Consider the following 111989-nt stretch of genomic DNA (forward strand, 5'->3'; position numbering starts at 1 on the left):
GATCTGGATCATCCGCCGCCAGTCCGCATTGGACTGCTCCAGGAACCCGCCACCGATGAGGATGCCGGCGTTGTTGACGACGACATCGGGCACGCCGTGTTCGGCGCACACCCGGTCGGTGAACTCCTCCCAGTCGGTGAGGTCGGCGACGTCGAGCCGCCGGAACACCGCGCGGCCGCCCGCATCCTGGATGAGGTCGACCGTTTCCTTGCCGGTCTGCTCGTTGATGTCGGCCACCACGACCTCGGAGCCGTTGCGGGCGAACCGCAAGGCCGTCGCACGTCCGATGCCGCTGCCGGCGCCCGTCACGACTGTCACCGCCATGGTCGACATCCTTCGGCGGTGCTGGTCGTGCGGTGTGTACCGGTCATTTCGGCTCCTTGGGTTGATCGCAATGAAAAGAATTGAGCAGCAATGAATTTCGCTGGGCGGGACGCGTCACCGGGCCTGCGTCGTGCTCATCGCGGGCATGGGCATGGCGCCGCCGTCGGGCTGTCCGCCGTGGAGCCGATGTCACATTTCGGATAGTAGCCCTATTCGGATATGGGGGCAATATCAAATTTCCGGCGGGCTGACGCGGTAGTCTGGCCTCTCGTCGGCGACCGGTTGGCGGACCTGCGGAGGACACTGTGGCGGCTCGGAAAGTGTTGACACGCGCGGAGAGTCAGGCACAAACGCGCCAGGATGTGCTCGATTCGGCGGCGCGGCTGTTCTATGCGAACGGGTATCACGGCACCTCCATCGCAGCCATCGCGGCCGACGCCGGCCGCACCATCGGTGCCGTCTACGGCAATTTCGCGGGCAAAGAGGCACTCTGCCTCGAAGTCCTCCGCACGAGGTACCTCGCGGAAACCACCAAGCTGCTGGAAATGCTTGTCGGCGAGTCGGATTCGGTGGACGACAGGTTCGGGGTGCTGGCGATCTGGTGGTCGCGGTTGTCGTCGGACATCCCGCTCACGGTGCTCGGCTCGGAGTACCTGTTGAGCACTTTGGGGGACCCCGAGCAGACTGCCGGGACCATGGAAACCATCAATCGGTTCCGGGAGTCGGTCCGGGTGATGATCGAGGACCTGATACCAGAGGGCGTCGACCCCGCCGACCCGCGGTTGGACGAGGCGATCGACGCCATCGTGGCGACCGGAAGCGGATTGGCGATATCGCAGGCCATCGGGATGGCCGACGCCGACCAGAGTGCGGCGCTTTTGGTGACCACGCTGCGGATGTGGATGGACCGGTTGGCGATACCGCAGGCGGCAGATGATCGGCCCGACAAGCCCGCGCCGACGAAGAATCGGCGGGCCGGTGCCAAGAACACCAGAAAGCCGGTGTCGCCCGCGCGCTGAGCCCGCCGACCGCCTTGGCGCGCCGCGACTTCCGGTGATCCCGTGGTTGTCCGGTGCCGGGATCTGGCAACCTCGACACATGTTCGTGCGAACACTCGTCGCCTTGGGCGCACTGTTGTCGGTCGGGAATTTCGGGCCGGACCTCGGCGCGGCCTCGGCAGCACCACAGCCCGCCCCGCCGCCGGTGTCACCGCAGGCCGCCGCGGCCGGACTGATCGACGTCCGGACCGTCGTCCCCGACGCGGTGATCGACCTGCGCTACGCCACCCCGAACAACTTCGTCGGCGTCGCGCTGTATCCGGCCGATGCCCGGTGCCTGATCCACGAGTCCATGGCGCCGGGGCTGGCCACCGCCGCCCGGATTCTGCGCGCGCACGGCGAGGTACTGACGTTCTGGGACTGCTACCGCCCGCATGACGTGCAGGTGCGGATGTTCCAGGCGGTGCCGGACCCGAACTGGGTCGCCAAACCCAGCCAGTTCGCGCGCAGCCACGAGTCCGGCCTGTCGGTGGACGTGACGATCACCGGCGTCGACATGGGTACCGATTTCGACGATTTCACGCCGCGCGCGACGGCCTACGCGACCGCGGGAGTCACCCCCGCGCAGCAGGCCAACCGCGCGCGGCTGCGCGACGCCATGGTCGCGGGCGGGCTGACCGTCTACCCGGGGGAGTGGTGGCACTTCAACGGGCCGGGCGCATCGGAGCCGCGCCCGATCCTCGACGTGCCGGTGAACTGAGTCAGCCGGCGACCAACTGCGCCAGTAGGGCCCGGTGGTCGGAACCGGGCACCTGCAGCGTCCGCAGCGACGTGGCCACGTAGCCCCGCGTCAGGATGTGGTCGACGGCGAAAACCGGTGGCGCGACGATGTCGGACGGATGCGTGCGCACCACGCCGGCGCCGGCCTGCGCGCCGGCGTCCCGATAGCCCTGCCGCAGCAGCCGGCGGAACTCGCGCATGTCCGGAGTCGCATTCAGGTCGCCGGCCAGCAGCACCGGGCCGGTGCTTGCCCGGGCCGCCGTCAGCAACGTGCCGGCCAGTCGCGCGAGGTCGTCGCGCCAGCCCTGTAGCGGATCGGGCCATGGCGCGGACAGGTGGACGGTCAGCACCCGCGTGGGGGCCGGCGCCTCGGGCAGATGGACATCGGCGGCGAGCATTCCCAGCCAGAAGCCGTCGTCGATGCGGACGTCACTGATCGGGTGGCGGCTCCACAGGCCGACGCCACCGGGCTCGTCCATCTCGCGCAGCGCCCGGTGCGGGAACAGCCGGTCCATCCCGGCGGCCTCCAGCCGGGCCAACGCGGCGGGTGTGAGTTCTTGCAGCGCAACGACATCCGCGCCCTCCTCGGCGTACCGGACGACGGCTTCGGCATCGGCCCGTCCGTAGCGCAGATTGGCCGACAGGAACCGCAGCGCCGTCCCCGACGGCGCCTGCGCGCGCCGGAACAGGGGCAGTTGTACGACGACCGCGGCGACGGTGGTCGCAACCGCGGCCGCTGTCAGCGGCCAGTTTCCCGCGACACCGAACAGGACGGCGGCAACCGGGGCGCCGACGAGCGCATAGGGGGCGCCGGCGGCCAGCGCCAACAACGTCCGGTTGACGATCGGAATCCACCGCACCGCGAGTCCGGCCACGGCTGCGCACAGCGTGATGGCGCCGGCGTACGTCAGAACTGAATGCCACGTAGCGATGATCTGTCTCCGCTCTTCTCGTATCGGCCGCGCCGGCTCGCGTCGAGCTGTTCCGAAAAATGTACCGGACGTATGTTCTGCTTCGTATCGGTGACTTTGGCAACGGTAATTCGTATTTGCTGTGACATATAATTACGTGTGCCATACAAGGCGTCATTGTCGATTTATTGGAAATTTCTGTCAGGAGTCTATCAGCGGGCTGTGAATGGAGAATAGCTTTCCACCTGGTTATTGACCATAGGTATGTTTATGTCTCTGACGGTTCTGCAGATTTGTTGCCGCCAATGGCGGTAATGTCTCCGCCATTCATCGACGGCCTAGCAACAATTCGCTGGCCTGTCGTTCGGGGTGAGGAGGCTGGCATGTATTGGTCGCTGCGCGGATTGGTCCGTGTCTGTGCGCTTCGCGGCATTATCGCGATAATCCCGATCGCGCTGATCTGCGCGTACGCGCCGCCGTCGAGCGGGCCGTCGAATCTGACCGCCCAGATCGAGAACACCGCGGAAATCGTGTCGTCGCCGTCGACCATCGGGATCGCGGACTCAGGGTTGTACGGGCAGACCCAGGCGCAGATCGACCAGACACTCGACACCCTGCAGTCCATCGGGGTTCAGGACATTCGGGTGTTCGTGCCGTGGATTTTCGTCGAACCTGCGCAGGGCACCTACAACTGGTCCTACATGGACATGGTCATGCAGGCCGCGGCGGACCGGAACATGGGCGTCATGGTGGAGATCGCCAGCACGCCGACATGGGCGGGATCCTCGACGTCCATCACGGGTGCCGGCACACCGGACCCCGCCACGTACGCGTCATTCGCGACCGAGGTGGCCAAGCGGTACGGCTCGATCATCTCGGCATACGAGATCTGGAACGAGCCGAACTACGTGCTGTCCTCGGACCCCATCGACGCAACCGCCTATGCGGCGCTGCTCAAGGCGGCCTACCCGGCGATCAAGGCGGTCGACCCGACCGCCACCGTGGTCGCCGGTGCGCTCGGCAGCGTCATCAGCTTCGGCAGCATCACGCTGGATCCGGTGACGTTCGTCAAGGAGATGCTGGCTGCCGGCGCCTCCGGCTACTTCGACGCGTTGTCGTTCCATCCGTATCAGGAGTCGCTGCCCTTCTCGTCGGGCTCCGGCGTCGCGAATTCCCCACTGACACAACTGAATGCGATCTATCAGCTCCTGCAGCAGTACGGCGACGGCAACCTCAAGATCTGGATCAGCGAGTTCGGCGCATCGACCAACGACGTCAGCGAGCAGACCCAGGCCGACCTGATCAAGAATCTGCTCGACACTTGGCAGACCCTCGCCTATGCCGGGCCGGTGTTCATCTACACGGCGCAGGACGGCGTCGCCGGTGCCGATGGGTTCGGCATCTACAACGCCGACTGGACGCCGAAGCTGGCCGTCGCCGTCATCGAAGCGGCGATCAAGGAGTACGCCAGCAGTGCGGCCGGCGGTGTCGGCTCGACGGTCGGTGGCATCGTCTCCGGGGTCACGGCGATCGCCCAGTCACTGGCGAGCCTGCTGAATTCGATCAGTCTGGCGATCCAGGGCGAGTTCCAGCAGTTGGGCAAGGCCATCAACGCCTGGGTCACGGCGGTCAGCTCGCACCTCAGCGGAGTCTTGCCGACCGCCACGCCGTTGGCTGCGAAGGCATCCGCCACTGCAACCGCTGCCACGGCGTCCGTTGCGACGACGGCCGCGGCCGCGGAATCCGGGACGACCGAATCCACGGAAACCGCATCGACGGCAACCAAGGTGAAGAAGCGCGCCAAGGGGACCGGCGCGGACGCCGCGTCGACGGCGTCCGACAGCACGGCGGCGTCGGATGCCGCGGCGGGCAAGACGTCGGATACCAAGGCGGAGGGCAAGGCCTCGGATACCGACGCGGACGGCAAGACGTCGGACACCACTGCGGCGGCGGACTCGTCCGGCAAGACGTCGGGCAAGCCGCGCAAGGATGACGGATCGACCTCGCACCCGAAGGGCACGGGCGGCAAGACCGCCAAGTCGGACCCGGCCGCCAAGTCGGACAAGCCGGACAAGTCAGGTACCGCGGCGTCCGACGCGACCCCGCCCGTCGTCGAGAAGCGCTCGCACCGTCACAGTGACGCAAGTGCGAAGTCGTCGTCCGACAACTGATCCCGAAACGAGTAGCGCCCCCGACCTCGGGTCGGGGGCGCTACTTGTCGAAGATGCCTACGCGGCTTCCTCGTCCTTGGTGTAGGTGACGAGGCTGACGTCGAGGCACTCGTCGAGGAAGTAGTACTGGCAACCGGTCAGATACTTCATGTAGCGGTCGTAGTTCACCTGGCCGGAGATCGCGATCGCCTCGTCCTTATGGTGCTCGAGGTTGGCCGCCCAGACCCCGAGCGTCTTGATGTAGTGGTTACGCAGCGACAGCGGCTCCGGAACGTTGAAGCCGGCTTTTTCGCCGTGATCGATCATCATTTGCGTGGTGGGCAGGCGACCGCCCGGGAAAATGTCTGTGGCCATGAACTTGATGAACCGCGCCATCTCGAACGACACCTTCTTGCCGCGGGCGGACATGTCGAACGGGTGGTAGCTCACACTGCTCTGGATGGTCATGCGGCCGTCGGCGGGCATGATCTCGTAGCAGTTCTTGAAGAAGTCGTCATAGCGCTCGAAGCCGAAGTGCTCGAATGCCTCGATCGACACGATGCGGTCCACCGGCTCGTGGAACTCTTCCCAGCCCTGCAGCAGCACCCGGTGCGAACGGTCCGACTTGGTGTTGCTCAGCAGTTCCGTGCAGAACGCCTGCTGGTTCTTGCTCAGCGTCAGGCCGATGACGTTGACGTCGTACTTCTCCATGGCGCGCTGCATCGTCAGGCCCCAGCCGCAGCCGATCTCCAGCAGCGTCATGCCGGGCTTGAGGTCCAGCCGTTCGAGATGCTGGTCGACGTTGGCGAGCTGCGCCTGTTCCATCGTGACCGTAGGTCCGGTGAAGTAGGCGCAGCTGTACTTGCGGGAGTTGTCCTGGAACAGCCCGAAGAAATCGTCAGACAGGTCGTAGTGGGCCTGGATGTCCTCGAAATGCGGCCGCATGTCCTTGGCCCCAGTCGAATCCTGAATCATCTTTAACACCTAACTTGACCTTCCTCACTCACTGGTGATGACGGTCACTAAATCACAATCGTGACCGCACAATACCTGGCCCCCAACCAATTCCTTGACGTTGGTGTAACGCGCCGTCACGGTCAGTCGAGACAGCAAACGTAACCGCCTCCAGGCCGGAAGCCGCGTTCATTCCCCCAGCGTGGCGGCGGCTGTGACCGGACTGATACGTCTATTGGATTTCGGCAAATGTGGTTGCCAGTTCACCGGCGATGTCGTCCCAGAGCGGCTCGGGCAGGTCGTGACCCATGCCGTCGAACAACACCAACCGAGCGCGCCGGATCGCTTTGGCCACTGCTCGACCACCGCTCGGTCGCATCAGTTTATCGGCCCGACCATGGATGACGACTGTCGGGACGGTGATCATCTCGTCGTAGTGCCGCAGGCTGCCGCTGCCCAGGATGGCCCCGAAGTGCCGTGCGACGCCGACGGGGTAGTAGGAGCGGTCGTAGCTTTCGGCGGCGTCGGCCTCGGCCTGGTCGAGCGGCGTCGGGTAGCCGGGGCTGCCGATGATGCGGCCGACGTTGACGGCGTTCGCGATGACGCCGGCGCGCGACGTGTCTTGCGGCCGCGTCGTGATGGCCTTGAGTTGCTTCGGGCCGGGCGGCGGCAGCAGCGGCTGGTTGTTACTGGAGAAGATGACGCCGAGCGTCTTGGTCCGGTGCTGGTAGCGGGCCGCGAAGACCTGCGCGATCATGCCGCCCATCGACCCGCCGACGATGTGTGCCTGCTCGATCTCCAGGTGATCCAGCAGCGCAGCGGCATCGTCGGCCATGTCCTCCAGCGTGTAGACCGCGTCGCTGCGCAGGCCGGCGTACGACCGCAGCATCCGGGGCAGCAACGCGGAACCGGAGCGCCTGCCCTCGATCTTGGTCGACAGGCCCACGTCGCGGTTGTCGAACCGGATGACGCGGTAACCCTTCTCGACGAGCTTGTCGCAGAACCCTTTTCGCCACAACAGCAGCTGCGCCCCGAGGCCCATGATGAGCAGCACCGCCGGATGGTCCGGATTGCCCATGTCCTCGTAGGCGATCTCCAGGTCGCCCGAGCGGGCGAATCCGGTGCGGACCTCGATGTCGGTGTCTCGTTCGGGCTGCATGTCTACTCGTATCTCAGCTGGCGCTGTTCGATGGTCGGATTCGGGCTCGGCTTCCGGTCTACTCCGCGGATTGCCCGTCGGCGTTCTTGTGGTCGCGGCTGATGTCCACCATGAAGTTGGCGAAGTAGCCCTTCAGCTGCGGGTCGCTCATCATCTGCCACCGCGGCGCCAGCAGCTTCATGTACCGCTCGACGTAGAGGAACTGCTTGCCGATCAGGACCAGCTCGCGCGGCAGCTTGACGTCGTACGCGTCGGCGAGGGCCGACAGCTGCTTGCCGATCTCGGCGTACGACAGGTCGCCCAGCGACTTCATGGTCAGCGGCGTGGTGAAGGCCTCCAGGTCCTTGGCCGCCTGGCCTTCCGGCTTGACCGTGCCGACGGCGCCCATCATGACGACGATCCGGCCGGCCGCGGCGTGGTCCTTCGAGACCAGCAGGGCGTACACGAGTTCGCGCAGCAGCCACCGGGTCCGCGGGTCGATGCGGCCCATGATGCCGAAGTCGAAGAAGACGATCTTGCCGTCCTTGTCGACGTGCAGGTTGCCGGCGTGCAGGTCGCCGTGGAACAGGCCGTGTTTGAGACCGCCTTCGAACACGCTGAACACCAGGGCCTTGACCAGCTCCTCGCCGTCGAACCCGGCCTTGCGGATGGCGGCGGCGTCGTCGATGCGGATGCCCTCGACGCGTTCCATGGTCAGTACGCGCTCGCTGGTCAGGTCCCAGTAGACCTGCGCCACCCGGATGTTCTGGCCCAGCGGGGAGGCGTGCATGTGCGCCACCCAGGCGTCCATGGACTGCGCCTCGAGCCGGAAGTCGAGTTCCTCGGCGAGGTTGTCGGCGAAGTCGGCGACGACGTCCTGCGCCGACAGCCGCTGGCCCAGCTTGGCCAGTTCGGCGATCTGCGCGCCGCGCTTGAGAATCTGCAGATCGGCGGCCACGCGGCGGCGGATGCCCGGGCGCTGGATCTTGACGACGACCTCTTCGCCGGAGTGCAGCGTCGCGTAGTGCACCTGGGCGATGGACGCGGAGGCGAAGGGTTCGTCGTCGAAGGTGGCGAAGAGGTCGGCCGGGTCACCGCCGAGTTCTTCGCGCAGCAGCTTGTGCACCTCGTTCTTGTCGGCGGGCGGCACCCGGTCGAGCAGACTGCGGAACTCGCGGCTCAGCGGCTCACCGAAGGCGCCGGGGCTGGACGCGATGATCTGGCCGAGCTTGACGTACGTCGGCCCCAGATCGGAGAACGTCTTCGGGACCTGCTGGATCACCTTCTGCTGCAGGCTGCCCTTGGAAAAGGCGCTGCCGACGACGCGTACGCCGGTCCGGGCGAGCTGCCAGCCGGTGGCCCCGATGCGGGCGGCTTCGACGGGCAGCGGCACCCGGTCCAGCCTGGCACCTTCACGGTGCGGTGTCTTCCGCGGAGAACTCATTGGTGAAGTGTCTCAAAACCCCGGGTACCGCCAAAAAGGTGTGTCACGCGTCACGCCGTTTTGCCGGCGCGGATCAGACGAAGACGCTCTCGATGTCGGCGCGGCTGCGCACCGGGTCGCTGCCGGGCACGTACGCCGGGACGGTATGCGGCGCCAGCTCCGGGTCGACGCCGCCTTTGACGCGGGCCTTGGCCTGACGGAATTCCGGGAACGGTCCGGCGGCGGTGTGCAGGCCGTTGATGATCGACCACACGACGGCGCGGCGGGCGGCACGCTCGACCGGGTTGGGATCGGTGTGCCCGAGCAGCTGCTTGGCCCACTTCGGCATGGTGTCCCGCACGGCCCAGTCGACGGCGCTCTGCGGCATCGGCAGGTTCGGGCCGGTGGCCATGGCAGCGCCGTGCGTGAGTGCCAGCTTGGGCAGATAGGACTTCAGGCAGTCCAGGGTCTCGGCCTTGGTGGTGGGCAGGTCGGTGCCGCCGAGGGCGTGCCCGACGCGGATGAACTCGCCGTAGTAGCGGTCGAGTTTCTTGCCGCGCAACGGATTCGGGTGGTACAGCTCGTGCGCGGTGGCCAGGCCCCACGCGACCGTCGCGTAGTTCCAGCGCAGCCAGTCCGGGTCGTCGGCGTCGTAGGCCGCGCCGTCCGGGCGGACGCCCTTGATGGTGTGGTGCATGGCGCGCACGGTCCGGGCCAGGTTCTCGGCGGTCTCGGTGCTGCCGTACGCGGTGCCGATGAAGAACGCGATGGAGTGGCCCAGCCGGACGGCCGCGCCCTTGGGGTCGATCACCGGAATGGCCTCGCCGTTCTCGTCGCGCTGGACCAGGCGCGAGTGGTGCATGCCCATCCAGTAGATGGACGGGTCGAGGCGCTCGATGAACGCGGCGCACTGCAGGCCGAACACCAGGGCCTCGGTGTGCGAGTGCACATGCCAGACGGCGCTGCCGGGGCCGAACCAGCCCGGGTCTCCCGCGGGACCCGCGAACTCCATGCCACGGAAATAGTTCCGCCGGATGGTCTGGTCGAACCGGTGCTGAAGCTGGTGCTCGATGAACTGGTGCGGCAGGTACACGTCAACCCCTTCTGGTCACGGTCGTAACCAGAATAGTATTTGGTGACGGGTGTGACCAGACCTAGGCTGTAGGAATGTCGACACCGACCAGATGGGCGGGGATTCCGCTCGACGACCGCCGCGCCGAGCGGCGCGGTCTGCTGGTCGACGCGGCGTTCGAGTTGTTCGGCTCCGGCGGCGAGACGGCGCTGTCGGTCCGTTCGGTGTGCCGCGAGTGCGGGCTCAACACCCGGTACTTCTACGAGAGCTTCGACGGCATCGACGATCTGCTGGGTGCCGTCTACGACAAGGTCAGTGTCGAACTGGCCACCGTGGTCGACGCCGCTATCACCATCGCGGGCGACTCGGTGCGGGAACGGACCCGCGCGGGCATCGCCGCGGTACTGGGCTTCGGTTCCGCCGATCCGCGGCGCGGCCGGGTGCTGTTCACCGAGGCCCGCGCCAATCCCGTGCTGGCCGCGCGCCGCGCCGTCACACAGGACCTGCTGCTCGACGCCGTCCTCGCCGAGGGCGGCCGGTTGCACCCCGGTTCGGATCCCGTCGCCGCGCGCGTCGGGGCGGCCATGTACACCGGGGCAATGGCCGAGCTGGCTCAGCAGTGGCTGTCCGGTTCACTGGGTTCGGATCTGGACGCGGTGGTCGACGCGGCGCTGGCACTGGTGCTGCGCCGAGAGTGACGAAATGGCTGCCCGGGGTGTCCGCGAGCAGCCATTCCGCCGGTCTCGAGAGCGCTACTTGGCGGCCGGCCGCCACCGCTTGATGAACTCCGTCTCCGGCCATTCCTCCTCGGCGGCCAGCAGCTCGTACATGGTCGCGCGGTCGATGGACTCGCGGATGATGTCGGCGTGGCCGGCATGCCGGGCCAGTTCCTCGATGATGTGCATCCCGACCCAGCGCACCGTCCAGTGGTCGATGTCGGCCGGGAACCACGGCACCTCGTGCGGGATCGGCACCAGGGTGTCCAGGTCGAGCTCGGCGAAGGCCTGCAGCGTCTTGGCGTTCTGCGCGCGCAGGGCGTCCAACAGGTCGCCGAGCTTCTCGTCGTCGCGCATGGTGAGCTGGTCCTCATGCTCGGCCATCTGCTCGGCCATCGGTCGCGTGTCGCGCGGCGGGAAGTCGGGTGCGGCTTCTGCGCGCTTCACCCAGCCCTCCTGAACGGCGGTGACGTGTTTGATGAGGCCGCCGACCGACAGCGCACTGACCGATGGGGTGGAGCGGGCCTGCTCGTCGGTGAGGCCGTGGGCGACGGCCGCGAACGCGTCCTGCTGGCAGGCCAGGAAATTGATCAGGGTCTGACGCTCGTCACCGGCGGGGGCGGGCATTCCGGGCATGCTCAGTTCTCCTTCTGGGTGTGGGTGTAAAGGTCACGGATGCAGGCGATTTCCGCTCCGTGATGAATGACTTCGCGATTGATGTGCAGCACGAGGGTGGCCATTGAGAAGTCAGCGTAGGGGCCTTCGGCCGGTCCGCACGGCCGGGCCAGGGCGGCGGCGTCGAGCCCGCGGACTCCGGTGATCCAGTTCGCGTAGGCGGCGTCGAGCTGCTCCAGTGCGGTGCGTGCGTCGCGGGCGTACGGCCACGACTGGTAGTCGGCCGGTGGTCCGCCGAAATGGGAGTGGTTCCGCATCGCCAGGACGCCGACGATGACGTGCGCCAGCCGCCAGGCGATGGTCGTGAACGGCTCGGGTTGCGGTGGCGGATAACTGAAGTCGATGGATCCGTCGGGGTGCAGGGTCCAGCAGCCGGGCACCGGCTCCCAGAAGTATTCGTCGTCGGTCAGTCCCTCGAGCCGGGGGCGCAGCTGGTGTTGCCAGTGCCAGTCGAGTTGGTCGGCCAGTTCTTCGGTCCGTTCTTCGGTCACATGAAGAGCCTGACATCTAATTAGGACTGTTTCTGTCCTATGAATGCGGCAGAGTGTTGTCATGTCCGAAACGACGAGCCGCGTGCTGCAACTGCTGGGCCTGCTGCAGGCGCGCCGGGTGTGGACGGGGCAGGAGCTGGCCGACCGGCTCGGCGTCACCGGGCGCAGCGTGCGCCGCGACATCGAGCGGCTGCGCGACCTCGGCTATCCGGTGCACGCCAGCAAGGGCCGCGACGGCGGCTATCAATTGGGTGCGGGTGCCGCGCTGCCGCCGCTGCTGCTCGATCCCGAGGAGGCCGTCGCGATGGCGGTGTGTCTGCGGCTGGCGGCCGGCGGCAGCGTCGCGGGCGTCGGGGAGTCGGCGCTGCGGGCCCTGTCCAAACTCGACCAGGTGATGCCGGCGCGGCTTCGGTCGCAGGTGTCCGCCGTGCACGACGCGACGGTGACGTTGACCGGCGGCGGCTCGGTCGAAGCGGTATCGCCCGACGACCTGATGGCGCTGGCCCGCGCCTGCCGCGACCACGAACACGTCCGGCTCGGCTACACCGACATCCGCGGCAACAGCACCGAGCGGCGGCTGGAGCCCTACCAACTCGTCACCACCGGGCGCCGCTGGTACCTGCTGGCGTACGACCGCGACAAGCAGGACTGGCGGACGCTGCGGCTGGACCGGATGGTCGACGTCAAGGCCGCGGGGACGACGTTCGCGCCGCGCCCGGCGCCCGACCCGGCGGAGTTCGTGCGCCAGGCCATCACGGCGTCGCCGTACCGCTACGTCGCGCGGGTCCGGTATGAGGCATCCGAAAGCCAACTGGCGCAGATGTTTTCCGCGTCGTCGGCGCAGATCGAGGCGGACGGTCCGGACCGCTGCATCGTGACCGCCGGCGGCGACGATCCCGAGCGCATCGTGTTGCATCTGGCGATGCCGGGGTACCGGTTCGAGGTCCTCGAACCGCCGGAGGTGATCGCCGCGGCCGCGGTGGTCGCCGACCGGTTGCGTGCCGCAATGCCTCCCGAGTAGCGGCGCTGCGCCGTATGGTGCAGGGGTGTCGACGGGACGACTCCTGCAGGTGACGGCGGTAGTTTCCACCGAGTTGTTCGTCGGGCCGGCCGATGAACCGCTGCAGATCGTGCGGCTGGACTACACGGACTGCGCGGACGCCGCCGAGGTCCGGGTCGCCGGCGACGGGATCAGCGGCCAGGCGGTGGCGCAGCCCGGCGCCGGCACCGTGGAGATTCCGGTGGCGGTGCGTGGCGGCCGACCGGGCCAGGTCCGGGCCGCGCATCTCGAGATCGGCGGCGAGCAGACGCGGTTCGAGTTCGTCGTCGCCGAGCCCGGCTGGACCATGCACATGATCAGCCACTTCCACTACGACCCGGTGTGGTGGAACACCCAGGCCGCCTACACCAGCGTCTGGACCGAGGACCCACCTGGCCGGTGCCGGCAGACCAACGGCTTCGAGCTGGTCACGGCGCACCTCGAAATGGCAAGGCGGGAACCCGAATACAAGTTCGTGCTGGCCGAGGTCGACTATCTCAAGCCCTACTGGGACACCCATCCCGAGCAGCGCGCCCAGCTGCGGGCGCTGCTCGCCGAGGGCCGGGTCGAGATCATGGGCGGCACCTACAACGAGCCGAACACCAACCTGACCAGTCCCGAGACGGCGATCCGGAACTTCGTGCACGGCATCGGTTTTCAGCGCGACGTGATGGGCGCCGCCCCGGCGACGGCCTGGCAGCTGGACGTGTTCGGCCACGACCCGCAGTTCCCGGGCATGGCCGCCGACGCCGGTCTGACCTCGAGCTCGTGGGCCCGCGGTCCACACCACCAGTGGGGCCCGATGCACCGCGACGGCGACCCCGAGCGCATGCAGTTCGCGAGTGAATTCGACTGGATCGCACCCTCGGGCCGCGGGCTGCTGACCCACTACATGCCCGCGCATTACGCGGCCGGCTGGTGGATGGACTCGTCGGCGTCGTTGCAGGAGGCCGAGGACGCCACCTACGCCACGTTCGCCAAGCTGAAAAAGGTTGCGCTGACCCGCAATGTGCTCCTGCCGGTCGGTACCGACTACACCCCGCCGAACAAGTGGGTCACCGAGATTCACCGTGACTGGGCGGCCCGTTACACCTGGCCCCGCTTCGTGTGTGCGCTGCCGCGGGAGTTCTTCGCCGCGGTGCGGGCGGAGCTCGAGGCCGGTGGCACCCAGCCGTCGCCGCAGACGCGGGACATGAACCCGATCTACACCGGCAAGGACGTGTCGTACATCGACACCAAGCAGGCCAACCGGGCCGCCGAGAACGTCGTGCTTGAAGCCGAGCGGTTCGCGGTGTTCGCCGGACTGCTGACCGGCGCCACGTATCCGCAAGCGGCGCTGGCCAAGGCCTGGGTGCAACTGGCCTACGGCGCGCACCACGACGCCATCACCGGATCGGAATCCGACCAGGTATACCTGGACCTGCTCACCGGCTGGCGCGACGCCTGGGAACTCGGCCGCACCGCCCGCGACAACGCGTTGGCGCTGCTGTCGCGGGCCGTCGACGGTGACATCGTGGTGTGGAACCCGTTGGCGCACAGCCGAACCGACATCGTCACCGTCCACCTCGACGAACCGCTGGACGGGCCGGTGCTCGACGCGGACGGCACGCCGGTCCCGGTCCTGATCGAAGACGACGGCCACACCGTCACCTGGCGGGCCCACGACGTGCCCTCGCTCGGGTGGCGGGGATACACGCTCGGCGACGTCGCGGCGCAGTCCGAGTCCACCTCCTGGGAACCCCTGCCCGGCACCACCATCGGCAACGATCGGTACGGCTGCACCGTCGACCCCGACCGTGGCGGCGCGGTCTCGTCGCTGGTGCGCGAAGGCGTCGAGCTGATCGGTGCCGGCCGGGTCGGCAACGAGATCGCCGTCTACGACGAACATTCCGCGCATCCGACCGAACACGAAGGGCCTTGGCACCTGCTGCCCAAGGGGCCGGTGGTGGGCTCCGCCGAACGCGCCGCCGAGTCGGTGCAGGCCTACCGCAGCGCGCTGGGGGAGCGGCTGGTGGTCACCGGGCGCATCGGCGACGTGCTGCGGTACACCCAGACCATCACGCTGTGGCACGGCGTGGACCGCGTGGACTGCCGCACCGTGATCGACGAGTTCACCGGCGCCGACAAGCTGTTGCGCCTGCGCTGGCCCTGCTCGGTGCCGGGCGCGATGCCGGTCAGCGAGGTCGGCGACGCGGTGATCGGCCGGGGTTTCGGCTTACTGCACCAACGGGATTCGCACCATGCGGTCGACACCGCGGAGCACCCCTACACCTTGGACAACCCCGCCTACGGGTGGTTCGGGCTGTCCTCGGCGGTGCGGGTCCGGGTCCGCGACGCGCACGGTGAGAGCGTGCGGGCGGTGTCGGTCGCCGAGGTGGTGGCGCCGAACGCGGCAGATCCGGACGCACCGACCCGCGACCTGATGGTCGCGCTGGTGCGGTCGGGGGTGACGGCCACCTGCAGCAGCGCCGACAAGCCGCGCTACGGCGACCTCGCCGTCGACTCCAACCTGCCCGACGCCCGCATCGCGCTCGGCGGGCCCGACGAGAATGCTTTCACCGCAGCGGTATTGGCGGCCGCCGAGCCCCGCTACGGCGCCGAACTGCAGCGGCGCCTGACGGCCGGGAGCGCCCGGCTCTGGGTGCCCGCCGATGCCGACCTGGTGCAGCACTGGATACCCGGTGCGGACCTGACCGGGGTGCGGGCGCTACCGGTGTTGATCGTCGCCGGCCCCGGCGCCGTCGATGAGCTGATCGCCGCCCTCGCCACCACCGAGATCGCCGTCGAGCAGGAAGCCGCGGCCGGCATCGGGCCCTTCGAGGCCCGCAGTGTGGCCGTGCTGAACCGCGGCGTACCGGGTTTCGCCGTCGAACCGGACGGCGTCCTGCACACCTCATTGATGCGGTCGTGCACCGGCTGGCCGTCGGGCACCTGGATCGACCCGCCGCGCCGCACCGCACCCGACGGCTCGAACTTCCAGCTCCAGCATTGGACCCACACCTTCGACTACGCCATCGCGGCCGGCGACGGTGACTGGCGCGCCGCGGGCATCCCGGGCCGCAGTGCCGAATACTCCCAGCCACTGCTCGCGGTGCACACCGACCATCCCGCGGTGGCCGGCGGATTGCCATGCACCGGTTCGCTGTTGGGCGTCGAACCCGCGTCCGAGGTGACGCTGGCCGCGCTGAAGGCCACCGGCAACCCGATCGCCGCGGGCCGCAGCGCGCCCGTCGACCCGAGCTCGGGCATCACCCTGCGCCTGGTCCAGACATCGGGACGGCCGACCGAGGTCAACGTCACTTCGGGCCTGCGGCACCTCGAGGACGTCGAACGGCTGGATCTCCTCGAACAACCGATTGCCGGCAGAAAAGACCTGCGGCTGCACGGTTTCGAGATCGCCACCGTGCGGGCCCGGCTCGACCTGCCGCATGTGCTCAACGGCGACCACGCCACCCTGGCGCCGGATGCCGAAGTCGCGCAACCGGTTTACGCCCGGTACTGGCTGCACAACCGCGGCCCGGCACCGCTGGGCGGACTGCCCGCGGTGGCTCATGTGCACCCCACCGAAATGGCCGGCACACCCGGTGCGCCCGTGCAGGTGCGCGTCACCGCCGCCAGCGACTGCACCGATGCCACGCTCCACGGCCGGGTCCGCGTGCTGTGTCCCGACGGCTGGTCGGCCACCCCGGACGAGCTGCCCTTCGTGTTGCCGCCGGGCGGCTACCTGGAAACCGAAGTGCAGCTGGAACTTCCGGCCGACGTCCCCGCCGGCCGGTATCCGGTGCGGGTCGAGCTGGCGGTCACCGGCGGCGACAAGCACCACCAGATTCCCGCCGCCTGGCGGCAGATGGTCGAGGACGTCTGCGTCGTCACCGTCGGCGAACCCGGCGACGCCCCGCTGCTGCGGCTGGTCGAGGAGCCGCAACCGGTCGACGTCGTCGCCGGTGCCCACGCCGACCTGAGCGTCGTCGTCGGCTCTGCCGCGGGGGCGCCCTTGAGTCTGGAGGCGCACCTGATCAGCCCGTGGGGGACCTGGGAATGGCTGGGTCCGGCCGTGCTCGGTGCCGACGTCCCCGCCGGCGGCACCGTCGCGTTCGACTTCGACGTCGCGCCACCGTCGTGGGTCGAGCCCGGGCAGTGGTGGGCGCTGATCCGGATCGCTGCGGCGGGCCGCGTGCTCTACACGCCGGCGGTATCGGTGCGCGTCCGATGAACTGCGTCGCCACCGTCGCCGGGCGCGAGATTCCCGTCACCGCCCTCGATGAGCGCGAATCACGTTTGCGGGCAGGCACATTGGCGCCGTCGCTTCCGGCGCCCGGGACCAGCGAAGGACGGCAGCTGCGGCGCTGGCTGGCCCAGTTGCTCGTCACCGACGAGGTGGTGCGCGTGGCGGCCGGCGAACTCGGGGTCACCGACAGCGAGGCACCCACCGAAACCGACCTGCTGCCCGACGCCGCCGCCCGCATGGAGCTCGGCAGTATCGCCGCGGCCGCGCTCGAACAGCCGCTGGCGCGGGCGCTGTTCGTCCGGGTGACCGCCGAGGTGCGGATCCCCGACGCGGACGTCGAGAGCTACCACGCCCGCAACCCGCTGCGGTTCGCGCCGCCCGTGCCCGGACCCGACGGCTGGTCCACCGCGCCGACCGTCGTCCCCGCGCTGGATGAGGTGCGGCCGCAGGTCACCGCACACCTGCTGGGTTCGGCGCGCCGGCGGGTCTTCCGGCACTGGCTCGACGCCCGCCGCGCCGAGTCGGTGCACCTGGCGCCCGGCTACGAACATCCCGGCGACCCGCGTCAGCCCGACCACGTCCACCGGCACTGAAAGCGCATGATGTCCGACCTGATCCTCGCCCTCGACATCGGCGGCACCAAGATCGCCGCGGCCCTCGTCGACGCCGACGGTGTGCTCGTGCACCGTGAGCAGCTCCCCACCCCGCACGCGCACAGCGAGCAGGTGTGGGCGACGGTCGACGTGTTGCTCGGGAAAGCACTCGCCGCCGCGGGCGGGCGGCCGGTGCGCGGCGTGGGCGTCGGCTGCGCCGGTCCCATCGATGTGGTGGCGGGTACGGTCAGTCCGCTCAATGTCGTTGTCTGGCGCGAGTTTCCGTTGGTCCGGCGGCTCGCCGAGCGCACCGGACTACCGGTTCGGCTGGCCGGCGACGTCGTGTGCCTGGCCATGGGCGAGCACTGGCGCGGGGCCGGTCAGGAGGCGCAATTCCTGCTCGGCATGGTGGTGTCGACCGGTATCGGCGGCGGCCTGGTGCAGGGCGGTGCGCCGTACCTCGGCCGCACCGGCAATGCCGGACACATCGGCCACGTCGTCGTAGAACCCGACGGTCCGCGGTGCGCGTGCGGCGGGCAGGGCTGCGTGGAGGCGGTGGCCTCGGGTCCACACCTGGTGCGGTGGGCGCACGAGCATGGCTGGGACGCCCCGCCCGACGCCGACGCGAAGGCTCTGGCCGAGGCCGCTCGCTGCGGGAATCCGGTTGCGGTGCAGGCATTCTCGCGTGGCGCTGAAGCGATCGCCGTCGCCATCGTCTCGGCCGCGGCCGTCTGCGATCTCGACCTGGTGGTGATCGGCGGCGGCGTGGCGAACGCGGGGGAGGTGTTGTTCGGGCCGCTGCGGGCGGCGCTGCCGCGCTACGCGGGGCTCAGCTTCCTGCGCGGCCTGCGCGTGGTGCCCGCCGAACTCGGCGGCGACGCCGGACTCGTCGGCGCGGCTGCGCTCTTCCGTCCCTGAGAAGCGGCCCGTTCCATGTGCTTTCGGCCCCAGTCGCACAGCGCCCACAACACCGGGCCCAGTGTCTTGCCGTACTCCGAGATCGAATAGTGCACGCAGGGCGGCACCGTGCCGGCGTCGTGGCGGTCGATGATGCCGTCGGCCACGAGCTCGTGCAGGTGCCGGATGAGCATGCGCTCGGTGATCTCGGGAATGCTGCGCCGGAGCTCGGCGGTGCGCATCGGTCCGTCCGTGAGCCGCCACAGAATGGTGCCTTTCCAGCGCCCGTCGACCACCGACAGGGCGGCGTCGATCGGGCACTCACCGATTTCCTTCTTCGACACCGCCATGATGCTCCCGTCACTCCTGTACTGACTAATTTGTCAGTACCTTGTTATTTGTCAGTGTAGTGACCAGGCTCGATGTCATGGAGCACATCGCGCAGGTTCTCACCGTGATCGTCGTCGGCACGCTCGTCGGCGTGGAGTTCGGCGTCGCGGCGTTCACCAATCCGATCTTCGAACGTCTGCCCGACGACGCCTACCGCCAGGCGCGCGCGACCGGCAGCCGGATCCTCGGGACGGTGATGCCGTTCTGGTACGCCGCCGCGGCCGCGCTGCTGGTGGGGAATGCGGTGTTCGACCCGACGCCGCTGCCCATCGCCGCGGTGGTGCTGATGGCGGTGGTGATGGTCCTGACGCTGACCGCCCTGGTTCCGATCAACAACCGCGTCGCGGCGTGGGCGGGTGCCGGCCCGGACGAGGCGCCGACCAGCCGGGAACTGGCACACCGCTGGGACCGGCTGCACTGGGTGCGGGTGGCGCTCCTGCTCGTGGCGTTTGTCCTGGTAGTGCTCGCCGGGACGACGAAGCTGTGAACCGCCTGGGAGGGTAGCTCACATACTTAGGCAAGACTTAGCTAAGTTGATCTTGATGAACGGTCGGCGAACACCGTGCCGATCGACAGCGGAATCAGACTTAGTGAGGTATTGGCATGCGCGTCGTCTTCTTCGGTTATCAGACGTGGGGGGTCAAGACGCTGCAGGCGCTGATCGATCTGGGACACGACGTGCCGATGGTCGTCACGCACCCGACCAGCACGGAGTCGTACAAGGCGATCTTCTCGGACTCGGTCGAGGAACTGGCCCAGGCGCACGACATCCCGGTCCACCTGACCATGCGTGCCGACCACGAGACCATCGACCTGGTCAAGCGCTCCGAACCCGACGTCATCGTCGTCAACAGCTGGTACACGCGGATGACGGACGAGCTCTACGACCTGCCGCCGCACGGCACCCTGAACCTGCACGACTCCCTGCTGCCGAAGGGCACCGGCTTCTCGCCGGTCATCTGGTCGCTGATCAGCGGCCAATCGCACATCGGCCTGACCATCCACCGCATGAACGCCGAGCTCGACGCCGGCGACATCCTGGTCCAGCGCTCGCTGTCCATCGGGCCCGACGACACCGGCACCGAACTGGTGATGCGCGGCATCGACCTGATCCCCGGCGCGCTCGACGAGGCGCTGACCGCGCTGGAAGCGGGCATCGCACAGTGGCGGCCGCAGGACAAGGCCGAGCGGACCTACTTCCACAAGCGCTCCGAACGCGACAGTCTCATCGACTGGAGCTGGCCGGCCGAGGATCTCGAGCGTCTCGTCCGCGCGCTGTCGGACCCCTACCCGCGCGCGTTCACCTTCTACCGCGGTGAGCGCATCGAGGTGCTCGAGTCCAAGGTGTCCGACATCCGCTACGGCGGCACCCCCGGCCGGGTGATCGTGCAGGAGGGCGGCGGCGCGGTGGTGTGCGGCGCGCATGCCCACCGCGGCGGGAACCTCGGCCTGGTCATCACCCGACTCCGCACGGCCGACGGGGTGGAGCACGGGGGAGCGGAGTTCTTCCGTCGCGGTGGTTACCTCACCAGCGAGGCCTGAACCCGTGCCGCTGCTGACATACATCGCGACACCGTCGTGGCTCATGTCCGTCCGGCGCCGGCTGCTCGCGCTGATTCCGATCCGGTTCCTGCGGCATGTCCTCTATCTCTTGATGATCCGCAAGCGGGGCAACTTCGATGAGCCGACGACCTTCAACGAGAAGGTCAACTGGCGCATCTTCCACGATCGGCGGGACCGGATCGTCAAGGCCTGCGACAAGATGTGGATGAAGGAGATGGCCCGCGCGGCGTACCCCGGCGCCGATCTCCGGATTCCCGCCACGTACTGGTCCGGCACCGACCTGCGCGACGCGCCGGACCTGGCGGCGCTCCCGTCCTGGGTGCTCAAACCCAATGCCAGCAGCGGCCAGGCGCTGTTCGGTCCTGATCCGCACACCGATCTGGACCGCCTGCGGGACCAGACCAGAAGCTGGTTCCAGGAGACGCCGCTCGAGCTCGGCGAGTGGGGTTACAGCGAAGCGCGGCCGTTGTTGCTGCTCGAGGAGCGCATCCCGACCCCGGACGGCGAAGCGCCCGTCGACTACAAGTTCTTCGTCTTCGACGGCCGCGTCGAGCTGATCCAGGTGAACCGCGGCCGGTTCGGAAACAAGCAGACCACCACCTTTCTGGACGCCGACTGGCGTCAGCTGCCGGTGCGCTGGCGCATTCACGCGGTCGCCCCCGAGGAGCGGCCGGTCGAGCTGGACAAGATGCTGGAGATCGCGAGGGTCCTGGGCGCCGACTGGGATTTCATCCGCGTCGACCTCTATGCCGTCGACGGCGACGTGTGGTTCGGCGAGTACACCCCGTACCCGGGCACCGGCATGCTGCGCTACGAGCCCATGAGCTTCGACCTCGAGCAGGGCCGGCAGTGGCGGCTGCCGACACCGGATGCGGTGCGCCGCGGGCAGCCGTAGCCCGCGGCACCGCCGTTTTGGCTGATCGGCAGGCGATCGGCTACTCTTGTCCAGTTCCACCGAAGACCGTCGGTCACCGAGTAATCGGTTGAAGGTCCAGGCAACGCCTGGCGGCCCACGCAGGAGGACGAGGTTTTCAGAGTTTTGATTCTGCGCGCCCCGACCTTTCTGTGTCGGGGCGCTTTGCATTTTCCGGACCGAATCCCCGGCAGTCTCCAGTGGGCCGATGAATACACCACAAGGAGGCATGTATGGCCACGGCTGAAAAAGCCACTGCGGTCGCTGACATCGCCGAACAGTTCAAGGCCTCGACGGCCACTGTCGTGACCGAGTACCGCGGTCTGACGGTTGCCAATCTCGCCGAGCTGCGTCGTTCCCTTGGTGCTTCCGCGACCTACACCGTCGCCAAGAACACCCTGGTCAAGCGCGCCGCCTCGGAGGCCGGGATCGAAGGCCTCGACGACCTGTTCGCAGGTCCGACCGCCATCGCGTTCATCACCGGCGAGCCGGTCGATGCCGCGAAGACACTCAAGAAGTTCGCGAAGGATCACAAGCAGCTCGTCATCAAGGGCGGCTACATGGACGGCGCTGCGCTGTCCGTGGCCCAGGTCGAGAAGATCGCCGACCTCGAGTCGCGCGAAGTGCTGCTGTCCAAGCTGGCCGGCGCCATGAAGGCAAAGCAGTCTCAGACCGCCGCGCTGTTCGCTGCGCCCGCGTCTCAGATCGCCCGCCTGGCGGCCGCTCTGCAGGACAAGAAGGCCGCCGAAGACTCGGCTGCCTGAGCTACCCCACAACCACAAAAGAAGTAATAAGGAAGGACCATTCACATGGCCAAGCTGTCCACCGAAGAACTGCTCGACGCGTTCAAGGAAATGACCCTGCTGGAGCTCTCGGAGTTCGTGAAGCAGTTCGAGGAGACCTTCGACGTCACCGCCGCCGCTCCGGTCGCCGTTGCCGCCGCTGGTGCCGCTCCCGCCGCCGCTGAGGCCGGCGAAGAGCAGTCCGAGTTCGACGTCATCCTCGAGGGTGCCGGCGACAAGAAGATCGGCGTCATCAAGGTCGTCCGCGAGATCGTTTCGGGCCTGGGCCTGAAGGAAGCCAAGGACCTGGTCGACGGCGCCCCCAAGCCGCTGCTGGAGAAGGTCTCGAAGGAGGCCGCCGAGGACGCCAAGGCCAAGCTCGAGGCCGCCGGCGCTTCGGTGTCCGTCAAGTAAGTTCGCCAGAACTGACGTTTTCCCCCGGAGTCCCTTGTGGACTCCGGGGGATTTCGCTTTTCAGAGGATATAAATCGGGGCATTTCGGACCATCCGGGTGACGATGGGGTAGTTGGCTCCGCATCCATCGGAGTGACTTTGTGGCAGGCCGTCCGATAGTTGGAACAAGGTGCAACAGGCCGCGATCGATGCGCTACAGTGACTCAAGCCACAGGCAGGGCAGCAAATGGCGCGCGAGCGCTGGCGGAAGGGATCTCATATGGGCGTCCAAATCGACGTAACGGGACTGAGCAAGTCCTTTGGCTCGTCGAAGATTTGGGAAGACGTCACTTTGACCATTCCCGCCGGTGAGGTCAGCGTCATGCTGGGTCCGTCCGGTACCGGTAAGTCCGTGTTCCTGAAGTCCCTGATCGGCCTGCTGCGCCCCGAGCGCGGCTCGATCGTCATCGACGGCACCAACATCATCGAGTGCTCGGCCAAGGAGTTGTACGAGATCCGCACCCTGTTCGGTGTGCTGTTCCAGGACGGCGCGCTGTTCGGCTCGATGAACATCTACGACAACACGGCCTTCCCGCTGCGTGAGCACACCAAGAAGTCCGAGTCCGAGATCCGCAAGATCGTCATGGAGAAGCTGGACGTCGTGGGTATGCCCAACGACGGTCACAAGTTCCCGGGCGAAATCTCCGGTGGTATGCGCAAGCGTGCCGGCCTGGCCCGCGCCCTCGTGCTGGACCCCAAGATCATCCTGGTCGACGAGCCGGACTCCGGTCTGGACCCGGTCCGTACCGCCTACCTGTCGCAGCTGCTGATCGACATCAACGCCCAGATCGACGCGACGGTGCTGATCGTTACCCACAACATCAACATCGTGCGTACGGTGCCGGACAACATCGGCATGCTCTACCGCAAGCACCTGGTCATGTTCGGTCCCCGCGAGGTGCTGCTGACCAGTGAGGAGCCCGCGGTCAAGCAGTTCCTCAACGGTCGTCGTATCGGCCCGATCGGTATGTCCGAGGAGAAGGACGCCGCGACCGCTGCCGCCGAGCAGGCCGCGATCGACGCCGGTCACTCCGACGGTGGTGTCGAGGAGATCGAGGGTGTGCCGCCGCAGATCGAGGTCACCCCGGGCATGCCCGTCCGGCAGGCCGTCGCCCGCCGTCAGGCGCGCGTGCGTTCGATCCTGCACACCCTGCCGCCCGCCGCGCAGGCCGCCATCCTCGAAGACCTCAACAAGAACGGCCGCGGTGCTGACGACCCGGTGACCGCCCAGATTCCGCGGGCCTGATCCGCAGAACGTCGAAAATCGCGCCCGGGCTGGAATCCAGCCCGGGCGCGATTTTGTCTCGGTGAGGGTGCACTCAGACGGCGAAACTCCGCTCGGCGGGCGCTGCGGGCACGCTCGAGGCGTTGCGGAGGGGTGGACGGACCGTGATCTTGGTCACGCCTGATCTGCCGGCCGTGCCCTGTGAGTGGCGCCGGCGGACCTGCTGCGTCACGATGAAAGCGCCCCGGTTCGCCATTTGCCGGCAAAACTCCACACCAAACACCGTGGCAAGTCTTGACTGATGCCCGCAAACGGGCCAATCTGTTGGGCAGCATGTATTCGAGAGTTGTGTTGATGGGTTCAGACGCCAGCCAGCGTTATCCGTTGAAACTCTCCCCAAACATGCCGTGGTTGAGGAATGCGCCGTCCTACGCTAATGTTGGACGTTGCGCTGGCTGCATCCTGCCCACCTCACCCGCACCTGACACCTTCTAGCCTGAGCGTTGCTCAGTGATCTAGACGCGTGCCCTGTGTCCTGTAAGGCCCGGACTGTGAGAACGCCAGCCGGACCGACGCAGATAGAGCGGCAATTCGGACCGGTTTCGACCGGCACCGGAATGGTCGCATCAGGTGCTGGAAGGACGCATCTTGGCAGTCTCTCGCGAGAGCAAGTCAGTAGATTCCAACAACTCCGTCCCAGGAGCGCCGAACCGAGTCTCGTTCGCCAAGCTGCGCGAACCACTTGAGGTTCCGGGCCTGCTCGACGTACAGACGGATTCCTTCGAGTGGCTGATCGGCTCGGACCGCTGGCGCTCGAAGGCAGTCGACCGCGGCGACATCAACCCGGTTGGCGGCCTCGAAGAGGTCCTCGCCGAGCTGTCGCCGATCGAGGACTTCGCCGGCACCCTGTCGCTGAGCTTCTCCGACCCGCGCTTCGACGAGGTCAAGGCCCCGGTCGACGAGTGCAAGGAAAAGGACCAGACGTACGCGGCCCCGCTGTTCGTCACGGCTGAGTTCATCAACAACACCACCGGCGAGATCAAGAGCCAGACGGTCTTCATGGGTGACTTCCCGATGATGACCGAAAAGGGCACCTTCATCATCAACGGCACCGAGCGCGTCGTCGTGTCGCAGCTCGTCCGTTCGCCCGGTGTGTACTTCGACGAGTCCATCGACAAGGCCACCGAGAAGACCCTGCACAGCGTCAAGGTCATCCCGGGCCGTGGCGCCTGGCTGGAGTTCGACGTCGACAAGCGCGACACCGTCGGTGTCCGCATCGACCGCAAGCGCCGCCAGCCCGTCACCGTGCTGCTGAAGGCCCTCGGCTGGACCAACGAGCAGATCCGCGAGCGCTTCGGCTTCTCCGAGATCATGATGGGCACCCTCGAGAAGGACCCGACCGCCGGTCCCGACGAGGCCCTGCTGGACATCTACCGGAAGCTGCGCCCGGGCGAGCCGCCGACCAAGGAGTCGGCGCAGACCCTGCTGGAGAACCTGTTCTTCAAGGAGAAGCGCTACGACCTGGCTCGCGTCGGCCGGTACAAGGTCAACAAGAAGCTGGGCCTGCACGATGGCAACCCGGCCCAGGTGACCGCGACGACGCTGACCGAAGAGGACATCGTCGCCACCATCGAGTACCTGGTGCGCCTGCACGACGGTGACAAGACCATGACCGCCCCCGGCGGCGTGGAGGTCCCCGTCGAGGTCGACGACATCGACCACTTCGGCAACCGTCGTCTGCGCACCGTGGGCGAGCTGATCCAGAACCAGATCCGGGTCGGCCTGTCGCGTATGGAGCGTGTCGTCCGCGAGCGCATGACCACGCAGGACGTCGAGGCGATCACCCCGCAGACCCTGATCAACATCCGTCCCGTCGTGGCGGCGATCAAGGAGTTCTTCGGTACGTCGCAGCTGTCGCAGTTCATGGACCAGAACAACCCGCTGTCGGGTCTGACCCACAAGCGTCGTCTGTCGGCGCTGGGCCCTGGTGGTCTGTCCCGTGAGCGCGCCGGCCTCGAGGTCCGCGACGTCCACTCGTCGCACTACGGCCGCATGTGCCCGATCGAGACCCCTGAAGGCCCGAACATCGGTCTGATCGGCTCGCTGTCGGTGTACGCGCGGGTGAACCCGTTCGGCTTCATCGAGACGCCGTACCGCAAGGTCGTCGACGGCATCGTCACCGATCAGATCGACTACCTGACCGCCGACGAGGAGGACCGCCACGTCGTGGCGCAGGCCAACTCGCCGCTGGACGCGAACGGCCACTTCACCGAGGAGAAGATCCTCGTCCGTCGTAAGGGCGGCGAGGTCGAGTTCGTCTCGGCGAACGACGTCGACTACATGGACGTCTCGCCGCGCCAGATGGTGTCGGTCGCGACCGCGATGATCCCGTTCCTGGAGCACGACGACGCCAACCGCGCCCTGATGGGTGCGAACATGCAGCGTCAGGCGGTTCCGCTGGTGCGCAGCGAGGCCCCGCTGGTCGGTACCGGCATGGAGCTGCGTGCCGCCATCGACGCCGGTGACGTCGTCGTCGCCGACAAGTCGGGTGTCATCGAAGAGGTCTCCGCCGACTACGTCACCGTCATGGCTGACGACGGCTCGCGGCACACCTACCGGATGCGCAAGTTCAACCGCTCGAACCACGGCACGTGCGCCAACCAGCGCCCGATCGTGGACTCGGGTCAGCGTGTCGAGGCCGGCCAGGTCATCGCCGACGGCCCCTGCACCGAGAACGGTGAAATGGCCCTCGGTAAGAACCTGCTCGTGGCAGTCATGCCGTGGGAAGGCCACAACTACGAGGACGCCATCATCCTGAGCCAGCGGCTCGTGGAGCAGGACGTGCTCACCTCGATCCACATCGAGGAGCACGAGATCGATGCCCGCGACACCAAGCTGGGCGCCGAGGAGATCACCCGGGACATCCCGAACGTCTCCGACGAGGTGCTGGCTGACCTCGACGAGCGCGGCATCGTCCGCATCGGCGCCGAGGTCCGCGACGGCGACATCCTGGTCGGCAAGGTCACCCCGAAGGGTGAGACCGAGCTGACCCCGGAAGAGCGCCTGCTGCGTGCCATCTTCGGTGAGAAGGCCCGTGAGGTCCGCGACACCTCGCTGAAGGTGCCGCACGGTGAGTCCGGCAAGGTCATCGGCGTCCGCGTGTTCTCGCGCGAGGACGACGACGATCTGCCCGCCGGTGTCAACGAGCTGGTCCGCGTCTACGTGGCCCAGAAGCGCAAGATCTCCGACGGTGACAAGCTCGCCGGCCGCCACGGCAACAAGGGCGTCATCGGCAAGATCCTCCCGCAGGAGGACATGCCGTTCATGCCTGATGGCACCCCGGTGGACATCATCCTGAACACCCACGGTGTGCCGCGTCGTATGAACATCGGCCAGATCCTGGAAACCCACCTCGGGTGGGTCGCCAAGGCCGGCTGGAACATCGAGGGCGAGCCGGAGTGGGCAGCGAACCTGCCCGAGGGCATGCGCAGCGCCCCGCGCGACAGCATCGTCGCCACCCCGGTGTTCGACGGTGCCCGCGAGAACGAGCTGCAGGGCCTGCTGGGCGCGACGCTGCCGAACCGCGACGGTGAGGTCATGGTCGACGCCGACGGCAAGTCGCAGCTGTTCGACGGTCGTTCGGGTGAGCCGTTCCCGTACCCGGTCACGGTCGGCTACATGTACATCCTGAAGCTGCACCACCTGGTGGACGACAAGATTCACGCGCGTTCGACCGGTCCGTACTCGATGATCACCCAGCAGCCGCTCGGTGGTAAGGCGCAGTTCGGTGGCCAGCGGTTCGGTGAGATGGAGTGCTGGGCCATGCAGGCCTACGGCGCGGCGTACACGCTGCAGGAGCTGCTGACCATCAAGTCCGACGACACCGTCGGTCGCGTGAAGGTCTACGAGGCGATCGTCAAGGGCGAGAACATCCCCGAGCCGGGCATCCCGGAGTCGTTCAAGGTTCTGCTCAAGGAACTCCAGTCGCTGTGCCTCAACGTCGAGGTGCTGTCTTCGGACGGCGCTGCGATCGAGATGCGCGACAGCGACGACGAGGACCTGGAGCGCACCGCCGCGAACCTCGGTATCAACCTGTCGCGGAACGAGTCCGCGTCTGTTGAAGACCTCGCCTAAACCGTCCGCCCGTAGTCAGCTTTTTCTGATTCATACACCCGCAAGGGGAAAGGGAGTTACGTGCTAGACGTCAACTTCTTCGATGAACTCCGCATCGGCCTGGCCACCGCGGAAGACATCCGTAATTGGTCGTACGGCGAGGTCAAGAAGCCGGAGACCATCAACTACCGCACGCTCAAGCCCGAAAAGGACGGCCTGTTCTGCGAGAAGATCTTCGGACCGACTCGCGACTGGGAGTGCTACTGCGGTAAGTACAAGCGCGTCCGCTTCAAGGGCATCGTCTGCGAGCGCTGTGGCGTCGAGGTGACTCGCGCCAAGGTGCGTCGTGAGCGCATGGGCCACATCGAGCTGGCCGCGCCGGTCACCCACATCTGGTACTTCAAGGGCGTTCCGTCGCGCTTGGGCTACCTGCTGGACCTGGCCCCGAAAGATCTGGAAAAGATCATCTACTTCGCGGCCTACGTCATCACCTCGGTCGACACCGAGATGCGGCACAACGAGCTGTCGACGCTCGAGGCCGAGATGGTCGTCGAGAAGAAGGCCGTTGAAGATCAACGGGACCTCGATCTCGCCGAGCGCGCGCAGAAGCTCGAGCAGGACCTGGCCGAGCTGGAGAAGGAAGGCGCCAAGTCCGACGTCCGCCGCAAGGTGCGCGACGGTGGCGAGCGCGAGATGCGTCAGCTCCGCGACCGGGCCCAGCGTGAGCTGGACCGGCTCGACGAGATCTGGACCACCTTCACCAAGCTGGCCCCGAAGCAGCTCATCGTCGATGAGGTGCTGTACCGCGAGCTGCAGGACCGCTACGGCGAGTACTTCACCGGTGCCATGGGTGCCGAGTCGATCAAGAAGCTCATCGAGACCTTCGACATCGACGCCGAGGCCGAGTCGCTGCGCGACACCATCAAGAACGGCAAGGGCCAGAAGAAGCTGCGCGCCCTCAAGCGTCTGAAGGTCGTCGCCGCGTTCCAGCAGTCCGGCAACTCGCCCATGGGCATGGTGCTCGACGCCGTTCCGGTGATCCCGCCGGAGCTGCGCCCGATGGTTCAGCTGGACGGTGGCCGCTTCGCGACCTCCGACCTGAACGACCTGTACCGCCGCGTCATCAACCGCAACAACCGGTTGAAGCGACTGATCGACCTCGGTGCGCCCGAGATCATCGTCAACAACGAGAAGCGCATGCTGCAGGAGTCTGTGGACGCGCTGTTCGACAACGGCCGTCGTGGCCGGCCGGTCACCGGTCCGGGCAACCGTCCGCTCAAGTCGCTGTCCGACCTGCTCAAGGGCAAGCAGGGTCGCTTCCGTCAGAACCTGCTGGGTAAGCGCGTCGACTACTCGGGCCGTTCGGTCATCGTCGTCGGCCCGCAGCTCAAGCTGCACCAGTGTGGTCTGCCGAAGCTGATGGCCCTCGAGCTGTTCAAGCCGTTCGTGATGAAGCGTCTGGTCGACCTGAACCACGCGCAGAACATCAAGAGCGCCAAGCGCATGGTCGAGCGTCAGCGTCCCCAGGTGTGGGATGTCCTCGAAGAGGTCATCGCCGAGCACCCGGTGCTGCTGAACCGTGCACCTACGCTGCACCGCCTGGGTATCCAGGCCTTCGAGCCGCAGCTGGTGGAAGGCAAGGCCATCCAGCTGCACCCGCTGGTGTGTGAGGCGTTCAACGCCGACTTCGACGGTGACCAGATGGCCGTGCACCTCCCGCTGTCGGCGGAGGCGCAGGCCGAGGCGCGCATTCTGATGCTGTCGTCGAACAACATCCTGTCGCCGGCGTCGGGCCGCCCGCTCGCCATGCCGCGTCTGGACATGGTGACCGGTCTGTTCTTCCTGACCACGCAGATCGACGGTGACCTCGGCGAGTTCACGCCGGCCACCAAGGATCAGCCGGAGACCGGCGTCTACAGCAGCCCGGCCGAGGCCATCATGGCCATGGACCGTGGTGCGCTGTCGGTGCGCGCGAAGATCAAGGTCCGCCTGACGCACCTGCGTCCGCCGGCCGAGATCGAGCAGCAGCTGTTCGAGAACGGCTGGAAGCCGGGCGACGCGTGGACCGCGGAGACCACCCTGGGGCGCGTGCTCTTCAACGAGCTGCTGCCGAAGGGCTACCCGTTCGTCGACAAGCAGATGCACAAGAAGGTCCAGGCGGCGATCATCAACGATCTCGCCGAGCGCTACCCGATGATCGTCGTGGCGCAGACCGTCGACAAGCTGAAGGATGCCGGTTTCCACTGGGCGACCCGCTCGGGCGTGACGGTCTCGATGGCCGACGTTCTGGTGCCGCCGCAGAAGCAGGAAATCCTGGAGCGCTACGAGGGCCAGGCCGACGCGATCGAGAAGAAGTACCAGCGCGGTGGTCTGAACCATGAGGAGCGCAACGAGTCGCTGGTCAAGATCTGGCAGCAGGCCACCGAAGAGGTCGGTAAGGCTCTGGAGGACTACTACCCGGCGGACAACCCGATCATCACGATCGTGAAGTCGGGCGCCACGGGTAACCTCACCCAGACCCGCACCCTGGCCGGCATGAAGGGTCTGGTGACGAACCCGAAGGGTGAGTTCATCCCGCGGCCCATCAAGTCGTCCTTCCGCGAGGGCCTGACGGTGTTGGAGTACTTCATCAACACCCACGGTGCTCGTAAGGGTCTGGCCGATACCGCTCTGCGTACCGCCGACTCGGGCTACCTGACCCGTCGTCTGGTCGACGTGTCGCAGGACGTCATCGTCCGCGAGACCGACTGTGAGACCGAGCGCGGCGTCATCGTCACGCTGGCCGAGGTCCAGGCCGACGGTTCGCTGGTGCGCGATGCGCACGTCGAGACGTCCGCCTACGCGCGGACCCTGGCCACCGATGCGGTCGACGCGAACGGCAACGTCGTCGTCGAGCGTGGCCACGATCTCGGTGACCCCGCGATCGAGGCCCTTCTGGCTGCGGGTATCTCGACGGTCAAGGTGCGTTCGGTGCTGACCTGTGCCACTGGCACAGGCGTGTGTGCCAAGTGCTACGGCCGCTCGATGGCCACCGGCAAGCTGGTCGACATCGGCGAGGCCGTCGGTATCGTCGCCGCCCAGTCCATCGGTGAGCCCGGTACCCAGCTGACGATGCGTACCTTCCACCAGGGTGGTGTTACCGGTGGCGCCGACATCGTCGGTGGTCTGCCGCGCGTCCAGGAGCTGTTCGAGGCCCGCGTGCCCCGCAACGTCGCTCCGATCGCCGATGTGGCCGGCCGGGTGCAGCTGGAAGAGGACGACAAGTTCTACAAGATCACCATCGTTCCCGACGATGGTGGCGAGGAAGTCGTCTACGACAAGCTGCCGCGTCGTAACCGTCGCCTGCGCGTCTTCAAGCACGACGACGGCACCGAGCGCCTGCTGGCCGATGGTGACCACGTCGAGGTCGGCCAGCAGCTCATGGAGGGTTCGGCGAACCCCCACGAGGTGCTCCGCGTCCAGGGCCCCCGCGAGGTGCAGATTCACCTCGTCAAGGAGGTCCAGGAGGTCTACCGCGCACAGGGTGTGTCGATCCACGACAAGCACATCGAGGTCATCGTTCGCCAGATGCTGCGTCGCGTGACGATCATCGACTCGGGCTCGACGGAGTTCCTGCCCGGTTCGCTGACCGAGCGCAGCGAGTTCGAGACCGAGAACCGTCGCGTCGTGGCCGAGGGTGGCGAGCCCGCGGCCGGACGTCCGGTGCTGATGGGTATCACGAAGGCATCGCTGGCCACGGACTCGTGGCTGTCGGCGGCGTCGTTCCAGGAGACCACTCGCGTGCTGACCGATGCGGCGATCAACTGCCGTAGCGACAAGCTGCAGGGCCTGAAGGAGAACGTGATCATCGGTAAGTTGATCCCGGCCGGTACGGGCATCAACCGGTACCGCAACATCCAGGTCCAGCCGACCGAGGAAGCCCGCGCTGCGGCGTACACGATCCCGTCCTACGAGGATCAGTACTACAGCCCGGACTTCGGTCAGGCCACTGGTGCTGCCGTGCCGCTGGACGACTACGGCTACAGCGACTACCGCTAGTCAGTCAAGGAGAAGGCCCCCGCGCTCTGCGCGGGGGCCTTTTTCATTTTCGTGTGTCCTGGCCTCCGAACGACGTGTCAGGATCGTTCCGGGGGAGGATCACATGCGAACACGCACCATCACGGCGGTCAGTGCTGCTGTCTTCATCGTCGCGACCAGCGCGGGCTGTCAATCCGGCGACGCCGGTAGCCCGGCAACAACGTCGACCACAACGTCAACCTCGACGCCGACCGCGCCGCCACCGCCACCACCACCGCCGGCCGGGCCCCTAGTGCAGATACCGCAGCTCAAGGGGCTGATGCCGGACCCCGGCCAGGTGAGCGCGGCCGTCAACGTCCCGAACCTCGGGATCAGCGAGAGCCATGACTCGCTTGACCTGCTGCCCGACGACTACGCCTCGGACATGACCTGCGTGAGTGCGCTCTCCGATGCCGCGATCCAGCCGTACTCGGAGACGCCCGTCGTGCTGGTCCGAACCCAGGACTACGCGCCGGCCGACGGTTCGGGAACCTTCCTGGCCACCGTCTCGGCCGTCCTCTATGAGACGGCGCAGGACGCGCAGGACCTGGTGACGTCGACGGTCAACGCGTGGCATGGCTGCGCCGGCAAGCAAATTCAGGTCAAGATGGCCACACCCGCGACGTTCACCGTCGGTACGGCGTCGGTCACCGGCGCCGTCAACACCGTCGTCAACAACCGCACCGCACCGCCGGCACCCGGCTGGGCCTGCGGGCGGGGCATCACGGCCCGGAACAACGTCGTGATCGATCTGACGGTGTGCGGCAGTGATCCCGCCGCCGTCGGTGCCGGGGCCACGGCACTGGTCAACCAGATCGTCGCGAAGGTGCCGGCATGACGAATTCTCTGCGCCAGAAGCTTTGGCCAGCAACGATTTTCGCTGCGGCCGCACTACTGTCGTCGTGCACCTCTGCTGTCGACGGCAGTCCCACTGCCGCGCCGCAGACCGTCACATCGTCGGCGCCGAGTCCGACGGCAGCGCCACCGCCCGGGGCCGATCTGCAGCCCCTGGTCCTGCCGACCGACGAACTACGCCGGATCATGAACGACCCGACGATGGTCAAGATCTCCACCTGGCGCCGCGGCAGCGACGGCCTCAGCGTCGTTTTCACGCCCCCGCAGTGCAGCGTCGTCGCGACGCCGGGTATGCGGGCGGCCCTCGATGCCAGCGGCAACACCGGGGTCTACTACGTGACCTACACCAGCACCGCGTCGGTGATGGTGCAGGTGACCCAGGGTGTCGTCGGTTTCGCCGACCCGGCCGCCGCGCGTGCCATGATCGCGGCGCAGCAGCCGGTCTGGCAGCAGTGCGCCAACATCGACGTCGGGATAACGATCGGTGACCAGAGCGGTACCCAACACGACAATGCGCTGCAGGCGAGCGGAGATTCGTTGTCGTTGTCGTACGCGTTCGGGCCCATGCAGTGCATGCGCACGCTGGCTGCCAAGAACGCGGTCGTCGTCGACAACGTGGTGTGTTCGCCGGATCCGGCAGGTCCGGCGACCGCCATCTTGACCGGCATCCTGGACAAGGTGCACTGAGGCTGCTCAGCGGGCGAGTTGGTTCACCGCGCCCGCGAACACCCAGGGCAGGGCGGCAGCGGCCGGGACGATGCGGGACCGGACCACCGGCACCGAGCCGGCCCGCACCAGCGCCTCGGTCAGCAGCCGGTAGCGCCGGGTCAGGTTGCGCCAGCGGCGGTCGTACTCGTCGACCCGGTCGCGGACGACGCAGTCGACCAGTGCCTCGGCCGCGCTGAACGCCAACCCGAGGCCTTCGCCGGTCAACGCGTCGACGTAGCCCGCGGCGTCGCCGACCAGCAGCACCCGGCCGGCGACGCGCGCCCGTACCTGCTGCCGCAACGGCCCGGCCGCCAGGTCGGGACCGAACTCGTGTCCCTCGACCCGTTGACGCAGCTCGTCGAACACCGCGAACTTCGAATCGAAGCCGCCGCGGCCGGCGGACAGGATCGCGATGCCGACGCAGTCGTCGGCCACCGGCGTCACGTACGCCTCGGCCTCACGGCTCCAATGCACTTCGACGTTGTCGGTCCACGGCGTCATCTGGATGTGCCGCCGGATACCCCAGCGGCGCGGGCCGTCAGCCGGTCGCGCCAGCCCGAGGTCGCGGCGGATCGCCGAGTGCAGGCCGTCCGCCGCCGCCAGATAGCGGGCACGCATCCCCGCCGCCCGCACGCCGTCCGCGTCCTGCGTGATCTCGGCGGCCGCCGCCTGCACGACCTTGACCCCGGCGGCCCGGGCGGCGTCGGACATCGCCGCGTGCAGCGTCGTGCGGCGCACCCCGCGGCCGACACCGTCACGGAACGGAGCCTCGACCCTTGTCGCGCCCGCGTGATAGCTGATGCCGCGCAGCGTCCGGCCCGGTGCCGTCACGCCCAGCCGGTCCAGCTGGGCGAGCGAGTGCGGCATCAGGCCTTCGCCGCAGGCCTTGTCCAGCGTGCCCGGCCGCCGCTCGACGACGACCGCCTCCAGACCCGCGCGGGCCGCGCACAGCGACGTCGCCAACCCTGCCGGACCACCGCCGATCACGAGGAGGTCGATCACGACAGGCTCGCCAGCGCGGTGTTCTCGACGCGCAGCCGGATGCGCAGTAGCACTGCGTTGAGCACTGTGAACACCGCGGCCGTCAGCCACGCGGTGTGCACCAGCGGCAGCGCGAATCCCTCGACCACCACGGCCACGTAGTTGGGATGCGACAGCCACCGGTACGGACCGCTGACGACCCGCGACGCGCCCGGTACGACGACGACGCGGGTGTTCCACTGCGTGCCGAGCGTGGCGATGCACCACCACCGCAGGGCCTGCGAGGCCAGCACCGCGGCGAGCATCGGCCAGCCGAGTGCGGGGAGGAACGGCCGGTCGAGCAGCACGGGTTCGAGTACGCACCCCGCGAGCAACCCGATGTGCAACACCACCATGACCGGGTAGTGGCCGAAGCCGTACTCGGTGCCGCCATGTGCCAGTGACCACGCCAGGTTGCGCTTGGAGACGACGAGCTCGACGAGCCGCTCGGCAGCGACGGCCGCGATCAGCGCCAGGTACCAGGCCACCGGATCAGCGCCACCGCAGCAGGACCAGTTCGGAGCAGAACCCCGGTCCCATCGCCATCATCAGGCCGAGGCTGCCCGGGGGCGGACGCTTGGCGATGGTGTCGTGCAGCACGTGCAACACCGACGCCGACGACAGGTTGCCGACCTCGGCGAGCGATCGCCACGTCAGTTCGAGGGCGTCGTCGGGCAGGCCCAGTGTCGCGGTGATCGCCTCGATCACCTTGGGCCCGCCGGGGTGGCTGACCCAGGTGCTGATATCGGCGGTCTCGAGGCCATGCGCGGCAAGGAAATTCGTGACGTCGTCGCCGAGGTACGTCTCGACGACCTTCGGCACATCGGGTGACAGGACGAGGCGGAAGCCACTCGAATCGATGTCCCAGCCCATCGTCCGTTCCGAGTCGGGATAGAGGTGGCTACGGGAATCGAGCACCTCGGGTCCTGCCGTGTCGACGGTCTCGGCGCGCCGGTCTCCGACCATGACGACGGCGCCCGCACCGTCACCGAACAGGCTGGAACCGACGACGGTCGCCATCGACGGTTCGGTCTTCGGCATCAGGGAGCACAGCTCGACCGCCAGCAGCACCGCGACGCCGTCGGGTGCGCCGCGCAGGTAGTCGTCGACCCGCGCGACGCCGGCGGCACCGGCGACGCACCCCAGCCCGAACAACGGCACCCGCCGCACGTCGGGCCGCAGCCCGATGCGGCCCGCGATCCGGGCATCCAGCGTCGGCACCGCCACCCCGGTGACGGTGGTGGTGTAGATGACGTCGACGTCGGCGGGCTCCAGCCCGGCATCGTCGAGCGCCCCGCGGATCGCGGCGCAGCCGAGGGCCACGGCGTGTTCGATGAAGACGTCGTTGGCGCGGCCGAAGTCCGTCAGATCCGGATAGTCCGCCAGCGGCAGCACCATGTGGCGGGTCTCGACCCGCGCGCTGCGGTGCAGTTTGCGGATGGCGTCCTCGTGCTCGGCGTAACCGGGGAGCTCCAGCAGCGCATCGGTGATTTGTTCCTGGGTATAGCGGTGGGGCGGCAGTTCGCTACGGACACTTGCGATTACGCTCATCATCCCTCCTCTACCCAGACCACGAGATCCAGGTCGGATCGGTTCACATGCACCACGCAACTAGGCTGGGCCACATGCTGATTGGTTCGCACGTCGACAACACCGATCCTCTGGCCGCGGCCGCCGCCGACGGTGCCGATGTGGTGCAGTTCTTCCTCGGCAACCCGCAGAGCTGGAAGAAACCCGCGCCGCGCGAGGACGCCGAGATCCTGCGCGCCGCGACGGTGCCGCTGTACGTCCACGCGCCGTACCTGATCAACGTCGCATCGGCCAACAACAAGGTGCGCATCCCGTCGCGCAAGATCCTCCAGGACACGTGCGATGCCGCGTCCGAGATCGGCGCGACGGCCGTGATCGTGCACGGCGGACACGCCGACGACAACGACATGGACGCCGGCTTCGAGCGGTGGGTGAAGGCGCTCGACGCCCTCAAGACCGACGTGCCCGTGTACCTCGAGAACACCGCCGGCGGCGATCACGCCATGGCGCGGCACTTCGACACCATCGCGCGGCTGTGGGACCGCATCGGCGACAAGGGCATCGGTTTCTGCCTGGACACCTGCCATGCGTGGGCGGCGGGGGAGGCGCTGGTCGACGCGGTGGAGCGCATCAAGTCGATCACCGGGCGCATCGATCTGGTGCACTGCAACGACTCCCGTGACGCCGCCGGTTCCGGGGCCGACCGGCACGCGAACTTCGGTTCGGGCCAGATCGACCCGCAGTTGCTGGCAGCGGTGGTCCGCGCTGCGGACGCTCCCGTCATCTGCGAGACGTCCGAGGACGGCCGCAAGGACGACATCGCGTTCCTCCGCGAGAACGTTTAGTCAGCACCGACAATTGTGATAAACCCGTCGGGTGCAAGACGCCAACACTGAGGTAACAGAGACACCCGACGCCGGTTACGAGCGTGGCCTGTCCGCCAGAACCGTGCAGATGATCGCGATCGGCGGGGCCATCGGTACCGGCCTGTTCTACGGCGCCGGCGGGGCCATCGAGAAGGCCGGTCCGGCGCTGATCCTGGCGTACCTCACGGCGGGCCTGGCCGTGTTCGTCATCATGCGCGCGCTCGGTGAGCTGCTGGTCTACCGCCCGGTGTCGGGCAGCATCTCGGAATACGCCGAGGAGTTCATGGGCCGGTTCGCCGGGTTCGCGAACGGCTGGACGTACTGGGCGGTGTGGGCCACGACGTGCATGGCCGAGATCACGGTCGCCGGCAAGTACGTGCAGTACTGGCCGTGGGGGCACGACATCCCGCAGTGGGTGACGGCGCTGGTCGTGCTGCTGGTGTTGTTCGTGGCGAACCTGATCTCGGTGAAGATCTTCGGTGAGGCCGAGTTCTGGTTCTCGATGATCAAGGTGACCGCGATCATCGGCATGATCATCATCGGTATCGGTGTGCTGCTGCCGATCGCCGGCTTCGGCCCGGCCACCGGCCCGAGCCTGAACAACCTGTGGAACGACGGCGGCTTCTTCCCGACGGGCTTCAGCTCGGCGTTGCTGAGCCTGCAGATCGTGGTGTTCGCCTACGTCGGCGTCGAGCTCGTCGGTGTCACCGCGGGCGAGGCCGAGAACCCGAAGGTGACGCTGCGCAAGGCGATCAACACGTTGCCCTTCCGCATCGGCCTGTTCTACGTGGGCGCCCTGATCGTCATCCTGTCGATCCAGGGCTGGCGGCACTACCACGCCGGCCAGAGCCCGTTCGTCGCGGTGTTCCAGTACCTGAACATCCCCGCCGCCGCGGGCATCGTGAACTTCATCCTGCTGACGGCGGCGCTGTCGTCGTGCAACTCGGGCATCTATTCGACGGGCCGCATGGTGCGCAGTCTCGCCCAGCGTGGCGACGCGCCCGCCGGTCTGCAGTCGCTGAGCAGCCGGCACGTACCGATGCTCGCCATCTGCTTCTCGGCCCTCACCATGGGCGTCGGCGTCCTGGTGAACTACCTGTCGCCGGACAAGGCGTTCGCCTACATCACCTCGGTGTCGACCATCGGCATCATCTTCGTGTGGGGCTCGATCCTGGTGTCGCACTTCATCTATCGCCAGCGGGTGGCCGCCGGCGTGCTGCCGGCGTCGGACTACCGCCTGCCGGGCGCGCCCTACACGACGTTCCTGGCGCTCGGGTTCCTGGCGCTCGTCGTCGTGCTGCTGTTCTTCACCGACGACGGACGGACCGCGATCCTCGTGGGTGCCATCTGGTTCGTCATCGTGACGCTGGGTTACTTCGTGCACCGCGGCGACCGTGCCACCGAGGTCGTGACGCGGCACTAGCGAATCGCAGCCCCGACGCGGCACCGCCTACGGCTGCAACGACAGCCAGGTGCCGTGGTCGGCGATGCGCAGGGCGGCGGTGATACCGGCGTCGTCGAAGGCGCGTGCGATGTCGTCGCGGCCTTCGGTGAAGTGTGCCCAACCGTCGTAGTGAACAGGGATGTTGACCGGGGCGCCCAGAACCGCGGCGGCGGCCGCGGTTCGGATGCTGTCGAGACTGACCGGTCGATGCCGGAACTTTCCGGGCACGCGGGCGGCGCCGGCGTGCAGGATGGCTGCGTCGATGGTGCCGACGCGACGGGCGATCTCGGCGACAGTGCGAAGGGAGGCGTTGTCGCCGCTGATGTAGACGGTGGGCACCGTGCTGCCGGAAAGCACGAACCCGATGACTTCGCAGTTGACGTACCCGTCGGGGTCCCGGTCACCGTCTTCGGGCCCGTGGACGGCAGGGACGGCGGTGACGTTGAACTCGCCGGTGTCGGGCCGGGTGAGGGTGTAGGTGCTCCACGGTCGCAATCCGACGGCTGGGCTGCCGAGGCGTCTGGCTGCGCCCATTGTGGTGAGCAGCAACGGCGCGTTCTTGGCGAAGGTGCGGCCGCGCTCATCGAAGTTGTCAGCGTGGTTGTCGTGGCTGACGAGGACGACGTCGACGGCGCCGATTTGTTCCTCGGTGACGGCCGGGCCTTGGGTTTTCGTCAAGTACCCCTGTGGCCCGGGGGCGTCGAAGGTCGGGTCGCTGACGATGCGTAGTCCGCCGAGATCGAGCACGGTGGTCGGGCCGCCGACAACCAATGCAGCACAACCTTGTTGGGCCAGAGGCATGGTGGGGCTCCTGGGAGTTGCGTGTCTGCTGACCGCCGGCACTCATCGGTCAGCTTCGTCGCGAGTGTAATGAGATTTTTTCACTTGATGGCCCGACCGCGTTCGGCCATTCATATATACAGTTCTTGTGCGACTGTCGTAAAAGTGTAATAGTGGGGATATGGCTGATACGCACGTCGTCACCAATCAGGTTCCGCCCCTGGAGAACTACAACCCCGCCACCTTCCCGGCACTCGCCGAGGCCCTGATCCGCGAGGGCGGGGAGTGGGGCGTCGACGAGGTGCACGCCGTCGGCGAACTCGGCGGCAGCCGCAAAGCGCAGCGCTGGGGTGAACTCGCGGACCGCAACGTCCCGATCCTGCACACGCACGACCGCTACGGGCACCGCGTCGACGAGGTCGAATACGACCCCGCCTACCACCAGCTGATGAACGCCGCGGTGACGCACGGCCTGCACGGCGCCCCGTGGGCCGACGACCGTCCCGGTGCGCACGTCGTCCGCGCGGCGAAGATGTCGGCCTGGACCCCGGAGCCGGGCCACGTCTGCCCGATCTCGATGACCTACGCCGTCGTCCCGGCGCTGCGGTTCAACCCCGAGCTGTCCAAGGTCTACGAACCGCTGCTGACCAGCCGGGTCTACGACCCCGAGCTGAAAGTGCCTGCCACCAAAGCCGGTATCACCGCCGGCATGTCGATGACCGAGAAGCAGGGCGGCTCCGACGTCCGCGCCGGCACCACGCAGGCCACCCCCAACGGCGACGGCAGCTACTCGCTGCGCGGCCACAAATGGTTCACCTCGGCGCCGATGGGCGACATGTTTCTCGTCCTCGCGCAGGCACCGGGCGGACTGTCGTGCTTCTTCCTGCCCCGCGTGCTGCCCGACGGCACCCGCAACCGCATGTTCATCCAGCGGCTCAAGGACAAGCTCGGCAACCACGCCAACGCCTCCAGCGAGATCGAGTACGACGGCGCCACCGTCTGGCTGGTCGGCGAAGAGGGCCGCGGCGTGCCGACCATCATCGAGATGGTCAACCTGACCCGCCTGGACTGCACGCTCGGCAGCGCCACCAGCATGCGCACCGGCCTGACGCAGGCCGTGCACCACGCCCAGCACCGCAAGGCCTTCGGTGCCTACCTGATCGACCAGCCGCTCATGCGCAACGTGCTGGCCGACATGGCCGTCGAGGCCGAGGCCGCCACCATGCTGGCGATGCGCATGGCCGGCGCCACCGACCGCGCCGTCCGCGGCGACGAACGCGAATCCCTGTTCCGCCGAATCGGGCTGGCCGCGGCCAAGTACTGGGTGTGCAAGCGCGCGACGCCGCACGCGGCAGAGGCCATGGAGTGCTTCGGCGGCAACGGCTACGCCGAGGAATCCGGCATGCCGCGGCTGTACCGCGAAGCCCCGCTGATGGGCATCTGGGAAGGTTCGGGCAATGTCAGCGCGCTCGACACGCTGCGGGCCATGGCGACAAAGCCCGAGTGCATCGAGGTGCTGTTCGACGAGTTGGCGCAGGCACAGGACCCCCGTCTGGACGCCCACGTCAACGCGCTCAAGGCACAGCTCACCGATCCGGCGACCCTTGAATACCGCGGACGCAAGGTGGCCGAGGACATTTCGCTGGCCCTGCAGGGCGCGCTGCTGGTGCGCCACGGTCACCCCGCGGTGGCCGAGGCATTCCTCGTCAGCCGCCTCGACCGCCAGTGGGGCGGCGCGTTCGGCACGCTGCCGACCGGCCTCGACGTCGCGCCCATCATCGAACGCGCCCTCGTCAAGGGCTGATTTCAACTGCCGAGCAGACGTAAAACTGTCCCAATATCCCCGTTTGGGACAGTTTGACGCCTGCTCGCGGGAAGGCTGAGCTGGTGGATTTCGACAACCTGAAGACCATGACCTACGAGGTCGCCGATCGCGTCGCCCGGATCACGTTCAACCGGCCGGAGAAGGGCAACTCGATCGTCGCGGACACCCCGCTGGAGCTGGCCGCGTGCGTCGAACGGGCCGACCTCGATCCGAACGTGCACGTGATCCTGGTGTCCGGCCGGGGTGAAGGCTTCTGTGCCGGTTTCGATTTGAGCGCGTACGCCGACGGCACGGGAGCCGCCGGCGGCGCCGAGCACCAGGGCACGGTGCTCGACGGCAAGACGCAGGCCGTCAACCACCTGCCGAACCAGCCCTGGGACCCGATGATCGACTACCAGATGATGAGCCGGTTCGTCCGTGGCTTCTCCAGCCTGATGCACTGCGACAAACCGACCGTGGTGAAGATTCACGGCTACTGCGTGGCCGGCGGCACGGACATCGCGCTGCACGCCGACCAGGTGATCGCGGCGTCCGACGCCAAGATCGGCTACCCGCCCATGCGCGTCTGGGGTGTGCCGGCGGCCGGGTTGTGGGCGCATCGCCTGGGTGACCAGCGCGCGAAACGCCTGCTGTTCACGGGGGATTGCATCACCGGCGCGCAGGCGGCCGAATGGGGTTTGGCGGTCGAGGCCCCCGAGCCCGAGGACCTGGATGAACGCACCGAGCGGCTCGTCGCCCGGATCGCGGCGATGCCCGTCAACCAGCTGATCATGGCGAAGCTGGCGTGCAACACGTCGCTGCTGCAGCAGGGGATCGCGACCAGCCGCATGGTCAGCACGGTGTTCGACGGCATCGCCCGCCACACGCCCGAGGGGCACGCGTTCGTCGCCGACGCCGTCGAGCACGGGTTCCGGCAGGCGGTGCGGCACCGCGATGATCCGTTCGGTGACGCGGGCCGGGTTGCCTCCGGGGTCTGACGGCCATGGCTGATCTGAAGCGGATGACCGCCCGGTCGGTGGTGCTCAGCGTGCTGCTGGGTGCCCACCCGGCGTGGGCGTCCGCGGCCGAGTTGGTCCGGCTCACTTCGGATTTCGACATCAAGGAGCAGACGCTGCGGGTGGCGCTGACGCGGATGGTCAGCGCCGGCGACCTGGTGCGCTCGGCCGACGGCTACCGGCTCGCCGACCGCCTGCTGGCCCGGCAACGCCGGCAGGATGCCGCCATCGACCCGAAAACCAAGCCCTGGCGAGGTGACTGGACGACGGTCGTCATCACCACCATCGGGGCCGATGCCCGGACCCGGGCGGACCTGCGAAACGACCTGCTGCAGAACAGGTTCGGAGAGCTCCGCGAGGGCCTGTGGCTGCGGCCGGCCAATCTGGCCGGTGAGTTGCCGGAGGAGATCACGGCGAACGCCCGGGTCCTGATCAGCCGGGACGGCGACCCCGCCGGCCTGGCCGCCGTCCTGTGGGACCTGCCCGCCTGGGCCGCGACCGCCCGCCGACTGCTCGACGAGATCGCCTCGGCTGCCGACGTTCCCGGCCGGTTCGTGGCGGCGGCCGCCATCGTCCGGCACCTGTTGGCCGACCCCGTGCTACCTGCCGAACTGCTCCCGGGCGACTGGCCCGGCGAGCAACTACGGCAGGCCTATGCAGACTTCGCCGCCGAACTGGTGGCGCGGCGCGACGAACCGATGGAGGCATGATGACCGAACCCGTGCGTGTCGAGAAGAACGGACCGGTGACGACGGTCATCATCGACCGGCCCCAGGCCCGCAACGCCGTCAACGGACCGACGGCAGCAGCGCTGTACCAGGCGTTCGACGAGTTCGACCGCGACGACTCCGCCGCCGTGGCCGTGTTGTGGGGCGACCACGGAACCTTCTGTGCCGGAGCGGATCTCAAGGCGTTCGGCACCCCGGAGATGAATCAGACGCACCGCACGGGGCCGGGGCCGATGGGCCCGAGCCGGATGATGCTGTCCAAACCGGTGATCGCCGCGGTCAGCGGCTACGCCGTCGCCGGCGGGCTCGAGCTCGCGGTGTGGTGCGACCTGCGGGTCGTCGAGGAGGGCGCGACGTTCGGCGTCTTCTGCCGGCGCTGGGGTGTCCCGCTCATCGACGGTGGCACGGTCCGGTTGCCGCGGCTGATCGGGCACAGTCGCGCCATGGACCTGATCCTCACCGGCCGGTCCGTCGATGCTGCCGAGGCGCTGCAGATCGGCCTGGCCAACCGCGTCGTGCCGCACGGGCAGGCCCGCGCGAGGGCCGAAGAACTGGCGCACCAGCTGGCGGCGCTGCCGCAGTTGTGTCTGCGCGCCGACCGGATGTCCGCGCTGCGGCAGTGGGGCGAATCCGAGGAATCCGCAATGGAATTCGAGTTCGCCAGCCTGGCGCAGGTGGCCGAGGAGTCGCTCGCGGGCGCGCAGCGGTTCGCCGGGGGAGCGGGCCGGCACGGCGCTCAGGCGTGAGCGCTAACCCTTGGTGACGGTGTTGCCGGTGCCGGTGTTGGAAACCTTCGGCGAGCCGTCCTTGTAGGTGACGGTGGCGTGCATGCCGACGACGTCGAGCTCCTGGTCGACCTTGTCGAACGTCACCTTGTTGTCGGTGCCGCCGATGTTCGCCTTCGCGCAGGTGCCCTTGACTGTCAGCGTGTTGTTGGCGCCGCCCACGGTCAGCGATTTGCCGGTGCCGCAATCGATTTCCCGGGTGGTGCCGACGGCGCTGTAGTTGATGGTGTTGCCCACCTCGACCTGCGCCGTCGTCGGCGCAGCCGAGGTGCCTGCCGCAGACGAACTGCTGCCCCCGGTCTTGTTGTCCTGCGATCCGCAGCCGGTCAGCAGTAGAGCGGCCGCGGCGGCGACGCCCGCCGCCATCGCGATTCGGTTGGGGTTCATACGGTGTCCCTCCCTGTCGGCGTTGTCGGCACCTGGTGCGGGCCTGGTCAGGGAATCTTGGCGAGTCGATTACCCAAACCGAGTTGGCGCCCGACGTCGATGAGTGCCGGATCCCCATTGTGGAATATGACCGTCTGATTGAAGCCGTAGGCGGTGACGTCGTTGACGATCGTGTCGGCGATGACGGTGTTCGACGAGCCCTGCACGGTGACGGCCCAGCAGGTGCCGAACGCGGTGATGGTGTTGCCGCTGCCGTTGACGAGCAGGGTGCCGTTGTGGCAGTCGAGGGTCTGGGTGATGCCCGTGCCGACGATGTGGGTGTCATCGTTGATCGCGGCGGCGTTCGGTGCACCGACCGTGAACGGGACCGTCAGCAGCCCGGCAAGCAATGCGGTTCCCCATGCTTTGCGACTCACGATGGTTCCCTTCGTTCTGGTCCGCGATGATGTGCACCGGGGTGCGGTATCTGGGAGCCTACGTTGCGAGGCACGTGCTGCGGAGTGGGTTCGTCCGTTCTGTGGGACTCGCCATGAGACGCGGTTACAAGATTCGCCCAAATGGCGACGTATCTGCAGCGTCCAGAGGTTAGAGTCATTAGTTAACCGACCGCGCCGCGGTCCGTGGAATCACGATAGAACACCGGAGGAACGGGCAGATGGCACCTCGGCCAGAGTCGCAAGCGGTTGGGGATGCCCGACCGGCTGCGCCGGCGCGGTCGCGGGCGACGGCGCGTGCCACCAAGCTCAGCCGGGACTCGATCGTCAGCGCCGCGCTGACCTTCCTCGACCGCGAGGGCTGGGACGCGCTGACCATCAATGCGCTGGCCAATCAGCTCGGCACCAAGGGCCCGTCGCTGTACAACCACGTGCAGAGCCTCGATGACCTGCGCCGCACCGTCCGGATGCGCGTCATCGACGACATCATCGGCATGCTCAACACGGTCGGCGAGGGCCGCAGCCGCGACGACGCGGTCATGGCCATGGCCAGTGCCTATCGCAGCTACGCCCATCACCATCCGGGCCGGTACTCGGCCTTCACGCGGATGCCGCTGGGTGGCGACGATCCCGAGTACACGGCCGCGACGCACGCGGCGGCCGGGCCGGTGATCGCGGTCCTGGCGTCGTACGGGCTCGACGGTGAGAACGCCTTCTACGCCGCGCTGGAGTTCTGGTCGGCCCTGCATGGTTTCGTGTTGCTGGAGATGACGGGCGTGATGGACGGCGTCGACACCGACGCGGTGTTCACCGACATGGTGGTACGGCTGGCACGAGGGATGAACGAGCGCGACTCGGCTTGAGCGGGGGAGCGTCTGATGTCTGACGAGCACAGCGGCTGGCAGCCGCCCCAGCCACCGCAACAGCCCCAGCCACCGGCGGGCTGGGTGCCACCGGGAATGCCACCCGCATGGCCGCCGCCCGTGGCCGCGCAGTCCGGTGTGCCCCGGTGGCTGGTCGCCCTGGTCTTGGCGGTGCTGATCCTGAGCTATGGCGCGACGGTCTTCGTGACCAGGGACATCTGGCGCGCCGGCAAGCCTCGCCCGGTGGTCCACGCCGCGGTCGAGATTCAGGCGCCACCCGGAACGGCGCCGGATGCCCTCGCGCAGACCCGCAAGGTCGTCGAATCCCGGATCAACCACCTCGGTGGACGCGACGTGTCCGTCGAGCTGGACGGGAAGACTCTCGAGGTCAGCGCCACCGACGTCACCGAGGCGCAGCTGCGCGGCGTCACCGCCGTCGGCCGCCTCTATATAAGGCCCGTCCTCCACACGATTGCGGCGCAACCAGACGGGACCACCGCACCTCGGGCTCCGCAGGTCGCCGACAGCCAGCGCATCGCCGATGAAAAGGCGCTGCGGCAGAGCACCCAGCCGCAGATTCAGGTGTTGTCGCTGCAGTTCCAGGCCACGCGCTGTGGTCAGCCCGACGCGCTCGCCGACCACGACGACCCGACGCTGCCGCTCGTCACCTGCTCCGACGACGGCAAGCAGGTGTATCTGCTGGACAAGTCGATCATCAGCGGCGACCAGATCAAGGACGCCTCGGCGCGGCAGGGCGGGCAGCGCGGCGACTACGTCGTCTTCGTCACCTTCGACGACAAGGCGGCCGACGTCTGGTCGAGGTTCACCGCGGCCAACACCGGCATCCGGACCGCGTTCACGGTCGACACCCAGGTCGTCAGTGCACCGGCGCTGCTGGAACCCATCACGACGGGGCGCACCCAGATCCACGGGCAGTTCACCGCTGATTCGGCGAAGTCGTTCGCCGCGGTGGTGGTGGGCGGGCCACTGCCGCTGCCGATATCGGTGCAGTCGGTGCGGGCGGATCAGATCGCGCCGTCGTTCTGGTCGGTACCACGCATCGCGGTTCTCGGCGGCGGGGTCGTGGTGATCTTCACCCTCATCATCGGAGTGGTTCTGATGGCCCGATGGGGGCCGCGCCAGCGGTAAGGTATTGATCACGGTCCCGGCTCTACCGCTCTGACCTGCGGTTTGAGCCCTCTGTCCGGGTTTGGATCGTGGCGGTCCGTACTGGTATCGTGGTGGTTCGTGCCTGGCCGACTTGGGCGCTTGCATTCATTGTGTTTGTAGGCATGCCTGCACGCCGGGCCAATTCGCATGTCCGTGGTGCACCGAAAGGTCTGTGCCTAGCCTCGTGCGACACGCCCGGACGCGGGGTATGCGATCGGACGAAAACCGCAGTACAGAGACTTAAACCGCAGTACGAACGCAACAGAGAAAGCCGATAGATGCCAACCATCAACCAGCTGGTCCGCAAGGGTCGCCACGACAAGACCGCCAAGGTCAAGACCGCGGCGCTCAAGGGCAGTCCGCAGCGTCGTGGTGTGTGCACCCGCGTGTACACCACCACCCCCAAGAAGCCGAACTCGGCGCTGCGCAAGGTCGCCCGCGTGAAGCTGACGAGCCAGGTTGAGGTCACGGCCTACATCCCGGGTGAAGGCCACAACCTGCAGGAGCACTCGATGGTGCTCGTGCGTGGCGGTCGTGTGAAGGACCTCCCCGGTGTGCGTTACAAGATCATCCGCGGCTCGCTGGACACCCAGGGTGTCAAGAACCGCAAGCAGGCACGCAGCCGTTACGGCGCCAAGAAGGAGAAGAGCTAATGCCACGCAAGGGTCCCGCGCCGAAGCGGCCGCTGGTCAACGACCCGGTCTACGGTTCGCAGCTGGTCACCCAGCTCGTCAACAAGGTGCTGCTGGACGGCAAGAAGTCGCTGGCCGAGCGCATCGTCTACGGCGCCCTTGAGCAGGCTCGTGAGAAGACCGGCACCGACCCCGTCGTGACGCTGAAGCGCGCCATGGACAACGTCAAGCCGTCCCTCGAGGTCCGCAGCCGCCGCGTCGGTGGCGCGACCTACCAGGTGCCGGTCGAGGTTCGTCCGGACCGTTCGACCACGCTGGCGCTGCGCTGGCTGGTCAGCTTCTCGAAGGCTCGCCGCGAGAAGACCATGGTCGAGCGCCTGGCCAACGAAATCCTGGATGCCAGCAACGGCCTGGGTGCCGCCGTCAAGCGACGCGAGGACACCCACAAGATGGCCGAGGCGAACCGGGCCTTCGCGCACTACCGCTGGTGACTCAATCGCCGGCCGCCAATGTCGGCGGCCGGCGCATCTGATTCACAACTGACCGCCCTCTCCGGGCGACGCGGATTTACTTAAAGCAACTGAAAGAGTGGGAATCTAGCCGTGGCACAGGACGTGCTGACCGACCTGAACAAGGTCCGCAACATCGGCATCATGGCGCACATCGACGCCGGCAAGACGACGACGACGGAGCGCATCCTCTTCTACACCGGTATCTCGTACAAGATCGGTGAGGTCCATGACGGCGCGGCCACCATGGACTGGATGGAGCAGGAGCAGGAGCGTGGTATCACCATCACCTCCGCTGCCACCACCTGTTTCTGGAACGACAACCAGATCAACATCATCGACACCCCGGGCCACGTCGACTTCACCGTCGAGGTGGAGCGTTCGCTGCGCGTGCTCGACGGTGCCGTCGCCGTCTTCGACGGCAAAGAGGGCGTGGAGCCGCAGTCCGAGCAGGTGTGGCGCCAGGCCGACAAGTACGACGTGCCGCGCATCTGCTTCGTCAACAAGATGGACAAGCTGGGCGCCGACTTCTACTTCTCGGTCCAGACCATGAAGGACCGCCTCGGCGCGAACGTCATTCCGATCCAGCTGCCGATCGGCTCCGAAGGTGACTTCGAGGGCGTCGTCGACCTGGTCGAGATGAAGGCCAAGGTCTGGCGCGGCGAGACCAAGCTCGGCGAGAAGTACGACGTCGTCGACATCCCGGCCGACCTTCAGGAGAAGGCCGAGGAGTACCGCACCGCCATGATCGAGGCGGTCGCCGAGACCGACGAGGCGCTGCTGGAGAAGTACCTGGGCGGCGAAGAGCTGACCATCGAGGAGATCAAGGGCGGTCTGCGCAAGCTCACCGTCACCAGCGCCGCGTACCCGGTGCTGTGCGGTTCCGCGTTCAAGAACAAGGGTGTGCAGCCCATGCTCGACGCGGTCATCGACTACCTCCCGACCCCGCTGGACGTCCCGGCCGCCGAAGGCCACGTCCCGGGCAAGGAAGACGAGATCATCTCGCGCAAGCCGTCGGCCGACGAGCCGTTCTCGGGCCTGGCGTTCAAGGTCGCCACGCACCCGTTCTTCGGCAAGCTGACATACGTCCGCGTCTACTCGGGCAAGGTCGACTCCGGTGCCCAGGTCATCAACTCGACCAAGGGCAAGAAGGAGCGTCTGGGCAAGCTGTTCCAGATGCACTCCAACAAGGAGAACCCGGTCGAGTCGGCTGCCGCCGGTCACATCTACGCGGTCATCGGCCTCAAGGACACCACCACCGGTGACACCCTGTGCGACCCGAGCAACCAGATCGTCCTGGAGTCCATGACCTTCCCGGACCCGGTTATCGAGGTGGCCATCGAGCCCAAGACCAAGAGCGACCAGGAGAAGCTGGGCACGGCGATCCAGAAGCTCGCCGAAGAAGACCCGACCTTCAAGGTGCACCTGGACCAGGAGACCGGCCAGACCGTCATCGGCGGTATGGGCGAGCTCCACCTGGACATCCTGGTGGACCGGATGCGTCGCGAGTTCAAGGTCGAGGCGAACGTCGGTAAGCCGCAGGTCGCCTACCGCGAGACCATCCGCAAGGCCGTGCAGAACGTGGAGTTCACCCACAAGAAGCAGACCGGTGGATCGGGCCAGTTCGCGAAGGTCATCATCAACGTCGAGCCTTTCGTCGGCGAAGACGGTGCGACCTACGAATTCGAGAACAAGGTCACCGGTGGCCGCATCCCGCGTGAGTACATCCCGTCGGTGGATGCCGGTGCGCAGGACGCCATGCAGTACGGCATCTTGGCCGGCTACCCGCTGGTCAACCTCAAGGTGACGCTGCTCGACGGCGCCTACCACGACGTCGACTCGTCGGAAATGGCCTTCAAGGTCGCCGGTTCGCAGGCACTGAAGAAGGCTGCGTCTGCCGCGCAGCCGGTCATCCTGGAACCGATCATGGCCGTCGAGGTCACCACGCCCGAGGACTACATGGGCGACGTGATCGGCGACCTGAACTCCCGCCGTGGCCAGATCCAGGCCATGGAGGAGCGCAGCGGTGCGCGTGTCGTCAAGGCACAGGTTCCGCTGTCCGAAATGTTCGGCTACGTCGGCGACCTCCGGTCGAAGACCCAGGGCCGGGCGAACTACTCCATGGTGTTCGACTCGTACGCCGAAGTTCCGGCGAACGTGTCGAAGGAGATCATCGCCAAGGCGACGGGCCAGTAGTCTCTGACCCGTTCTGCTGCGGCAGACCACACAACTGAACACATCAACACTGCTTAACCAAAGCACCAACAAGTCCAGGAGGACACAGAAGTGGCGAAGGCGAAGTTCGAGCGGACGAAGCCGCACGTCAACATCGGGACCATCGGTCACGTTGACCACGGCAAGACCACGCTGACTGCAGCAATCACCAAGGTTCTGCACGACAAGTACCCCGATTTGAACGAATCGCGCGCATTCGACCAGATCGACAACGCGCCCGAGGAGCGTCAGCGCGGTATCACCATCAACATCTCGCATGTTGAGTACCAGACCGACAAGCGCCACTACGCCCACGTGGACGCCCCCGGTCACGCTGACTACATCAAGAACATGATCACCGGTGCCGCCCAGATGGACGGCGCAATCCTCGTGGTCGCCGCCACCGACGGCCCGATGCCGCAGACCCGTGAGCACGTGCTGCTCGCCCGCCAGGTCGGCGTGCCCTACATCCTCGTCGCGCTGAACAAGTCCGACATGGTTGAGGACGAGGAGCTCCTGGAGCTCGTCGAGATGGAGGTCCGCGAACTGCTGGCCGCTCAGGACTTCGACGAGGACGCCCCCGTGGTCCGCGTCTCGGCGCTGAAGGCGCTCGAGGGCGACGCCACCTGGGTGAAGTCGGTCGAGGAGCTCATGGAGGCCGTCGACGAGTCCATCCCGGACCCGGTTCGCGAGACCGACAAGCCGTTCCTGATGCCCGTTGAGGACGTCTTCACCATCACCGGTCGTGGCACCGTGGTGACCGGCCGTGTCGAGCGTGGCGTGATCAACGTCAACGAAGAGGTCGAGATCGTCGGCATCCGCCCGACCACGACCAAGACCACCGTCACCGGTGTCGAGATGTTCCGCAAGCTGCTCGACCAGGGCCAGGCCGGCGACAACGTCGGTCTGCTGGTTCGTGGTATCAAGCGCGAAGAGGTCGAGCGTGGCCAGGTCGTCGTGAAGCCCGGCACCACCACCCCGCACACCGAGTTCGAGGGCAGCGTCTACATCCTGTCCAAGGACGAGGGTGGCCGCCACACGCCGTTCTTCAACAACTACCGTCCGCAGTTCTACTTCCGTACCACGGACGTGACCGGCGTGGTTACCCTGCCCGAGGGCACCGAGATGGTCATGCCCGGTGACAACACCGACATCTCCGTCGTGCTGATCCAGCCGGTCGCCATGGACGAGGGCCTGCGTTTCGCCATCCGTGAGGGCGGTCGTACCGTCGGCGCGGGTCGCGTTACCAAGATCATCAAGTGATCTAGTTTTTCCAAGCGGAGCGCCGCTCACCCGAAAGGGTGGGCGGCGCTTTGTTTTGCGGTGAGAAAGAGGTGTCGACGCAGTGCTTTTACCGGCAGGATGGCAGGATCGTTCGCGATGGAGGGGAACACGATGAGGGGTGGCCTGTCGTGCGGGTGAACGTGCGGGCATTCACCGACACCGGGTTGCGGCGCAAGCGCAATGAAGACGCGGTGATGGTCGGCGGCTGGGTCAGCCAGACGCACAACGGTGTCCTGGTGGAGATGCGGATGCAGCCGGGCTCCCCGTTCGTCTGCGCGGTGTGCGACGGGATGGGCGGGCACGTCGGCGGCGACGTGGCGAGCCGGACGGCGCTGAGCATGATCGCGACGATGTCGCCGGGCTGGACCGGTGGCGACGACATCACGTCGTCGCTGTCGTACGTCAGCGACTGGCTGTACGACATGGGCCGTGACACCGAACTGGCCGGGATGGGTACCACCATCGCCGGTGTCTGCCTCACCGCCGACGAGGTGATCGTCTTCAATGTCGGGGACAGCCGGGTGTATTCGGTTTCGGGCGAGACGCTGACCCAGGTGTCGGTCGACGACGCCGTCCTCGACGCGTCGGGCCGGCCGACCAACATCATCACCCAGTCGCTCGGGCAGGGCGTGCCCATCGCTGCGCACCTGACCGCGACGCCGCTGCAGCCCGGGAGCTACCTGATGTGCTCTGACGGTGTGCACGGGCAGATGGAGCATCACGATCTGCAGGCGGCCACGGCGTGCAACGACCGGGGCGACGGTTCGGCCATCATCATCGGGACGGCGCGGGCCAACGGCGCCGCCGACAATTTCTCGTTCGTCCTGTTGGACGTCCTCGGCGACTGAGCCGCACTAGAGTCTCTCGCATCGGTTCAGCTGATCAAGGAGCGTGGCTGACATGTTGGTGCGTTACCTCAAAGCTCAGGTCATGGTCCTGCTGTGCGGCGGGCTGGTGGGCCCCATCTTCCTGGCGGTGTACTTCTACACCGGCCAGGACGAGTTGATGAAGTGGATGTTCTGGACGGGCCTGCTGGTCACGGCGATCGACGTACTGGTTGCGCTGGGGCTGGCCGGCTTCGGGCAGATGCGGTCGGCGGAGCGCGAGGAACTCGAGGCCAGCGGGATACTGGGGCTCGCCGAGGTCACCGGCATCGGGGAGACCGGTACCCGGGTCAACGACCAGCCACTGGTGAAACTGAATCTGCACATCACGGGGCCGCAGCTGGCTCCGTTCGACGCGCAGGACAAGGTGCTGGCCTCGGTGAGCCGGTTGCCGATGATCACGGCCCGCAAGCTCGTCGTGATGGTCAACCCGGCGACCAACAAGTTCCACATCGACTGGGAGCGCAGCGCACTGGTGTCGGGCATGATGCCGGTCCGGCTGACCTCGGAGCAGGACGGCCGCACCTACGACCTGACCGGACGCTCTGGCCCGATCATGGACATCCTGCAGATTCTCAAGTCGAACGGGGTGGCGCTCAGCGGGATCGCCGACCTGCGGTCGAATCCGGTTGTGCGGCAACAGGTGATGGACGTGGTCCGGCGGGCCACGGCCGCCGAGCGCGCCCCGGCCCCGGCGCCGGCCGCGATGGCGCCGCCCGTCGCGCCACCGGCGCCGTCGACAGCGCAGCGGCTGCAGGAGATCGAGACGCTGCGCGCCATGGGCACCATCAGCGAGGCCGAGTACACCGCCAAACGCGCCCAGATCATCGCCGAGTTGTAGCCGACGCGACCGCCTTTCGGGAGCCACTAGAACGCGTTCTAGTTTGGCTGCTAGCGTGGCGGTTGATTCCGGCGAGAAGCGATGAAGGGACTGGCAATGACGGCAGGCGGAGCACTCGAAGGCAAGGTGGCATTCATTACCGGGGCTGCTCGCGGGCAAGGCCGGGCGCATGCCATCCGGCTGGCGCGCGAGGGTGCCGACATCATCGCCATCGACATCTGTGGTCCCGTCTCGGACACCATCACCTACCCGATGCCGACGTCGGAGGATCTGGCCGAGACCGCCCGCCTCGTCGAGGCCGAAGGTCGCAAGGTCCTGGCCCGCGAGGTCGACATCCGCGACCTGGCCGCCCAGAAGCAGGTCGTCGCCGACGCCGTCGAGCAGTTCGGCCGGCTCGACATCCTGGTCGCCAACGCGGGCGTCCTGAGCTGGGGCCGGCTGTTCGAGATGGACGAAGACCAGTGGGACAGCGTCGTCGACGTCAACCTGTCGGGCACCTGGCGCACCATCCGGGCCGTCGTCCCGGCGATGATCGAGGCCGGCAACGGCGGATCGATCATCATCGTCAGCTCGTCGGCGGGCCTCAAGGCGACGCCGGGCAACGGCCACTACGCGGCCTCGAAGTTCGGTCTCGTCGGTCTGACCAACGCCCTGGCACTCGAGGTGGGCGAGTTCGGCATCCGGGTCAACTCGATTCACCCCTACTCGATCATGACGCCGATGATCGAGCCCGAGGCCATGGGCGCGATCTTCGCCAAGTTCCCGACCTACCTGCACAGCTTCGCGCCGATGCCGTACAAGCCCGTCGCGCATGACGGCAAGGCCGGGCTGCAGGAGTTCATGACGCCCGAAGAGGTCACCGACGTGGTGACCTGGCTGGCCGGCCCGGGCTCGGGGACCATCTCCGGTTCCCAGATCGCCGTCGACCGCGGCGTCATGAAGTACTGAGTTACGCCGCGACCTGCCCGACCAGTACGTCCGCGAATTCCGTTGCGCCGGCTGACACCCGGACCGCCGCCCGGCCGCAACCGGGTGCCGTCGTGCGCCGCAGTGCGGATTTGCCGTCGACGTCCACCGAGACGTCGCCGGCCTTGGTGATGGTGACATCGATTGTGTGCCAGTCGTTGTCGGGCGGTGCCGGGATCGGGCCCGAATCCGTGTCGGCAGGCCCGTCGACGGTGGCGAGCCCGACGGCGTAGCCGCCCGCCGCACTGCGGACGCGTCCGGTGAAGCGCAGCGAGCACGCCGGATCGCCGGGCTGGAGCAGTCCCGACCAGGCGGTCGTCGGGTTGGCGTGCGGGTCGAGGCGTACTGCCCGGCCGTTGTTGGTGAACGTGGTGTCGACGCCGCCGACGCGGGTCCAGGCGGTGAAGTCCGTCGGCACCGGTGGGTGCGTCGGCACGATGGTCAGGCCGTTGAACGACGTCGGCGTCGTGCTCGGTGCCGCCGCGTCGTCGCGCAGGGACTTCGTGGCGACCACCGTGCCGCCCGCCACCAGGGCGACGACGGCGAGCACCGCACCGCCGATGATCCACCATTTCCGTTTTCCGGACCGCTGCGGCGGGCCTGGTTCTGTTGGGGCGTAATGGTATTGGTCGTCAACCCAGAGAGCCCATCCCGGTGGTGGCGGCGGCCACGAGGGATTCGGCTGCCAGTCCGGGCCCGGCCGCCAGTCAGGTGGAAACGGCGGCCAGTTGGGTGGCGGATTGAAGCGCATCCTATGGGTCTACCACCGCACATCCGGCGGTCCGGCCAGCACCTCGGCGAATCGGTCCATCGCCCAATCGATTTCGGACCGGGTGATCACCAGCGGCGGGGCGAACCGCAGGGTCGGTCCGTGGGTGTCCTTGGTCAGCACGCCGCGCTCGGCCAGGCGCAGGCTGACCTCCCGGCCGGTGCCGACGGTCGGATCGAGGTCGACGCCCGCCCACAGGCCCAGCCCGCGAACGGCCGTCACGCCGTGTCCGATCATCGCCGTCAGGCGGGCGTGCAGGTGCCGGCCGAGTTCGGTTGCCCTGGATTGGAATTCGCCACGCTGCAGCATGCCGACCACCGTGGTGCCGATGGCTGCGGCCAGCGGATTGCCGCCGAACGTCGAACCGTGCTCACCGGGGTGCAGCACGCCGAGCACGTCTTTGTCGGCCACCACTGCGGACAGCGGCACGACGCCGCCGCCCAGCGCCTTGCCCAGTACGTAGACGTCGGGCACCACGCCCCAGTGGTCGCACGCGAAGGTGCGGCCGGTACGGGCGAGGCCGGACTGGATTTCGTCGGCGATCATCAGGACGTGGCGTTCGGTGCACAGCGCGCGCACGCGGGGCAGATAGTCATCGGGCGGCACGATGATCCCGGCCTCGCCCTGGATCGGCTCGATCAGTACCGCAGCGGTGTCGTCATCGACGGCGGCTGCGAGCGCGTCGGCGTCCCCGAACGGCACCGACCGGAAACCCGGTGTGTACGGGCCGAAACCGCGCCGCGCCGTGTCGTCGTCGGAGAAGCTGACGATCGTCGTCGTGCGGCCGTGGAAGTTGCCCCGTGCCACGACGATGTTGGGCGCCGACACTCCTTTGACGTCCCGACTCCACTTGCGCGCGACTTTGATCGCGCTCTCCACGGCCTCGGCGCCGCTGTTCATCGGCAGCACCAGATCCTTGCCGCACAAATGGGCCAGGGCGGCGCAGAACGGGCCGAGGCGGTCGGAGTGGAAGGCACGGCTGACGAGCGTCACGGCGTCCAGCTGGGCGTGTGCGGTCGCCAGGATCTCGGGATTGCGGTGGCCGAAATTGACCGCCGAATACGCCGCCAGACAGTCCAGGTAGCTGCGTCCTTCCGGATCGGTGATCCACACCCCGTCGGCGGACGCCGCGACGACCGGCAGCGGGGCGTAGTTGTGCGCGGCGTAGCGGTCGTCGAGGGCGATCAGCTGAGCCGTGCTTTCCGGTGTTCCGGCAACGGCTTTCAGCATGACGTCGGGTACACCTCCAGGGTGCAGCACTTCACGGACCCGCCGCCCTTGAGCAACTCGGACAGGTCGACACCGACCGGCCGGAAACCGGCGTCGGCGAGCTGCGCGGCGAAGCCGGTGGCCGCGGCCGGATGTACGACGTTCAGTCCGTCGGACACCGCGTTCAGGCCGAGCACGTGGGCGTCGGCATCGGAAACCTCGATGGCGCCCGGAAACATCTTGCGCAGCAACGCCACCGACGTGGCGCCGAATGCCGGGGGATAGAACGCGATGGTCTCGTCGTCGAGCACGGCCAGCGCGGTGTCGAGGTGGTAGAAGCGGGGGTTGACGAGCTGCAGGCTGACCAGAGGCAGCCCGGACAGCTTGGCCACCTCGTCGTGCGACTGGCGGTCGGTACGGAATCCGTAGCCGGCCAGGATCTTCGACCCGATGATCAGCAGGTCGCCCTGCCCCTCGTTGGTGTGCTCGGTGTACAGCGGGCAGTAGCCGTGGTCCATCATCCATCCGGCATAGGCCACCGATTCGCCGGCCCGCTGCGGGTAGGCGAATCGCGCGATGATGGCGACCTTCTCGAACCCGTCGTCGAGCACCAGTCCGCCGTTGGCGGCGTACACCATGTCGGGCAGTCCCGGAATCGGGTCGACCAGTTCGACGGTGTGGCCGAGGCTGCGGTACGTGCGGACCAGATGCTCCCACTGTCGCACCGCCAGCGCCGTGTCCACGGGGGTGGAGGTGTCCATCCACGGGTTGATCGCATATTCGACGGCGAAATGCGTCGGCCGGGTCATCACATAGTGCCGGGGGCGGGCCACCCGGTCCGGTCGCCAACCTGAATTCGGTGTCGCCATCTTGACGACATCAGTAATCGTCATAATTCGATGGTAGGAGCACTTCGTTACGCAAGCAATCGATGCTTGTTGCGCATTTGTAACGGATCTATTGTGTGATCACTCGCGATTCAACAATCTATTGCGTGAGGGAGGTGTGCGGCCGGTGGAAAGCGTCGACGAGACCGACGAGCGCATCCTGGCCGAGTTGGCGGACAACGCGCGCGCCACGTTCGCCGAGATCGGTGAACGGGTGGGCCTGTCGGCGCCCGCCGTCAAACGCCGGGTCGACCGGCTGCTGGCCACCGGCGTCATCCGCGGCTTCACGACGGTCGTCGACCGGAACGTGATCGGTTGGGGGACAGAGGCATACGTTCAGGTGTACTGCCACGGCACCATCACGCCGGCGCAGCTGCGGGAGGCCTGGGAGGGCATTCCCGAGGTGGTCTCGGCCGCCACGGTGACCGGCACGTCCGACGCGATCCTGCATCTCATGACGCGGGACATGCGGCATCTGGAGGCGGTGCTGGAGCGCATCCGCGGCAGCGCGGCGATCGAACGCAGCGAGAGCATCGTCGTGCTGTCGAACATCGTCGAGCGTCGGGTCGGTGGCTGGAGCCAGGCCTGAGCCCCTGCCGGAATGCTGAGCAGGTAAGCGCAGGGTGGCCTACCTCGCACCGGCCGCATCGTGTAAGAAAGCCGACGTGACTACAAACGGAGGCATCGTCATTGTCGGTGGCGGTCTGGCCGCTGCACGTACCGCTGAGCAGCTGCGCAAGGCGGAGTACGCCGGGCCGATCACACTGATCAGCGACGAGGTCCATCTGCCGTACGACCGGCCGCCGCTGTCCAAGGACGTGCTGCGCGCCGAGGTCGACGACACGACGCTCAAGCCCGCCGAGTTCTACGCCGAGAACGACATCACGCTGCTGCTGGGTTCCGGTGCGGTCAAGCTGGACACCGAGGCCCAGACGGTGACGCGCGCCAACGGCGACGTCGTCGCGTACGACGAGCTGGTCATCGCCACGGGTCTGGTGCCCCGCACCATCCCGTCGCTGCCCGCCCTCGACGGCATCCGGGTGCTGCGCACCTACGACGAGTCACTTGCGCTGCGCGAGCACGCCGGTTCGGCCAAGCGCGCCGTGGTGATCGGCGCCGGGTTCATCGGCTGCGAGGTGGCGGCGAGCCTGCGCAAGATGGGTGTCGAGGTCACGATCGTCGAGCCGCAGCCCACGCCGCTGGCGTCGGTGCTCGGCACCGAGATCGGTGAACTGGTGGCACGGCTGCACCGCGCCGAGGGCGTCGATGTGCGGTGCGGCGTCGGGGTCACCGGCGTGACGGGCACCGGTCACGTCGAGAAGGTGCAACTGGCCGACGGCACCGAACTGGACGCCGACGTCGTCGTCGTCGGCATCGGGTCGCGGCCGTCCACCGACTGGCTCGAAGGCAGCGGCATCGCTGTCGACAACGGCGTCGTGTGCGACACCGCCGGCCGCACCAGTGCGCCGAACGTGTGGGCCATCGGTGACGTCGCCTCCTGGCGCGACGCGGCGGGACACCAAGTGCGCGTGGAACATTGGAGCAACGTGGCCGAGCAGGCGCGGGTGATCGTGCCGGCGATGCTGGGCCAGGATGCCACCGCCGCCGTCGTGGTGCCCTACTTCTGGAGCGACCAGTACGACGTCAAGATCCAGTGCCTGGGTGAGCCCAAGGCCGGCGACACCGTACACATCGTCGAGGACGACGGCCGCAAGTTCCTGGCGTTCTACGAGCGCGACGGCGCGGTCAGCGGCGTGGTCGGCGGTGGCATGCCGGGCAAGGTGATGAAGAACCGCGCCAAGGTCGCGGCCGCCGTCCCGATCGCCGACGTCCTCTAGCGAGACGTCCTCTAGCGATTTGTGCACGATTTTCCGCGCGGGGCGCGGAAAATCGTGCACAAATCCCTCAGAAGGCGCCGAGGTAGAACCGGGCGCCCTGGTCGTCGGTGCACTCCGCTGACATGCCGTACGGCTGCCGGGACGGTTCGTCGATGACGGTGCCTCCGGCCTCGCGGACCCGCGCCACCGCGGCCTCGATGTCGGTCACCGTCCACATCGGGACGGCGACGGTCTGTGCGGCGCCGCCGGCCGCGCCGGACATGGGGTGGCAACCCTGCACTGCCCAGCCGTCCTCGATGCGCCCCGGTTCGAACGTCCAACCCAGCACCTCGCCGTAGAAGTCCCTGAACGCGGCCGAGTCGGTCACGTAGTACGTCATATACGAAAGTTCGCCTGGCCCTGCGCCGTTCAGCTCCGGCCGGGCAATGCCGGGCACCGGCTGGAACACCGCGAAGTCGGTGCCGAGTGCATCGGTGGCGTCGAGCGTCGCGCCCCACTCGTGCTGCTCGGGCGTGCCGACCTGACCGCCGGCGGCCAGGATCGCCTGCCGCGCCGCGTCGAGATCGCGCACCGCGTAGCAGCAGAACACCGTCTGCGGGCCGGTGGTCTCGAAGATGCCGGTGTGCATGCGGTTGCTCGTCACCTTGCGGGTGTCGGGGTCGTAGTCCCAGCCGAGCACGTGCCCGTAGAACGCGGCGGCCCGTTGGGCGTCCGGCGTCTGCACCGAGATGTAGCCGATGTCGCCGTGCCGGATCGGGACAGTGACGGGGACCGGTCCGGTGAGCATCCAGCGGTGCCCGAACGGGTCGATCACCACCGCGGTCCGCGAGCCGTGGGCGTCGTAGGGCTCGCGCTGCACCTGCGCGCCGTGTTGCCGGGCCTGCGCGAGCGCGGCGTCGGTGTCCGGCACATTGACCATCAGGCTCACCGAAACAGACTGTGCTGCTGGTGCTTTCAGGCCGAGCTCGGGGAACTCGTCGGCCAGGTACAGCACACCACCGGCCAGTGTCAGCTCGGCGTGCCCGATCCGGCCGTCGTCCATGACGATCGGTTCGCTGACGACGACGGCACCCAGCGCGTCGACGTACCAGGCGAGCGCGGCCCGCGCGTCTGCCACGGCGAGATAGGGCAGGGCCGCGGGCCGGGGCACCTCGACCGGGGCGGCGGCAGGTGCGTTCAGATCGGCGATGGCGGTGTCGGTTCCACTCATGACAACTCCTTTCGGGAGGGTGACGGCGGCTTCCAGGCGTGCCCGCAACCGGGCCGCGAAGGCCGGGTCCGGTGGCACGGGGCTTTCACCGCCGGCCAGGACCGTCAGTGGGTCGTGACTGTTGTGCATGGTCATGACGCACCTCCGTCCTGGTATTCGGTGTCCTGGTATTCGCTCCTGAATGCCCGTCGTGCTCGAACCAGCAGGGCCTCGGTGGCGTGCACGGTTCGTCCGATCAATTCGGCGCATTCGGGCACGGGGCGGTCATCCAGATATCGCAGTGTCAGCACCATGCGGTGCTGTTCGGGTAACCGGGCCAGCGCGGCCTCGGCGACTATCCGGTCCAGCTCGGCGTCCCAGTCGTCGAAAGGCTCTGTGGGCTCGGGTGTTTCGGGTACGGGGACGGTGAAGCGGTCGTGCCTGCGCCGGTAGTGGTCGGCCAGCTTGTGCCGCGCCACCCCGATCAACCAGGGCACCGAGATCGCCGGTGGCGAATCCCGGCGGGCGGCGTCCATCGCCGCCAGAAACGTCTCCGACGTCAGGTCTTCCGCGGTGCCCCGGTCACCGCAGCGCCGCACGAAGTACCCGTAGACCACGGGCAGCGCCGTGTCGTACAGCGCCAGCAGCGTCTGCGGAGCATCACCGTCTGATTCGCCCCTCACACCCTTATCGTCGCGCCGGGCGCTCATTTTCCGACGCCCCAACCGCAACTTCTTGTGATTTGTGCACGGTTTTCCGCGCTGACCGCGGAAAACCGTGCACAAATCACACGGCGCGGAGGCCGTCGCGGACGATGTCGAAGGCCTCGCCCAGGGCGTCGGGGAGCGAGACGGTCTCGTCGGCGAGCCACTGTTCGTAGGCGGTCAGCGCCACCCCGAGTACCGTCCACGCCACCGTCTGCGGCACCAGTGCCGTCGGCTTGGTGTCCAGCCGGCGCGCGACGAATGCCGCGATGACGCCGCGCCAGCCCGCGTACATCGTCATCGAGTAGGCCTGCAGCGCGTCGGTCTGCAGGATCACCTGCATCCGGCGCCGGTGCCGGGGTGTCTCGGATTCGTCAAAGCTGTTGAATTCCAACAATGCCGAGCGCAGGGCGGCGTCCAGCGGGACATGGTGGGGGACGGCGTTCAGCAGGTCCCGCAGGTTGGTCAGACTCGCGTCGAAATCGGCCCAGGGGATGGCATTCTTCGACGAGAAGTACCGGAACAGGGTGCGCCGGGAGATGCCGGCGGCGTGGGCGACGTCGTCGACGCTGACGTCGTCGAAGCCGCGGGTCGCGAACAGCTCGAGGGCCACATGGGTGATGTGGTCGCGCGTGGTGGAACGGCGCCGGCCCACGCGGCCGTGCGTTGGGGCAGACCCGGCATCGTGCCCGGGACGCTCGGTTTCGGTCCTCATCAGACCCGCCCTTCCTTTTCGGCACTCGATGCCATATTCTTGCGACTTGGATCACAGTTGTCGAGTCCCGACAACTGCCACGGTAGCGAAAGGGGCGATCCATGGACTCGAATCAGCAGGCTAATTCCGACACCGAACTGGTCACCGAGACTCTGGTCGAAGAGGTCTCGATCGACGGTATGTGCGGGGTCTACTGACCGTGTCTGCACCAGCCGCGGCCCGGACCGGGCCCGAGGCGGCCTTCGATCCTGACCGCGGCTGGCGGCTGCACCACCAGGTCGCCGTCCGTCCGGAACCGTTCGGCGCCCTCCTGTATCACTTTGGTACGCGCAAACTTTCGTTCCTGAAGAATCGCACCATCGTCGAGATCGTCAACTCGCTCGGCGACCATCCGGACGTGCGCAGCGCCTGCCGCGCCGCCGGTATCGACGATGCCCAGCAGGGGCCGTATCTGCACGCGTTCGGCGTGCTGGTCCAGTCCAAGATGCTGATCCCGGCAGACCAGAACAGCCCAGAAGGATCCACCGCTTCATGACCGCTACGGCACCCGTGCCCCGGCTGATCGAGCAGTTCGAGCACGGCCTCGACGCGCCCATCTGCCTCACCTGGGAACTGACCTACGCCTGCAACCTGTCCTGCGTGCACTGCCTGTCGTCGTCGGGCAAGCGCGACCCGCGCGAGCTGAGCACCCAGCAGTGCAAGGACATCATCGACGAGCTCGAGCGCATGCAGGTGTTCTACGTGAACATCGGCGGCGGCGAGCCGACCGTGCGGTCTGACTTCTGGGAGCTCGTCGACTACGCCACCGAGCACCATGTGGGCGTCAAGTTCTCCACCAACGGGGTGCGTATCGACGAGGCGGTCGCGGCCAAGCTGGCCGCGAGTGACTATGTGGACGTTCAGATTTCGCTCGACGGCGCCACCGCGGAGATCAACGACGCGGTGCGCGGTCCGGGCTCGTTCGCCATGGCCATCCGGGCGCTGGAGAACTTGAAGAACGCCGGTTTCAAGGACGCCAAGATCTCGGTCGTCGTCACCCGGCACAACGTCGACCAGCTCGACGATTTCAAGGCCCTGGCCGACAACTACGGCGCCACCCTGCGCATCACGCGGCTGCGTCCGTCGGGTCGCGGTGCCGACGTGTGGGATGACCTGCACCCCACCGCCGAGCAGCAGGTGCAGCTCTACAACTGGCTGGTCGCCAAGGGTGAGCGGGTGCTCACGGGTGACTCGTTCTTCCACCTGTCGGGTCTCGGTGAGCCGGGCGCGCTGGCCGGCCTGAACCTGTGCGGCGCCGGTCGTGTCGTGTGCCTCATCGACCCCGTCGGCGACGTGTACGCCTGCCCGTTCGCCATCCATGAGCGCTTCCTGGCCGGAAACATCCTCAGCGACAACGGGTTCCAGGACGTCTGGCAGAACGCCCCGCTGTTCCGCGAGCTTCGGGAACCGCAGTCGGCCGGCGCCTGCAGCGGCTGCGACCACTACGACAGCTGCCGCGGCGGCTGCATGGCAGCCAAGTTCTTCACCGGCCTGCCCATGGACGGCCCGGACCCCGAGTGCGTGCAGGGCTACGGCGAGCCCGCCCTGGCGCTCGATCGCGACAAGCCCAAGTCGCATCTCGACCACTCCCGCAGCGGCGGCCGCAAGGGGCCGGTTCCGCTCAAGCTGTTGGCCATGCCGGCCAAGGCTCCCCAGAAATTCTGTAACGAAAGTCCTGTTTAGATCATGGCCCGTGATACCTGGTTCGAAACCGTCGCGATCGCGCAGGAGCGCGCGAAGAAGCGGCTCCCCAAGTCCGCCTACTCCTCGCTGATCTCGGCGAGCGAGAAGGGCCTGACGGTCGCCGACAACGTCGCGGCGTTCGGTGAGCTCGGCTTCGCGCCGCACGTCATCGGCGCGCTGGACAAGCGCGAGATGTCCACAACGGTTATGGGTCAAGAGATTTCACTGCCCGTGATTATTTCTCCGACCGGTGTGCAGGCGATCCACCCCGACGGTGAGGTCGCCGTCGCGCGCGCCGCCGCGGCCCGCGGCACCGCGATGGGGCTCTCGTCGTTCGCGAGCAAGCCGATGGAAGAGGTCATCGCGGCCAACCCCAAGACGTTCTTCCAGATCTACTGGCTCGGCAGCCGCGACGACATCGCGGCCCGGGCGGAGCGGGCCCGCGCGGCCGGCGCGAAGGGCCTGATCGTCACCACCGACTGGAGCTTCAGCCACGGCCGGGACTGGGGCAGCCCCAAGATCCCGGAAAAGATGGACATCAAGACCATCATCAAGATGAGCCCTGAGGTCATCACCAAGCCGCGCTACATGTGGACCTGGGGCAAGACCCTGCGTCCGCCGGAGTTGTGCGTGCCGAACCAGGCCATCAACGGCCAGGCCGCGCCGCCGTTCTTCCATGCCTACGGCGAATGGATGGGTACGCCGGCGCCGACCTGGGAGGACATCGCCTGGCTGCGCGAGCTGTGGGGCGGCCCGTTCATGCTCAAGGGCGTCATGCGCATCGACGACGCCAAACGTGCTGTGGATGCCGGTGTTTCGGCCATTTCGGTGTCCAACCACGGCGGTAACAACCTGGACAGCACCCCGGCGTCGATCCGGGCGCTGCCCGCCATCGCCGAGGCCGTCGGCGACCAGGTCGAGGTTTTGCTGGACGGCGGTATCCGCCGCGGCAGTGACGTGGTCAAGGCGCTGGCGCTGGGTGCCCGTGCGGTCATGCTCGGCCGGGCCTACCTGTGGGGGCTGGCGGCCGAGGGACAGGCCGGTGTCGAGAACGTGCTCGACATCATGCACGGCGGTATCGACTCGGCGCTGCGTGGTCTGGGCAAGGGCTCGATTCACGACCTCGGGCCCGACGACATCCTGGTGCCGGAGGGCTTCACCCGGCGGCTGGGCGGCTGAGCCGACGGGCGGTCCGGCGGGATTCGACGGGTCCGCTGATACGCGCGGTGCTGACGTGGCTGACGTGATGGTCGCCGGGGTCTTGACAACCGCGGCGATTTGACCATTCGCTACGAATTGTTGCGTATACGGCAACAATTGGCGCACAGCGGGCAAATTCGGCTTACCATCGGCGGGTGCCTTTTCCCAGCGAGCTCGGGAACTCGACGTCGAGGCAGTTGCAATCCCTGCGGCCTTCGTTGATCGTCCCGATTGGTTCCACCGAGCAGCATGGGCCGCACCTGCCGCTGGATACCGATACCCGGATCGCCGAGGCGGTGTCGCGGTCCGTGGCCGCGCGGTTGTGTGAGGCTGCGGAATCAGATCAGGCCGACGGCGTCGCTCAGCCGGCGTGGTTGGTCGCGTCTGCCATCAGCTACGGGGCGAGCGGTGAGCACGAGAGCTTTCCCGGCACCATCTCGATCGGCCTGGCCGCGCTGGAGCATTTGCTGGTCGAGTTCGGGCGGTCGGCCTGTAACTGGGCCGGCCGGGTCGTGTTCGTCAACGGCCACGGCGGCAACGTGGCGGCGCTGACGGCGGCGACCACGCTGCTGCGGGCCGAGGGGCGCGATGTGGCCTGGTGCCCGTGCGCGGCCGCTGGTGCGGACGCCCACGCGGGCCATACCGAAACGTCTGTACTGCTGCACCTTTCACCGGCCGACGTCTGGGTCGAGGAAAGCGTCGTCGGCAACACCGCGCCGTTGCCGGAGCTGCTGCCGGCATTGCGCCGCGGCGGGGTGGCGGCGGTCAGCGCGGTCGGGGTGCTGGGCGATCCGACGACTGCCACCGCCCTCGACGGGTCCCGTATCTTTGCAGAAATGGTCGAAGGCTCCGTGCGCCGGATCAGCGCATGGCAGCCGAGCTCTGGGGGGATGCTCGCGTGACGGGGGTGGGACAGTGACTGGGCCGCGGCTGCCTGACGGTTTTGCCGTCCAAGTGGATCGCCGAGTCAAGGTGCTGGGTGAGGGCGCCGCGCTGCTCGGTGGCTCACCGACGCGACTGCTGAAGCTGGCGCCGGCGGCGCAGACGATGCTCGATCGCGGCCGCCTCGAGGTCCACGACGCGCAGAGCGCGCAGCTGGCCCGCACGCTGCTCGACGCCACGGTGGCCCACCCACGACCGGCGACCGGGCCGTCGCACCTCGACGTGACCGTCGTGATTCCGGTACGTGACAACGCCGTTGGCGTCGCCCGCCTGGTGCGGTCCCTGCGCGGCATGCGCGTCGTCGTGGTCGACGACGGCTCGGTGGTGCCGCTGCAGGCCGCGGACTTCTGCGACCTGGCCGGGCACTGCGACGTGCGGGTGCTCCGGCACGACGTCAGCCGGGGACCGGCCGCGGCCCGCAACACCGGGCTGGCCGCCTGCGAGACCGACTTCGTGGCGTTCCTGGACTCCGACGTGGTGCCACGTCGCGGGTGGCTGGAGGCGCTGCTGGGGCACTTTTGCGACCCGGCCGTCGCGTTGGTCGCGCCGCGCATCGTCGGCCTGCACGAGCCCGACAATCTGATCGCGCGCTACGAGGCCGTGCGGTCGTCGCTCGACCTCGGCATGCGGGAAGCCCCGGTGGTGCCGTACGGCATGGTGGCCTACGTGCCGAGCGCGGCCATCATCTGCCGGCGCGCGGCGCTGGACCAGGTGGGCGGTTTCGACGAGTCGCTGCAGTCCGGCGAGGACGTGGACCTGTGCTGGCGGTTCATCGAGGCCGGGGCCCGGCTGCGGTACGAGCCGATCGCGCTGGTCGGGCACGATCACCGCACCGCACTGCGAGAGTGGTTCGCCCGCAAGGCCTTTTACGGTTCCTCGGCCGCACCGCTGTCGGTCCGGCACCCCGGCAAGACGGCGCCGCTGGTCATTTCCGGCTGGACACTGGTGGTCTGGGTGCTGCTGGCCATGGGGTCCGGCGTGGGTTACCTGGCCTCGACGATCGCCGCCGCGATCACCGGCCGGCGCATCGCCAACTCGCTGCGGTCGGTCGACACCGAACCCCGGGAAGTCGCCGCCGTCGCCGCGCAGGGGCTGTGGGCCGCGGCCCTGCAACTCGCCGCCGCACTGTGCCGGCACTACTGGCCGGTGGCTCTCGTGCTGGCGGTGTGTTTCCGGCGCTGGCGTCAAGTGGTGCTGATCGCCGCGATCGTCGACGGCGTCGTCGACTGGGCGCGTCGCCACCACACGGTCGACGACAACACCCAGCGCGTGGGCCTGCTGGCCTACCTGCTGCTCAAGCGTCTCGATGACATCGCCTACGGTCTCGGGCTGTGGGGCGGCGTGGTGCGCGAGCGGCATCTGGGTGCGCTCAAGCCGCAGATCCGGACTTGAGCCCACGTCGCGATGACGTCCTGATCGTCGGGGCCGGCAGCGCCGGCTGCGTTCTGGCCGAGCGTCTTTCGGCCGATCCTGCCTGTCGGGTGACGCTGCTGGAGACCGGCGGCACGATCCGTCCGGAGCCGGGCTGGGTGCTGCCCATCGGCGTCGACAGCGCCGTGGCCCGACAGCACCGCACGACGCTGACGCAGAATCCGGTGCGGTCGGTGGACATCGTGCGCGGACGGGTGCTGGGCGGGTCCGGGGCGATCAACGGCGGCTATTTCTGCCGGGCCTGGCCCGCGGATTTCGCGGCCTGGGCGGTGCCGGGCTGGTCCTGGTCCGACGTCCTGCCGCACTATCGCGCCATCGAGACGGACCACGACTTCGGCGACGGCGCCGAGCACGGTGCGACCGGCCCGGTACCCGTGCGCCGTATCAGCGAATTCGCAGCGTCCTCACAGGCTTTCCGTGACGCGGCGGGCGGCCGGTACCCCTGGATCGACGATCTCAACGCCGCGGCCGGGGTCCGGTCCGGACTCGGTGCGGTGCCGCTCAACATCGATGACACCGGGCACCGGCACGGTCCGGGCGAGGTCTACCTGACGGCCGCGCGCGGCCGGGACAACCTGGCGGTGCTCGCCGGTACCCGCGTGCTGCGGGTGCTGTTCGACGGTGACCGCGCGGTGGGCGTCAGGTGTCTCGGTCCCGAGGGTGTGACGGACCGGTATGCCGACCGGATCGTGTTGTGCGCCGGGGCAATTGAATCGGCGCATCTGCTGATGCTGTCCGGGATCGGCCCGGCCGCGCAGTTGCGGAGCGTCGGCGTGCCGGTGGTGGCGGACCTGCCGGTGGGGGTCGCGTGCGCCGATCATCCGGAGTGGGTGGTGCCGACCACCTGGCCCGCCGAGCTCGGGCGCCCGCCGCTCGAATTGCTGCTCACCACCGACGAATTGGAGATCCGGCCGTACACCTGGGGTTTCGCGGCCATGACCGGCGGGGTCACCGATGGTGCGGACCCGGTGCACCTTGGCATCTCCCTGATGCGGCCGCGCGCGCAGGGCCGGGTCCTGCTGGTGTCGGACGATCCCGACGTACGTCCCACCATCGAGCACCGCTACGACGTCGACCCGGCCGATGCCGCCGCGCTACACGTCGGTCACGAACTGTGTCGCGACCTGTTCGGTGACGCCGTCGCCGGCGGCGAGCCCGCGTGGTCCACCGCGCAGCATCTGTCGGCCACGGCGCCGATGGGCGCCGACGGCGACGAACGTGCCGTCCTCGATCCGCAGTGCCGGGTGCGCGGCGTCGAAGGGTTGTGGGTGGCCGACGGCGCCGCGCTGCCCGGCATCACCGGCCGGGGCCCGCACGCGACCATCGTCATGCTGGCGCACCGGGCCGCGCAGTTCATCGCGTCGTAGGAGCGTGGGTCGGTAACGGTTCGGGTGGGGTGTAGCGCGAGCGTGCGGTCAGATCGCGAATTCGTGGGCAGAGGCGTTCTGGTTTCACAGTCGGCCGCTAGGGGCTGGGCACTTGACAAGCAAATGCCTTGTGGGCGTTGACTGTGCACTGGCGCAGGAAAAGCTCGAGTACCGAACTGCGTAGACGCACAGTCAATTGTGTTGCCGACCCACGCTCTTAGCCGCTGAGTGGCCACCTGGCGCACGCGAATCGCGAAAATGCCTGTGCCGACTAGTCGTTGGGTGGTGTGCGTTCGCGGCCGGGCGCCCAGAACGCGATCAGTACGCCCGCGACCGCGGTGATCGACGCCAGCACCACGAGCGATGTCTGCATCGCGTGGAGGAACGCCACGCGCGCCACCGTCACGAGCTGACCGCCGACCGGGCCCAGATGGGGTGCGGCGGCCACCGCACCGGCCAGCGAGCCGCGCGCGGCGTCTTGCATCGGAGCCGGAAAACCGGCGACGGCGGGCCCGATGTGCTTGCTGTATCCGGCCGCCAGGAGGGAGCCGGTCAGCGCGATGCCGAGGGCTGCGCCGACCTCGCGCGTGGTGTCGTTGACTGCCGACGCCACTCCCTGCTTGGCGTCCGGCACCGATGTCATGATCGCCGAAGTCGTTGGCGCGGTGAAGATTCCGACTCCGGTGCTCACCACCAGCAGCGGCCAGGCCAGAGCCCAGTACGACGAGTCGATGCGCACCAGGCACAGGGACAGCAGGCCGGCGGACAGCAGCCCCAGGCCGACGAGCACCACGACGCGCAAGCCCAGCTTCGGCAGATACCACGACGACAACGGGGACAGGATGAGCATCGGCACCGCCAGCGGGGACAGGGCCAGTGCGGTTCCAAGCGGGCTGTAGCCCATGACCAGTTGCATGAATTGCATCGCCAGGTAGAAGAAGCCGAACATCACCATGAACAGCACCGTGATGGCCGCGGCTCCGGTGCCGAACTGGCGATCGAGAAACAGTCGGACATCCAGCAGCGGGTCCCGGGCCCGAAGCTCGATGATCGCGAACGCCCCGGCCAGGACCAGGCCGCCGGCGATACCGCCCAGCACCACCGGATGCGTCCAGCCCCGATCGGGGGCCGCCAGGATGCCGTACACCAGCGCGGCGACGGCCGCGGCGATGACGACCGCGCCCGCGACGTCCAAGGTGCGGGCTTCCGCGTCGCGCGAACTCGTGATGGTCGTGGTCATGACAATGAGGACCAGCCCGGCACCGGCGAACGCCCAGAAGATCGACTGCCAGGGCCAGAAGTGCAACAGCACACCGGATCCCAGCATGCCGAACACGCCACCGCAGCCGGCCATGCCGGCCCAGATGCCCACCGCCTTGGTGCGCTGGTCCGCCGGGTACGACGCCGTTATCAGGGACAGCGTCGCCGGCATGATGAATGCGGCACCGACGCCGGCGACCGCGCGTGCGCCGATGATCTGCAGGGGATCGGTGCTCAGTGCCGGAACAATCGAGGCCACCGCAAAGACGGCCAGGCCGAACAGCAGGGCGCCGCGCCGGCCGTAGCGGTCGCCGATGGCGCCGGCGGGCAGCAGCAGGCAGGCCAGCGTCAGCGTGTAGCTGTCGATGATCCAGGTCAGCTGGGTCTGGTTCGCCGAGGTGGCCATGGCGATGTCGCCGAGCGCGGTGTTGAGCGCCACCATCGACGAAATCACCACCAGCACACCGCAACACGCCACGAGAAGGGTCCAGGTGCGGTTGCGTGAGATGGGTGGAGTGGCCGTAGGCTGCGTGGAATCGGCCAGGGGGCTCGCCACGCTCGCCTTGTCGGCCATGCGGCCACCTTCCGGTAGTTTCAAGACTGATGATCTTCAAACGAGACTAACAGTCTTGTTTGTCGGCCGAAAGGTGAATGGAGTTGTCCAGCGAACATGGTGACCCCAGGCCGGCCCGGTCGCGGGCGCGGCTTCTCGAGGCGGCGACCGCCCTGCTGCGCTCCGGCGGTCCCAGTGCCGTGACCGTCGACGCGGTGATCCGCGCGTCCAATGTGGCCAGGGCGACCCTCTACCGGCACTACGCCAGCGGAAATGACTTGCTGGCAGCGGCATTTCACGCGCTCATTCCGCCGGCTCCCGTGCGGCCCGCCGAGGGCGACCTGCGCGAGCAGTTGATCGCGCTCGTGCGCGCGCAGGCGGAACTGATCGCCGAGGCGCCGGTCAGCCTGGCGGCCATGTCGTGGCTGACGCTCGGTGGCAACCTCGAACACCTGCCGTGGGGCGCGGCGGGGACCGAGAGCGTCGAGGTCCGTAACCTGCGGGAACGGGTGGCCGAGCAGTACGCCGCGCCGTTCGAGGCAGTGCTGTCCAGTCCCGAGGCCGTCGCCGAATTGGGCGACGTCGACCGGGTCCGCGCCGCGGCGTTGTTACTCGGCCCGATCGTGCTGGGCAAGCTCAGCACGTTGCCCGACTTCGATTACCGCGAGATCGCCGTCGCCGCCGTCGACGGATTCCTCGCGACTCATCGCGTCAGCGCAGCGAATACCGGATCGGCAGGTGCTTGAAACCGCCGACGAACGTCGTCGCGGAAAGCTCCGGGGCGCCGGCCAATTCGATCGAGTCCAGCCGGGGCAGTAGTTCGGAGAACAGGCTGTTCATCTCCATGCGCGCCAGTGCGGCACCCAGACAGAAGTGCACGCCGTAGCCGAACGCCAGGTGCTTGTTCGGCTCGCGTGCGACGTCGAACCGGAACGGGTCGGCGAACACCTCTTCGTCGCGGTTACCGGAAACGTAAGCGAGATAAACGGATTCGCCCTCCGCGATCGGCACGCCGCGCACGACGGTGTCGGCGGTGGCGGTACGCATGAATTCCTTCACCGGCGTGCTCCACCGGATCATCTCCTCGACGGCCGTGGGCATCAGGTCGGGGTTCGCCTTCAGGCGTGCCAACTCGCCGGGATTCTGGATCAGCGCGTGCAGCCCACCCGAGATGGCGTCCTTGGTGGTGTCGTGGCCGGCGCTGGCCACGATCACGTAGTAGGACGCGGTGTCCATGTCGCTGAGCGGTTCGCCGTCGATGCGGCCGTTCGCGATCGCCGACGCCAGGTCACCGGTCGGGTTGGCCCGCCGGGATGCGGTCAGCGCGGCGAAGTACTGGAAGAATTCGAGCAGCACGGCGAACAGCTCTTCCGGCGACTGGCCGCGTGAGTACTCTTCGTCGTCGCCGCCGAACATCTCCTGGGTCAGGGTGTGCATGCGGTCGTAATCCTCCTCGGGGAGGCCGAGCAGCGACATGATCACGTACAGCGGGAACTGGATGGCGATCTCCTCGACGAAGTCGCACTCGGGTCCGATGTCGCGCATCCGGTCGACGTACCGCTTGGCGAGCTCGTCCACCCGGACCTTGAGATCGCGCATGGCCTTCGGGCGGAACCAGTCGGCGCCGATGGCGCGGATCTTCCGGTGGTGCGGGTCGTCCATGTGGATGAGCGTGCGCAGCCCGATACCGGCATCAGCCTGGGCCTTCAACAGATCCTCGGCGTCGGCCTTCATGAGCAGTGGGCGGGGCTCGCTGATGAAGAGGTTGTTGTCCCGCTCGATGGCCATGATGTCGGCGTGTTTGGTGATCGCCCAGAACGGCCGGTACGGCGGATTGTCAACCCAGGCAACGGGATTGGTGGCGCGGAGGTGGGTCAGTGCGGTGTGCAACCGATCGTCGTCGGCGTAGGCGGAGGGGTCGGCGAGGACCTTGGCGGCCTCGTCGGTGGTGGGTGCAGTCATTGAACTCCTCACACGAACGCGAACTTGACAGCTGTCAAGTGGAGTGTAGGTCGTTCGATGTCCGATGGGGAGGGGGTCGCGCGAAATATTTCCGAGCTGCAATCGGCGGGTGTTCAGTACGCTGGGTGGTCGTGTCGTCCGTCCATCCGCCCCGACTGCTGCAGCGCGCCGCGGCAGTGGCTGCCGCGGTGCTGTTGGTCGCCGGCTGTGGCCTGGACTCGCACAGTGAAGGCGCGACGGCCGTCGCACCTGACGCGGTGACCGCCGATCCGGCGCTGGTGCACACCGCATCGGGGACGGTCCGTGGGGCGGTCAATCCGGACCTGCGGTTCTTCGGTGGAATTCCTTATGCCGCACCGCCATTGGGACCACTCCGCTTCCGGCCGCCGGCTCCCGCACTCGCCTGGGATGGCGCGCGCGACGCGGCGAAACCGGGCGCCCGCTGCATCCAGGACCCCAAGGGTGACCTCGAGATGGGCCGCAACACCAGCGAGGATTGTCTGACGCTCAATGTCTGGACGCCGCCGGTGCGGGCCTCCGGCGAACGGCGACCGGTGCTGGTGTGGCTGCACGGTGGCGGGTTCATCAACGGTTCCAGCAATATCTACAACTCGACGCGGCTGACCACGCGCGGCGACGTCGTGGTGGTGACCGTCAACTACCGACTCGGCGCACTGGGCTTCCTGGCTCATCCCGCTCTGGGTGCCGGCCCCGACGTCGGCAACTACGGGTTGGCCGATCAGCAGGCGGCGCTGCGCTGGGTGCGTGACAACATCGCCGCATTCGGCGGCGACCCCGGCAAGGTGACCATCGCGGGCGAATCCGCCGGCGGGATGTCGGTGTGCGACCACCTCGTCGCTCCCGACTCGGCCGGTCTCTTCCGGGGCGCCATCATCGCGAGCGGGCCGTGCCAGGCGCAGGGCGCGCTACCGGAAGCCACCCGGGCGAGCCTCGCCTATGCGAAAGCCGCGGGGTGCGGCGAACCGGCGGACGCGGCGGATTGCCTGCGCAGCCTGCCGGTCGACAAACTGCGAAAACCGGTGTGGTTCTACGGAATCGGCGAGAACATGCTCAGCGGGCCCGTCTCCGGGACGACGCTGCTGCCGGTCGATCCGATGCGGGCCATCAACGACGGTGCTGCGGCGCGGGTGCCGGTGATGATCGGTACCACCCGCGACGAGTTCACCCTCTTCGTGGCGCTGCAATATCTCCGCGCGGGCAAGCGGTTCCATGCCGATGCTTACCCGCGCCTGCTGGAGTCGACGTTCGGCGCCGACGCCGGCGCCGTCGCGGAGCACTACCCGCTGGACCGCTACGGCGGCAGCGCCGCGGTCGCCTACTCGACGGCAGTCACCGACGCGGCGTTCGCGTGCGTGGCGGACCGCATCGGCGACGCGCTGGCCGCCGATGCGCCGGTGTACGGCTATGAGTTCGCCGACCCGACACCACCGACGCCGGATCCCTTGCGCCACTTGCCTTTCCCCGTCGGTGCCAGCCACTCGCTGGACCTGCGCTACATCTTCAACATGGGTGGAGCGCCGCCGCCGACGCCGCCACAGATCGCGCTCTCGGATCAGATGATCGACTACTGGAGCTCTTTCGTCCGCGATGGCCACCCCAGCGCGGAAGGTGCGCCGGACTGGCCGCAGCTGGCCGGCGGCGACCACGACCCGCGAATGTCGCTGCGTCCCGACGGAAGCCGATTGGTCACGGACTACGACCAGGTGCACCAGTGTGCGTTCTGGGGGACTCTGCAGCGCTGACTGCTACGTCGAACGTGGGGGATTCCGGTGACGTCAGCGGCGTGTCATCTCGGCAGGTCGCACGCTCGGCGCACGAAAAATGGCTTGCCCGTCCAGGTGTGCGTCCACTTCGATGGGGCGGCATGACGCTTCCCGATGCCGACCGATTCGCCCGTGAGTGGTGTGCGGCCTGGAACGCACACGACGTCGAGGCGGTCCTCGCGCATTTTCACGACGACGTCGTCTTCACCTCACCCGTCGCGGCGCGCGTGGTGCCCGAATCCGGGGGAGTGGTGCGGGGCAAGGATGCACTCCGCCGGTACTGGACCACCGCGCTGGCCGCGGTGCCGGAGCTGCACTTCGAGATCGTGGCCACCTATATCGGGACGCAGGCGCTCGTCATCAACTACCGCAACCACCGCGGCCAGCTCGTCAACGAGGTGCTGATCTTCGATGGCGATCTGGTGCGCGAAGGTCACGGCACCTATCTCGATTAGGCCGGCGTCACCCACGTCGTGATGTCGGCGTGCACGACCTCTTCGCCCCGGGCGTCGACCACGGAGACCGATACGACGACGTCGGTGCCTTTGGTCAGCGTCTCGAAGTCAGGGACGTCGACCCGTGCGTGCGCCCGCAGTGAGGTGGTGGCCTTGGCCAGGTACCGCACGTTCATGGCTTTGGGGATCCAGCGGTGACTCGTCGGCACTGTCGCTTCCATCGCCATGCCCATGGCGGCCTCGGCGGCGTTGCACGACGCGATGGCGTGCACGGTGTGCAGATGGTTGTAGACGAAGAACCACTTCGGCACCGCCACCTCGGCGTAGCCCGGCTCCATCGTCACCACCCGGGGTAGGACCGACGCGAAGTACGGCACCCGCACCATCGCGGCCGCCGAGAACATCAGACTGCCGCCGGGCCGTCCGGAGAGCTGCTTCCAGGCGCGGTACGTGGGGCTCAGTGTCGACATGCCTCGATCTTACTCGAAAGTAAGTTAGGTGCCGTCGCCAATTCTGCGTCGGCGGCCCGGTCCACTCGCCCTTCTGCAGCACCAGTTCAGAGTCAACGGGAGGACCGGCCGGGCGTGCGTTGAGGCTGTATCCAGGGCGCTCCTTACTCACACTTTTGTGCCACGAGTACAGAGTCAACGGCCGCGGTGGCTGCATACGCGTTGACCCTGTACCTGGGGCGCACCCCACTCGCATTTTTGCGCCACCGCCGCACGGTTAACCCGACGTCTGCGTCCACTCTCCAACCAGGGCGCGATCCACTCGAACGTCAGCGTCGTCACCGCAGATTCGAGGCAAATTCACGGCAGAATGAACCCGAGATCACCGCAGGACCGGCCGCAGAACCCGGGCGCGCCGGATGGCTCCGCAGCGGATTTGGAGCGAGCCCGGATCTGGGGCATACTGTTCGGGTTGCCTTGCGCCGGGTTCGCCCGCTGCGGGCATACGACCGGCGCCCATCACGGGCGCATCCGGTCCCAGCATCGCCCGAGATGGAATTTCCAGCGCGGACGACTGTGCGCAAAGGCGACACGCCCGAGCGCGGGGGTCGGTGAACCACAGAAACGTAAAGAGCGGCGGCATAGCCAGCGCGCGTCATCGGGTGTCCCGGGGCGTGCGTATTGAAGACCAGGCCCGAGCACGGGCCCGTGAAAGTTAGGTAGGAGAAGCGTGGCGGGACAGAAGATCCGCATCAGGCTCAAGGCCTACGACCACGAGGCGATTGACGCCTCGGCGCGCAAGATCGTTGAGACGGTCACCCGTACAGGGGCAAGCGTGGTCGGCCCGGTGCCGCTGCCGACCGAGAAGAACGTGTACTGCGTTATCCGGTCTCCCCATAAGTACAAGGACTCGCGGGAGCATTTCGAAATGCGTACCCACAAGCGCCTTATCGACATCCTCGACCCCACGCCGAAGACGGTTGACGCCTTGATGCGCATCGATCTGCCGGCGAGCGTCGACGTCAACATCCAGTAGGAGACCCAGAAAAATGGCACGCAAAGGCATTTTGGGCACCAAGCTGGGCATGACGCAGGTGTTCGACGAGAACAACAAAGTCGTCCCGGTCACGGTCGTGAAGGCCGGCCCCAACGTGGTGACCCGTATCCGCACCCCCGAGCGCGACGGCTACAGCGCCGTGCAGCTCGCCTACGGCGAGATCAGCCCGCGCAAGGTGAACAAGCCGGTCACCGGTCAGTTCGCCGCTGCAGGCGTCAACCCGCGTCGGCACCTGGCCGAGCTTCGTCTTGACGACGAGGCCGCGGTCGCCGAGTACGAGGTCGGTCAGGAACTGACCGCCGAGATCTTCGCCGACGGCGCGTACGTCGACGTGACCGGCACCAGCAAGGGCAAGGGCTTCGCCGGCACCATGAAGCGCCACGGCTTCAAGGGTCAGGGCGCCGCTCACGGTGCCCAGGCTGTGCACCGTCGTCCCGGTTCGATCGGTGGCTGCGCCACCCCGGGCCGTGTCTTCAAGGGCACCCGCATGTCCGGCCGTATGGGTAGCGACCGCGTCACCACCCAGAACCTGAAGGTTCACAAGGTCGACGCCGAGAACGGTGTGTTGCTCATCAAGGGCGCCATCCCGGGCCGCAACGGTGGACTGGTGGTTGTCCGCACCGCAGTTAAGCGAGGCGAGAAGTAATGACTCTCAAGATTGACGTCAAGACCCCGGACGGCAAGAAGGACGGCTCTGTCGAGCTGCCCGCCGCGCTGTTCGACGTCGAGCCCAACATCGCGCTGATGCACCAGGTGGTGACGGCCCAGCTGGCCGCCGCTCGCCAGGGCACCCACGCCACCAAGACCCGGGCCATGGTGTCCGGTGGTGGCAAGAAGCCGTACCGCCAGAAGGGCACCGGCCGCGCCCGTCAGGGTTCGACCCGCGCCCCGCAGTTCACCGGTGGTGGCACCGTCCACGGCCCGCAGCCGCGTGACTACAGCCAGCGGACCCCGAAGAAGATGATCGCTGCTGCCCTGCGCAGCGCGCTGTCGGACCGGGCTCGCAACGAGCGCATCCACGCGATCACCGAGCTGGTGGCCGGTCAGAACCCGTCGACCAAGAGCGCCAAGTCGTTCCTGTCGTCGCTGACCGACAACAAGAAGGTGCTCGTCGTGATCGGCCGCAGCGATGTGGTCGGCGCCAAGAGCGTCCGCAACCTGCCTGGCGTTCACGTGATTTCGCCGGATCAGCTGAACACCTACGACGTGCTCAACGCCGACGACCTGGTGTTCTCGGTGGAGGCGCTCAACGCCTACATCACCGCCAACACGAAAGAGGAGGTGTCGGCCTGATGGCTACCGTGACTGATCCTCGCGACATCATCCTGGCCCCGGTCATCTCGGAGAAGTCCTACGGACTCATCGAGGACAACACGTACACGTTCATCGTGGCGCCGGAGTCCAACAAGACGCAGATCAAGATCGCTATCGAGAAGATCTTCGACGTGAAGGTCGACTCGGTGAACACCGCGAACCGGAAGGGCAAGCGCAAGCGCACCCGCACCGGTTACGGCCAGCGCAAGAGCACCAAGCGCGCGATCGTGACCCTGTCCGCCGGCAGCAAGCCGATCGAACTGTTCGGAGCTCCGGCCTGATCGGCCGGGAGTTAAGGGATTAACTGATAATGGGAATTCGCAAGTACAAGCCGACGACCCCGGGTCGTCGCGGTTCGAGCGTCTCCGACTTCGCCGAGATCACTCGTTCGACTCCGGAGAAGTCGCTGATCCGCCCGCTGCACAGCACCGGTGGTCGCAACGCGCACGGCCGCATCACCACTCGTCACAAGGGTGGCGGCCACAAGCGTGCCTACCGCGTCATCGACTTCCGTCGCCATGACAAGGACGGCATCAACGCCAAGGTCGCGCACATCGAGTACGACCCCAACCGCACCGCGAACATCGCACTGCTGCACTTCGTGGACGGCGAGAAGCGCTACATCCTCGCCCCCAAGGACCTGAAGCAGGGCGACACCATCGAGCAGGGCCCCAACGCTGACATCAAGCCGGGCAACAACCTGCCGATGCGCAACATCCCCGCCGGTACGGTCATCCACGCTGTGGAGCTGCGTCCGGGCGGCGGTGCCAAGCTGGCCCGCTCGGCCGGTGTCAGCATCCAGCTGCTCGGTAAGGAAGGCGCCTACGCCACGCTGCGTATGCCGTCCGGTGAAATCCGTCGCGTCGACGTGCGCTGCCGCGCCACCGTCGGCGAGGTCGGCAACGCCGAGCAGGCGAACATCAACTGGGGTAAGGCCGGCCGTATGCGGTGGAAGGGCAAGCGCCCGACCGTCCGTGGTGTCGTGATGAACCCGGTTGACCACCCGCACGGTGGTGGTGAGGGTAAGACCTCCGGTGGTCGCCACCCGGTCAGCCCGTGGGGCAAGCCCGAGGGCCGCACCCGCAAGCCCAACAAGCCGAGCGACAAGCTCATCGTCCGCCGCCGGCGCACCGGCAAGAACAAGCGCTAGGCCGGAAAGGAATAGACGATGCCTCGTAGCCTCAAAAAGGGTCCGTTCGTCGACGACCATCTGTTGAAGAAGGTCGACGCACAGAACGAGAAGAACACCAAGCAGGTCATCAAGACCTGGTCCCGTCGGTCGACCATCATCCCCGACTTCATCGGTCACACCTTCGCCGTCCACGACGGTCGCAAGCACGTGCCGGTGTTCGTCAGCGAAGCGATGGTTGGGCACAAGCTCGGCGAGTTCGCCCCGACGCGGACCTTCAAGGGTCACATCAAGGACGACCGGAAGAGCAAGCGCCGCTAATGACTACCGTTACTGAATACCCGTCCGCGAGCGCCAAGGCGCGCTTCGTGCGTGTGTCGGCGAGCAAGGCCCGCCGGGTCATCGACCTGGTCCGTGGCAAGAGCGTCGAAGAGGCGCTCGACATCCTGCGGTGGGCACCGCAGGCTGCCAGCGAGCCGGTCGCCAAGGTGATCGCCAGCGCTGCTGCCAACGCACAGAACAACGAGGGCCTGGACCCGACGACCCTCGTGGTCGCCACGGTCTTCGCCGACGAGGGCCCGACTGCCAAGCGCATCCGGCCGCGCGCCCAGGGGCGTGCGTACCGAATCCGCAAGCGCACCAGCCACATCACCGTGGTGGTCGAGAGCCGTCCCGCCAAGGAAGGGCGCGGCAAGGGCTCCGCATCAGCCACGGCCGGTGCCGCGCGCGCTCGTCGTGCGCAGGGCAGCAAGGCCGCCGCTGCCAAGACCGAGACGAAGGGAGGCTCGGAGTAGTGGGCCAGAAAATCAACCCGCACGGCTTCCGCCTCGGTATCACCACCGAATGGAAGTCCCGTTGGTACGCCGACAAGCAGTACGCGGACTACGTCAAGGAAGACGTCGCCATCCGCAAGCTGCTGGCCACCGGCCTGGAGCGCGCCGGCATCGCCGACGTGCAGATCGAGCGCACGCGTGACCGCGTCCGGGTGGACATCCACACCGCACGTCCGGGCATCGTCATCGGTCGCCGTGGCACCGAGGCCGACCGCATCCGCGCCGACCTGGAGAAGCTGACCGGCAAGCAGGTTCAGCTGAACATCCTCGAGGTCAAGAGCCCCGAGGGCGTCGCGCAGCTGGTGGCGCAGGGCGTCGCCGAGCAGCTGAGCAACCGTGTCGCGTTCCGTCGTGCCATGCGCAAGGCCATCCAGTCGGCCATGCGTCAGCCGAACGTCAAGGGCATCCGGGTGCAGTGCTCGGGCCGCCTCGGCGGTGCTGAGATGAGCCGCTCGGAGTTCTACCGCGAAGGTCGCGTGCCGCTTCACACGCTGCGCGCCGACATCGATTACGGCCTGTACGAGGCCAAGACCACATTCGGCCGTATCGGCGTGAAGGTGTGGATCTACAAGGGCGACATCGTCGGTGGCAAGCGTGAGCTCGCCGCTGCCGCTCCCGCCGCCGACCGTCCCCGTCGGGATCGTCCGTCCGGTACCCGTCCGCGTCGCAGCGGTTCGTCGGGCACCACGGCGACCAGCACCGAGGCCGGCCGCGCAGTGGATGTTGCCGTTGAGACCCCTGCCGGCGATGCGCCGACGGAAGCAACGGAGAGCTAAGCATGCTGATTCCCCGCAAGGTCAAGCACCGCAAGCAGCACCACCCTGAGCAGCGCGGTATCGCCAGCGGCGGCACCTCGGTCAGCTTCGGTGACTACGGCATCCAGGCCCTGGGCCACGCCTACATCACCAACCGGCAGATCGAGTCCGCTCGTATCGCCATCAACCGGCACATCAAGCGTGGTGGCAAGGTCTGGATCAATATCTTCCCGGACCGCCCGCTGACCAAGAAGCCTGCCGAAACCCGCATGGGTTCCGGTAAGGGTTCGCCGGAGTGGTGGGTCGCCAACGTCAAGCCGGGTCGCGTGCTCTTCGAGCTCAGCTACCCCGACGAGAAGATCGCCCGGGAGGCGCTCACCCGCGCCATCCACAAGCTGCCGATCAAGGCACGCATCGTGACTCGAGAGGAGCAGTTCTGATGGCAGTTGGAGTTACGCCTGGTGAACTGCGTGAGCTCACCGAGGAAGAGCTGACCACGCGTCTGCGCGAGTCGAAGGAAGAGCTGTTCAACCTTCGCTTCCAGATGGCCACCGGTCAGCTGTCGAACAACCGCCGGCTGCGCACCGTGCGGCAGGAGATCGCGCGGGTCTACACGGTCCTGCGTGAACGCGAGTTGGGCCTGGCGTCCGGGCCGGTTGGTAAGGATTAGTCATGGCAGAAACTAAAGGCCCCAAGCACACGCCGGCCACCGAGACCGAGCGCGGTAGCCGCAAGACCGCCATCGGCTACGTGGTGTCGGACAAGATGGAAAAGACCATCGTGGTCGAGCTGGAGTCCCGCAAGAGCCACCCGCTCTACGGGAAGATCATCCGGACCACCACCAAGGTCAAGGCGCACGACGAGAACGGCGACGCCGGTATCGGCGACCGCGTCTCGCTGATGGAGACCCGTCCGCTGTCGGCCACCAAGCGCTGGCGTCTGGTCGAGGTGCTCGAGAAGGCCAAGTAGGCTTTCGACAGACATGGAACTGCCCCTCTCCTTCGGGAGAGGGGCAGTTTTGTATTGAGCGGAAATTTCTGCTGCCGCACCCAATCCGGATCGGCGCCGGCTCCGAATACGGGGCATGCACACACTCGTCCTCATCGGATTCCTCGGCGGACTGATCACCGGTATCTCGCCGTGCATCCTGCCGGTCCTGCCCGTGGTCCTGTTCTCCGGCGCCGGCCGCCGGCCCTACCGGGTGATCGCCGGACTGGTCCTGAGTTTCAGCGCGGTGACCCTCGTCGGGACCGCCGTGCTGCAGCAGTTGGATCTGCCACCCGACATCATCCGCTGGGTCGGCCTGCTGGTGCTCACGGTCATCGGCGTCGGCCTGATCTTCCCGCGCGTCGAGCGCCTACTCGAAGCGCCGTTCGCGCGTCTGCCGCAACGCGACATTGCCGGCGGCCGTAAGGGTTTCGGCCTCGGCCTGGCCTTGGGTGTGCTCTACGCGCCGTGCGCGGGACCCGTGCTGGCGGCGATCGTGGTGGCCGGGGCGACCGGCCGCATCGGGCTGGACACCATCGCGCTGACCGCCTCGTTCGCAGTGGGCACCGCACTGCCATTGTTGTTTTTCGCCGTGGGCGGGCAACGAGTTGCCGAGCGGGTCAAGGCATTTCAGCAGCGACAGCGGCAGGTCCGGGTGGCGGCCGGCGTGGTCATGCTGGTCGCCGCGGTGGCGTTGGCGCTGAATCTGCCCGCCACGGTGCAACGGAAGATTCCTGACTACACCGCGACGTTGCAGGCGCGCATCGCACCGTCGGGAGTCGGTTTGTCGAATTGTGCGGAGGGTGCGAGCGTCTTGCAGGACTGCGGGACGGCCCCGGACATCGTCGGCATCGACAGTTGGTTCAACACTCCCGGCGATGCACCGCTCGACCTGAAAGCCTTGCGCGGCAAGGTGGTTCTTGTCGACTTCTGGACCTATACGTGCATCAACTGCCAGCGCGCGATCGAGCATGTCACCGGTTGGTATGAGCGCTACAAGGACCAGGGTTTCACCGTGATCGGCGTGCACACGCCGGAGTACCAGTTCGAGCATGACCGTGCCGGCGTCGTCAAGGGTGCTGCCGACCTGCACATCACGTACCCGGTGGCCCTGGACAACTCGTATGACACCTGGCACAACTACCAGAACCAGTATTGGCCGGCGAGTTACCTGATCGATGCTGCGGGCGTGGTCCGCCACCTCAAGTTCGGTGAGGGCGACTACGACGTGACCGAGGGCATGATCCGGGAGCTGCTGGCGCAGGCGAAGCGCTGACGGGTGCGGTTAGGCTGCTCGACGATGGCCGCATCGTCTGAGCATGCCCCCGATCTCGGTGCCTTGTTGCACCGTCTCGCCTACGGGGATGACGACGCGTTCGCGTCGTTCTACGACGCGACCTGTGCCCGGGTCTTCGGCCTGATCTTGCGGGTCCTGCGGGACCCCGGCTACAGCGAGGAGACGACGCAGGAGGTGTACGCGCAGGTGTGGCGCTCGGCTTCCGCCTATGACCCTGTCGAGGGTTCGGCGCTGGCCTGGCTGATGACGTTGGCGCATCGCCGGGCGGTCGATCGGGTGCGTGCGGAGGTCGCGAGCAGTCGGCGTGAATGGGACTACGCCACAACGCATCTCGATCGATCATCGGACGTGGTGGCCGAGGCGGCGGTGCGGGGCGACGATCGCCGCCGGGTGGTGGGCTGCCTCGGCACGCTCACCGGCGCACAGCGTGAGGCGATCGAGTTGGCCTATTACGGCGGCCTGACCTATGTGCAGGTCTCCGAGCGGCTGTCCACGAGTCTCGGCACGGTGAAATCGCGGATGCGCGAGGCGCTGCGCAAGCTCCGTGATTGTCTGGGGGAGTCATGAGCGATCCGTCGGAATTCGAACTGCTGGAGCTGGCCGTGCCGTACGCGCTCGACGCTGTCTCCGACGTGGAGCGCGCCGACATAGAGCGGCAGTTGGCAGCGGCGCCCGGGCCGGTTGTGGCGGCATTCCGGGCTCAGGTGGCCGAGGCTCGGGAGACTCTCGGGACACTGTCGGACGCCACGGCTGTGGCGCCACCGGCGGCGCTGCGCGATCGGGTCGTGCGCGGCAATCGGCAAGTGGTCCGCGAACATCGTTGGCGCAAAGCGGTTCTGGCGGCGGCCGCGGTACTTGCCGTCGGCGGCGCGTTCACGGCGGGCTGGATGTTGCGCCCGCCGCCCGCCCCGCCGGTCGCCGAAAGGGTGATGACGGCGCCGGACGTTCGCACGGTCTCCACCGCCCTGCGCTCCGGTGGCACCGCGACCGTCGTGTACTCGCGGGCGCGCGGTGACGGCATGGTGATGTTCGACGGTGCTGCGCTGCCCCCGCCGGGCATGGCCTACCGGGTGTGGCTGATGAAGGACGGCGTTCCGGTGCAGACGGGGTCGCCGATCCGGGACACGCGCACGGTCATGGTTTCGGACATCGGGCGGGCCACGGCGCTGGGTCTGACGGTCGAACCCGTGGGCCGCACCGGAGACTCGCCGCCGGGTGACATGGTGGGGCGGGTAATGCTGCCGTAGCGCAGGTGCGCGTCGCGAACGTCAATATCCAGGGCGCGGCTCAGCTCCCGGGTGTAATCTCCGGGCGGATCGCCGGGATCGGCGAAGACTGACCGGGACGAGGCGTCATGGCAACTGAATTCCAGGGCAAGATAAAACTCGACATCCGCGACTCGGAGCCCGACTGGACTCCCTACGCGGCGCCGGTCGCACCGGCCGGTGCACCGAACGTGCTCTACCTCGTGTGGGACGACACCGGCATCGCCACCTGGGACTGCTTCGGCGGCCTCGTCGACATGCCGGCCATGCGCCGCATCGCCGACCGCGGCGTGCGGCTGTCCCAGTTCCACACCACTGCGCTGTGTTCGCCGACCCGGGCCTCGCTGCTCACCGGGCGTAACGCCACCTCGGTGGGTATGGCGACCATCGAGGAGTTCACCGATGGGTTCCCGAACTGCCACGGCCGCATACCTTTTGAGACCGCCCTGCTGTCCGAGGTGCTCGCCGAGCGGGGCTGGAACACCTACTGCGTCGGCAAATGGCACCTGACGCCGCTGGAGGAATCGAACCTGGCCTCGACCAAACGGCATTGGCCGCTGTCGCGCGGTTTCGAACGCTTCTACGGCTTCATGGGCGGCGAGACCGACCAGTGGTACCCGGAGCTGGTATACGACAACCACCCCGTCGCCCCGCCGGCCACGCCCGAAGAGGGCTACCACCTGTCAAAAGACCTGGCGGACAAGACTATCGAGTTCATCCGGGACGCCAAGGTCATCGCGCCGGACAAGCCCTGGTTCTCGTACGTCTGCCCCGGGGCCGGGCACGCGCCGCACCATGTCTTCAAAGAATGGGCCGACAAGTACGCCGGGACGTTCGACATGGGTTACGAGGCCTACCGCGACCTGGTGCTGGAGAACCAGAAGCGGCTCGGCATCGTGCCTCCGGACACCGAGCTCTCGCCGATGAATCCGTATCTGGACGTCAAGGGACCGAACGGGGAGCCGTGGCCGCTGCAGGACACGGTGCGGCCCTGGGACGGGCTGAGCGACGAGGAGAAGCGACTGTTCGCCCGCATGGCCGAGGTGTTCGCCGGGTTCCTGTCGTACACCGACGCCCAGATCGGGCGAATTCTCGACTATCTGGAGGAATCCGGGCAGCTGGACAACACCCTCATCGTCGTCATCTCCGACAACGGGGCCAGCGGCGAAGGCGGCCCGAACGGTTCGGTCAACGAGAACAAGTTCTTCAACGGCTACATCGACACCGTCGAAGAGAGCATGCGGTACTTCGACACGCTGGGTTCGCCGGACACCTACAACCATTACCCGATCGGCTGGGCGATGGCCTTCAACACGCCCTACAAGCTGTTCAAGCGCTACGCCTCGCATGAGGGCGGCATCGCCGACACCGCAATCATCAGCTGGCCCAATGGAATCGCCACACACGGCGAGGTACGCGACAACTACGTCAACGTCGCCGACATCACCCCGACGGTCTACGAGCTGTTGGGCATCGAACCGCCCACCGAGGTGCGCGGCGTGCCGCAGCGGCCGCTGGAAGGTGTGAGTTTCAAAGCGGCCCTGGCAGACTCGGCGGCCGACACCGGCAAGACGACGCAGTTCTACGCGATGCTCGGCACGCGTGGCATCTGGCACGACGGCTGGTTCGCCAACACGGTGCACGCCGCGACGCCGTCGGGATGGTCGCACTTCGACAAGGACCGCTGGGAGTTGTTCCACATCGAGTCCGACCGCAGTCAGTGCCACGACCTCGCCGCGGAGAATCCGGCGAAACTCGCTGAGATGCAAGAACTCTGGTTTGCCGAGGCGGCCAAGTACAACGGCCTGCCGCTGGCCGACCTCAACGTGTTCGAGACGCTGCTGCGTGACCGTCCCTACCTGGCGGGGGATCGGCAGACCTTCACCTATTACCCGGGCACCGCCGAGGTGGGCATCGGCGCCGGCGTCGAGCTTCGGGGCCAGTCGTTCTCCGTGCTGGCGGAGGTCGACGTCGAATCGGCCGCTGCCGAGGGGGTGCTCTTCAAGCAGGGCGCCGGCCACGGCGGGCACGTGCTGTTCGTGCAGGATGGCCGGCTGCAGTACGTCTACAACTTCATGGGCGAGGACGAACAATGGGTGTCCGCGCTCGATCCATTGCCCTTGGGGCGGCACGTCTTCGGCGTCCGCTATGACCGCACCGGCACCGTGGAGGGCAGTCACACGCCGCTCGGCACGGTCGAACTGCGGATCGACGACGCGGTGGTGGCCGTCCGTCCAGATGTTCGCGCCCACCCGGGCACGTTCGGGCTGGCCGGTGGCGGCGTCGCGGTCGGGCGCAACGCGGGCCAGCCGGTGTCGAACCGCTACCGGGCCCCGTATCCCTTCGTCGGGGGCACCATCGCCAAAGTCGTCGTCGACATCTCCGGTACGCCGTATCTTGACGTCGAACAGGAGCTGGCCAAGGCGTTCTGCAAGGACTAGGGGACTGCGATGAGCGGAACGATCATGCGGTGCGCCGCCGTGCTGTCGGCGGTGGCGCTGCTGGCGGCCTGCGGCGGCAAGGACGACGAGAAGCCAACCAGTACAAGCAAATCCGGCAGCACCATGACCAGTGCCACCAGTTCGCCGGCGACGTCCGCGACGTCCTCGACTGCGGCGTCGGGGTCGAAGATGCCCGACCTGCCGGTGTACGGAGTGGTCGAAACCACCAAACGTCCGGTCTCGGCGGGCGAGCAGGTCTGCGACCCGCCGAGCCCGCCGGCGCAGACAATGACCGCGACCACCGGAGCCCCCGGCGCGCCGACCGTCGTCATTGCGGTGCCCGACGGATTCAGCCAGGGGGCAGCGGGTTCCGGTGACGTCGCGCTGAACTTGACCGGACCCGACGGCCTGACCGGCACCGTGAAAATCAGTCCGACACCCCTCGATGCCGGGGCCGCGTTCCAGCAGTACGCCGATGCGCGCACCGCGGGCCACGAGTTCAACAGCGTCAGCATCCTGCCCGACGAATTGTGCGGTTACAGCGGGCAGAAGCTGATGGGCGTCCTCGCTGACAAGCCCGGCGGTGGCAGCGACTACGTGGACCGCATCGTGCACGTGTGGACCAACAGCGGGGACTACCTCATCGCGCTGCAGTTGCAGGGACCCGCCGGTTCAAAGGGGCTCGACGCGGCCAAGCCGGTCCTGCTGGGGGACTTCGGTATTCGGCTGGGTTAGCCGGGTCGTCATTCGGGATTGGTCAAGCGGGCCAACACGATTCCGCCGACGATCATCGACAACGCCACCGCGCGGCCGATGCTGAGTGGGTCCTTGTGGACCAGCACCCCGATGGCGATGGCCCCGACGGCGCCGATGCCGGTGAATACCGCATAGGCGGTGCCGACCGGCAAGGTCCGCATCGCCAGCGACAGCAGGTACACCGACAAGGCACCGACCAGTACGCAGACGACCGTCGGCAGTAGGCGGGTGAACCCGTCGGTCGGTTTGATGCTCTGGGACCAGGCGATCTCCACACCGCCGGCCAAAGCGAGGATGAGCCAATTCATTTCGCATACTCCGTGGCCAACGCGCGCGCCGTGTTCAGGGCGGCCGTCAGGGACGCGTCGTGCCCGGTCCGGAACTGGGCGAGCGCGGGATCCACTCGGGAGTTGGCCAGTTCGGCGTTGATGAACACGGTGTCGGTGACGGCGAAATGCCCGGCGAAGAAGTCGCGCAGGAACCTCTCCTGATAGTCGAAGGCCGCCTTGGGTGAGCCCGGCGAGTAGGCGCCACCTCGTGCGGTGGCGACCACGAACCGTCGGGGTGCCAACGACATTCGTGGAAACGTCACCTGGTCCAGCCAGGCCTTCAGAGCGGCCGGAATCGAGTAGTTGTACATCGGCGTGCCGATCAGCACGACGTCGGCCGAGCGCAATTCGGCCAGCAGCGGTTCGACGATGGCCCAGGCCGCGGTTTGGGCGGGAGTGCGTGCCAGGCCCGCGAGCTCGTCGAGGTCGGTGACGGCGGCGGCCAGTGCCGCATCGCAGATTTCGGTCCAGCCGGCGTCGATGAACGGCACCGGATCGGCCGCCACGTCGCGGTAGCGGTAGGTGCCGTCGGGCGCTGCCGTACGCCAGGCCTGCGCGAACTCGGCGCTGAGCTGCCTGCTGATCGACGGGTTCCGGGCGCTGGCATCCAGGTGAAGCAACGTGGTCATGGCCATCCTCTCAAAAGTGGACACTGTGTCCGGATTGATGATGCAACTAACCGGACGTTGTGTCCACTTATTCCTGGAGTGGGCTATTGTGCGGTGGTGGACATCGGTCAGGACCTGCTCGGCGACGACGCAGGCACTGAGGGCGGCGGCACCGAGCGGGCCGACGCCGCGCGCAACCGTGCCCGGATCCTGGCCGCGGCCGCGGAGGTCTTCGCCGATCGTGATCCGCGCAGCGTCACCATGGAGCACATCGCCACGGCGGCCGGCGTCGGACGCGGCACGCTGTATCGGCGCTACCCCAATACCGCCGCCATCGCCGTCGCGCTGCTCGACGAACATGAGCGCGCCCTGCAGCGCCAATTGATCTCCGGAGCGCCCCCGCTCGGGCCGGGAGCCGCGCCGGCAGAACGACTTTCGGCGTTCTATACCGCCATGGTCGACCTCCTCGACCGGCATGTGGATCTCGCGCTCGGCGCCGAGATCGGCGGCGCCCGCTACCGCACCGGGGCCTACGGTTTCTGGGCCGCGCACGTGCGCGCCCTGCTGGTGCAGGCCGACGTGGCCGAGCCGGACCCGCTCGTGGACATTCTGTTGGCGCCGTTGGCCGCCGAGAACTTCCTCCACCAACGCGAACGCGGCCTGTCCGTCGCGCAGATCAGCGGCGCGCTGACGCGGCTGGCGCACGCGCTTCTCGGCTGACCTCCTTCTGGTCAGCGCGAGCAGATCCCTGTGCAGTCGGCGCGGCACCCGCAACGATGAGCCCACATCGGGTGACGGGAGAGGCGTGATGACTGAGACCGAGGTGACGCAGAGCTGGGTGAGCCGCGTCGGAACTGATTGGTGGGCAACGATTTTGGGCCTCGCGGTGACCGCGCTCGCGGTGGCCGGCGTGCTGCCGAAGATCGGCTGGTGACGCGATGAGTGTAGAGACAGCGGGAGCGGCCGACCAGGTCGAGCCGGTAGCCGAGTCCGACACCGAATCCACGGGCGCCCGGCGGTTCCTCGACTACATCCCGGGCCTACTGCTCCTGGTGGTAGTGGGTCTGGCGGGCAAGTACGCCCAGATCGGTTGGCTGGCGCTGGCCAAGCACCAGCACTGGCACGTGCCCGACATCGAATACGTGTTGTGGGCTATCGTTTTCGGGTTGATCATCACCAATACCGTTGGTCTGCACCGGATTTTCCGTCCGGGCGTCGCCACCTACGAATTCTGGCTCAAGATCGGCATCGTCCTGTTGGGCGCGCGGTTCGTCCTCGGTGACGTCCTCAAGCTCGGCGCCACCAGTCTGGTGCAGATCCTGATCGACATGACCGTCGCCGGCGCCATCATCATCGCCGCGGCCCGCTGGTTCGGCCTGTCCGGCAAGCTCGGCTCGCTGCTGGCCATCGGCACATCGATCTGCGGGGTCTCGGCGATCATCGCGGCCAAGGGCGCCATCCGGGCCCGCAACTCCGATGTCAGCTACGCGATCGCGTCCATCCTGGCGCTCGGTGCCGTCGCGCTGTTCGTGCTGCCGCCCCTGGGGCACGCCATCGGGCTCACCGACCACGAGTTCGGGTTGTGGGCCGGCCTCGCCGTCGACAACACCGCCGAGACCACGGCCACCGGCTACCTCTTCTCCGACGAGGCCGGCAAGACCGCAGTCCTGGTGAAGTCGGTGCGCAACGCGCTGATCGGCTTTGTCGTCCTCGGCTTCGCCATCTACTGGGCTGCCAAGGGAGAGGCCGACGCCGTCGCCTCCGGCGTGCGCGCCAAGGCCGCGTTCGTGTGGCAGAAGTTCCCGAAGTTCGTCCTCGGCTTCCTGGCGGTCTCGGCCGTCGTCACCGCCGGGCTGTTGAGCAAGGGACAGATCGCGAACCTGGCCGCGGTGTCCAAGTGGGCCTTCCTGCTGACCTTCGCGGGGGTCGGGCTGTCCACCGACTTCCGGCAGATCGCACGCACCGGCTGGCGCCCGCTCGTCGTCGCGGTGATCGGCCTGGTCGTGGTGGCGACGGTGTCACTTGCGCTGGTGCTGCTGACGTCGCGAGTTCTGGGTTGGGGCATCGGGGGCTGAGGAGTGCATTAAGGGTGTCAAACCCGCTGACTGAGTTTCAGCAAATATATTTGGAGCTGCGAATTTCCTGAAAGGCTCTGATGAGCCTAGTTTGAACCGCTATTGACTGGCTATTCTTGCCCCTGTCTGACGGGGGTTGGCAAGAATGGCAAACAATTGGACTTCGGTGGGGGATATCCGAAGCGCGATTGCAGGGGTGGTACGGGGCGCTGTGGGAGGACGGTTGGTCGGGCTACGGCCGGACAACCGTCCACCACGAATCGACGTAAGTGAACGCGAAACCCTGCGGCAGAGCGAGGAGCGACTGGCGCTGGCCGCTCGTGTCGGCGGACTGGGGATATGGGACTACGACATCGCACGTGACGCGCTCTACTGCGACGAGACCTGGTACCGCATCGTGGGGCGCGATCCTGCCGACCCCGTCCGATCTGTCACAGACTTTCGCCCGTTCATCCACCCGGACGATGTCGACCGGGCGACAGAGGTGGCGCACACAGCCGCCGAACTCGTCGAGTTGGGGCAGGACTACTCCATCGAGTACCGGATCATCCGTCCAGACGGTGAGATCCGCTGGGTGCGCTCGACTGCCTGCCTGATCACGGACTCACGCGAAGTCGCCAGCCGGGCAATCGGTTTCATCGTGGACGTGACCGATTCCCGGCGCGACGAAATGGCGTTGCGACACGCGAATGAAGCGCTCCGGGAAGCGCAGGCCGGGCTGGCGCGGCAGATCCTGCAAGACCCGCTCACCGGCATCGCCAATCGGCGGGTGTTGAACCAGGAACTCGAGCGCATCTGCCTCGACGCCAACAGGACTCAACACCCGGTGACGATCGGCATGATCGATGTCGACCTGTTCAAAGAGTTCAACGACCGCTACGGGCACGTGGAGGGAGATGCCGCGCTGTGCAAGATCGCCACGGTGCTCCGGTCGTCTGTGCGGCGAATTGACACGGTGGTTCGATACGGTGGCGAGGAGTTTGCGTTCGTCTTGGCCGACGGTGCCGAACCCGGCCCGATCCTCGACCGACTTCACGAGGCACTGTTCGACCTGGCCATCCCGCATGAGTTGTCGCCGTACGGGCAGGTCACCGTCAGTTGTGGTTGCGTGACCTTCTACTCGTGTGACGACCTGACTCCGGCGATGCTGCTGAGGGAGTGCGACGAGGCGCTCTATGAGGCGAAGGAGAAAGGCCGCAACCGCAACATTGTTAGGGTCAGAAGGGTGTGACGCGCCGACCCGTGTTGTGCGTAGTTTGACGCCCGCGAAGAGCGATTTGGCTCGTTATGTCTGCTCGCCTACTATGTAAGGGTTGCCCAGGGCAGACCTGGGTCACTTCGGTGTGATGTTCTTCGCGCAAGCGCTCATCACCGTGACCCCGAGTGCCCTTGGACAACAAGACCGCGCACGTCCAGGTCGGTATCTGGCGTGCATACAAACCCCAGGTCAGGAGATCGAGTGATTCAGCAGGAATCGCGACTCAAGGTCGCCGACAACACGGGCGCAAAGGAAATCCTTTGCATCCGCGTGCTCGGTGGCTCGTCGCGGCGCTACGCCGGCATCGGCGACATCATCGTGGCGACCGTCAAGGACGCCATCCCGGGCGGCAACGTCAAGCGTGGTGACGTGGTCAAGGCCGTCGTCGTGCGCACCGTCAAGGAGCGCCGCCGGCCGGACGGCAGCTACATCAAGTTCGACGAGAACGCCGCCGTCATCATCAAGAACGACAATGACCCCCGCGGTACCCGCATCTTCGGGCCGGTCGGTCGCGAACTGCGCGAGAAGAAGTTCATGAAGATCGTCTCGCTGGCCCCGGAGGTTTTGTGATGAAGGTGCACAAGGGCGACACCGTGCTGGTCATCGCCGGCAAGGACAAGGGTGCCAAGGGCAAGGTCATCGAGGCCTACCCGACCCGCAACAAGGTGCTCGTTGAGGGCGTCAACCGGATCAAGAAGCACACCGCGCAGTCTCAGAACGAGCGTGGTGCATCGTCGGGTGGCATCGTCACCCAGGAGGCGCCGATCCACGTTTCGAACGTGATGGTGGTCGACTCCGACGGTAACGCGACCCGCATCGGCTACCGCGTCGATGAGGAGAGCGGCAAGAAGGTCCGTATCTCCAAGCGCAATGGCAAGGACATCTGAGATGACCACTGTGGAAAACACTCAGCCCCGGCTGAAGACGCGTTACCGCGAAGAGATCCGCGACGCGCTCAACAACGAATTCAACTACGCCAACGTCATGCAGATCCCCGGCGTGGTCAAGGTTGTCGTCAACATGGGTGTCGGTGACGCCGCCCGCGACGCCAAGCTGATCAACGGCGCGGTCAACGACCTGACGCTGATCACCGGTCAGAAGCCGGAAATCCGCAAGGCCCGCAAGTCCATTGCGCAGTTCAAGCTGCGTGAGGGCATGCCGATCGGCTGCCGCGTCACCCTGCGTGGCGACCGCATGTGGGAATTCCTGGACCGCCTGATCTCCATCGCGCTGCCCCGTATCCGCGACTTCCGCGGCCTGTCGGCCAAGCAGTTCGACGGCAGCGGCAACTACACCTTCGGCCTCAACGAGCAGTCGATGTTCCACGAGATCGACGTCGACTCGATCGACCGCCCCCGCGGCATGGACATCACGGTCGTCACCTCGGCCACCACTGACGACGAAGGCCGTGCGTTGCTGCGGGCCCTGGGCTTCCCGTTCAAGGAGAACTGACAATGGCAAAGAAGGCTCTGGTCAACAAGGCCAACAAGAAGCCGAAGTTCGCGGTGCGTGGCTACACCCGCTGCAACAAGTGCGGTCGCCCGCACTCGGTGTTCCGCAAGTTCGGCCTGTGCCGAATCTGCCTGCGGGAGATGGCCCACGCCGGCGAGCTGCCCGGCGTGCAGAAGTCCAGCTGGTGACTCTGCCCGTCTCATGACGCTGTAGAAAGCCGCCCCGGTCCTCGTGACCGGGGCGGCTTTTGCGTTCTGCCCGGGGTGATCGACATGCGGAGCTTTGACGACCTGCTGCACGAAGCCGAGACAGCCGACGTGACCGGGTGGGGTTTCGGCTGGCTTGCCGGGCGCGCGGTGGAGGAACGGCCACCGTGGAGCTACGTGCAACTGCTGGCGCGGCGGTTCGAGAGTGGCCGTGCAGCACTGGATCTCGACACCGGCGGCGGTGAGGTCATCGACGAGATGCGCGTGCTGCCGCCGCGCCTGGTCGTCACCGAGTCCTGGCCGCCGAATGCACGTGCCGCACGCGAGCGGCTGAAGCCGCGCGGCGTTCAGGTCGTCGAGACCGCGGGAACCGGGCGGCTGCCCTTCGGCGACGGCACCTTCGACCTCGTCACGTCGCGTCATCCCGTCGCCCCCAACTGGTCGGAGATCGCCCGGGTGCTGCACCCCGGCGGCCACTACTTCGCGCAGCACGTCGGCCCGGCCTCGGCGTTCGAACTCATCGAGTACTTTCTCGGCCCGCTTCCCGACGAGCGCAGGCAGCGGGACCCGCAAGACGAGGCGGATGCCGCCGCACAGGCAGGCCTCGTCGTCACTGACCTGCGCGAAGCGCGCTGCCGGATGGAGTTCTACGACGTCGGCGCCGTCGTCTGGATTCTGCGTAAATGTCCCTGGTGGGTGCCCGGTTTCTCGGTGGAGCGGTACCGGGAACAACTCGTCGAGCTCGACCGCCGGATGCGCGACGGCACGCCGTTCGTCGCCCACTCGACCCGGCATCTCATCGAGGCACGGCGGTGATTTGTACTGCTTCGAGAGTGGGGGATTACGCGGAAATCCGGCCGGAAAACCGCGCCAACCCCCACGCTCGGCGGAAATCCGCACGGATTTGGCCCTGAGCTGCGCATTGTCTACACTGGGCAGGTTGCCATGGGCGTCTTCGTCCAATGGCCGATCGGTACGTGCCTTCTGAAACTGGATTGCACTACTGATGCACGACCCCTGACCGACCTCGGTCAGATACGGGAAAACACTTCGTAGCAGGCCCACGATGTGACGTGCCGAGCCACCGCAAGGTGGGACCGACACGGGCGTGATGCATGGGAACCGCAGCGAGAAAGGTTGATCAACGCTGTCATGACAATGACGGATCCGATCGCAGACTTCTTGACACGTCTGCGCAACGCCAACTCGGCGTACCACGACGAGGTGACCCTGCCCCACTCGAAGATCAAGGCGAACATCGCCGAGATCCTCAAGAAGGAGGGTTACATCACCGACTACCGCACCGAGGACGCCCGCGTGGGCAAGAGCCTCGTTGTTTCCCTCAAGTACGGCCCGAGCCGCGAGCGCAGCATCGCCGGCCTCCGCCGGGTGTCGAAGCCCGGTCTGCGGGTGTACGCGAAATCCACCAACCTGCCGCGGGTTCTGGGTGGCCTGGGCGTGGCGATCATCTCCACGTCCTCCGGCCTGCTCACCGACCGCCAGGCAGCTCGACAGGGCGTGGGCGGCGAAGTCCTCGCTTACGTCTGGTAGGGGGCAGAAAACATGTCGCGTATTGGAAAGCAGCCGGTTGCCATTCCGGCCGGTGTCGATGTGACCATCGATGGCCAGAACATCGCCGTGAAGGGCCCCAAGGGCACCCTGGCGCTCGATGTTGCCGAGCCCATCGAGGTGTCGCGCAACGACGAAGGTGCCGTCGTGGTCACCCGTCCGAACGACGAGCGTCGTAACCGCTCGCTGCACGGACTGTCCCGCACGCTGATCGCCAACCTGGTGACCGGTGTGACGCAGGGCTACACCACCAAGATGGAAATCTTCGGCGTCGGTTACCGCGTGCAGGCCAAGGGCTCGAACCTGGAGTTCGCGCTCGGCTACAGCCACCCGGTGCTGATCGAGGCCCCCGAGGGCATCACGTTCGCAGTCGAGACCCCGACGAAGTTCTCGGTGTCCGGCATCGACAAGCAGAAAGTCGGCCAGATCTCGGCAGTCATCCGCCGCCTGCGTCGCCCCGACCCGTACAAGGGCAAGGGCATTCGCTACGAGGGTGAGCAGATCCGCCGCAAGGTCGGAAAGACAGGTAAGTAGCAATGGCCAACACTGAGACCGACAAGCGTAAGCCGTTGGGCCAGAACATCTCTGAGACCCGTCGGGTGGCGCGTCTGCGCCGTCACGCCCGTCTGCGCAAGAAGGTCGCCGGCACCGCCGAGCGTCCGCGTCTGATGGTGAACCGCTCCTCGCGGCACATCCACGTCCAGGTGATCGACGACCTGACCGGCACCACGCTGGCCGCCGCGTCGTCCATCGAGGCCGACGTGCGTGCCGTCGACGGTGACAAGAAGGCCGTCAGCACCCGCGTGGGTCAGCTGATCGCCGAGCGTGCCAAGGCTGCCGGCATCTCCGAGGTCGTTTTCGACCGCGGTGGCTACAGCTACGGCGGCCGGATCGCCGCGCTCGCCGACGCCGCTCGTGAAAGCGGGTTGACGTTCTAATGACTTACTTGAAGATGACCGGAAGGACTGCATGATGGCCGACCAGGCTGGCGCCGGTTCGGCGCAGGACAACCGTGGTGGCCGCGGCGACCGTGACGGCCGTGGCCGTCGCGACGACCGTGGTGGCCGTGGCCGTGGCGATGACCGCGGTGAGAAGAGCAACTACATCGAGCGCGTTGTCACCATCAACCGCGTTTCGAAGGTGGTCAAGGGTGGTCGGCGCTTCAGCTTCACCGCGCTGGTGATCGTCGGTGACGGCCACGGCATGGTGGGCGTCGGCTACGGCAAGGCCAAGGAAGTTCCGGCCGCCATCGCCAAGGGTGTCGAGGAGGCTCGCAAGGGCTTCTTCCGCGTCCCGCTGATCGGTGGCACCATCGTGCACCCGGTTCAGGGCGAGGCCGCTGCCGGTGTCGTGATGCTGCGCCCGGCCAGCCCGGGTACCGGTGTGATCGCCGGTGGTGCGGCTCGCGCGGTGCTGGAATGCGCCGGCGTGCACGACATCCTGGCCAAGTCGCTGGGCAGCGACAACGCGATCAACGTGGTGCACGCCACCGTTGCCGCGCTGAAGCAGCTGCAGCGTCCGGAGGAAGTGGCGGCCCGTCGTGGCCTGCCCATCGAAGATGTTGCGCCGGCCGGCATGCTGCGGGCCCGGCGTGAGGCAGAAGCGCTCGCCGCCTCGGCAGCGCGTGAAGGATCGGCATAATCATGGCTGAACTGAAGATCACCCAGGTGCGTGGCACCGTGGGTGCCCGGTGGAAGCAGCGCGAGAGCCTGCGGACGCTGGGATTGCGCAAGATCCGCCAGTCCGTCGTTCGCGAGGACAACGCGCAGACCCGTGGTCTGCTCGCGGTGGTCAACCACCTCGTCACGGTTGAGGAGGCGTAAATGAGCGTCATCAAGCTGCACGACCTCAAGCCGGCCGCGGGGTCCAAGAAGGCCAAGACCCGCGTCGGTCGTGGTGAGGGCTCCAAGGGTAAGACCGCTGGTCGTGGTACCAAGGGCACCAAGGCCCGCAAGAACGTCCCCGTGACGTTCGAGGGTGGCCAGATGCCGATCCACATGCGTCTGCCGAAGCTCAAGGGCTTCCGCAACCGCTTCCGCACGGAGTACGCGGTGGTGAACGTCGGCGACCTCGCCAAGGCGTTCCCGCAGGGCGGCACCGTCGGTGTGGACGAGCTGGTGGCCGCGGGCCTGGTTCGCAAGAACACCCTGGTCAAGGTGCTCGGCGACGGCAAGCTGGCCGTCAAGGTCGACGTCACCGCCAACAAGTTCAGCGGTAGCGCCCGTGAGGCGATCACCGCTGCCGGTGGTAGCGCGACCGAGCTGTAACTGTTTCGCAAAAAAGGGAGTCTCGGCCTTCGGCCGGGGCTCCCTTTTTGTGTCCGCCGAGACTGAGCTTGAGTGCCAAGTTCGTCGCGGAATTGGCACACAAGCTCAGTTTGGGCGGCCCTGGTCCGGCAGCTAGCTCTGCAACCGGGCGCCCAAGACGTCGCGGAAGAGGGCCTGGCGCACCGAGAGCTCGCGGGGATCGCTGACCAGATGGAAGCCGAGCCGGTTCATCACGTAGCCGAATCCGACGCCGGTGTCAGGGTCGGCAAAGCCGAACGAGCCACCGAATCCGGGCGTGCCGAACGCCTTTCCGGACGAGCCGAAGGCGAACGTCGGGATGGGCTTGCAGAAGCCCAGCGCGTAGGCGATCTCGGCGCGCATCACCTTGTCCCGCGTACCGCCTGACGGATTGCGGGGTGGCGCGATCAACTCGTCGAAAGTCTCTGGGGTGAAACCTATTTCGCTGCCGCCGGTCGCCGCGGCGCCGTAGAGGCCGGCCAGCGCGCGGGCCGTCCCGGTGCCGTTGGCCGACGGAATCTCGACGCGGCGCACCTTGTCGGTGTTGTAGTCGCCGGCGTAGGGGTCGATGTCGGCGGGGATCGCGGCCGTCCTGGCCAGCAGCCCGCGCGGGTTGAGGCTGCCGATCAGGAACCCGGCGGGCATGACGTCGAGGTGCCGCAAGGACTCGTATCGCTGCCAATGGTGCAGCGTGGCAATCCGGTTGCGGTCGACCGAGTCCGGCAGGCCGATGTACAGGTCGAGGCCCGACGGCCCGGTGATCTCCTCGGCGAGATAACGCCCGAGCGTGCGGCCGTCGGTTCGACGGATCAGCTCGGACTCGTACCAGCCGATGGTGATGGCGTGGTAGCCGTGCCGGGTGCCCGGCTTCCACGCGGGTTTCTGTGCCGCGAGGATGGCGGAGAGCCGCACCGGGTCGGCGATGTCGGACAGCAGGGGATTGGGGGTCAGGACGCACAGCCCGGCCTGGTGGGCCAGCAGCTGCCGGACGGTGACGTCACCCTTGTCCTGCGCGGCGAACTCGGGCCAGTACGTGCTGACCCGCTCGTCGTAGTCGAAGAGCCCTTTCGACACCGCGTGCGCGACAGCAAGGGCGGCAACACCTTTCGTCGACGAGAACATGTTGACCATGGTGTCGGCCTGCCACGGCGCCCGGCTGATCCCGTCACGGTAGCCGCCCCACATGTCGACGACCTTGCGGCCGTCCCGGTAGACGCACAGCGCGGCGCCGACTTCGCCGCCGGCAGCGAAGTTGGCCCGGAACGCGTCGGCGACCTTGCCGTAGCCGTCGTCGGCATCGCCGTGGACCAGATCGGGAGAGACAGAGACCTTCAGCACCATGGGTCGATCCTCTCCCGCGAGCAGGCGGAAAACTGTCGAATTCGGCGTCGGAATGGACAGGTTTGCGTCTGCTCGGCACTCGCCGGTGAATCGGTACGCTCGGAGCATGTTTGCTTTCCGGCCCAGCCTGCCCGGTCTTCCCGGCCCCGATGAGTTGCGTGCCCTTGTCCGCAAGGTCGACACCGCGCGTCATCACGGCGTGCCCAACGGCTGCGTACTGGAACTCGACCTACAGGCCGTGCCGCCCGAGACCGCCGGCTTCGACCCGATCGCCTTCGTCATGGGCAACGCGCGGCCTCTCGTGCTGCGCGACGCCGTCGCCGCCATCCACCGCGCGGCCGACGACAAGCGGGTGGCCGGACTGATCGCCCGGGTTCAATTGCCCGCTGCCGCAGCGGGTCCGGTGCAGGAGCTGCGCGACGCCATCGCCGCGTTCAGCGCCGTCAAGCCGTCGATCGCCTGGGCCGAGACCTATCCGGGCACCATGTCGTACTACCTGGCGTCGGCGTTCCGGGAAGTGTGGATGCAGCCCTCGGGCACCGTCGGTCTCGTGGGTTTCGCGACCAACGCGCTGTTCCTTCGCGACGCGTTCGACAAGGCCGGCATCGAGGCGCAGTTCGTCGCGCGCGGCGAGTACAAGTCGGCGGCCAACATGTTCACGCAGGACCGCTACACCGAGCCGCACCGCGAGGCCGACGGCCGGCTCATCGAGAGCCTGCACGCCCAGGTGCTGACTGCCATCGCAGAATCTCGCGGCGTCGACGCCGACGAACTCGACGCCCTCGTCGACCGGGCACCGCTGCTCCGCGACGAGGCGGTCGCCGCCAACCTGGTCGACCGCATCGGTTTCCGCGACGAGGCCTATGCCCGGGTCGGCGAATTGACCAGTGGCGCAGCGCAAGCCGACGGCAAGGACGCGCCGCCGCGGCTGTTCCTGTCCCGGTACGCCAAGGCCACCGCGGGACACACGCTGCCCGAGGTGCCGCCGCTGCCGGGCATCAAGCACAAGCCGACCATCGCCGTCGTCACCATGGCCGGGCCCATCGTCAGTGGACGCGGCGGCCCGAGCGCCTTCCCGCCCGGACCGTCGAGCGTCGGCGGCGACACCATCGCCGCGGCGCTGCGGGAAGCCGCGGCGGATGACGACGTCGCTGCCGTCGTGCTGCGGGTCGACAGTCCGGGAGGCGCCGTCACGGGTTCGGAGACCATCTGGCGCGAGGTGGCGCGGCTGCGCGAGGCGGGCAAGCCGGTCGTCGCGTCGATGGGCGCGGTCGCCGCGTCCGGCGGCTACTACGTGTCCATGGCGGCCGACCACATCGTCGCCAACGCCGGCACCATCACCGGATCCATCGGCGTGGTGACGGGCAAACTCGTCACCAAGGGCTTGAAAGAACGGCTCGGTGTCGGCTCGGATGCCGTGCGTACCAACGAGAATGCTGACGCCTGGTCGGCCAATCAGCCGTTCACCGAGGCCCAGCACGCGCACGTGGTGGCCGAGGCGGATCTCTTCTACACCGACTTCGTAGAGCGCGTCGCCGACGGCCGCAACCTGCCGGTCGAGGCCGTCGAACAGGTGGCCCGCGGCCGCATCTGGACCGGTGCCGACGCGCTGGAACACGGCCTGGTCGACGAACTCGGTGGACTGCGGACCGCCGTCCGCCGGGCCAAGGTGCTCGCCGGTCTGGATCCCGACGCGACCGCCAAGGTCGTCAACTACCCGGGCTCGTCACTGCTGGATCACGTGCGGCCCAAGGCCTCGTCGCAGCCGGCCGCGGCGTCGTTGCCGGAGGCGGTGGCGGCGCTGCTCGGCCGGTCACTGGTCGGTGCGCTCGGCCAGGCCGAGCGGTCGATGACCGGGGTCAGCGCCCTCTGGCTGGGGGATTACCGCTTTTAGCTCTGATCGAGTCAGTCGGGGCCGTCCCCTCGGCTCTGCCGTCGACGTGGCCACGAAGCCTATTTAGCTGAACTAATCATATGGGGTACGGCGCTACCCCAGAACCCGGCGTGCCCGCCCCGCACAGTGGAACCACACAGTGACTGCCACGCCGGGAGGTAGAGATGATGGGTAAGCGCAACGTGCCGCGAACCGCGGCGTCGATCGGCCGGATCGGCGGACTGGCGGTGGCCCTCGGCGTCGGAATAGGAATCGCCGCGATGCCGTGGTCGGCAGCGGCCGCGCCCGACGGCGGTGGCCCGAACATCTCGGTGAGCCACGACGGTGACGTCAAGGTCGTGAAAGGCACTGCCACAGCGGTGTCCGACGGCCGGGGATCGACGGCCGTCGCGCACGGGTTCGGCAGCTATGCCGAAGCCACCGGCGGTACCAACAACCACGCGCTCGCCAGCGGCACCAACAGCACCGCGATCGCCAAGGGCGGCAGCAACAACACGGCTACGGCGACCGGCACCAACAGCACCGCCATCGCCGCGGGCGGCAGCAACAACACCGCGAAAGCGACCGGCACCGACAGTGGCGCGTACGCGGGTTACTACCCGGGGCTCGATGTCCGGCAAGGCTCCAACAACAACAATCTCGCCTCAGCCCAAGGCGATTCGGCCACCGCTGTCGCCGGCGCGGGCGGCAGCTTCAACACCGACAACACCGCCATTGCCTACGGCGACAACAGCGGCGCCGTCTCCGGCTTCGGTGGTAACAGCAACACGCACAACACCGCCGTCGCCTTCGGTGCGGGAACCCACGCCGGCGCCGGCTCAGGCGGGAACCAGAACGACTACAACAGCGCCACTGCCACCGACGGCGCCGGCGCCTTCGCCGGTGGTGCAGGCAACGACAACGACTACAACACGGCCTCGGCCACCGGCGACGGCAGCCTTGCCAATGCCGGCGTGGCCGGAACCGATCTCGACCACTACACCGCCAACGCCAGCGGTGGCGACACCGTCAACAACCCGTGACACCAACAGACGAAGGGGTGAAGAACATGGGCAAGCACAACATGGCGCGGAGCGCGGTGTCGATCGGCCGGGTCGGCGGGCTGGCGGTGGCGCTGGGAGTGGGCGTCGGGATTGTCGCGATGCCGTGGTCGGCGTCGGCGGCGCCCGACGGCAGCGGTCCGAATATCTCGGTGAGCCACGACGGTGACGTCAAGGTCGTGAAGGGCACTGCGACGGCGGTGTCCAGCGGGCGGGGTTCGACGGCGGTGGCCCATGGTTTCGACAGTTACGCCGAAGCCACCGGCACCAACAACCACGCGACCGCAAACGGCTTCGGCAGCACGGCGATTGCCAAGGGCGGCAGTAACAACACGGCCAAAGCGAGCGATATCGACAGCACGGCGATCGCCGGTGGCGGTACCAACAACACGGCCGTGGCGTCGGGCAACTTCGCTCAGGCTTACGCCGGCTCAAGCCCCGAATACGATGGGCGCCAATCGAACAACACCGGCAATACCGCGATCGCCACCGGTACCCACAGCATCGCGCGGGCCGGGATCGGCGACCACAATGACGGCAACTTCGCGAAAGCCACGGACTCCGGGGTCGCTTCGGCCGGCGTCGGCACCAACAACGATTCCAACACCGCCACCGCGTCCGGGCCGGGCAGCGTGGCCGACTCCGGATTCCTGGTCTCCGGCAACGACAACAACACCGCCACCGCGACCGGCGGGGGCGGCGCCATCGCCGGCAGCTTCGGCAATGACAACGACAACAACTCTGCGAGCGCGGACGGCTTCGGCAGCTACGCATACGCGGGCTATGGGACCGACAACCTGGACGGCTACACCGCCGACGCCACCAACGGACAGAGCGTCCACAACCCGTGACGGTTCGCGTAACTGTAACCAGGGGAGGTCAATTCATGAACAAGCACCGCGTTTCTCCGGAGCGCATCGGCCGGGTCGGCGGACTGGCGGTGGCGCTGGGAGTCGGAGTGGGGATGGCCGCGATGCCGTGGTCGGCCGCTGCGGCACCCGACGGCAGCGGCCCGAACATCTCGGTGTCGCACGACGGGGACGTCAAGGTCGTGAAGGGCACCGCGACAGCCGTGTCCGACGGACAGGGCTCGACGGCGGTGGCCCACGGTTTCGGCAGCTACGCCGAAGCCACCGGCGGCACCAACAACCACGCGATCGCGAGCGGCACCCGCAGCGTCGCGATCGCCAAGGACGGCGACAACAACACCGCCAAGGCCACCGGCATGGGGAGCCACGCGATCGCCGCCTTCGGCTCCGGCAATACCGCCACAGCGACGGGTACAAACAGCTACGCCGCCGCGGTCTACGGCGACAACAACACCGCAACGGCGACGGGGATAAACGCCGGCGCCACCGCGGGTTTCGGCGATGGCAACACCGCGAAAGCCACCGGTACGAACGCCTATGCTGCCGCCGGCGACAAGGATGACGTCCGTGGTCCCGGCAACAACAACAACACCGCGAAGGCGATCGGCGACAACAGCACGGCCTTGGCAGGTACCTATGGCAGCGGAAGCGACGGAAACGTCGCCATCGCCTACGGCCCCGACACGACGGCAATCGCAGGCAGTGACGGCAACAACAACGATTCGAACAGCGCCGTTGCGTTCGGTCCGGGCAGCCAGGCCATGGCCGCCAGGTACGGCAGCGACAGCTCGAGCAACAGCGCCACAGCCACTGACGGCGCTTCTGCCCTCGCCGGTACGGGCGGCGATGACAGCGACGCCAACACCGCCTCCGCGACAGGTGCCGGCAGCATCGCCGCCGCAGGCACGACCACAACGGATGAGATCAACCTCGACGGCTACACGGCCAACGCGAGCGGGGGCGACGTCGTCCACAATCCGTGACGACGTCGCCGGTTCAGCCGAGAGTGCCGCTGATGTAGATGATTTCGCGCATCGGGTCGTCGTCGCCGAGGACCGTTGCCGTCAGGCCGTGCCGGGCATGCAGATCCACCCGGCCGATGCCAGCGGTCTGCCAGCCCTTGACCGCCAGATAGTCTGCGGCGGAGTGCCTTTCGCCGTGGTAGACCAGCGACGGCATGTCCATGTTCAAGCCGAGCTGCTGGAATCCCGCGGCGGCCTCGCGCGCCTTGTCGGCGTCGAAAGCCTTGAGGCCCGGCACGAATTCGGTGGCCACGGCGCTGCCGGGGGCACTGAGCTCGTGAATGTTGTCGAACAGCTTGTCCTGGGCCTCCGGCGGCAGGTAGATGAGCAGACCTTCGGCCAACCACGCCGTCGGCCGGCTCGGGTCGAAGCCCGCCGCACGCAACGCCGCCGGCCAATCCTCACGCAGATCGATCGGGACGGTCCGGCGTTCGGCCGTGGGTTCGGCGCCGAGGCCGGCCAGGGTCCGGGTCTTGAACTCGATGACCTCGGGCTGGTCGATCTCGTAGACCACCGTGCCCTCGGGCCACGCCAGCCGGTAGGCGCGCGCGTCCAGCCCGGAGGCCAGGATCACCGCCTGCCGGATTTCCGAGGACGCGGCGACCCCGGCCGAATCGCCGCCTACGGCGGCCATGAAGTAGTCGTCGAAAAACCTTGTGCGCACGGCCATTTCGTCGATGTTGGCGCGCGCCCGCGCCGCCGCATCCGGAGCGACGGCGTCGAGGACGGCCAGGTCCAGTTCGCCGTCGACCATCTTGGTGAACGCCTCGATCCCGACGGCACGCACCAGCGGCGCCGCGAACGGATCGTCGATCAAACCGTGTTCGTGGGTGCTCGCGATCGCCCGCCCCGTCGCGACCAGCGTGGCCGTCGCGCCCACGCTCGAGGCCAGGTCCCAGCTGTCTCCGTGTGTCCGGGCCATCGCGGTCAGGCCTTCCGGTTCAGGACCGCGCGGACGTATTTCAGCTGGGTCCAGGCCCGGGACAGTTCGTCGTCCGGGTACTGGAAACCGTTGTCGGCGTGCGCCTCTTCGACCGACCGCGCGGTGACGTCCCAGCCGAGGCTCGTCAGGTAATCGGTGACATGGTTGCGGTCGCCCTCGTAGATGAGGTCGGCCATCTCGATGTTCGAACCGAGGGCCTTCATCCGGTCGCGCATCTGCTGCATGCGCTCGTCGTCGAACGCGGAGCTCAGATCGCCGACCTGCTCGGTGGCCACGAAGCTGCCGGGCGCCGACAGTGCGGTGATGTTGTCGAACAACCGGTCCTGGGCCTCCGGCGGCAGGTAGATGAGCAGCCCTTCGGCGATCCACGCGGTGGGCGCCTCGGGGTCGAAACCGTTGTCCCGCAGCGCCTGCATCCAGTCGTCGCGCAGGTCGACGGCGACGGTGCGCCGGGTCGCGGTGGGGGAGGCGCCGAGGCTCGCGAGCGTCGTCGACTTGAACTCGATGACCTCGGGCTGGTCCACCTCGAAGACGACGGTGCCGTCTGGCCACGGCAGCCGGTAGGCGCGCGCGTCCAGACCGGCGGCCAGGATCACGGCCTGCCGTACGCCGGTGGCCGCCGCGTCGAGGAACAGCTGGTCGAACCAGCGGGTGCGGACCGTCATGCCTTCGGCCGCGCGTCGCGGGGTGAAGGCCGGGTTCACGTCGCTCAGGTCGATCTCGCCGTCGAGCGCCTTGGTGAAGAAGTCCAGCCCGACGGCCCGCACCAGCGGCTCGGCGTACGGGTCGTCGATCAGCTGCTCGCGGTGGGCGATGGCACGCTGCCCCGCGACCATGGTCGCGGTGGCCCCGACGCTCGAGGCCAGGTCCCAGGAATCTCCGTCAGTTCGTGTCATGTGGTTCCAACTCCTAGTTCTTGATGGCCGTCACGGACAGTGAATTACGCAGCGCCGCGGTGTCTTCGGTCTCGGCGAGGGGGCGGCCGTACTCGGCGAAAACTTCAAGGCGAGGGCGGGCCGTGGTATTCCAGCCACTGGCATCCAGGTGCTCGACCACCGAGGTGCGCTCGCCCTGGTACCAGAGGTCGGTCAGGTTGAGGTCGAGGCCCGCGCCGCGCCACCGCTCGCTCATGGCCGCGCCGCGCTCACGCATGCCGGCGCCGTGGTCGGTGTGGAATTCGGTGGCCAGGCGACTGCCCGGCGCCGACAGCGCGGTGATGTTGTCGAACAGCTTGTCCTGCGCCTCGGGCGGCAGATAGATCAGCAGCCCCTCGGCGATCCAGGCCGTCGGCGCCGCGGGGTCGAATCCGGCGGCGCGCAGCGCGGCCGGCCAGTCCTCACGCAGATCGATCGCGACGGTGCGGCGTTCGCAGGTCGGTGTGGCGCCGATCTGCGCCATGGTCCCGGTCTTGGCGGCGATCACCTCGGGCTGGTCGATCTCGTAGACGACGGTGCCGGCCGGCCAGTCCAGCCGGTAGGCGCGCGAGTCGAGGCCCGCCGCCAGGATGACGGCCTGCCGGATGCCGGCAGCGGTGGCGGAAGTGAAGAAGTCGTCGAAGAACTTCGTCCGGACCGCCATCAGGTTGGTCATCATGGCGGCGGCCGTCCCGACCTCACCGGTGAGATCGATCTGCCCGTCGAGCAGCTTGATGAAGAACTCGACCCCGACGGCCCGCACCAGCGGGTCGGCGTACGGATCGCGGATGAGCGGCTCCGCTTCCTTCGTCGCCAGGGCGCGGGCGGTCGCCACCATCGTGGCGGTGGCGCCCACGCTCGAGGCCAGATCCCAGGTGTCGCTGTCGGTGCGGGTCATCGGGTAGGTCCTGTCCGTCGGTAGGGATAGATGAGGATCAGCGCACTGCGGTGACGTAGTTGACCTCGCCCATGGAGGGCTGGCCGTTCGGGTCGGCCTCGACGGCCGGCAGGCCGTTGCGGACCAGCAGTTCGTTGGAGGTGACGGCGGTGGTCTGCCAGCCGTGACCCTGCAGGTAGGTGTCCACGTCGGCGCGGTCGCCGAGGTAGACCAGATCGCTGAAGTCGAGATCGAAGCCTTGATCGCGCCAGTGCTCCGATGCGGCCTTCATGCGCTCGCGCACGGCGTCCTCATCGAGGTCCGGCGTGGCCGGCACGCCTTCGGCGCCCATGCGGCTACCCGGTGCGGACAGTTCGGAAATCTGGTCGAGCAACCGGTCCTGCGCTTCGGGTGGCAGGTAGCCGAACAGTCCCTCGGCGATCCACGCGGTGGGCTTGGTGGGGTCCAGACCGGCGGCGCGAAGTGCGGCCGGCCAGTCCTCACGCAGGTCGATCGCCACCGTGCGCCGTTCGGTGGTCGGTGCCGCGTCCAGATCCGACAGGGTCTTGGACTTGAACTCGATGACGTCGGGCTGGTCGATCTCGTAGACGACGGTGCCCGCCGGCCACACCAGGCGGTAGGCGCGCGAGTCGAGGCCCGCCGCCAGGATGACGGCCTGCCGGATACCGGCCTTGCCGGCGTCCCGGAAGAAGTCGTCGAAGAATCGGGTGCGCGCCGCCATGCCGTTGGTCAGCTGCGCCATGGTCGGGCCGTAGCCGGCGCTGGACTGGTCGGGATCGGCGGCGCCGTCGACCAGCTTGGTGAAGAACTCGACCCCGACGGCGCGGACCAGGGGAGCGGCGAACGGGTCGTCGATGATCGGGTCTTCGGAATTGGTGGCGAGAGCGCGGGCCGCGGCGACCAGAGTCGCGGTCGCTCCTACGCTCGATGCCAGGTCCCACGTGTCGTTGTCAGTGCGTGCCATCGCGTCGTTCCTGTCGTCGGTCACCCGGTGAACGGGTCGGTAGTTAGCTCATGTAACAACCTGTCGGCGACTGTACGCGCCGTTCCTGAACGCGGCAGAAATGCCGGGTGGCGGCACGTTTCGAGGTGTCCGGGCTGGGTACGAAGGGTCCGGCGCCGAGCGGATGCAGGTCGCGGGGACGGCAACTGTTATTCTCGGAGACTGATTTGACGGCGCGTCCAGGCAGGTCGGGTACCTGCTGTGGTCGCGCACGGAATTAACCAAACGCTGGACCTGACCAGCCCCATCAGCACGCCGCGGCCCGAGCTCGGCTGCGCAGGAGGAAGAGTGCTTTCGGCTTTTATCTCGTCCCTGCGGACGGCCGATCTGCGACGCAAGATCCTCTTCACGCTGGGTGTAGTCGTCCTGTATCGGGCCGGTGCCGCATTGCCGTCCCCCGGGGTGAACTATCCGAACGTGCAGAAGTGCATCGAGCAGGTCAGCGGCGGTGACGCTGCGCAGGTCTACTCGCTGATCAACCTGTTCTCCGGCGGTGCGCTGCTGCACCTGTCGGTGCTGGCGGTCGGCGTCATGCCCTACATCACCGCGAGCATCATCGTGCAGCTGCTGGTCGTGGTCATCCCGCGCTTCGAACAGCTGCAGAAGGAAGGCCAGGCCGGTCAGGCCAAGATGACGCAGTACACGCGTTATCTCGCGATCGCGCTGGCAGTTCTGCAGGGCACCTCGATCGTCGCGATGGCCGCCAGCGGCAATCTGCTGCAGGGCTGCACCCTGAACATCATCCAGGACCAGAGCATCTTCACCCTCGTCGTGATCGTGCTGGTCATGACCGCGGGCGCCGCCCTGGTCATGTGGATGGGCGAGCTCGTCACCGAGCGCGGCATCGGCAACGGCATGTCGCTGATGATCTTCGCCGGCATCGCCGCCCGCATCCCGTCCGAAGGCCAGTCGATCCTGGAGAGCCGCGGCGGCGTCGTGTTCGCCTCCGTCGTGGCCGCGACGCTGATCATCATCGTCGGTGTCGTCTTCGTCGAGCAGGGCCAGCGCCGTATCCCGGTGCAGTACGCCAAGCGCATGGTGGGCCGCCGGATGTACGGCGGTACCTCGACCTACCTGCCCCTGAAGGTCAACCAGGCCGGCGTCATCCCCGTCATCTTCGCGTCGTCGCTGATCTACATCCCGCACCTGATCACCCAGCTGGTCACCGCCGGTGATCCGAACGCGTCCAACGGCTGGTGGTCCAAGGCGGTCGCCAAGTACCTGACCAACCCGGCCGACCCGGTCTACATCGCGATCTACTTCGGTCTGATCATCTTCTTCACGTACTTCTATGTGTCCATCACGTTCAACCCCGATGAGCGGGCGGACGAGATGAAGAAGTTCGGTGGCTTCATCCCGGGCATCCGGCCGGGCAAGCCGACGGCGGACTACCTGCGGTACGTCCTGAGCCGCATCACGCTGCCGGGCTCGATTTACCTCGGTTTGATCGCGGTGTTGCCTAATCTGTTCCTGCAGAGCGGCGGCAGCAGCGCCCAGAACCTGCCATTCGGCGGTACGGCCGTGCTGATCATGATCGGCGTGGGTCTGGACACGGTGAAGCAGATCGAGAGCCAGCTGATGCAGCGCAACTACGAAGGGTTCCTCAAATGAGAATGGTTCTGCTGGGACCGCCGGGAGCAGGCAAGGGCACTCAGGCCGAGAAGCTGGCCGAGAAGTTCGGCATCCCGCAGATCTCCACGGGTGATCTGTTTCGTAGCAACATCAGCAAGGGCACCCCGCTCGGTGTCGAGGCCAAGAAGTACCTCGATGCCGGCGACCTGGTCCCGGCCGAGCTGACCAACGCGCTGGTCGACGACCGTCTCGACGCCGACGACACCGCCGCCGGGTTCATCCTCGACGGCTTCCCCCGCTCGGTCGAGCAGGCCGTCGCGCTGAAGGACATGCTGGCCAAGCGCAACCTCAAGCTGGACGCGGTGCTGGAGTTCCGCGTGTCGGAGTCCGAGCTGCTGACCCGGTTGAAGAGCCGCGGCCGCGCCGACGACACCGAAGAGGTCATCCTCAACCGCATGAAGGTGTACCGGGACGAGACCGCCCCGCTGCTGGACTACTACCGGGACGAGCTCGTCTCGGTCGACGCCGTCGGCAGCCTGGACGAGGTCTTCGCCCGCGCCCTGCAGGCGCTCGGCAGCTGAATCGCCGATCCGGCTGAAGTAGTCATCGATGATTGGTCTACCCCGACGCGGCCGCAAGGTCGTCCCCCAGCGGACACCCGGCGAACTGGACGCGATGGCCGCTGCCGGTTCGCTGGTGGCGGCCGCGCTGAAAGCGGTTCGTGAAGCCGCCGCGCCCGGGGTGTCCACTCTCGAGCTCGACCAGATCGCCGAGTCCGTCATCCGCGATGGTGGCGGCATCCCGTCGTTCCTGGGCTATCACGGCTTCCCGGCGACCATCTGCGCGTCGGTCAACGACCGCGTGGTGCACGGCATTCCGACCGCCGACGAGGTGCTCGTCAGCGGTGACCTGGTCTCGATCGATTGCGGCGCCATCCTGGACAACTGGCACGGCGACTCGGCCGTGACGTTCGGTGTCGGCCCGCTGATCGACGCCGACCAGAAGCTGTCCGACGCCACCCGTGAGTCCATGGAGGCCGGCATCGCCGCCATGGTCCCCGGTAACCGGCTGACCGACGTCTCGCATGCCATCGAGCGGGGGACCCACGCGGCGTCCGCCCGCTACGACCGCAAGTTCGGCATCGTCGCAGGCTACGGCGGGCACGGCATCGGTCAAGAGATGCACATGGACCCGTTCCTGCCGAACGAGGGATCACCTGGCCGGGGCCCGTTCCTCGAGCCCGGCTCGGTGCTGGCCATCGAGCCGATGCTGACGCTGGGCACCTCGAAGACTGTCATTCTCGAAGACGAATGGACAGTCGTCACCAAGGACGGCTCGCGTGCCGCACACTGGGAACACACCGTTGCTGTCACCGAGGACGGACCCCGAATCTTGACGCTGCTTCGCGACTGATCCGGTGAACCGGATCGCCCCTGATCTCGTGTCAATGACGGAGGTTGGTGCATGAGCGATCCGGAGGCCGCCATGATGCGGGTGCTTTACGACGAGCACGCAGGCGCCCTTTGGCGCTATGCCCTGCGTCTGACACAGGACTCGGCGCGTGCCGAGGACGTGGTGCAGGAGACGTTGCTGCGGGCGTGGCGCCACCCCGATGTCGTATCCGACGCCAACCAGTCCCCGCGGGCCTGGCTCTACACCGTCGCCCGCAACCTCATCATCGATGAGCAGCGCAGCGCTCGGCGCCGGCACGAGACGACGTCGTCGGAGGTGGTGGAGGCAGAGGACCGGACGGACCCGGCCGCCACCGACGAGGCGGACACCGCACTGGATCGGATGCTGCTCGGGGGTGCCCTGAGCCAGCTCTCCGTCGACCATCGCGCCGTGATCGAGCGCGCGTACTACCGGCAGTTGAGCGTCGCGCAGATTGCGGCGGAGCTTCAGATCGCCGAGGGCACAGTGAAATCGAGACTGCATTACGCGGTCCGGGCGCTGCGCCTGAATCTGCAGGAAATGGGGGTGACTCGGTGAGCATGCACATTGTCGAGTCCATCGGACCCTTTGACGGCGACCGGTACGCAACCTGGGACGCCGCCTACGTGCTGGGTTCGCTGTCGAGTGCGGAACGCCGCGAGTACGAAGCGCATCTGCAGACCTGCTCCCGGTGCCGGGACGCGGTCGGTGAGCTGAGCGGCATGCCGGCCCTGCTGGGCCTGCTGGATTTGGCGGACGTGCAGGAGATCGGTGCCGAGCAGCCGGAACCGCCGTTGCGGCCCGAGGTGCTCGATTCGGTACTGGCCAAGGTGCGGTGGCGCCGGCGCCGGACCCGCTGGGTGACGACGGCGGTGGCCGGCCTGGCCGCGGCGGTGCTGGCAGTCGGTGCGGTGGCGGTCGTCCGGCCCGACTTCTTCGGCGGTGGCCAGAGCCAGGAGCAGGTGGCGCAGCTGCCCATGCAGCACGTGGCACCCACTCCGTTCAACGCCACCATCGCGCTGAGCAGCTTCGGCTGGGGTACGCGGATCGACATGGCCTGCAGCTACGGCGACTGGTCCAGCGGACCCGCCGCTCCTCCGACCAACCTGGGTATGGTCGTGGTGGGCCGCGACGGCAGCCGTAACCAGATCGCCACGTGGTTCGGCATGTCTGGTGCCACCGCGTTGCCGAGTGGTAACACGCCGATGCAGGTTTCGGAAATTGCTGCGGTACAACTGGTTTCCGCCGACAACGGCAAGGTGCTGCTGGAGCGCAATCTCTAGATTTTTTCGGTGGCGTTGAACCATTCGCCCATCCGCCTCGTGTCTGTGGTTAGACGAGCGGAAGCAGGTGGCAGATGGTCGGCAGGCATCGGGTGGTGGACCACATCATCACGCAACTTGCGGCGTCCGGCATCGAGTATTTCTTCGGAGTCGACGGGGCCAATATCGAGGACCTGTTCGACGCGGCGTTCCTGTCCGACGACATCACCGCGATTCTGGCCAAGCACGAGTTCTCCGCGGCCACCATGGCCGACGGCTACAGCCGGGCGGTGTCCCGGATCGGTGTGGTGGCCGCGACGTCCGGCGGCGGATCACTGAACCTCGTTGCGGGACTGGGTGAATCGCTGGCCAGCCGGGTGCCGGTACTGGCCCTGGTGGGGCAGGCGCCGACCGGTATGGACGGCCGTGGCAGCTTTCAGGACACCAGTGGACGTTCCGGATCGCTGGACGCGGTGGCGTTGTTCTCGGCGGTGTCGGTGTACTGCCGTCGCGTGACGGAACCGCAGGACATCGTGCCGGCGCTGGCGGAGGCGCTGACCGCGGCGGCCGGTGGCGGCCCGGCGGTACTGCTGCTGCCGAAGGACGTCCAGCAGGCGATGATCGATGTGGTCAATCCGGTTGCTGCTGTGCAGGATTCGTTGCTGGCTGACCCGGGTCCCATCGCCGAGGTGCTGCGCCGGGCGCTGGGGCCGGTCACGATCATCGCCGGCGAGCAGGTGGCCCGCGACGACGCCCGCCGTGAGCTCGAGGAATTGCGCTCGGTGCTGCGGGCCTGGGTCGCCACGGTGCCCGACGGCAAGGACGTCAGCGGCTCACCCGGGCTGGGACAGTCGTCGTGGCTGGGCGTCACCGGCGTGATGGGCCATCCGCGGGTCGTCGACGCGATCTCCCGCAGCGCGGTGTGCCTGGTGATCGGGACGCGCCTGGCGGTGACGGCGCGCGCCGGCCTCGACAGCGCGCTGGCCGGGGTGCAGACGGTCTCGCTCGGCGCGGAACGTCCGTATGTGCCGAGCACGCACGTGAATTCGACCAACCTGCGGGCATCGCTGACGGCGCTGACCCGATCGTTGACCGGCACCGGCCGGCCCCACGGGCTACGGGTCCTCGACCCGCTGCCGCACACCGAACTTCAGCCACCACCGCACGACGGCCCCGGCATCCGGTACCGCGACACCGTCGCCCTGCTCGACGAACTGCTGCCCGACGGCGCCGACATCGTCGTCGACGCCGGCAACACCGGTGCCTCGACGGTGCACGGGCTGCCGGTGCGCCGGGCCGGCCGCTTCGTGGTGGCGCTCGGCATGGGCGGCATGGGGTACAGCTTCGGCGCCGGCATCGGCATGTGCTTCGCCCGCGCGAAAACCGCTGGGCCGCAGTACCGGACCGTGGTGGTGGCCGGCGACGGCTCGTTCTTCATGCACGGCATGGAGCTGCACACGGCGTTGGAGTACCGGCTCCCGATCACCTTCGTGTTGTTCAACAACAACGCCCACGCCATGTGCGTCACCCGCGAGCAGTTGTTCTACGGCGACCGCTACAGCTACAACCGCTTCACCCCGGCCCGGCTGGGCGCCGGCCTGGCCGCGATGTTCCCCGGCCTGCACGCGACGGACGTCACCGAGCTGCCGCAGCTGGCCGGTGCGCTGAGCGAAGCGCTCGGCCGGCACGGGCCATCGGTCGTCAGCGTCGAATGCTCCGCCGACGAAATCCCCACGTTCGCACCATTTCTCGAGACCGCCACACAACAGACGCAGAAAGAGAGCTCCCAGCATGTCGCTGCCCGCGCTTGAAGACATCGCCCTACCCATCGACGGCGTGACCCGCATCGAGAACGCGCCGCGGGAGAAGGCCACGCCCATCATCATGGAGATGATGCGGTCGGTATACCCGCACGACGTCGTCTTCGGTGACTACTGCACCGTCAACGACTACATCGACTGCCCGCCGGAGGAACTGTTCGAGTATCTGGCGGACACCCGCAGCCTCGAGGAGTGGACCTACAGTCTGCGCGGATTCACCGAGACCGAGGAACCGGGCCTCTGGCTGGCCTACGACCGGCTGGGCTCGGAGACCGAAATCTACACGCGCACAGTGGCGAACCGCGAGGCGATGACCGTCGACTA

117 protein-coding genes and 1 pseudogene (2 of these 118 running past the window's edge) are annotated in these 111989 nt (G+C 67.4%); 87 read left to right on the forward strand and 31 right to left on the reverse strand.

From position 1 onward, the window contains the following. Positions 1 to 324, reverse strand: the 5' end (the start) of a protein-coding gene (locus tag BR47_RS0112335) for an SDR family NAD(P)-dependent oxidoreductase (RefSeq protein ID WP_029119700.1). The gene continues 534 nt to the left of window position 1, outside the view; 324 of the gene's 858 nt are visible here — the first part of the coding sequence; the start codon lies at positions 322 to 324; its stop codon lies beyond the left edge, outside the window. Between the two features lie 362 nt (positions 325 to 686). On the opposite strand from BR47_RS0112335, the gene BR47_RS30380 reads away from it, so the two are divergent. After that, entirely contained in the window at positions 687 to 1343 is a 657-nt protein-coding gene (locus BR47_RS30380) for a TetR/AcrR family transcriptional regulator (protein WP_036427200.1), read from the forward strand. Positions 1344 to 1422: 79 nt separating this feature from the next. Next, positions 1423 to 2082, forward strand: coding sequence for a M15 family metallopeptidase (locus tag BR47_RS0112345; RefSeq protein ID WP_029119701.1), 660 nt, complete (start codon positions 1423 to 1425; stop codon positions 2080 to 2082). 1 nt (position 2083) lies between these two features. On the opposite strand, the gene BR47_RS0112350 is transcribed toward BR47_RS0112345, so the two are convergent. Beyond that, positions 2084 to 2977: an endonuclease/exonuclease/phosphatase family protein gene (locus BR47_RS0112350; RefSeq protein WP_051634766.1), complete on the reverse strand. Its 894-nt coding sequence runs from the start codon at positions 2975 to 2977 to the stop codon at positions 2084 to 2086. Between the two features lie 419 nt (positions 2978 to 3396). Here BR47_RS0112350 and BR47_RS32080 point away from each other — a divergent pair, with 419 nt between their 5' ends. Beyond that, positions 3397 to 5184 (forward strand): cellulase family glycosylhydrolase, encoded by a 1788-nt coding sequence (locus BR47_RS32080; protein ID WP_051634767.1) that lies wholly within the window; start codon positions 3397 to 3399, stop codon positions 5182 to 5184. 57 nt (positions 5185 to 5241) lie between these two features. Here the strand turns inward: BR47_RS32080 and BR47_RS0112360 are convergent, their stop codons facing one another. The 4 genes from BR47_RS0112360 to BR47_RS0112375 all read right to left on the reverse strand — a co-directional run bounded on the left by BR47_RS0112360 (position 5242) and on the right by BR47_RS0112375 (position 9771). Continuing rightward, positions 5242 to 6138 carry a cyclopropane mycolic acid synthase family methyltransferase gene (locus BR47_RS0112360; RefSeq protein WP_029119703.1) on the reverse strand — a complete coding sequence of 299 codons (897 nt, stop codon included), beginning with the start codon at positions 6136 to 6138 and terminating at the stop codon, positions 5242 to 5244. 211 nt (positions 6139 to 6349) lie between these two features. Further along, positions 6350 to 7252 (reverse strand): alpha/beta fold hydrolase, encoded by a 903-nt coding sequence (locus BR47_RS0112365; protein WP_029119704.1) that lies wholly within the window; start codon positions 7250 to 7252, stop codon positions 6350 to 6352. Between the two features lie 82 nt (positions 7253 to 7334). Then, positions 7335 to 8699, reverse strand: a complete 1365-nt coding sequence (locus tag BR47_RS0112370) for an ABC1 kinase family protein (RefSeq protein ID WP_029119705.1) — start codon at positions 8697 to 8699, stop codon at positions 7335 to 7337. Between the two features lie 73 nt (positions 8700 to 8772). Further along, the gene (locus tag BR47_RS0112375; RefSeq protein WP_029119706.1) at positions 8773 to 9771 is read right to left on the reverse strand and encodes an oxygenase MpaB family protein; all 999 of its coding nucleotides are present in this window, start codon (positions 9769 to 9771) and stop codon (positions 8773 to 8775) included. A 74-nt stretch (positions 9772 to 9845) separates the two neighbouring features. On the opposite strand from BR47_RS0112375, the gene BR47_RS0112380 reads away from it, so the two are divergent. Continuing rightward, complete coding sequence (locus tag BR47_RS0112380) at positions 9846 to 10448, forward strand: TetR/AcrR family transcriptional regulator (RefSeq protein WP_029119707.1); 603 nt, start codon at positions 9846 to 9848, stop codon at positions 10446 to 10448. Between the two features lie 54 nt (positions 10449 to 10502). Here the strand turns inward: BR47_RS0112380 and BR47_RS0112385 are convergent, their stop codons facing one another. Together BR47_RS0112385 and BR47_RS0112390 are read right to left on the reverse strand one after the other, a co-directional pair. Next, positions 10503 to 11102, reverse strand: a complete 600-nt coding sequence (locus tag BR47_RS0112385; RefSeq protein ID WP_029119708.1) for a DinB family protein — start codon at positions 11100 to 11102, stop codon at positions 10503 to 10505. A 2-nt stretch (positions 11103 to 11104) separates the two neighbouring features. Further along, positions 11105 to 11632: a DinB family protein gene (locus tag BR47_RS0112390; RefSeq protein WP_020101340.1), complete on the reverse strand. Its 528-nt coding sequence runs from the start codon at positions 11630 to 11632 to the stop codon at positions 11105 to 11107. Between the two features lie 61 nt (positions 11633 to 11693). Between BR47_RS0112390 and BR47_RS0112395 the strand changes: the two genes are divergently transcribed. The 4 genes from BR47_RS0112395 to BR47_RS0112410 are packed head-to-tail and all read left to right on the forward strand — an operon-like array spanning position 11694 to position 18410. After that, positions 11694 to 12653 (forward strand): helix-turn-helix transcriptional regulator, encoded by a 960-nt coding sequence (locus BR47_RS0112395; RefSeq protein ID WP_029119709.1) that lies wholly within the window; start codon positions 11694 to 11696, stop codon positions 12651 to 12653. A gap of 43 nt (positions 12654 to 12696) precedes the next feature. Next, a complete protein-coding gene (locus BR47_RS0112400) occupies positions 12697 to 16884 on the forward strand; it encodes a glycoside hydrolase family 38 N-terminal domain-containing protein (RefSeq protein WP_029119710.1) in 4188 nt (1395 codons plus the stop codon). After that, positions 16881 to 17492 (forward strand): DUF7158 domain-containing protein, encoded by a 612-nt coding sequence (locus BR47_RS0112405; protein WP_036427204.1) that lies wholly within the window; start codon positions 16881 to 16883, stop codon positions 17490 to 17492. Before BR47_RS0112400 ends, BR47_RS0112405 begins: the two co-directional genes overlap by 4 nt. A gap of 9 nt (positions 17493 to 17501) precedes the next feature. Beyond that, positions 17502 to 18410 carry an ROK family protein gene (locus tag BR47_RS0112410; RefSeq protein WP_029119712.1) on the forward strand — a complete coding sequence of 303 codons (909 nt, stop codon included), beginning with the start codon at positions 17502 to 17504 and terminating at the stop codon, positions 18408 to 18410. Here BR47_RS0112410 and BR47_RS32585 read toward each other — a convergent pair. Then, the gene (locus BR47_RS32585; protein WP_081633407.1) at positions 18311 to 18739 is read right to left on the reverse strand and encodes a winged helix-turn-helix transcriptional regulator; all 429 of its coding nucleotides are present in this window, start codon (positions 18737 to 18739) and stop codon (positions 18311 to 18313) included. The genes BR47_RS0112410 and BR47_RS32585 overlap by 100 nt on opposite strands. Before the next feature lie 77 nt (positions 18740 to 18816). Between BR47_RS32585 and BR47_RS0112420 the strand changes: the two genes are divergently transcribed. From BR47_RS0112420 to BR47_RS0112470, 10 genes are all read left to right on the forward strand, one after another. Further along, a complete protein-coding gene (locus BR47_RS0112420) occupies positions 18817 to 19266 on the forward strand; it encodes an anthrone oxygenase family protein (protein WP_029119714.1) in 450 nt (149 codons plus the stop codon). A gap of 116 nt (positions 19267 to 19382) precedes the next feature. Then, entirely contained in the window at positions 19383 to 20321 is a 939-nt protein-coding gene (locus BR47_RS0112425; RefSeq protein ID WP_029119715.1) for a methionyl-tRNA formyltransferase, read from the forward strand. Positions 20322 to 20325: 4 nt separating this feature from the next. After that, positions 20326 to 21237 (forward strand): ATP-grasp fold amidoligase family protein, encoded by a 912-nt coding sequence (locus BR47_RS0112430; protein WP_029119716.1) that lies wholly within the window; start codon positions 20326 to 20328, stop codon positions 21235 to 21237. Between the two features lie 251 nt (positions 21238 to 21488). Continuing rightward, positions 21489 to 22019, forward strand: coding sequence for a 50S ribosomal protein L10 (gene rplJ / locus BR47_RS0112435; protein WP_029119717.1), 531 nt, complete (start codon positions 21489 to 21491; stop codon positions 22017 to 22019). Positions 22020 to 22064: 45 nt separating this feature from the next. Then, complete coding sequence (gene rplL, locus BR47_RS0112440) at positions 22065 to 22451, forward strand: 50S ribosomal protein L7/L12 (RefSeq protein ID WP_020101350.1); 387 nt, start codon at positions 22065 to 22067, stop codon at positions 22449 to 22451. A 259-nt stretch (positions 22452 to 22710) separates the two neighbouring features. Continuing rightward, the gene (locus tag BR47_RS30390) at positions 22711 to 23736 is read left to right on the forward strand and encodes an ABC transporter ATP-binding protein (RefSeq protein WP_051128481.1); all 1026 of its coding nucleotides are present in this window, start codon (positions 22711 to 22713) and stop codon (positions 23734 to 23736) included. A gap of 627 nt (positions 23737 to 24363) precedes the next feature. Next, positions 24364 to 27849 carry a DNA-directed RNA polymerase subunit beta gene (gene rpoB, locus BR47_RS0112455; protein WP_502685703.1) on the forward strand — a complete coding sequence of 1162 codons (3486 nt, stop codon included), beginning with the start codon at positions 24364 to 24366 and terminating at the stop codon, positions 27847 to 27849. A 60-nt stretch (positions 27850 to 27909) separates the two neighbouring features. Further along, complete coding sequence (locus BR47_RS0112460) at positions 27910 to 31866, forward strand: DNA-directed RNA polymerase subunit beta' (RefSeq protein WP_020101354.1); 3957 nt, start codon at positions 27910 to 27912, stop codon at positions 31864 to 31866. Between the two features lie 103 nt (positions 31867 to 31969). Continuing rightward, the gene (locus BR47_RS0112465; protein ID WP_081831280.1) at positions 31970 to 32722 is read left to right on the forward strand and encodes a sensor domain-containing protein; all 753 of its coding nucleotides are present in this window, start codon (positions 31970 to 31972) and stop codon (positions 32720 to 32722) included. After that, positions 32719 to 33426, forward strand: a complete 708-nt coding sequence (locus tag BR47_RS0112470; protein ID WP_029119719.1) for a sensor domain-containing protein — start codon at positions 32719 to 32721, stop codon at positions 33424 to 33426. Before BR47_RS0112465 ends, BR47_RS0112470 begins: the two co-directional genes overlap by 4 nt. Before the next feature lie 6 nt (positions 33427 to 33432). Here the strand turns inward: BR47_RS0112470 and BR47_RS0112475 are convergent, their stop codons facing one another. The 3 genes from BR47_RS0112475 to BR47_RS0112485 are packed head-to-tail and all read right to left on the reverse strand — an operon-like array spanning position 33433 to position 36018. After that, positions 33433 to 34449, reverse strand: coding sequence for an NAD(P)/FAD-dependent oxidoreductase (locus BR47_RS0112475; RefSeq protein ID WP_029119720.1), 1017 nt, complete (start codon positions 34447 to 34449; stop codon positions 33433 to 33435). After that, the gene (locus BR47_RS0112480) at positions 34446 to 34955 is read right to left on the reverse strand and encodes an isoprenylcysteine carboxyl methyltransferase family protein (protein ID WP_029119721.1); all 510 of its coding nucleotides are present in this window, start codon (positions 34953 to 34955) and stop codon (positions 34446 to 34448) included. The genes BR47_RS0112475 and BR47_RS0112480 overlap by 4 nt, the downstream gene beginning before the upstream one ends. A gap of 4 nt (positions 34956 to 34959) precedes the next feature. After that, entirely contained in the window at positions 34960 to 36018 is a 1059-nt protein-coding gene (locus tag BR47_RS0112485) for a type III polyketide synthase (protein WP_029105195.1), read from the reverse strand. A 74-nt stretch (positions 36019 to 36092) separates the two neighbouring features. Here BR47_RS0112485 and BR47_RS0112490 point away from each other — a divergent pair, with 74 nt between their 5' ends. After that, positions 36093 to 36842, forward strand: coding sequence for a deoxyribonuclease IV (locus BR47_RS0112490; RefSeq protein ID WP_029119722.1), 750 nt, complete (start codon positions 36093 to 36095; stop codon positions 36840 to 36842). 31 nt (positions 36843 to 36873) lie between these two features. Further along, complete coding sequence (locus tag BR47_RS0112495) at positions 36874 to 38286, forward strand: amino acid permease (RefSeq protein WP_020101361.1); 1413 nt, start codon at positions 36874 to 36876, stop codon at positions 38284 to 38286. A gap of 27 nt (positions 38287 to 38313) precedes the next feature. Here BR47_RS0112495 and BR47_RS0112500 read toward each other — a convergent pair whose 3' ends face one another. Continuing rightward, the gene (locus tag BR47_RS0112500) at positions 38314 to 39108 is read right to left on the reverse strand and encodes an MBL fold metallo-hydrolase (protein WP_029119723.1); all 795 of its coding nucleotides are present in this window, start codon (positions 39106 to 39108) and stop codon (positions 38314 to 38316) included. Positions 39109 to 39268: 160 nt separating this feature from the next. Between BR47_RS0112500 and BR47_RS0112505 the strand changes: the two genes are divergently transcribed. The 4 genes from BR47_RS0112505 (at position 39269) to BR47_RS0112520 (ending at position 43381) form a co-directional block, all read left to right on the forward strand. Continuing rightward, positions 39269 to 40891 (forward strand): acyl-CoA dehydrogenase family protein, encoded by a 1623-nt coding sequence (locus BR47_RS0112505; RefSeq protein WP_029119724.1) that lies wholly within the window; start codon positions 39269 to 39271, stop codon positions 40889 to 40891. A gap of 80 nt (positions 40892 to 40971) precedes the next feature. Further along, positions 40972 to 41889 (forward strand): crotonase/enoyl-CoA hydratase family protein, encoded by a 918-nt coding sequence (locus BR47_RS0112510; protein ID WP_036427248.1) that lies wholly within the window; start codon positions 40972 to 40974, stop codon positions 41887 to 41889. 14 nt (positions 41890 to 41903) lie between these two features. After that, positions 41904 to 42617 (forward strand): PaaX family transcriptional regulator C-terminal domain-containing protein, encoded by a 714-nt coding sequence (locus BR47_RS0112515; RefSeq protein ID WP_177127376.1) that lies wholly within the window; start codon positions 41904 to 41906, stop codon positions 42615 to 42617. Beyond that, positions 42617 to 43381: a crotonase/enoyl-CoA hydratase family protein gene (locus tag BR47_RS0112520; protein WP_029119727.1), complete on the forward strand. Its 765-nt coding sequence runs from the start codon at positions 42617 to 42619 to the stop codon at positions 43379 to 43381. The genes BR47_RS0112515 and BR47_RS0112520 overlap by 1 nt, the downstream gene beginning before the upstream one ends. Before the next feature lie 3 nt (positions 43382 to 43384). On the opposite strand, the gene BR47_RS0112525 is transcribed toward BR47_RS0112520, so the two are convergent. Both BR47_RS0112525 and BR47_RS0112530 read right to left on the reverse strand, forming a co-directional pair. Beyond that, positions 43385 to 43807: a DUF3060 domain-containing protein gene (locus BR47_RS0112525; protein WP_029119728.1), complete on the reverse strand. Its 423-nt coding sequence runs from the start codon at positions 43805 to 43807 to the stop codon at positions 43385 to 43387. Between the two features lie 47 nt (positions 43808 to 43854). After that, the gene (locus BR47_RS0112530) at positions 43855 to 44223 is read right to left on the reverse strand and encodes a DUF3060 domain-containing protein (protein ID WP_051128482.1); all 369 of its coding nucleotides are present in this window, start codon (positions 44221 to 44223) and stop codon (positions 43855 to 43857) included. Between the two features lie 239 nt (positions 44224 to 44462). Here BR47_RS0112530 and BR47_RS0112535 point away from each other — a divergent pair, with 239 nt between their 5' ends. The 9 genes from BR47_RS0112535 to BR47_RS0112575 all read left to right on the forward strand — a co-directional run bounded on the left by BR47_RS0112535 (position 44463) and on the right by BR47_RS0112575 (position 53586). Next, complete coding sequence (locus BR47_RS0112535) at positions 44463 to 45104, forward strand: TetR/AcrR family transcriptional regulator (RefSeq protein WP_020101369.1); 642 nt, start codon at positions 44463 to 44465, stop codon at positions 45102 to 45104. A 15-nt stretch (positions 45105 to 45119) separates the two neighbouring features. Next, on the forward strand, positions 45120 to 46253 hold the full coding sequence (locus BR47_RS30395; RefSeq protein WP_141772224.1) for a SecDF P1 head subdomain-containing protein: 1134 nt from the start codon (positions 45120 to 45122) through the stop codon (positions 46251 to 46253). A 299-nt stretch (positions 46254 to 46552) separates the two neighbouring features. Continuing rightward, positions 46553 to 46927 carry a 30S ribosomal protein S12 gene (gene rpsL / locus BR47_RS0112545; RefSeq protein ID WP_020101371.1) on the forward strand — a complete coding sequence of 125 codons (375 nt, stop codon included), beginning with the start codon at positions 46553 to 46555 and terminating at the stop codon, positions 46925 to 46927. Continuing rightward, positions 46927 to 47397 carry a 30S ribosomal protein S7 gene (gene rpsG, locus BR47_RS0112550; RefSeq protein WP_020101372.1) on the forward strand — a complete coding sequence of 157 codons (471 nt, stop codon included), beginning with the start codon at positions 46927 to 46929 and terminating at the stop codon, positions 47395 to 47397. Before rpsL ends, rpsG begins: the two co-directional genes overlap by 1 nt. A gap of 111 nt (positions 47398 to 47508) precedes the next feature. Continuing rightward, the gene (fusA, locus tag BR47_RS0112555) at positions 47509 to 49611 is read left to right on the forward strand and encodes an elongation factor G (RefSeq protein ID WP_020101373.1); all 2103 of its coding nucleotides are present in this window, start codon (positions 47509 to 47511) and stop codon (positions 49609 to 49611) included. 90 nt (positions 49612 to 49701) lie between these two features. Then, entirely contained in the window at positions 49702 to 50892 is a 1191-nt protein-coding gene (tuf, locus tag BR47_RS0112560; protein WP_020101374.1) for an elongation factor Tu, read from the forward strand. A 149-nt stretch (positions 50893 to 51041) separates the two neighbouring features. Next, on the forward strand, positions 51042 to 51761 hold the full coding sequence (locus BR47_RS0112565; RefSeq protein WP_020101375.1) for a PP2C family protein-serine/threonine phosphatase: 720 nt from the start codon (positions 51042 to 51044) through the stop codon (positions 51759 to 51761). A gap of 52 nt (positions 51762 to 51813) precedes the next feature. Beyond that, positions 51814 to 52638 carry an SHOCT domain-containing protein gene (locus BR47_RS0112570; RefSeq protein ID WP_020101376.1) on the forward strand — a complete coding sequence of 275 codons (825 nt, stop codon included), beginning with the start codon at positions 51814 to 51816 and terminating at the stop codon, positions 52636 to 52638. Between the two features lie 96 nt (positions 52639 to 52734). Next, positions 52735 to 53586: a mycofactocin-coupled SDR family oxidoreductase gene (locus BR47_RS0112575; protein ID WP_029105197.1), complete on the forward strand. Its 852-nt coding sequence runs from the start codon at positions 52735 to 52737 to the stop codon at positions 53584 to 53586. Between the two features lies 1 nt (position 53587). Here BR47_RS0112575 and BR47_RS0112580 read toward each other — a convergent pair whose 3' ends face one another. The 3 genes from BR47_RS0112580 to ddaH form a co-directional block, all read right to left on the reverse strand. Then, positions 53588 to 54154 carry a hypothetical protein gene (locus tag BR47_RS0112580; RefSeq protein ID WP_029119729.1) on the reverse strand — a complete coding sequence of 189 codons (567 nt, stop codon included), beginning with the start codon at positions 54152 to 54154 and terminating at the stop codon, positions 53588 to 53590. 210 nt (positions 54155 to 54364) lie between these two features. Further along, on the reverse strand, positions 54365 to 55603 hold the full coding sequence (rocD, locus tag BR47_RS0112585; RefSeq protein ID WP_029119730.1) for an ornithine--oxo-acid transaminase: 1239 nt from the start codon (positions 55601 to 55603) through the stop codon (positions 54365 to 54367). Continuing rightward, complete coding sequence (gene ddaH, locus BR47_RS0112590) at positions 55597 to 56475, reverse strand: dimethylargininase (protein ID WP_081633408.1); 879 nt, start codon at positions 56473 to 56475, stop codon at positions 55597 to 55599. The genes rocD and ddaH overlap by 7 nt, the downstream gene beginning before the upstream one ends. Positions 56476 to 56596: 121 nt before the next feature. Here ddaH and BR47_RS0112595 point away from each other — a divergent pair, with 121 nt between their 5' ends. Together BR47_RS0112595 and BR47_RS0112600 are read left to right on the forward strand one after the other, a co-directional pair. After that, positions 56597 to 57058, forward strand: coding sequence for an Rv2324 family transcriptional regulator (locus BR47_RS0112595; protein ID WP_029105198.1), 462 nt, complete (start codon positions 56597 to 56599; stop codon positions 57056 to 57058). A 76-nt stretch (positions 57059 to 57134) separates the two neighbouring features. Beyond that, complete coding sequence (locus BR47_RS0112600) at positions 57135 to 58307, forward strand: NAD(P)/FAD-dependent oxidoreductase (protein ID WP_029119731.1); 1173 nt, start codon at positions 57135 to 57137, stop codon at positions 58305 to 58307. A gap of 67 nt (positions 58308 to 58374) precedes the next feature. On the opposite strand, the gene BR47_RS0112605 is transcribed toward BR47_RS0112600, so the two are convergent. From BR47_RS0112605 to mftR, 3 genes are all read right to left on the reverse strand, one after another. Beyond that, the gene (locus BR47_RS0112605) at positions 58375 to 59646 is read right to left on the reverse strand and encodes a VOC family protein (RefSeq protein WP_029119732.1); all 1272 of its coding nucleotides are present in this window, start codon (positions 59644 to 59646) and stop codon (positions 58375 to 58377) included. 2 nt (positions 59647 to 59648) lie between these two features. Then, positions 59649 to 60206, reverse strand: coding sequence for an RNA polymerase sigma factor (locus tag BR47_RS0112610; protein ID WP_051634769.1), 558 nt, complete (start codon positions 60204 to 60206; stop codon positions 59649 to 59651). A 76-nt stretch (positions 60207 to 60282) separates the two neighbouring features. Next, on the reverse strand, positions 60283 to 60915 hold the full coding sequence (mftR, locus tag BR47_RS0112615; RefSeq protein WP_051634770.1) for a mycofactocin system transcriptional regulator MftR: 633 nt from the start codon (positions 60913 to 60915) through the stop codon (positions 60283 to 60285). A 101-nt stretch (positions 60916 to 61016) separates the two neighbouring features. Here mftR and mftA point away from each other — a divergent pair, with 101 nt between their 5' ends. From mftA to mftG, 7 genes are all read left to right on the forward strand, one after another. Then, positions 61017 to 61112, forward strand: coding sequence for a mycofactocin precursor MftA (mftA, locus tag BR47_RS32590; RefSeq protein ID WP_020101386.1), 96 nt, complete (start codon positions 61017 to 61019; stop codon positions 61110 to 61112). A 2-nt stretch (positions 61113 to 61114) separates the two neighbouring features. Beyond that, complete coding sequence (gene mftB / locus BR47_RS0112625) at positions 61115 to 61450, forward strand: mycofactocin biosynthesis chaperone MftB (protein WP_020101387.1); 336 nt, start codon at positions 61115 to 61117, stop codon at positions 61448 to 61450. Continuing rightward, the gene (mftC, locus tag BR47_RS0112630; protein ID WP_029119735.1) at positions 61447 to 62637 is read left to right on the forward strand and encodes a mycofactocin radical SAM maturase; all 1191 of its coding nucleotides are present in this window, start codon (positions 61447 to 61449) and stop codon (positions 62635 to 62637) included. The genes mftB and mftC overlap by 4 nt, the downstream gene beginning before the upstream one ends. 3 nt (positions 62638 to 62640) lie before the next feature. Continuing rightward, positions 62641 to 63816, forward strand: a complete 1176-nt coding sequence (gene mftD, locus BR47_RS0112635; RefSeq protein ID WP_020101389.1) for a pre-mycofactocin synthase MftD — start codon at positions 62641 to 62643, stop codon at positions 63814 to 63816. Positions 63817 to 63953: 137 nt separating this feature from the next. Next, positions 63954 to 64739 (forward strand): mycofactocin biosynthesis peptidyl-dipeptidase MftE, encoded by a 786-nt coding sequence (gene mftE, locus BR47_RS0112640; protein WP_090562695.1) that lies wholly within the window; start codon positions 63954 to 63956, stop codon positions 64737 to 64739. A 13-nt stretch (positions 64740 to 64752) separates the two neighbouring features. Continuing rightward, positions 64753 to 66171, forward strand: a complete 1419-nt coding sequence (gene mftF, locus BR47_RS0112645) for a mycofactocin biosynthesis glycosyltransferase MftF (protein WP_029119736.1) — start codon at positions 64753 to 64755, stop codon at positions 66169 to 66171. Next, on the forward strand, positions 66168 to 67577 hold the full coding sequence (mftG, locus tag BR47_RS0112650) for a mycofactocin dehydrogenase MftG (protein ID WP_029119737.1): 1410 nt from the start codon (positions 66168 to 66170) through the stop codon (positions 67575 to 67577). Before mftF ends, mftG begins: the two co-directional genes overlap by 4 nt. A gap of 271 nt (positions 67578 to 67848) precedes the next feature. Here the strand turns inward: mftG and BR47_RS0112655 are convergent, their stop codons facing one another. After that, positions 67849 to 69411: an MFS transporter gene (locus BR47_RS0112655; RefSeq protein WP_029119738.1), complete on the reverse strand. Its 1563-nt coding sequence runs from the start codon at positions 69409 to 69411 to the stop codon at positions 67849 to 67851. Between the two features lie 77 nt (positions 69412 to 69488). Between BR47_RS0112655 and BR47_RS0112660 the strand changes: the two genes are divergently transcribed. Then, a complete protein-coding gene (locus tag BR47_RS0112660) occupies positions 69489 to 70136 on the forward strand; it encodes a TetR/AcrR family transcriptional regulator (protein ID WP_036427207.1) in 648 nt (215 codons plus the stop codon). Here the strand turns inward: BR47_RS0112660 and BR47_RS0112665 are convergent. Then, positions 70102 to 71352, reverse strand: a complete 1251-nt coding sequence (locus tag BR47_RS0112665; protein WP_029119740.1) for a cytochrome P450 — start codon at positions 71350 to 71352, stop codon at positions 70102 to 70104. The two genes, BR47_RS0112660 and BR47_RS0112665, sit on opposite strands and share 35 nt — an antisense overlap. Positions 71353 to 71477: 125 nt before the next feature. On the opposite strand from BR47_RS0112665, the gene BR47_RS0112670 reads away from it, so the two are divergent. Both BR47_RS0112670 and BR47_RS0112675 read left to right on the forward strand, forming a co-directional pair. Beyond that, positions 71478 to 73115 (forward strand): carboxylesterase/lipase family protein, encoded by a 1638-nt coding sequence (locus BR47_RS0112670; RefSeq protein WP_051634771.1) that lies wholly within the window; start codon positions 71478 to 71480, stop codon positions 73113 to 73115. 122 nt (positions 73116 to 73237) lie between these two features. Continuing rightward, a complete protein-coding gene (locus BR47_RS0112675; protein ID WP_029119742.1) occupies positions 73238 to 73591 on the forward strand; it encodes a nuclear transport factor 2 family protein in 354 nt (117 codons plus the stop codon). On the opposite strand, the gene BR47_RS0112680 is transcribed toward BR47_RS0112675, so the two are convergent. Beyond that, on the reverse strand, positions 73588 to 74061 hold the full coding sequence (locus BR47_RS0112680; protein WP_020101398.1) for a hotdog fold domain-containing protein: 474 nt from the start codon (positions 74059 to 74061) through the stop codon (positions 73588 to 73590). The two genes, BR47_RS0112675 and BR47_RS0112680, sit on opposite strands and share 4 nt — an antisense overlap. A 709-nt stretch (positions 74062 to 74770) precedes the next feature. Between BR47_RS0112680 and rpsJ the strand changes: the two genes are divergently transcribed. The 16 genes and pseudogenes from rpsJ to BR47_RS33755 all read left to right on the forward strand — a co-directional run bounded on the left by rpsJ (position 74771) and on the right by BR47_RS33755 (position 85853). Beyond that, a complete protein-coding gene (rpsJ, locus tag BR47_RS0112685) occupies positions 74771 to 75076 on the forward strand; it encodes a 30S ribosomal protein S10 (protein ID WP_003883485.1) in 306 nt (101 codons plus the stop codon). Between the two features lie 13 nt (positions 75077 to 75089). Beyond that, a complete protein-coding gene (gene rplC / locus BR47_RS0112690) occupies positions 75090 to 75743 on the forward strand; it encodes a 50S ribosomal protein L3 (protein ID WP_020101399.1) in 654 nt (217 codons plus the stop codon). Then, a complete protein-coding gene (gene rplD, locus BR47_RS0112695) occupies positions 75743 to 76390 on the forward strand; it encodes a 50S ribosomal protein L4 (protein WP_020101400.1) in 648 nt (215 codons plus the stop codon). Before rplC ends, rplD begins: the two co-directional genes overlap by 1 nt. Next, entirely contained in the window at positions 76390 to 76692 is a 303-nt protein-coding gene (gene rplW / locus BR47_RS0112700; protein ID WP_029119743.1) for a 50S ribosomal protein L23, read from the forward strand. The genes rplD and rplW overlap by 1 nt, the downstream gene beginning before the upstream one ends. Before the next feature lie 29 nt (positions 76693 to 76721). Further along, entirely contained in the window at positions 76722 to 77561 is an 840-nt protein-coding gene (gene rplB / locus BR47_RS0112705) for a 50S ribosomal protein L2 (protein WP_020101402.1), read from the forward strand. 18 nt (positions 77562 to 77579) lie between these two features. Further along, positions 77580 to 77861, forward strand: a complete 282-nt coding sequence (gene rpsS, locus BR47_RS0112710; protein WP_020101403.1) for a 30S ribosomal protein S19 — start codon at positions 77580 to 77582, stop codon at positions 77859 to 77861. Next, positions 77861 to 78334, forward strand: a complete 474-nt coding sequence (gene rplV, locus BR47_RS0112715; protein WP_020101404.1) for a 50S ribosomal protein L22 — start codon at positions 77861 to 77863, stop codon at positions 78332 to 78334. Before rpsS ends, rplV begins: the two co-directional genes overlap by 1 nt. Next, positions 78334 to 79149 (forward strand): 30S ribosomal protein S3, encoded by an 816-nt coding sequence (gene rpsC / locus BR47_RS0112720; RefSeq protein ID WP_020101405.1) that lies wholly within the window; start codon positions 78334 to 78336, stop codon positions 79147 to 79149. The genes rplV and rpsC overlap by 1 nt, the downstream gene beginning before the upstream one ends. A 2-nt stretch (positions 79150 to 79151) precedes the next feature. Next, positions 79152 to 79568 carry a 50S ribosomal protein L16 gene (rplP, locus tag BR47_RS0112725; RefSeq protein WP_020101406.1) on the forward strand — a complete coding sequence of 139 codons (417 nt, stop codon included), beginning with the start codon at positions 79152 to 79154 and terminating at the stop codon, positions 79566 to 79568. After that, the gene (gene rpmC / locus BR47_RS0112730) at positions 79568 to 79798 is read left to right on the forward strand and encodes a 50S ribosomal protein L29 (RefSeq protein ID WP_020101407.1); all 231 of its coding nucleotides are present in this window, start codon (positions 79568 to 79570) and stop codon (positions 79796 to 79798) included. Before rplP ends, rpmC begins: the two co-directional genes overlap by 1 nt. Positions 79799 to 79800: 2 nt before the next feature. Then, on the forward strand, positions 79801 to 80097 hold the full coding sequence (gene rpsQ, locus BR47_RS0112735; RefSeq protein ID WP_020101408.1) for a 30S ribosomal protein S17: 297 nt from the start codon (positions 79801 to 79803) through the stop codon (positions 80095 to 80097). Between the two features lie 115 nt (positions 80098 to 80212). Beyond that, positions 80213 to 81382 (forward strand): annotated as a pseudogene (locus BR47_RS30400) (cytochrome c biogenesis protein/redoxin); the annotation flags it as partial. A gap of 33 nt (positions 81383 to 81415) precedes the next feature. Further along, positions 81416 to 81979: an ECF RNA polymerase sigma factor SigK gene (gene sigK / locus BR47_RS0112745; RefSeq protein ID WP_029119744.1), complete on the forward strand. Its 564-nt coding sequence runs from the start codon at positions 81416 to 81418 to the stop codon at positions 81977 to 81979. Beyond that, positions 81976 to 82659, forward strand: a complete 684-nt coding sequence (locus tag BR47_RS30405; protein ID WP_051634772.1) for an anti-sigma factor — start codon at positions 81976 to 81978, stop codon at positions 82657 to 82659. Before sigK ends, BR47_RS30405 begins: the two co-directional genes overlap by 4 nt. A 107-nt stretch (positions 82660 to 82766) precedes the next feature. Next, positions 82767 to 85118 carry an arylsulfatase gene (locus BR47_RS0112755; RefSeq protein WP_029119745.1) on the forward strand — a complete coding sequence of 784 codons (2352 nt, stop codon included), beginning with the start codon at positions 82767 to 82769 and terminating at the stop codon, positions 85116 to 85118. 9 nt (positions 85119 to 85127) lie between these two features. Then, a complete protein-coding gene (locus BR47_RS33755) occupies positions 85128 to 85853 on the forward strand; it encodes a hypothetical protein (RefSeq protein ID WP_231506702.1) in 726 nt (241 codons plus the stop codon). An 8-nt stretch (positions 85854 to 85861) separates the two neighbouring features. Here the strand turns inward: BR47_RS33755 and BR47_RS0112765 are convergent, their stop codons facing one another. Both BR47_RS0112765 and BR47_RS0112770 read right to left on the reverse strand, forming a co-directional pair. Further along, on the reverse strand, positions 85862 to 86182 hold the full coding sequence (locus BR47_RS0112765; protein ID WP_029119747.1) for a DMT family transporter: 321 nt from the start codon (positions 86180 to 86182) through the stop codon (positions 85862 to 85864). Then, complete coding sequence (locus BR47_RS0112770) at positions 86179 to 86832, reverse strand: FMN-dependent NADH-azoreductase (RefSeq protein ID WP_029119748.1); 654 nt, start codon at positions 86830 to 86832, stop codon at positions 86179 to 86181. The genes BR47_RS0112765 and BR47_RS0112770 overlap by 4 nt, the downstream gene beginning before the upstream one ends. A 96-nt stretch (positions 86833 to 86928) precedes the next feature. Here BR47_RS0112770 and BR47_RS0112775 point away from each other — a divergent pair, with 96 nt between their 5' ends. The 15 genes from BR47_RS0112775 (at position 86929) to rplO (ending at position 95638) form a co-directional block, all read left to right on the forward strand. Next, positions 86929 to 87531, forward strand: coding sequence for a TetR/AcrR family transcriptional regulator (locus tag BR47_RS0112775; protein ID WP_051634786.1), 603 nt, complete (start codon positions 86929 to 86931; stop codon positions 87529 to 87531). 88 nt (positions 87532 to 87619) lie between these two features. Next, positions 87620 to 87745 carry a hypothetical protein gene (locus BR47_RS34015; RefSeq protein ID WP_020101418.1) on the forward strand — a complete coding sequence of 42 codons (126 nt, stop codon included), beginning with the start codon at positions 87620 to 87622 and terminating at the stop codon, positions 87743 to 87745. Between the two features lie 4 nt (positions 87746 to 87749). Continuing rightward, positions 87750 to 88886 carry a YeiH family protein gene (locus BR47_RS0112785; protein ID WP_029119750.1) on the forward strand — a complete coding sequence of 379 codons (1137 nt, stop codon included), beginning with the start codon at positions 87750 to 87752 and terminating at the stop codon, positions 88884 to 88886. 145 nt (positions 88887 to 89031) lie between these two features. Further along, complete coding sequence (locus BR47_RS0112790; RefSeq protein WP_081831282.1) at positions 89032 to 90117, forward strand: GGDEF domain-containing protein; 1086 nt, start codon at positions 89032 to 89034, stop codon at positions 90115 to 90117. A gap of 228 nt (positions 90118 to 90345) precedes the next feature. After that, the gene (gene rplN, locus BR47_RS0112795; protein ID WP_020101420.1) at positions 90346 to 90714 is read left to right on the forward strand and encodes a 50S ribosomal protein L14; all 369 of its coding nucleotides are present in this window, start codon (positions 90346 to 90348) and stop codon (positions 90712 to 90714) included. Continuing rightward, positions 90714 to 91031, forward strand: coding sequence for a 50S ribosomal protein L24 (gene rplX, locus BR47_RS0112800; RefSeq protein WP_020101421.1), 318 nt, complete (start codon positions 90714 to 90716; stop codon positions 91029 to 91031). The genes rplN and rplX overlap by 1 nt, the downstream gene beginning before the upstream one ends. Before the next feature lies 1 nt (position 91032). Continuing rightward, entirely contained in the window at positions 91033 to 91596 is a 564-nt protein-coding gene (gene rplE / locus BR47_RS0112805) for a 50S ribosomal protein L5 (RefSeq protein ID WP_020101422.1), read from the forward strand. A gap of 2 nt (positions 91597 to 91598) precedes the next feature. Beyond that, positions 91599 to 91784 (forward strand): type Z 30S ribosomal protein S14, encoded by a 186-nt coding sequence (locus BR47_RS0112810; protein ID WP_005197641.1) that lies wholly within the window; start codon positions 91599 to 91601, stop codon positions 91782 to 91784. 84 nt (positions 91785 to 91868) lie between these two features. After that, entirely contained in the window at positions 91869 to 92618 is a 750-nt protein-coding gene (locus BR47_RS0112815; protein WP_029119752.1) for a class I SAM-dependent methyltransferase, read from the forward strand. Between the two features lie 336 nt (positions 92619 to 92954). Further along, positions 92955 to 93353: a 30S ribosomal protein S8 gene (rpsH, locus tag BR47_RS0112820; protein ID WP_020101424.1), complete on the forward strand. Its 399-nt coding sequence runs from the start codon at positions 92955 to 92957 to the stop codon at positions 93351 to 93353. Between the two features lie 12 nt (positions 93354 to 93365). Further along, positions 93366 to 93905 (forward strand): 50S ribosomal protein L6, encoded by a 540-nt coding sequence (rplF, locus tag BR47_RS0112825; protein WP_020101425.1) that lies wholly within the window; start codon positions 93366 to 93368, stop codon positions 93903 to 93905. Between the two features lie 2 nt (positions 93906 to 93907). Next, on the forward strand, positions 93908 to 94309 hold the full coding sequence (gene rplR, locus BR47_RS0112830; protein ID WP_020101426.1) for a 50S ribosomal protein L18: 402 nt from the start codon (positions 93908 to 93910) through the stop codon (positions 94307 to 94309). Positions 94310 to 94343: 34 nt separating this feature from the next. Beyond that, entirely contained in the window at positions 94344 to 95012 is a 669-nt protein-coding gene (gene rpsE, locus BR47_RS0112835; RefSeq protein WP_029105211.1) for a 30S ribosomal protein S5, read from the forward strand. 2 nt (positions 95013 to 95014) lie between these two features. Next, positions 95015 to 95194: a 50S ribosomal protein L30 gene (rpmD, locus tag BR47_RS0112840; RefSeq protein ID WP_020101428.1), complete on the forward strand. Its 180-nt coding sequence runs from the start codon at positions 95015 to 95017 to the stop codon at positions 95192 to 95194. Then, positions 95195 to 95638, forward strand: a complete 444-nt coding sequence (gene rplO, locus BR47_RS0112845; RefSeq protein ID WP_020101429.1) for a 50S ribosomal protein L15 — start codon at positions 95195 to 95197, stop codon at positions 95636 to 95638. It abuts the gene before it with no gap. A 132-nt stretch (positions 95639 to 95770) separates the two neighbouring features. Here the strand turns inward: rplO and BR47_RS0112850 are convergent, their stop codons facing one another. Then, on the reverse strand, positions 95771 to 96997 hold the full coding sequence (locus BR47_RS0112850; RefSeq protein ID WP_029119753.1) for an EstA family serine hydrolase: 1227 nt from the start codon (positions 96995 to 96997) through the stop codon (positions 95771 to 95773). A gap of 106 nt (positions 96998 to 97103) precedes the next feature. Here BR47_RS0112850 and sppA point away from each other — a divergent pair, with 106 nt between their 5' ends. The 4 genes from sppA to BR47_RS0112870 all read left to right on the forward strand — a co-directional run bounded on the left by sppA (position 97104) and on the right by BR47_RS0112870 (position 101783). Then, complete coding sequence (gene sppA / locus BR47_RS0112855; RefSeq protein WP_029119754.1) at positions 97104 to 98891, forward strand: signal peptide peptidase SppA; 1788 nt, start codon at positions 97104 to 97106, stop codon at positions 98889 to 98891. Positions 98892 to 99058: 167 nt separating this feature from the next. Then, positions 99059 to 99913, forward strand: coding sequence for a hypothetical protein (locus tag BR47_RS30420; RefSeq protein WP_141772227.1), 855 nt, complete (start codon positions 99059 to 99061; stop codon positions 99911 to 99913). Further along, positions 99910 to 100782 (forward strand): hypothetical protein, encoded by an 873-nt coding sequence (locus tag BR47_RS0112865; RefSeq protein ID WP_141772228.1) that lies wholly within the window; start codon positions 99910 to 99912, stop codon positions 100780 to 100782. Before BR47_RS30420 ends, BR47_RS0112865 begins: the two co-directional genes overlap by 4 nt. Before the next feature lie 35 nt (positions 100783 to 100817). Next, complete coding sequence (locus BR47_RS0112870) at positions 100818 to 101783, forward strand: hypothetical protein (protein WP_029119757.1); 966 nt, start codon at positions 100818 to 100820, stop codon at positions 101781 to 101783. Between the two features lie 13 nt (positions 101784 to 101796). Here BR47_RS0112870 and BR47_RS0112875 read toward each other — a convergent pair whose 3' ends face one another. From BR47_RS0112875 to BR47_RS0112890, 4 genes are read right to left on the reverse strand one after another with little or no spacing between them, the layout of a single operon-like run. Then, entirely contained in the window at positions 101797 to 102744 is a 948-nt protein-coding gene (locus BR47_RS0112875; protein WP_029119758.1) for a class I SAM-dependent methyltransferase, read from the reverse strand. A 5-nt stretch (positions 102745 to 102749) separates the two neighbouring features. Beyond that, a complete protein-coding gene (locus BR47_RS0112880) occupies positions 102750 to 103661 on the reverse strand; it encodes a class I SAM-dependent methyltransferase (protein WP_020101433.1) in 912 nt (303 codons plus the stop codon). Positions 103662 to 103674: 13 nt separating this feature from the next. Beyond that, positions 103675 to 104577 (reverse strand): class I SAM-dependent methyltransferase, encoded by a 903-nt coding sequence (locus BR47_RS0112885; RefSeq protein WP_029119759.1) that lies wholly within the window; start codon positions 104575 to 104577, stop codon positions 103675 to 103677. 37 nt (positions 104578 to 104614) lie between these two features. Further along, positions 104615 to 105541, reverse strand: a complete 927-nt coding sequence (locus BR47_RS0112890) for a class I SAM-dependent methyltransferase (protein ID WP_029105215.1) — start codon at positions 105539 to 105541, stop codon at positions 104615 to 104617. Between the two features lie 327 nt (positions 105542 to 105868). Here BR47_RS0112890 and secY point away from each other — a divergent pair, with 327 nt between their 5' ends. From secY to BR47_RS0112925, 7 genes are all read left to right on the forward strand, one after another. Continuing rightward, on the forward strand, positions 105869 to 107191 hold the full coding sequence (gene secY / locus BR47_RS0112895) for a preprotein translocase subunit SecY (RefSeq protein WP_029105216.1): 1323 nt from the start codon (positions 105869 to 105871) through the stop codon (positions 107189 to 107191). Continuing rightward, the gene (locus BR47_RS0112900; RefSeq protein ID WP_029105217.1) at positions 107188 to 107733 is read left to right on the forward strand and encodes an adenylate kinase; all 546 of its coding nucleotides are present in this window, start codon (positions 107188 to 107190) and stop codon (positions 107731 to 107733) included. The genes secY and BR47_RS0112900 overlap by 4 nt, the downstream gene beginning before the upstream one ends. A 28-nt stretch (positions 107734 to 107761) precedes the next feature. Continuing rightward, positions 107762 to 108565 carry a type I methionyl aminopeptidase gene (map, locus tag BR47_RS0112905; RefSeq protein ID WP_029105218.1) on the forward strand — a complete coding sequence of 268 codons (804 nt, stop codon included), beginning with the start codon at positions 107762 to 107764 and terminating at the stop codon, positions 108563 to 108565. 51 nt (positions 108566 to 108616) lie between these two features. Then, the gene (locus BR47_RS0112910) at positions 108617 to 109141 is read left to right on the forward strand and encodes a sigma-70 family RNA polymerase sigma factor (RefSeq protein WP_020101439.1); all 525 of its coding nucleotides are present in this window, start codon (positions 108617 to 108619) and stop codon (positions 109139 to 109141) included. Positions 109142 to 109143: 2 nt separating this feature from the next. Further along, entirely contained in the window at positions 109144 to 109866 is a 723-nt protein-coding gene (locus BR47_RS0112915; protein ID WP_090562701.1) for a zf-HC2 domain-containing protein, read from the forward strand. Between the two features lie 74 nt (positions 109867 to 109940). After that, positions 109941 to 111656, forward strand: coding sequence for a thiamine pyrophosphate-binding protein (locus tag BR47_RS0112920; RefSeq protein ID WP_029119760.1), 1716 nt, complete (start codon positions 109941 to 109943; stop codon positions 111654 to 111656). Next, a protein-coding gene (locus BR47_RS0112925; protein WP_020101442.1) for a DUF8713 domain-containing protein crosses the window boundary here: on the forward strand, positions 111637 to 111989 show its 5' portion. 295 nt of this gene lie beyond the right edge of the window; only the first 353 of its 648 coding nucleotides appear in the window; it begins with the start codon at positions 111637 to 111639; its stop codon lies beyond the right edge, outside the window. The genes BR47_RS0112920 and BR47_RS0112925 overlap by 20 nt, the downstream gene beginning before the upstream one ends.

Origin of the sequence: Mycobacterium sp. UNC410CL29Cvi84 (genome assembly GCF_000686745.1) — a bacterium.
Taxonomy (GTDB): domain Bacteria; phylum Actinomycetota; class Actinomycetes; order Mycobacteriales; family Mycobacteriaceae; genus Mycobacterium; species Mycobacterium mucogenicum_B.

Excerpts from the sequence above, each read along its gene's own strand:
- BR47_RS30420 (WP_141772227.1), top strand. The coding sequence starts at position 99,059 with ATGGGTAAGCGCAACGTGCCGCGAACCGCGGCGTCGATCGGCCGGATC.
- BR47_RS33755 (WP_231506702.1), top strand. The coding sequence starts at position 85,128 with ATGAGCGGAACGATCATGCGGTGCGCCGCCGTGCTGTCGGCGGTGGCG.
- BR47_RS0112525 (WP_029119728.1), bottom strand. The coding sequence starts at position 43,807 with ATGAACCCCAACCGAATCGCGATGGCGGCGGGCGTCGCCGCCGCGGCC.
- rplP (WP_020101406.1), top strand. The coding sequence starts at position 79,152 with ATGCTGATTCCCCGCAAGGTCAAGCACCGCAAGCAGCACCACCCTGAG.
- BR47_RS0112890 (WP_029105215.1), bottom strand. The coding sequence starts at position 105,541 with ATGGCACGCACTGACAACGACACGTGGGACCTGGCATCGAGCGTAGGA.
- rplB (WP_020101402.1), top strand. The coding sequence starts at position 76,722 with ATGGGAATTCGCAAGTACAAGCCGACGACCCCGGGTCGTCGCGGTTCG.
- BR47_RS0112885 (WP_029119759.1), bottom strand. The coding sequence starts at position 104,577 with ATGACCCGCACCGACAGCGACACCTGGGATCTGGCCTCGAGCGTGGGC.
- BR47_RS0112470 (WP_029119719.1), top strand. The coding sequence starts at position 32,719 with ATGACGAATTCTCTGCGCCAGAAGCTTTGGCCAGCAACGATTTTCGCT.
- BR47_RS32080 (WP_051634767.1), top strand. The coding sequence starts at position 3,397 with ATGTATTGGTCGCTGCGCGGATTGGTCCGTGTCTGTGCGCTTCGCGGC.
- BR47_RS0112680 (WP_020101398.1), bottom strand. The coding sequence starts at position 74,061 with ATGTCGACACTGAGCCCCACGTACCGCGCCTGGAAGCAGCTCTCCGGA.
- BR47_RS30395 (WP_141772224.1), top strand. The coding sequence starts at position 45,120 with ATGTCTGACGAGCACAGCGGCTGGCAGCCGCCCCAGCCACCGCAACAG.
- rplO (WP_020101429.1), top strand. The coding sequence starts at position 95,195 with ATGAGCGTCATCAAGCTGCACGACCTCAAGCCGGCCGCGGGGTCCAAG.
- BR47_RS0112755 (WP_029119745.1), top strand. The coding sequence starts at position 82,767 with ATGGCAACTGAATTCCAGGGCAAGATAAAACTCGACATCCGCGACTCG.
- BR47_RS0112815 (WP_029119752.1), top strand. The coding sequence starts at position 91,869 with ATGCGGAGCTTTGACGACCTGCTGCACGAAGCCGAGACAGCCGACGTG.
- rpmC (WP_020101407.1), top strand. The coding sequence starts at position 79,568 with ATGGCAGTTGGAGTTACGCCTGGTGAACTGCGTGAGCTCACCGAGGAA.
- BR47_RS32585 (WP_081633407.1), bottom strand. The coding sequence starts at position 18,739 with ATGGCGGTGTCGAAGAAGGAAATCGGTGAGTGCCCGATCGACGCCGCC.
- BR47_RS0112360 (WP_029119703.1), bottom strand. The coding sequence starts at position 6,138 with ATGATTCAGGATTCGACTGGGGCCAAGGACATGCGGCCGCATTTCGAG.
- rplF (WP_020101425.1), top strand. The coding sequence starts at position 93,366 with ATGTCGCGTATTGGAAAGCAGCCGGTTGCCATTCCGGCCGGTGTCGAT.
- BR47_RS0112790 (WP_081831282.1), top strand. The coding sequence starts at position 89,032 with ATGGCAAACAATTGGACTTCGGTGGGGGATATCCGAAGCGCGATTGCA.
- BR47_RS0112610 (WP_051634769.1), bottom strand. The coding sequence starts at position 60,206 with ATGAGCGCCCGGCGCGACGATAAGGGTGTGAGGGGCGAATCAGACGGT.
- sppA (WP_029119754.1), top strand. The coding sequence starts at position 97,104 with ATGTTTGCTTTCCGGCCCAGCCTGCCCGGTCTTCCCGGCCCCGATGAG.
- BR47_RS0112490 (WP_029119722.1), top strand. The coding sequence starts at position 36,093 with ATGCTGATTGGTTCGCACGTCGACAACACCGATCCTCTGGCCGCGGCC.
- BR47_RS0112875 (WP_029119758.1), bottom strand. The coding sequence starts at position 102,744 with ATGGCCCGGACACACGGAGACAGCTGGGACCTGGCCTCGAGCGTGGGC.
- BR47_RS0112485 (WP_029105195.1), bottom strand. The coding sequence starts at position 36,018 with ATGAGCGTAATCGCAAGTGTCCGTAGCGAACTGCCGCCCCACCGCTAT.
- rocD (WP_029119730.1), bottom strand. The coding sequence starts at position 55,603 with ATGCTGAAAGCCGTTGCCGGAACACCGGAAAGCACGGCTCAGCTGATC.
- BR47_RS0112410 (WP_029119712.1), top strand. The coding sequence starts at position 17,502 with ATGTCCGACCTGATCCTCGCCCTCGACATCGGCGGCACCAAGATCGCC.
- mftD (WP_020101389.1), top strand. The coding sequence starts at position 62,641 with ATGGCCCGTGATACCTGGTTCGAAACCGTCGCGATCGCGCAGGAGCGC.
- mftR (WP_051634770.1), bottom strand. The coding sequence starts at position 60,915 with ATGAGGACCGAAACCGAGCGTCCCGGGCACGATGCCGGGTCTGCCCCA.
- BR47_RS34015 (WP_020101418.1), top strand. The coding sequence starts at position 87,620 with ATGACTGAGACCGAGGTGACGCAGAGCTGGGTGAGCCGCGTCGGAACT.
- BR47_RS30390 (WP_051128481.1), top strand. The coding sequence starts at position 22,711 with ATGGGCGTCCAAATCGACGTAACGGGACTGAGCAAGTCCTTTGGCTCG.
- rplL (WP_020101350.1), top strand. The coding sequence starts at position 22,065 with ATGGCCAAGCTGTCCACCGAAGAACTGCTCGACGCGTTCAAGGAAATG.
- BR47_RS0112345 (WP_029119701.1), top strand. The coding sequence starts at position 1,423 with ATGTTCGTGCGAACACTCGTCGCCTTGGGCGCACTGTTGTCGGTCGGG.
- BR47_RS0112405 (WP_036427204.1), top strand. The coding sequence starts at position 16,881 with ATGAACTGCGTCGCCACCGTCGCCGGGCGCGAGATTCCCGTCACCGCC.
- BR47_RS0112785 (WP_029119750.1), top strand. The coding sequence starts at position 87,750 with ATGAGTGTAGAGACAGCGGGAGCGGCCGACCAGGTCGAGCCGGTAGCC.
- BR47_RS0112500 (WP_029119723.1), bottom strand. The coding sequence starts at position 39,108 with ATGCCTCTGGCCCAACAAGGTTGTGCTGCATTGGTTGTCGGCGGCCCG.
- BR47_RS0112395 (WP_029119709.1), top strand. The coding sequence starts at position 11,694 with ATGTCCGAAACGACGAGCCGCGTGCTGCAACTGCTGGGCCTGCTGCAG.
- rplE (WP_020101422.1), top strand. The coding sequence starts at position 91,033 with ATGACCACTGTGGAAAACACTCAGCCCCGGCTGAAGACGCGTTACCGC.
- rplW (WP_029119743.1), top strand. The coding sequence starts at position 76,390 with ATGGCTACCGTGACTGATCCTCGCGACATCATCCTGGCCCCGGTCATC.
- map (WP_029105218.1), top strand. The coding sequence starts at position 107,762 with ATGATTGGTCTACCCCGACGCGGCCGCAAGGTCGTCCCCCAGCGGACA.
- BR47_RS0112575 (WP_029105197.1), top strand. The coding sequence starts at position 52,735 with ATGACGGCAGGCGGAGCACTCGAAGGCAAGGTGGCATTCATTACCGGG.
- ddaH (WP_081633408.1), bottom strand. The coding sequence starts at position 56,475 with ATGACGATTACTGATGTCGTCAAGATGGCGACACCGAATTCAGGTTGG.
- mftA (WP_020101386.1), top strand. The coding sequence starts at position 61,017 with ATGGACTCGAATCAGCAGGCTAATTCCGACACCGAACTGGTCACCGAG.
- BR47_RS30405 (WP_051634772.1), top strand. The coding sequence starts at position 81,976 with ATGAGCGATCCGTCGGAATTCGAACTGCTGGAGCTGGCCGTGCCGTAC.
- BR47_RS0112880 (WP_020101433.1), bottom strand. The coding sequence starts at position 103,661 with ATGACACGAACTGACGGAGATTCCTGGGACCTGGCCTCGAGCGTCGGG.
- BR47_RS0112655 (WP_029119738.1), bottom strand. The coding sequence starts at position 69,411 with ATGGCCGACAAGGCGAGCGTGGCGAGCCCCCTGGCCGATTCCACGCAG.
- BR47_RS0112425 (WP_029119715.1), top strand. The coding sequence starts at position 19,383 with ATGCGCGTCGTCTTCTTCGGTTATCAGACGTGGGGGGTCAAGACGCTG.
- BR47_RS0112605 (WP_029119732.1), bottom strand. The coding sequence starts at position 59,646 with ATGCACAACAGTCACGACCCACTGACGGTCCTGGCCGGCGGTGAAAGC.
- BR47_RS0112570 (WP_020101376.1), top strand. The coding sequence starts at position 51,814 with ATGTTGGTGCGTTACCTCAAAGCTCAGGTCATGGTCCTGCTGTGCGGC.
- rpsL (WP_020101371.1), top strand. The coding sequence starts at position 46,553 with ATGCCAACCATCAACCAGCTGGTCCGCAAGGGTCGCCACGACAAGACC.
- BR47_RS0112385 (WP_029119708.1), bottom strand. The coding sequence starts at position 11,102 with ATGCCCGGAATGCCCGCCCCCGCCGGTGACGAGCGTCAGACCCTGATC.
- BR47_RS0112660 (WP_036427207.1), top strand. The coding sequence starts at position 69,489 with ATGGAGTTGTCCAGCGAACATGGTGACCCCAGGCCGGCCCGGTCGCGG.
- BR47_RS0112420 (WP_029119714.1), top strand. The coding sequence starts at position 18,817 with ATGGAGCACATCGCGCAGGTTCTCACCGTGATCGTCGTCGGCACGCTC.
- BR47_RS0112915 (WP_090562701.1), top strand. The coding sequence starts at position 109,144 with ATGCACATTGTCGAGTCCATCGGACCCTTTGACGGCGACCGGTACGCA.
- rpsQ (WP_020101408.1), top strand. The coding sequence starts at position 79,801 with ATGGCAGAAACTAAAGGCCCCAAGCACACGCCGGCCACCGAGACCGAG.
- BR47_RS0112870 (WP_029119757.1), top strand. The coding sequence starts at position 100,818 with ATGAACAAGCACCGCGTTTCTCCGGAGCGCATCGGCCGGGTCGGCGGA.
- rplC (WP_020101399.1), top strand. The coding sequence starts at position 75,090 with ATGGCACGCAAAGGCATTTTGGGCACCAAGCTGGGCATGACGCAGGTG.
- BR47_RS0112520 (WP_029119727.1), top strand. The coding sequence starts at position 42,617 with ATGACCGAACCCGTGCGTGTCGAGAAGAACGGACCGGTGACGACGGTC.
- BR47_RS0112920 (WP_029119760.1), top strand. The coding sequence starts at position 109,941 with ATGGTCGGCAGGCATCGGGTGGTGGACCACATCATCACGCAACTTGCG.
- BR47_RS0112370 (WP_029119705.1), bottom strand. The coding sequence starts at position 8,699 with ATGAGTTCTCCGCGGAAGACACCGCACCGTGAAGGTGCCAGGCTGGAC.
- rplX (WP_020101421.1), top strand. The coding sequence starts at position 90,714 with ATGAAGGTGCACAAGGGCGACACCGTGCTGGTCATCGCCGGCAAGGAC.
- BR47_RS0112465 (WP_081831280.1), top strand. The coding sequence starts at position 31,970 with ATGCGAACACGCACCATCACGGCGGTCAGTGCTGCTGTCTTCATCGTC.
- rpsS (WP_020101403.1), top strand. The coding sequence starts at position 77,580 with ATGCCTCGTAGCCTCAAAAAGGGTCCGTTCGTCGACGACCATCTGTTG.
- BR47_RS0112910 (WP_020101439.1), top strand. The coding sequence starts at position 108,617 with ATGAGCGATCCGGAGGCCGCCATGATGCGGGTGCTTTACGACGAGCAC.
- rplJ (WP_029119717.1), top strand. The coding sequence starts at position 21,489 with ATGGCCACGGCTGAAAAAGCCACTGCGGTCGCTGACATCGCCGAACAG.
- BR47_RS0112850 (WP_029119753.1), bottom strand. The coding sequence starts at position 96,997 with ATGGTGCTGAAGGTCTCTGTCTCTCCCGATCTGGTCCACGGCGATGCC.
- BR47_RS0112675 (WP_029119742.1), top strand. The coding sequence starts at position 73,238 with ATGACGCTTCCCGATGCCGACCGATTCGCCCGTGAGTGGTGTGCGGCC.
- mftC (WP_029119735.1), top strand. The coding sequence starts at position 61,447 with ATGACCGCTACGGCACCCGTGCCCCGGCTGATCGAGCAGTTCGAGCAC.
- rplR (WP_020101426.1), top strand. The coding sequence starts at position 93,908 with ATGGCCAACACTGAGACCGACAAGCGTAAGCCGTTGGGCCAGAACATC.
- BR47_RS0112380 (WP_029119707.1), top strand. The coding sequence starts at position 9,846 with ATGTCGACACCGACCAGATGGGCGGGGATTCCGCTCGACGACCGCCGC.
- BR47_RS0112665 (WP_029119740.1), bottom strand. The coding sequence starts at position 71,352 with ATGACTGCACCCACCACCGACGAGGCCGCCAAGGTCCTCGCCGACCCC.
- BR47_RS0112765 (WP_029119747.1), bottom strand. The coding sequence starts at position 86,182 with ATGAATTGGCTCATCCTCGCTTTGGCCGGCGGTGTGGAGATCGCCTGG.
- BR47_RS0112900 (WP_029105217.1), top strand. The coding sequence starts at position 107,188 with ATGAGAATGGTTCTGCTGGGACCGCCGGGAGCAGGCAAGGGCACTCAG.
- BR47_RS0112535 (WP_020101369.1), top strand. The coding sequence starts at position 44,463 with ATGGCACCTCGGCCAGAGTCGCAAGCGGTTGGGGATGCCCGACCGGCT.
- rpsG (WP_020101372.1), top strand. The coding sequence starts at position 46,927 with ATGCCACGCAAGGGTCCCGCGCCGAAGCGGCCGCTGGTCAACGACCCG.
- rplV (WP_020101404.1), top strand. The coding sequence starts at position 77,861 with ATGACTACCGTTACTGAATACCCGTCCGCGAGCGCCAAGGCGCGCTTC.
- sigK (WP_029119744.1), top strand. The coding sequence starts at position 81,416 with ATGGCCGCATCGTCTGAGCATGCCCCCGATCTCGGTGCCTTGTTGCAC.
- BR47_RS0112505 (WP_029119724.1), top strand. The coding sequence starts at position 39,269 with ATGGCTGATACGCACGTCGTCACCAATCAGGTTCCGCCCCTGGAGAAC.
- BR47_RS0112770 (WP_029119748.1), bottom strand. The coding sequence starts at position 86,832 with ATGACCACGTTGCTTCACCTGGATGCCAGCGCCCGGAACCCGTCGATC.
- BR47_RS0112810 (WP_005197641.1), top strand. The coding sequence starts at position 91,599 with ATGGCAAAGAAGGCTCTGGTCAACAAGGCCAACAAGAAGCCGAAGTTC.
- rpsE (WP_029105211.1), top strand. The coding sequence starts at position 94,344 with ATGGCCGACCAGGCTGGCGCCGGTTCGGCGCAGGACAACCGTGGTGGC.
- rpmD (WP_020101428.1), top strand. The coding sequence starts at position 95,015 with ATGGCTGAACTGAAGATCACCCAGGTGCGTGGCACCGTGGGTGCCCGG.
- rpsH (WP_020101424.1), top strand. The coding sequence starts at position 92,955 with ATGACAATGACGGATCCGATCGCAGACTTCTTGACACGTCTGCGCAAC.
- rplD (WP_020101400.1), top strand. The coding sequence starts at position 75,743 with ATGACTCTCAAGATTGACGTCAAGACCCCGGACGGCAAGAAGGACGGC.